General features: G+C 74.7%; 95 protein-coding genes, 1 tRNA gene, 4 pseudogenes and 1 riboswitch (1 of these 101 cut by a window edge). Of the genes and pseudogenes, 48 read left to right on the plus strand and 52 right to left on the minus strand.

The features are described from left to right. A protein-coding gene (locus Sdia_RS20840; protein ID WP_100453664.1) for an endonuclease V crosses the window boundary here: on the minus strand, nucleotides 1-192 show its 5' end (the start). The gene continues 534 nt to the left of window position 1, outside the view; the window shows 192 of its 726 coding nt (coding positions 1-192); the start codon lies at nucleotides 190-192; its stop codon lies beyond the left edge, outside the window. A gap of 61 nt (nucleotides 193-253) precedes the next feature. Here Sdia_RS20840 and Sdia_RS20845 point away from each other — a divergent pair, with 61 nt between their 5' ends. The 7 genes and pseudogenes from Sdia_RS20845 to Sdia_RS20875 all read left to right on the plus strand — a co-directional run bounded on the left by Sdia_RS20845 (nucleotide 254) and on the right by Sdia_RS20875 (nucleotide 8,936). Further along, nucleotides 254-742, plus strand: coding sequence for an NUDIX hydrolase (locus Sdia_RS20845; protein WP_100453663.1), 489 nt, complete (start codon nucleotides 254-256; stop codon nucleotides 740-742). A 144-nt stretch (nucleotides 743-886) separates the two neighbouring features. Next, on the plus strand, nucleotides 887-2,281 hold the full coding sequence (locus Sdia_RS20850) for an NADP-dependent succinic semialdehyde dehydrogenase (protein ID WP_100453662.1): 1,395 nt from the start codon (nucleotides 887-889) through the stop codon (nucleotides 2,279-2,281). 967 nt (nucleotides 2,282-3,248) lie between these two features. Then, nucleotides 3,249-3,716, plus strand: a complete 468-nt coding sequence (locus tag Sdia_RS20855) for a hypothetical protein (protein WP_100454350.1) — start codon at nucleotides 3,249-3,251, stop codon at nucleotides 3,714-3,716. Nucleotides 3,717-3,857: 141 nt separating this feature from the next. Next, nucleotides 3,858-6,158 carry a protein translocase subunit SecD gene (gene secD, locus Sdia_RS20860; protein ID WP_115069265.1) on the plus strand — a complete coding sequence of 767 codons (2,301 nt, stop codon included), beginning with the start codon at nucleotides 3,858-3,860 and terminating at the stop codon, nucleotides 6,156-6,158. A 167-nt stretch (nucleotides 6,159-6,325) separates the two neighbouring features. Next, entirely contained in the window at nucleotides 6,326-6,742 is a 417-nt protein-coding gene (gene ssgD / locus Sdia_RS20865) for a spore wall synthesis regulator SsgD (protein ID WP_100453660.1), read from the plus strand. Between the two features lie 345 nt (nucleotides 6,743-7,087). Beyond that, nucleotides 7,088-7,664 (plus strand): annotated as a pseudogene (locus Sdia_RS20870) (ATP-binding cassette domain-containing protein); the annotation flags it as partial. Nucleotides 7,665-7,958: 294 nt separating this feature from the next. After that, on the plus strand, nucleotides 7,959-8,936 hold the full coding sequence (locus Sdia_RS20875) for an acyl-ACP desaturase (protein ID WP_100453659.1): 978 nt from the start codon (nucleotides 7,959-7,961) through the stop codon (nucleotides 8,934-8,936). An 89-nt stretch (nucleotides 8,937-9,025) separates the two neighbouring features. Here the strand turns inward: Sdia_RS20875 and Sdia_RS20880 are convergent, their stop codons facing one another. The 4 genes from Sdia_RS20880 to Sdia_RS20895 form a co-directional block, all read right to left on the minus strand. Further along, nucleotides 9,026-9,271 (minus strand): WhiB family transcriptional regulator, encoded by a 246-nt coding sequence (locus tag Sdia_RS20880; RefSeq protein ID WP_100453658.1) that lies wholly within the window; start codon nucleotides 9,269-9,271, stop codon nucleotides 9,026-9,028. Nucleotides 9,272-9,339: 68 nt separating this feature from the next. Then, complete coding sequence (locus tag Sdia_RS20885; protein WP_100453657.1) at nucleotides 9,340-10,143, minus strand: VOC family protein; 804 nt, start codon at nucleotides 10,141-10,143, stop codon at nucleotides 9,340-9,342. Between the two features lie 125 nt (nucleotides 10,144-10,268). Then, nucleotides 10,269-10,928 carry a response regulator transcription factor gene (locus tag Sdia_RS20890; RefSeq protein WP_100453656.1) on the minus strand — a complete coding sequence of 220 codons (660 nt, stop codon included), beginning with the start codon at nucleotides 10,926-10,928 and terminating at the stop codon, nucleotides 10,269-10,271. Further along, nucleotides 10,916-12,238, minus strand: a complete 1,323-nt coding sequence (locus tag Sdia_RS20895; protein ID WP_185393575.1) for a sensor histidine kinase — start codon at nucleotides 12,236-12,238, stop codon at nucleotides 10,916-10,918. Before Sdia_RS20895 ends, Sdia_RS20890 begins: the two co-directional genes overlap by 13 nt. Before the next feature lie 230 nt (nucleotides 12,239-12,468). On the opposite strand from Sdia_RS20895, the gene Sdia_RS20900 reads away from it, so the two are divergent. The 3 genes from Sdia_RS20900 (at nucleotide 12,469) to Sdia_RS20910 (ending at nucleotide 16,890) form a co-directional block, all read left to right on the plus strand. After that, nucleotides 12,469-13,971, plus strand: coding sequence for a glycosyltransferase 87 family protein (locus Sdia_RS20900; protein WP_229830333.1), 1,503 nt, complete (start codon nucleotides 12,469-12,471; stop codon nucleotides 13,969-13,971). 185 nt (nucleotides 13,972-14,156) lie between these two features. Beyond that, a complete protein-coding gene (locus Sdia_RS20905) occupies nucleotides 14,157-15,305 on the plus strand; it encodes a glycosyltransferase family 4 protein (RefSeq protein WP_100453653.1) in 1,149 nt (382 codons plus the stop codon). A 367-nt stretch (nucleotides 15,306-15,672) separates the two neighbouring features. After that, nucleotides 15,673-16,890, plus strand: coding sequence for a glycoside hydrolase family 64 protein (locus Sdia_RS20910; protein ID WP_181844107.1), 1,218 nt, complete (start codon nucleotides 15,673-15,675; stop codon nucleotides 16,888-16,890). Nucleotides 16,891-16,949: 59 nt separating this feature from the next. On the opposite strand, the gene Sdia_RS20915 is transcribed toward Sdia_RS20910, so the two are convergent. After that, nucleotides 16,950-17,996 carry a LacI family DNA-binding transcriptional regulator gene (locus tag Sdia_RS20915; RefSeq protein WP_115069260.1) on the minus strand — a complete coding sequence of 349 codons (1,047 nt, stop codon included), beginning with the start codon at nucleotides 17,994-17,996 and terminating at the stop codon, nucleotides 16,950-16,952. A gap of 77 nt (nucleotides 17,997-18,073) precedes the next feature. Further along, nucleotides 18,074-19,168 carry a multicopper oxidase domain-containing protein gene (locus Sdia_RS20920; RefSeq protein ID WP_189499878.1) on the minus strand — a complete coding sequence of 365 codons (1,095 nt, stop codon included), beginning with the start codon at nucleotides 19,166-19,168 and terminating at the stop codon, nucleotides 18,074-18,076. A gap of 346 nt (nucleotides 19,169-19,514) precedes the next feature. On the opposite strand from Sdia_RS20920, the gene Sdia_RS20925 reads away from it, so the two are divergent. The 3 genes from Sdia_RS20925 to Sdia_RS20935 all read left to right on the plus strand — a co-directional run bounded on the left by Sdia_RS20925 (nucleotide 19,515) and on the right by Sdia_RS20935 (nucleotide 24,584). Then, a complete protein-coding gene (locus tag Sdia_RS20925) occupies nucleotides 19,515-21,914 on the plus strand; it encodes a ThuA domain-containing protein (RefSeq protein ID WP_100454348.1) in 2,400 nt (799 codons plus the stop codon). After that, nucleotides 21,914-24,133 carry an OmpL47-type beta-barrel domain-containing protein gene (locus Sdia_RS20930; protein WP_189499877.1) on the plus strand — a complete coding sequence of 740 codons (2,220 nt, stop codon included), beginning with the start codon at nucleotides 21,914-21,916 and terminating at the stop codon, nucleotides 24,131-24,133. Before Sdia_RS20925 ends, Sdia_RS20930 begins: the two co-directional genes overlap by 1 nt. Nucleotides 24,134-24,311: 178 nt before the next feature. Then, entirely contained in the window at nucleotides 24,312-24,584 is a 273-nt protein-coding gene (locus Sdia_RS20935) for a type B 50S ribosomal protein L31 (protein ID WP_003952031.1), read from the plus strand. 45 nt (nucleotides 24,585-24,629) lie between these two features. Here the strand turns inward: Sdia_RS20935 and ligD are convergent, their stop codons facing one another. Beyond that, nucleotides 24,630-25,670: a non-homologous end-joining DNA ligase gene (gene ligD / locus Sdia_RS20940; RefSeq protein WP_100453648.1), complete on the minus strand. Its 1,041-nt coding sequence runs from the start codon at nucleotides 25,668-25,670 to the stop codon at nucleotides 24,630-24,632. 53 nt (nucleotides 25,671-25,723) lie between these two features. On the opposite strand from ligD, the gene Sdia_RS20945 reads away from it, so the two are divergent. Then, nucleotides 25,724-26,791: an ATP-dependent DNA ligase gene (locus Sdia_RS20945; RefSeq protein WP_100453647.1), complete on the plus strand. Its 1,068-nt coding sequence runs from the start codon at nucleotides 25,724-25,726 to the stop codon at nucleotides 26,789-26,791. A gap of 17 nt (nucleotides 26,792-26,808) precedes the next feature. On the opposite strand, the gene Sdia_RS20950 is transcribed toward Sdia_RS20945, so the two are convergent. Together Sdia_RS20950 and Sdia_RS20955 are read right to left on the minus strand one after the other, a co-directional pair. Next, on the minus strand, nucleotides 26,809-27,864 hold the full coding sequence (locus tag Sdia_RS20950) for an enoyl-CoA hydratase/isomerase family protein (protein ID WP_100453646.1): 1,056 nt from the start codon (nucleotides 27,862-27,864) through the stop codon (nucleotides 26,809-26,811). Between the two features lie 130 nt (nucleotides 27,865-27,994). Then, the gene (locus tag Sdia_RS20955; RefSeq protein ID WP_191835371.1) at nucleotides 27,995-30,655 is read right to left on the minus strand and encodes an ATP-binding protein; all 2,661 of its coding nucleotides are present in this window, start codon (nucleotides 30,653-30,655) and stop codon (nucleotides 27,995-27,997) included. 263 nt (nucleotides 30,656-30,918) lie between these two features. Here Sdia_RS20955 and Sdia_RS20960 point away from each other — a divergent pair, with 263 nt between their 5' ends. Next, entirely contained in the window at nucleotides 30,919-31,830 is a 912-nt protein-coding gene (locus Sdia_RS20960) for a DUF2510 domain-containing protein (RefSeq protein WP_164495018.1), read from the plus strand. A 156-nt stretch (nucleotides 31,831-31,986) separates the two neighbouring features. On the opposite strand, the gene Sdia_RS20965 is transcribed toward Sdia_RS20960, so the two are convergent. Beyond that, nucleotides 31,987-32,685 carry a TetR/AcrR family transcriptional regulator gene (locus tag Sdia_RS20965; protein ID WP_100453643.1) on the minus strand — a complete coding sequence of 233 codons (699 nt, stop codon included), beginning with the start codon at nucleotides 32,683-32,685 and terminating at the stop codon, nucleotides 31,987-31,989. A 195-nt stretch (nucleotides 32,686-32,880) separates the two neighbouring features. Here Sdia_RS20965 and Sdia_RS20970 point away from each other — a divergent pair, with 195 nt between their 5' ends. The 12 genes from Sdia_RS20970 (at nucleotide 32,881) to Sdia_RS21025 (ending at nucleotide 49,276) form a co-directional block, all read left to right on the plus strand. Continuing rightward, nucleotides 32,881-33,663: a phosphatase PAP2 family protein gene (locus Sdia_RS20970; RefSeq protein WP_100453642.1), complete on the plus strand. Its 783-nt coding sequence runs from the start codon at nucleotides 32,881-32,883 to the stop codon at nucleotides 33,661-33,663. Further along, nucleotides 33,660-34,580: a DMT family transporter gene (locus Sdia_RS20975; protein ID WP_100453641.1), complete on the plus strand. Its 921-nt coding sequence runs from the start codon at nucleotides 33,660-33,662 to the stop codon at nucleotides 34,578-34,580. Before Sdia_RS20970 ends, Sdia_RS20975 begins: the two co-directional genes overlap by 4 nt. A gap of 496 nt (nucleotides 34,581-35,076) precedes the next feature. Next, complete coding sequence (locus Sdia_RS20980) at nucleotides 35,077-36,375, plus strand: VWA domain-containing protein (protein WP_153054883.1); 1,299 nt, start codon at nucleotides 35,077-35,079, stop codon at nucleotides 36,373-36,375. After that, nucleotides 36,375-37,295 (plus strand): hypothetical protein, encoded by a 921-nt coding sequence (locus tag Sdia_RS20985; RefSeq protein WP_124287889.1) that lies wholly within the window; start codon nucleotides 36,375-36,377, stop codon nucleotides 37,293-37,295. Before Sdia_RS20980 ends, Sdia_RS20985 begins: the two co-directional genes overlap by 1 nt. A gap of 206 nt (nucleotides 37,296-37,501) precedes the next feature. Next, the gene (locus tag Sdia_RS20990) at nucleotides 37,502-39,319 is read left to right on the plus strand and encodes an AMP-dependent synthetase/ligase (protein ID WP_189499875.1); all 1,818 of its coding nucleotides are present in this window, start codon (nucleotides 37,502-37,504) and stop codon (nucleotides 39,317-39,319) included. Between the two features lie 222 nt (nucleotides 39,320-39,541). Further along, complete coding sequence (locus Sdia_RS20995) at nucleotides 39,542-40,048, plus strand: GNAT family N-acetyltransferase (RefSeq protein WP_100453638.1); 507 nt, start codon at nucleotides 39,542-39,544, stop codon at nucleotides 40,046-40,048. Nucleotides 40,049-40,664: 616 nt separating this feature from the next. After that, nucleotides 40,665-40,880, plus strand: a complete 216-nt coding sequence (locus Sdia_RS21000) for a type A2 lantipeptide (protein ID WP_100453637.1) — start codon at nucleotides 40,665-40,667, stop codon at nucleotides 40,878-40,880. A gap of 247 nt (nucleotides 40,881-41,127) precedes the next feature. Beyond that, nucleotides 41,128-41,934, plus strand: a complete 807-nt coding sequence (locus Sdia_RS21005) for a biotin/lipoyl-containing protein (RefSeq protein ID WP_100453636.1) — start codon at nucleotides 41,128-41,130, stop codon at nucleotides 41,932-41,934. After that, nucleotides 41,931-44,231 carry an NHLP family bacteriocin export ABC transporter peptidase/permease/ATPase subunit gene (locus Sdia_RS21010; RefSeq protein WP_100453635.1) on the plus strand — a complete coding sequence of 767 codons (2,301 nt, stop codon included), beginning with the start codon at nucleotides 41,931-41,933 and terminating at the stop codon, nucleotides 44,229-44,231. The genes Sdia_RS21005 and Sdia_RS21010 overlap by 4 nt, the downstream gene beginning before the upstream one ends. Nucleotide 44,232: 1 nt before the next feature. After that, complete coding sequence (locus tag Sdia_RS21015) at nucleotides 44,233-47,061, plus strand: NHLP bacteriocin export ABC transporter permease/ATPase subunit (protein ID WP_189499874.1); 2,829 nt, start codon at nucleotides 44,233-44,235, stop codon at nucleotides 47,059-47,061. Nucleotides 47,062-47,824: 763 nt separating this feature from the next. Further along, nucleotides 47,825-48,379, plus strand: a complete 555-nt coding sequence (locus tag Sdia_RS21020) for a DoxX family protein (RefSeq protein WP_229830325.1) — start codon at nucleotides 47,825-47,827, stop codon at nucleotides 48,377-48,379. Nucleotides 48,380-48,454: 75 nt separating this feature from the next. Then, on the plus strand, nucleotides 48,455-49,276 hold the full coding sequence (locus Sdia_RS21025) for an N-formylglutamate amidohydrolase (RefSeq protein WP_100454344.1): 822 nt from the start codon (nucleotides 48,455-48,457) through the stop codon (nucleotides 49,274-49,276). Nucleotides 49,277-49,351: 75 nt separating this feature from the next. Here the strand turns inward: Sdia_RS21025 and rbsD are convergent, their stop codons facing one another. The 9 genes from rbsD to Sdia_RS21070 all read right to left on the minus strand — a co-directional run bounded on the left by rbsD (nucleotide 49,352) and on the right by Sdia_RS21070 (nucleotide 57,797). Beyond that, entirely contained in the window at nucleotides 49,352-49,741 is a 390-nt protein-coding gene (rbsD, locus tag Sdia_RS21030; RefSeq protein WP_100453632.1) for a D-ribose pyranase, read from the minus strand. Further along, complete coding sequence (locus Sdia_RS21035; RefSeq protein ID WP_115069254.1) at nucleotides 49,738-50,655, minus strand: ribokinase; 918 nt, start codon at nucleotides 50,653-50,655, stop codon at nucleotides 49,738-49,740. The genes rbsD and Sdia_RS21035 overlap by 4 nt, the downstream gene beginning before the upstream one ends. Nucleotides 50,656-50,687: 32 nt before the next feature. After that, nucleotides 50,688-52,649 (minus strand): ABC transporter permease/substrate-binding protein, encoded by a 1,962-nt coding sequence (locus Sdia_RS21040; protein ID WP_115069253.1) that lies wholly within the window; start codon nucleotides 52,647-52,649, stop codon nucleotides 50,688-50,690. After that, nucleotides 52,639-54,177: a sugar ABC transporter ATP-binding protein gene (locus tag Sdia_RS21045; protein ID WP_100453629.1), complete on the minus strand. Its 1,539-nt coding sequence runs from the start codon at nucleotides 54,175-54,177 to the stop codon at nucleotides 52,639-52,641. The genes Sdia_RS21040 and Sdia_RS21045 overlap by 11 nt, the downstream gene beginning before the upstream one ends. Beyond that, nucleotides 54,174-55,208, minus strand: a complete 1,035-nt coding sequence (locus tag Sdia_RS21050) for a LacI family DNA-binding transcriptional regulator (RefSeq protein ID WP_100453628.1) — start codon at nucleotides 55,206-55,208, stop codon at nucleotides 54,174-54,176. Before Sdia_RS21050 ends, Sdia_RS21045 begins: the two co-directional genes overlap by 4 nt. 332 nt (nucleotides 55,209-55,540) lie before the next feature. Beyond that, nucleotides 55,541-55,807 carry a DUF4235 domain-containing protein gene (locus Sdia_RS21055; protein WP_100453627.1) on the minus strand — a complete coding sequence of 89 codons (267 nt, stop codon included), beginning with the start codon at nucleotides 55,805-55,807 and terminating at the stop codon, nucleotides 55,541-55,543. Then, entirely contained in the window at nucleotides 55,804-56,139 is a 336-nt protein-coding gene (locus Sdia_RS21060) for a DUF3618 domain-containing protein (RefSeq protein ID WP_164377786.1), read from the minus strand. Before Sdia_RS21060 ends, Sdia_RS21055 begins: the two co-directional genes overlap by 4 nt. Continuing rightward, nucleotides 56,136-56,573: a phage holin family protein gene (locus Sdia_RS21065; protein WP_189499873.1), complete on the minus strand. Its 438-nt coding sequence runs from the start codon at nucleotides 56,571-56,573 to the stop codon at nucleotides 56,136-56,138. The genes Sdia_RS21060 and Sdia_RS21065 overlap by 4 nt, the downstream gene beginning before the upstream one ends. 159 nt (nucleotides 56,574-56,732) lie before the next feature. Further along, complete coding sequence (locus Sdia_RS21070; RefSeq protein ID WP_164495020.1) at nucleotides 56,733-57,797, minus strand: YihY/virulence factor BrkB family protein; 1,065 nt, start codon at nucleotides 57,795-57,797, stop codon at nucleotides 56,733-56,735. A 178-nt stretch (nucleotides 57,798-57,975) separates the two neighbouring features. On the opposite strand from Sdia_RS21070, the gene Sdia_RS21075 reads away from it, so the two are divergent. Next, nucleotides 57,976-58,572, plus strand: coding sequence for a DUF6058 family natural product biosynthesis protein (locus tag Sdia_RS21075; RefSeq protein ID WP_100453624.1), 597 nt, complete (start codon nucleotides 57,976-57,978; stop codon nucleotides 58,570-58,572). Nucleotides 58,573-58,634: 62 nt separating this feature from the next. Here Sdia_RS21075 and Sdia_RS21080 read toward each other — a convergent pair. From Sdia_RS21080 to Sdia_RS21170, 19 genes are all read right to left on the minus strand, one after another. Continuing rightward, a tRNA-Leu gene (locus Sdia_RS21080) sits at nucleotides 58,635-58,719 on the minus strand. Nucleotides 58,720-58,915: 196 nt separating this feature from the next. After that, complete coding sequence (locus tag Sdia_RS21085) at nucleotides 58,916-59,989, minus strand: sugar phosphate isomerase/epimerase family protein (RefSeq protein WP_100453623.1); 1,074 nt, start codon at nucleotides 59,987-59,989, stop codon at nucleotides 58,916-58,918. Then, nucleotides 59,986-61,416, minus strand: a complete 1,431-nt coding sequence (locus Sdia_RS21090) for an alkaline phosphatase family protein (protein ID WP_100453622.1) — start codon at nucleotides 61,414-61,416, stop codon at nucleotides 59,986-59,988. Before Sdia_RS21090 ends, Sdia_RS21085 begins: the two co-directional genes overlap by 4 nt. Further along, nucleotides 61,413-62,588, minus strand: a complete 1,176-nt coding sequence (eboE, locus tag Sdia_RS21095; protein WP_189499872.1) for a metabolite traffic protein EboE — start codon at nucleotides 62,586-62,588, stop codon at nucleotides 61,413-61,415. Before eboE ends, Sdia_RS21090 begins: the two co-directional genes overlap by 4 nt. Nucleotides 62,589-62,592: 4 nt before the next feature. Continuing rightward, nucleotides 62,593-63,465, minus strand: a complete 873-nt coding sequence (locus Sdia_RS21100; RefSeq protein ID WP_189499871.1) for a TatD family hydrolase — start codon at nucleotides 63,463-63,465, stop codon at nucleotides 62,593-62,595. Beyond that, nucleotides 63,465-64,142, minus strand: a complete 678-nt coding sequence (locus Sdia_RS21105) for an EboA domain-containing protein (protein WP_189499870.1) — start codon at nucleotides 64,140-64,142, stop codon at nucleotides 63,465-63,467. The genes Sdia_RS21100 and Sdia_RS21105 overlap by 1 nt, the downstream gene beginning before the upstream one ends. Before the next feature lie 43 nt (nucleotides 64,143-64,185). Beyond that, entirely contained in the window at nucleotides 64,186-65,076 is an 891-nt protein-coding gene (locus tag Sdia_RS21110; protein WP_115069249.1) for a sugar phosphate isomerase/epimerase family protein, read from the minus strand. Next, on the minus strand, nucleotides 65,073-66,029 hold the full coding sequence (locus Sdia_RS21115; protein WP_100453617.1) for an SCO3242 family prenyltransferase: 957 nt from the start codon (nucleotides 66,027-66,029) through the stop codon (nucleotides 65,073-65,075). Before Sdia_RS21115 ends, Sdia_RS21110 begins: the two co-directional genes overlap by 4 nt. Continuing rightward, complete coding sequence (locus Sdia_RS21120; protein ID WP_189499869.1) at nucleotides 66,026-67,243, minus strand: inositol-3-phosphate synthase; 1,218 nt, start codon at nucleotides 67,241-67,243, stop codon at nucleotides 66,026-66,028. Before Sdia_RS21120 ends, Sdia_RS21115 begins: the two co-directional genes overlap by 4 nt. A gap of 390 nt (nucleotides 67,244-67,633) precedes the next feature. Further along, nucleotides 67,634-71,359, minus strand: a complete 3,726-nt coding sequence (locus Sdia_RS21125; protein ID WP_189499868.1) for a ThuA domain-containing protein — start codon at nucleotides 71,357-71,359, stop codon at nucleotides 67,634-67,636. Nucleotides 71,360-71,601: 242 nt separating this feature from the next. After that, nucleotides 71,602-72,606, minus strand: coding sequence for a sugar phosphate isomerase/epimerase family protein (locus tag Sdia_RS21130; protein WP_100453615.1), 1,005 nt, complete (start codon nucleotides 72,604-72,606; stop codon nucleotides 71,602-71,604). A gap of 1 nt (nucleotide 72,607) precedes the next feature. Beyond that, complete coding sequence (locus Sdia_RS21135; RefSeq protein WP_100453614.1) at nucleotides 72,608-73,840, minus strand: Gfo/Idh/MocA family protein; 1,233 nt, start codon at nucleotides 73,838-73,840, stop codon at nucleotides 72,608-72,610. A 107-nt stretch (nucleotides 73,841-73,947) separates the two neighbouring features. Then, nucleotides 73,948-74,994, minus strand: a complete 1,047-nt coding sequence (locus Sdia_RS21140; RefSeq protein ID WP_100453613.1) for a substrate-binding domain-containing protein — start codon at nucleotides 74,992-74,994, stop codon at nucleotides 73,948-73,950. Between the two features lie 201 nt (nucleotides 74,995-75,195). Beyond that, a complete protein-coding gene (locus Sdia_RS21145) occupies nucleotides 75,196-76,242 on the minus strand; it encodes an ABC transporter permease (RefSeq protein WP_100453612.1) in 1,047 nt (348 codons plus the stop codon). After that, nucleotides 76,239-77,762 carry a sugar ABC transporter ATP-binding protein gene (locus tag Sdia_RS21150; RefSeq protein ID WP_100453611.1) on the minus strand — a complete coding sequence of 508 codons (1,524 nt, stop codon included), beginning with the start codon at nucleotides 77,760-77,762 and terminating at the stop codon, nucleotides 76,239-76,241. The genes Sdia_RS21145 and Sdia_RS21150 overlap by 4 nt, the downstream gene beginning before the upstream one ends. A 402-nt stretch (nucleotides 77,763-78,164) precedes the next feature. Next, on the minus strand, nucleotides 78,165-79,346 hold the full coding sequence (locus tag Sdia_RS21155; protein WP_189499867.1) for an ROK family transcriptional regulator: 1,182 nt from the start codon (nucleotides 79,344-79,346) through the stop codon (nucleotides 78,165-78,167). Between the two features lie 328 nt (nucleotides 79,347-79,674). Further along, complete coding sequence (locus Sdia_RS21160; protein ID WP_100453609.1) at nucleotides 79,675-80,625, minus strand: beta-ketoacyl-ACP synthase III; 951 nt, start codon at nucleotides 80,623-80,625, stop codon at nucleotides 79,675-79,677. Nucleotides 80,626-80,776: 151 nt separating this feature from the next. Then, nucleotides 80,777-80,917, minus strand: coding sequence for an MFS transporter small subunit (locus Sdia_RS21165; protein WP_164495022.1), 141 nt, complete (start codon nucleotides 80,915-80,917; stop codon nucleotides 80,777-80,779). Further along, nucleotides 80,901-82,292 carry an OFA family MFS transporter gene (locus tag Sdia_RS21170; RefSeq protein ID WP_115069248.1) on the minus strand — a complete coding sequence of 464 codons (1,392 nt, stop codon included), beginning with the start codon at nucleotides 82,290-82,292 and terminating at the stop codon, nucleotides 80,901-80,903. The genes Sdia_RS21165 and Sdia_RS21170 overlap by 17 nt, the downstream gene beginning before the upstream one ends. Before the next feature lie 252 nt (nucleotides 82,293-82,544). Here Sdia_RS21170 and fdhD point away from each other — a divergent pair, with 252 nt between their 5' ends. Further along, nucleotides 82,545-83,387 (plus strand): formate dehydrogenase accessory sulfurtransferase FdhD, encoded by an 843-nt coding sequence (gene fdhD, locus Sdia_RS21175; protein ID WP_115069504.1) that lies wholly within the window; start codon nucleotides 82,545-82,547, stop codon nucleotides 83,385-83,387. 19 nt (nucleotides 83,388-83,406) lie between these two features. Here the strand turns inward: fdhD and Sdia_RS21180 are convergent, their stop codons facing one another. Next, complete coding sequence (locus Sdia_RS21180; protein WP_189499866.1) at nucleotides 83,407-84,420, minus strand: bile acid:sodium symporter family protein; 1,014 nt, start codon at nucleotides 84,418-84,420, stop codon at nucleotides 83,407-83,409. 165 nt (nucleotides 84,421-84,585) lie between these two features. On the opposite strand from Sdia_RS21180, the gene Sdia_RS21185 reads away from it, so the two are divergent. From Sdia_RS21185 to Sdia_RS21195, 3 genes are all read left to right on the plus strand, one after another. Continuing rightward, on the plus strand, nucleotides 84,586-85,461 hold the full coding sequence (locus tag Sdia_RS21185) for a LysR substrate-binding domain-containing protein (RefSeq protein ID WP_100453606.1): 876 nt from the start codon (nucleotides 84,586-84,588) through the stop codon (nucleotides 85,459-85,461). A 254-nt stretch (nucleotides 85,462-85,715) separates the two neighbouring features. Continuing rightward, on the plus strand, nucleotides 85,716-87,542 hold the full coding sequence (locus Sdia_RS21190) for an AMP-dependent synthetase/ligase (RefSeq protein WP_189499865.1): 1,827 nt from the start codon (nucleotides 85,716-85,718) through the stop codon (nucleotides 87,540-87,542). 161 nt (nucleotides 87,543-87,703) lie between these two features. Beyond that, nucleotides 87,704-88,537, plus strand: coding sequence for an aldo/keto reductase (locus Sdia_RS21195; protein ID WP_272948336.1), 834 nt, complete (start codon nucleotides 87,704-87,706; stop codon nucleotides 88,535-88,537). Nucleotides 88,538-88,610: 73 nt separating this feature from the next. Here the strand turns inward: Sdia_RS21195 and Sdia_RS21200 are convergent, their stop codons facing one another. The 4 genes from Sdia_RS21200 to Sdia_RS21215 all read right to left on the minus strand — a co-directional run bounded on the left by Sdia_RS21200 (nucleotide 88,611) and on the right by Sdia_RS21215 (nucleotide 91,125). Further along, nucleotides 88,611-89,426 carry a class I SAM-dependent methyltransferase gene (locus Sdia_RS21200; RefSeq protein ID WP_229830399.1) on the minus strand — a complete coding sequence of 272 codons (816 nt, stop codon included), beginning with the start codon at nucleotides 89,424-89,426 and terminating at the stop codon, nucleotides 88,611-88,613. 217 nt (nucleotides 89,427-89,643) lie between these two features. Next, the gene (locus Sdia_RS21205; protein WP_100453603.1) at nucleotides 89,644-90,354 is read right to left on the minus strand and encodes a class I SAM-dependent methyltransferase; all 711 of its coding nucleotides are present in this window, start codon (nucleotides 90,352-90,354) and stop codon (nucleotides 89,644-89,646) included. 1 nt (nucleotide 90,355) lies between these two features. Next, nucleotides 90,356-90,661: a 4a-hydroxytetrahydrobiopterin dehydratase gene (locus tag Sdia_RS21210; RefSeq protein WP_100453602.1), complete on the minus strand. Its 306-nt coding sequence runs from the start codon at nucleotides 90,659-90,661 to the stop codon at nucleotides 90,356-90,358. A 158-nt stretch (nucleotides 90,662-90,819) separates the two neighbouring features. Continuing rightward, nucleotides 90,820-91,125: a YciI family protein gene (locus Sdia_RS21215; RefSeq protein WP_100453601.1), complete on the minus strand. Its 306-nt coding sequence runs from the start codon at nucleotides 91,123-91,125 to the stop codon at nucleotides 90,820-90,822. 219 nt (nucleotides 91,126-91,344) lie between these two features. On the opposite strand from Sdia_RS21215, the gene Sdia_RS21220 reads away from it, so the two are divergent. From Sdia_RS21220 to narI, 8 genes and pseudogenes are all read left to right on the plus strand, one after another. After that, entirely contained in the window at nucleotides 91,345-91,875 is a 531-nt protein-coding gene (locus tag Sdia_RS21220) for an SRPBCC family protein (RefSeq protein WP_185393564.1), read from the plus strand. A gap of 244 nt (nucleotides 91,876-92,119) precedes the next feature. Then, nucleotides 92,120-92,782, plus strand: coding sequence for a hypothetical protein (locus tag Sdia_RS21225; protein WP_185393563.1), 663 nt, complete (start codon nucleotides 92,120-92,122; stop codon nucleotides 92,780-92,782). 6 nt (nucleotides 92,783-92,788) lie between these two features. Further along, entirely contained in the window at nucleotides 92,789-93,478 is a 690-nt protein-coding gene (locus tag Sdia_RS21230) for a hypothetical protein (RefSeq protein WP_185393562.1), read from the plus strand. A gap of 178 nt (nucleotides 93,479-93,656) precedes the next feature. Continuing rightward, nucleotides 93,657-94,214 (plus strand): annotated as a pseudogene (locus Sdia_RS21235) (nitrate reductase subunit alpha); the annotation flags it as partial. Between the two features lie 230 nt (nucleotides 94,215-94,444). Beyond that, nucleotides 94,445-94,671 (plus strand): annotated as a pseudogene (locus Sdia_RS30320) (4Fe-4S dicluster domain-containing protein); the annotation flags it as partial. Nucleotides 94,672-94,968: 297 nt separating this feature from the next. Next, nucleotides 94,969-95,535, plus strand: a complete 567-nt coding sequence (locus Sdia_RS30325) for a nitrate reductase subunit beta (RefSeq protein ID WP_241193846.1) — start codon at nucleotides 94,969-94,971, stop codon at nucleotides 95,533-95,535. Then, entirely contained in the window at nucleotides 95,535-96,128 is a 594-nt protein-coding gene (gene narJ, locus Sdia_RS21245) for a nitrate reductase molybdenum cofactor assembly chaperone (RefSeq protein ID WP_124287898.1), read from the plus strand. Before Sdia_RS30325 ends, narJ begins: the two co-directional genes overlap by 1 nt. A 9-nt stretch (nucleotides 96,129-96,137) precedes the next feature. Beyond that, nucleotides 96,138-96,848, plus strand: coding sequence for a respiratory nitrate reductase subunit gamma (gene narI / locus Sdia_RS21250; protein WP_115069244.1), 711 nt, complete (start codon nucleotides 96,138-96,140; stop codon nucleotides 96,846-96,848). Nucleotides 96,849-96,988: 140 nt separating this feature from the next. Here the strand turns inward: narI and Sdia_RS21255 are convergent, their stop codons facing one another. The 3 genes from Sdia_RS21255 to Sdia_RS21265 all read right to left on the minus strand — a co-directional run bounded on the left by Sdia_RS21255 (nucleotide 96,989) and on the right by Sdia_RS21265 (nucleotide 100,241). Then, nucleotides 96,989-97,414, minus strand: coding sequence for an OsmC family peroxiredoxin (locus Sdia_RS21255; protein ID WP_100453595.1), 426 nt, complete (start codon nucleotides 97,412-97,414; stop codon nucleotides 96,989-96,991). Between the two features lie 163 nt (nucleotides 97,415-97,577). Beyond that, nucleotides 97,578-99,665, minus strand: a complete 2,088-nt coding sequence (locus Sdia_RS21260; RefSeq protein WP_229830396.1) for a phage holin family protein — start codon at nucleotides 99,663-99,665, stop codon at nucleotides 97,578-97,580. Between the two features lie 150 nt (nucleotides 99,666-99,815). Beyond that, a complete protein-coding gene (locus tag Sdia_RS21265) occupies nucleotides 99,816-100,241 on the minus strand; it encodes a hypothetical protein (protein ID WP_100453594.1) in 426 nt (141 codons plus the stop codon). Between the two features lie 217 nt (nucleotides 100,242-100,458). Here Sdia_RS21265 and Sdia_RS21270 point away from each other — a divergent pair, with 217 nt between their 5' ends. After that, nucleotides 100,459-101,226: an MBL fold metallo-hydrolase gene (locus Sdia_RS21270; RefSeq protein WP_189499863.1), complete on the plus strand. Its 768-nt coding sequence runs from the start codon at nucleotides 100,459-100,461 to the stop codon at nucleotides 101,224-101,226. Between the two features lie 44 nt (nucleotides 101,227-101,270). Next, a complete protein-coding gene (locus Sdia_RS21275; RefSeq protein ID WP_100454333.1) occupies nucleotides 101,271-101,876 on the plus strand; it encodes a DedA family protein in 606 nt (201 codons plus the stop codon). Between the two features lie 13 nt (nucleotides 101,877-101,889). Here the strand turns inward: Sdia_RS21275 and Sdia_RS21280 are convergent, their stop codons facing one another. Continuing rightward, the gene (locus tag Sdia_RS21280; protein WP_189499862.1) at nucleotides 101,890-102,912 is read right to left on the minus strand and encodes an MBL fold metallo-hydrolase; all 1,023 of its coding nucleotides are present in this window, start codon (nucleotides 102,910-102,912) and stop codon (nucleotides 101,890-101,892) included. Then, complete coding sequence (locus Sdia_RS21285) at nucleotides 102,909-104,159, minus strand: aminotransferase class I/II-fold pyridoxal phosphate-dependent enzyme (RefSeq protein WP_100453591.1); 1,251 nt, start codon at nucleotides 104,157-104,159, stop codon at nucleotides 102,909-102,911. The genes Sdia_RS21280 and Sdia_RS21285 overlap by 4 nt, the downstream gene beginning before the upstream one ends. A 207-nt stretch (nucleotides 104,160-104,366) precedes the next feature. On the opposite strand from Sdia_RS21285, the gene Sdia_RS21290 reads away from it, so the two are divergent. Continuing rightward, nucleotides 104,367-104,717, plus strand: coding sequence for a DUF2795 domain-containing protein (locus Sdia_RS21290; protein ID WP_196189759.1), 351 nt, complete (start codon nucleotides 104,367-104,369; stop codon nucleotides 104,715-104,717). Nucleotides 104,718-105,033: 316 nt separating this feature from the next. Next, nucleotides 105,034-105,585, plus strand: a complete 552-nt coding sequence (locus Sdia_RS21295) for a type 1 glutamine amidotransferase domain-containing protein (protein ID WP_100453589.1) — start codon at nucleotides 105,034-105,036, stop codon at nucleotides 105,583-105,585. 380 nt (nucleotides 105,586-105,965) lie between these two features. On the opposite strand, the gene Sdia_RS21300 is transcribed toward Sdia_RS21295, so the two are convergent. After that, nucleotides 105,966-106,583 carry a TIGR03086 family metal-binding protein gene (locus Sdia_RS21300; protein ID WP_100453588.1) on the minus strand — a complete coding sequence of 206 codons (618 nt, stop codon included), beginning with the start codon at nucleotides 106,581-106,583 and terminating at the stop codon, nucleotides 105,966-105,968. A 122-nt stretch (nucleotides 106,584-106,705) separates the two neighbouring features. On the opposite strand from Sdia_RS21300, the gene Sdia_RS21305 reads away from it, so the two are divergent. The 4 genes from Sdia_RS21305 (at nucleotide 106,706) to Sdia_RS21320 (ending at nucleotide 111,463) form a co-directional block, all read left to right on the plus strand. After that, nucleotides 106,706-108,229, plus strand: coding sequence for a bifunctional phosphatase PAP2/diacylglycerol kinase family protein (locus tag Sdia_RS21305; protein WP_115069242.1), 1,524 nt, complete (start codon nucleotides 106,706-106,708; stop codon nucleotides 108,227-108,229). Nucleotides 108,230-108,390: 161 nt separating this feature from the next. Further along, entirely contained in the window at nucleotides 108,391-109,206 is an 816-nt protein-coding gene (locus tag Sdia_RS21310; RefSeq protein ID WP_189499861.1) for a methyltransferase domain-containing protein, read from the plus strand. Nucleotides 109,207-109,612: 406 nt separating this feature from the next. After that, nucleotides 109,613-109,791, plus strand: a riboswitch (cyclic di-AMP (ydaO/yuaA leader). A gap of 1 nt (nucleotide 109,792) precedes the next feature. After that, nucleotides 109,793-110,737, plus strand: coding sequence for a M23 family metallopeptidase (locus Sdia_RS21315; RefSeq protein ID WP_100453585.1), 945 nt, complete (start codon nucleotides 109,793-109,795; stop codon nucleotides 110,735-110,737). 369 nt (nucleotides 110,738-111,106) lie between these two features. Next, entirely contained in the window at nucleotides 111,107-111,463 is a 357-nt protein-coding gene (locus Sdia_RS21320) for a VOC family protein (protein ID WP_100453584.1), read from the plus strand. Between the two features lie 28 nt (nucleotides 111,464-111,491). On the opposite strand, the pseudogene Sdia_RS21325 reads toward Sdia_RS21320, so the two are convergent. Both Sdia_RS21325 and Sdia_RS21330 read right to left on the minus strand, forming a co-directional pair. Next, a pseudogene (locus Sdia_RS21325) lies at nucleotides 111,492-111,869 on the minus strand (DUF5107 domain-containing protein); the annotation flags it as partial. A 97-nt stretch (nucleotides 111,870-111,966) separates the two neighbouring features. Beyond that, a complete protein-coding gene (locus tag Sdia_RS21330) occupies nucleotides 111,967-112,572 on the minus strand; it encodes a GNAT family N-acetyltransferase (protein WP_100453583.1) in 606 nt (201 codons plus the stop codon). Nucleotides 112,573-112,853 lie beyond the last annotated feature (281 nt).

Here is a 112,853-nt window from a genome sequence, read left to right on the forward strand (position 1 = left end):
CGCGGCGACCAGGCCGCGCCCGTCGTCGTAGGCCACGTCGACGCCGGCGGCGGTGCCGGTGCCCGGCTCGGGGCCGGGACCGGTGAGGTCGACGCGGGCTCGCAGGGTGTCCTGCACGGCGCGGGCCCCGGCCTCGGTGGTGGGCCAGTCGGCGGGGACGGTGACGGCTGCGGGGGCGGGTCGGGCGCGCATGGGCGGTGAGGCTACGCGTTCCGGGCGCGCGAGGTGGCGGCGGGTCGGCCAGACTGGGCGGATGGGAGGACGGCGCAGCGCGGGTCTGCTGCTGTACCGGCGGGTGCCGGACGGCGTCGAGGTCCTGCTCGGGCACATGGGCGGCCCGTACTGGGCGCGCCAGGACACCGGCGCGTGGACCGTGCCGAAGGGCGAGTACGGCGAGGGCGAGGACGCCTGGCACGCGGCGCGGCGGGAGTTCCGCGAGGAGCTGGGCCTGGCGCCGCCGGAGGGACGGGTGCGGGAGCTGGGCGAGGTACGGCAGAGCGGGGGGAAGACGGTCACGGCCTGGGCGGTGGAGGCCGGCCTCGACCCGGCGGCCGTGGTGCCGGGGACGTTCACGATGGAGTGGCCGCGCGGCTCGGGCCGTACCCGGGAGTTCCCGGAGCTGGACCGGGTGGCGTGGTGGCCGCCGGGACGGGCGCGGGCACTGCTGGTGGTGGCGCAGCGGGCCTTCGTGGAGCGGCTGGTGGCGGGGCTGGCCGAGGAGGAGGGCGTGACCGGGGTGTAGGCGGCCGGGGCGGGGGCACGGGGCTGGGCGGGGGCCGCGGTGCGCGGTCCCCGCGTCCGTTTGCGGGGTGCGTGGGCGGGCGGCAGGTTGGTAGGGACGTACGCCGCGCCCAGACCGCGGCGTACCGGAGCGAGAGGTGTGGGCATGGCGATCGCGACGGTGAATCCGGCGACCGGGGAGACCCTGCGGACGTTCGAGGCGCTGACGTCCGAGGAGATCGAGAAGCGGCTGGTGCGGGCGGAGGAGGCGTACCGCGAGCACCGGCTGACCTCCTTCGCGGACCGGTCGCGGCTGCTGCGCCGGGCGGCGGAGCTGCTGGAGGAGGACACACCGGAGATCGCCCGCACCATGACCCTGGAGATGGGCAAGACGGTGGGCTCCGCCCGGGCGGAGGCGGCCAAGTGCGTGAAGGCGATGCGCTGGTACGCCGACCGGGCGGAGTCGCTGCTCGCCGACGAGCACCCAAAGCAGGCGGACGTCGAGGACTCGGGCGCCGCGCGGGCCCGGGTGGTGTACCGGCCGCTGGGCCCCGTGCTGGCGGTGATGCCGTGGAACTTCCCGCTGTGGCAGGTGATCCGTTTCGCCGCGCCCGCGCTGATGGCGGGCAACGTGGGGTTGCTGAAGCACGCCTCGAACGTGCCGCAGACCGCCCTGTACCTGGAGAGCCTCTTCCGCCGCGCCGGGTACCCGGAGGGCTGCTTCCAGACGCTGCTGGTCGGCTCCGGCGCGATCGAGGGGATCCTGCGGGACCCGCGGGTGGTGGCGGCGACGCTGACCGGCAGCGAGCCGGCCGGGCGCTCGGTGGCCTCGGTGGCGGGCGACGAGATCAAGAAGACGGTGCTGGAGCTGGGCGGCAGCGACCCGTACCTGGTGCTGCCCTCGGCCGACGTCGAGCGCGCGGCGAAGACCGCGGTGACGGCACGGGTGCAGAACAACGGCCAGTCCTGCATCGCCGCCAAGCGGTTCATCGTGCACACCGAGGTGTACGACGTGTTCACCCAGCGGTTCACGGAGGCGATGCGGGCGCTCAGGGTGGGCGACCCGATGGACGACACCACCGAGGTGGGCCCGCTCTCCAGCGAGCGGGGCCGCAGCGACCTGGCCGAGCTGGTGGACGACGCGGTGGAGCGCGGCGCGGCGGTGCTGTGCGGCGGCGGCCGCCCCGAGGGGTACGAGGACCGGGGCTGGTTCTACGCGCCCACGGTGCTGGCCGGGGTGGACGCGACGATGCGCGTCCACCGGGAGGAGGCGTTCGGCCCGGTGGCGACGGTGTACCGGGTGGCCGGCCTGGACGAGGCGGTGGAACTGGCCAACGACACCTCCTTCGGCCTGAGTTCCAACGTCTGGACCCGCGACCGGCACGACATCGACCGCTGTGTGCGGGACCTGGAGGCGGGCGGCGTCTTCGTCAACGGCATGACGGCATCGCACCCCGCCCTCCCGTTCGGCGGCGTCAAGCGCTCCGGGTACGGCCGGGAGCTGGCCGCCGAGGGCATCCGCGAGTTCTGCAACGTGACGACGGTGTGGGAGGCGGACTGAGCCGGCCCGTGCCTTGCACGAAAGGGGTGCCTCCCGTCCGCTGCGGACGGGAGGCACCCCTTTCGTGCGCGGCGCGGCGGAGCGTCACCCCTCCCCCGGTGGCGGGGGCCGCCCCGGCGCCTACCGGGGGCGCGGCGATCCGGCCGTGGCCGCGGACCGGGCCGCCGTCGCCGGTGTCCACGCGGGCGCTGTCGAGGCCGCCCGTCGGATCGACGCCGGCGGTCCCGGCCGGCGGGAACGGGGTCTCGCGGCGCGCCGGGTCCCGGCGGGTCTCACGACCCGCTTCTGTACGAGGACGGCGCCGGCCGGGATGAGCGCGCCGAAGGCCGGCGTCACGATCAGGCCGGGACGGAGCCACCGCCGCCGGCCGGCCGTGGGCCCGCGGCAAGGGGCGCGGTTCCTCGGGAGTGCCGGCCTGATGGAGCCAGGCGTGCTGCCCGGGGTCGGCGAGCAGCCGGGCGAGGGCCGCCATGGCGTCGGCGTGGGCCGCGCTGACCTGCGCGGCGAGGGCGACGGCCAGGTCCACGGGAGCGCCGGCGTCGTGCCCCGCCACGACCGGCCCGGCCGTCCGCGCCGTGCCGATGCGGCGGACGGCGGGCGGAGGGCGGGGCGGGGGACGCGCCTGGGCGAAGGCGAAGCCGGGCGCGACCGTGACGTACGGACCCCCGCGACCACGTTCGGGTCCATCTCGTCCGTGTACGCGCGCGTGGTCGTGCCGTCCGTCACCAGGAGGTCGTCCGTTCCGCTCGGACGGGGCGCGCCAGTCGCGGACGGGGGCGCCCCGCTCCGGGACCGCACCGTGGCCGGACCGCCTCCGGACGCAAGAGCACACCGGGTGCCGCCACGCCCCGAGACCGGCCTGCGGGCGCCCGGGAGGCTGTGCGGTGGCCGGGTCCGGAGCGGGCGTGGGAAGGTCCGGGGTCGGCTAGGGTGAGCGTTTCGGTCGAGCGGGACAGGGGTGGAGCAGATGGCGGAGCGGTCGGCGCGCCGCCGCGTCCCGGTGCCCCCGTCCCCCACCGCCTCCCGGCTGGTGCTGGCGCTGGTCTGCGCCGTGTGGACGGTGATCCTCGCGGTGGCGGGCGCCTCGGTCGGCCTCCCGGGGCAGCAGCCCGCCGCCGGTGCTGCCGCCGCCGGGTTCGAGCGGGCCCTCCCGGCGCCGCCCGGGGTGCACACCCCGCCGTGGGTGCGGGTGCACGCGCCCACCCGCGAGCGGGCCGACGGACACACGGGGGGCGACGCCGAACTCGCCCCCGCCGCCCCGCCCGGCCCCGGCGAGGCCGCACTACTCACCCTCGCCTCGCTTCCGTCCGCCGGTCCCCGGCAGGCGGCCCGGCCCGGCCGTCTGCTGGACCGGCCGCGCCAGGAGCGGGCCCCGCCCGCCGCCGTACCCGGGCCCTGGTCGGCCCGGGGCCCGCCCTCCCCGCGGAGCAGTTGACGCCCCGGCGCCGCCCGGGCCCTGTACCCCAGGTACGCGGGCTCGCCGGAAGTGTGCCGTCCCGCCGTTGACCGAGCTTCCCGCGCACCCGGCCAAGGACCGCTGTGTCCCCGGGCGGTGCGGGCCGTCCGTGGAGTCCCCATGTCCCGACGTGCCACGGCCTGGCGTGCGCTGATCGCGTTCGCCGTCGTCGCCGTGTCCCTCTTCCTCGCCCTGACCACGCCTGCCCGACTCGGCCTCGACCTGAGCGGCGGCACCCGCATCGTCCTGGAGGCCCAGGAGGCGCAGGGCCGTAAGCCCGACGCCGAGTCGACCGACCGTGCCCTGGAGGTGCTGCGGCAGCGGGTGGACGCGCTCGGCGTCGCCGAACCGGAGCTGGTCCGCTCCGGCTCCGACCGCATCGTGGTGGAACTCCCGGGGGTCCAGGACCCCCGGGAGGCCGCCAAGGTGATCGGCCGCACCGCCCAGCTCACCTTCCACCCCGTCAAGGGCGAGACCACCTCCGCGGCGCCCAAGGCCGACGACGGCTCGCGTGCCCTCGCCGACCCGGACCGGCCCGACGCCTTCCTGGAGCTCGGGCCGCCCGCGCTCACCGGAGAGGGCATCGACGACGCCACCCCGGACTTCGACGCCACCTCGGGCGGAGGATGGGCGGTCGCGCTCGCCTTCGAGAAGAAGGCGTCCGGCGCCTGGGCGAAGCTCACCGGCGAGGCCGCCTGCGCCGCGCCCGGCGACCCGGGCCGGCGGGTGGCGATCGTGCTGGACGACCGGATCGTCTCGGCGCCCGGCATGCGCGAGACGGTGCCCTGCGGCACCGGGATCACCGGCGGCTCCACCCAGATCACCGGCGGCTTCGACGCCGAGGGCGCCCGCGAACTGGCGGCACTGGTCAAGGGCGGCGCGCTGCCGCTGCCGGTGGAGGTCGTCGAACAGTCGACCGTCGGCCCCTCCCTCGGGGCCGAGGCCATCCGGGCGGGCGCCTGGGCGGCACTGATCGGCCTGGCCTGCACGGCCGTCTTCATCACCGTCGTCTACCGCCTCCTGGGCCTGCTCGCCACGGTGGCGCTCTCCCTGTACGGACTCATCTCGTACGCCGCGATCGTGGCGCTGGGCGCGACCCTGACCATGCCGGGCATCGCCGGGTTCGTGCTGGCGGTCGGTATGGCGGTCGACGCCAACGTGCTGGTCTTCGAACGGGCCAGGGAGGAGTACGGTCAGGCGTCCCGGCGGCCGAAGGACCTGCGGCGGCCGCTGGCACGCGGGTTCTCCAAGGCGTGGAGCGCGGTCCTGGACTCCAACGTCACCACGCTGATCGCGGCCGGGCTGCTCTTCGTGCTGGCGTCGGGCCCGGTGAAGGGCTTCGGCGTGACGCTGGCGGTCGGCGTGCTCGCCTCGATGATCTCGGCGCTGGTCATCACCCGGATCCTCGCCGACTGGGCGCTGGGCCGGGGGCTGGTGCGGCGGCGCCCGCAGACGAGCGGGATGACCGGGAAGGGGCGGCTGCGGACCCGGCTGGAGCAGCGTCCGCCCCGGCTGATGCGCTTCAGCGGCCGCTGGCTGCTCGTCTCGGGCGGTGTGCTGCTGGTGGCGCTGGCCGGGCTCGGGGTGCGCGGGCTGGAACTGGGCGTGGAGTTCACCGGCGGCCGCCAGACCCAGTACGCCACCGAGCGCCCGGTGGACGCCGACACCGCGCGGGCCGCCGTGAGCGAGGCGGGCTTCCCCGAGGCGGTGGTGCAGCGCACCGACCAGGACGGTTCGTCGCTGGTGACGGTGCGCACCGGACCGCTGGAGGACTCCGAGGAGCGGCGCGTCCGGGCGGCGCTGGCCGAGCACGGCGGCGAGGTGACCGTCGAACGGGACGACATGGTCGGGCCGAGCCTCGGGACGGAGCTGCGGGACAAGGCGGTGCTGGCGCTGGCGGTGGCCGTCGGGGCCCAGCTGCTCTACCTGACCGTGCGGTTCCGGGGAACGCTGGCGCTGGCGGCCGTGGCGGCGATGGCGCAGGACGTGCTGCTGGTGGTGGGACTCTTCGCGTGGCTGGGCAAGCCGGCGGACAGTGTCTTCCTGGCCGCGCTGCTGACCGTGGTCGGCTACTCGGTCAACGACACCGTGGTGGTCTTCGACCGGCTGCGGGAGCTGCGCCGGCTGCGCCCCGGAGCGTCCTGGGAGACGCTGGGCGACCTCGCCGTCGGCCAGACACTGCCACGTACGGTCAACACCGGTCTGGGCGCGATCTTCGTGCTGCTGGCGCTGGCCCTGTCGGGCGGTGGCACGCTGACCGACTTCGCGGTGGCCCTCCTCGCGGGCATCGGGGTGGGCATCGCCTCCACCATCTTCACCGCGATGCCGCTGGCGGTACGCCTGGAGCGGCGCCGCCGCCCCTCGGCCTCGCCCGAGAAGCCGAACAAGCGGGTCCGGGAGGGAACGGGGGCCGTCGTCTGACGCGGTGTCACCCCTACGGCGGGGCGGGCCTGGTGCCCGCCCCGCCGTCGGCACGCGGGACGTGACGCATCTCACGTCACCGCCGGTGCACGGACTTCCCTGTTCCACCGTCTAGCCGACTGCCGGGGCCTGACCGCCCCGGCGGCCTGAGGACCCAGGGGGGCACCATGGACACCGTCATCCAGCAGTCTGTCGAGGCGCAGCTCGTCGCCGCCGCGCCCCGTATGGCGACCATCCCGGCGCGCCTGCGGTACGACCGCACCGAGCCGTTCGCCGTCACCATGACCTTTCCGGCGCGTTCGACGCTGGAAGGGGTCGAGGTCACCTGGTCGTTCGCCCGGGACCTGCTGACGGCGGGGCTCACCGGTGAGGCCGGGATGGGCGACGTGCGGCTGCGGCCGCACGGTGAGGACCAGGTGGTGATGGAGTTCCACGCGCCGGAGGGGACCGCTGTGGTGCGGGTGTGCGCGGAGGAGCTGCGCCGGTTCGCGGCGCGCACCGTCGCCCTGGTACCGCCGGGCCGCGAGTACCTCCACCTCGACCTGGACCGGGACCTCGCCCTGCTCATCCGCGACACGCGCTGACCGCGTGCGCGAGCCGCCGGGGCGCGCCCGCGCCCCGGCGGCGGAAAATGCCGTGGCTGCTCTCCCGGGCCCGCTCGTACCGTCGTGAGCGTTTCTGGCGCCGCCGGTCGCAGTGGGGCGTTGTACGTCTGAGGTCCTGGACACCGCCCGCGCGCCCGCGGCGTGCGCAGTGCCGTGTGCGACCTCGGCGTTCGAGCCGTCCGCCCGTCCGGCCCTTCCCACGTGACCGCCTCCGGCCCTGAGGGCCGCCGCGGCGCGTCTCCGGTGCACCAGCCCGCGCCGCCCTTCGCGTCGCCCCCTTCCGTCCGTGTCGCACGACGACGCGTCAGCAACCGCGAGGCCGCCATGTCGACCATCGCACCCACCTGTGCCGACCTCGGATTCTCCGGGCCCGGCGGGACCCGGGTCCTGGACGGCTTCCATCTCAGCGTCGGCCCCGGCCGCACCGGGCTGACCGGCGACAACGGCTGCGGGAAGTCCACCCTGCTCAAACTCGCCGCCGGGGCGTGACCCCGGCCTCCGGCACCGTCCAGGTCTCCGGCGAGATCGGCCACCTGCCGCAGCACGCCACGCTCGACACCTCCGTGCGGGTCGACGAGACCCTGGGGCCGACGCGGTCCGGGCCGCGCCGCACGCCGTCGAGGCGGGCGACACGGCCGAGGAGCACTGCGCGACCGTCGGCGACGACTGGGACGTGGAGGAACGCGCCGTGGCCCTCCTCGCCTCGCTCGGCCTCGGCCTGGACCGCACCGTCGGCGAGGTGTCCGGCGGCGGGTCCGTACCGCTGCCGGCCCGGCCGCGCGCGCTGCTCCTGGACGAGCCGGCCCGCCACCTCGACCGGGCGAGCGTCCGGCAGCTCACCTCGGCCCTGACGGAGTGCCGGGGCGCGCTCCTGGTCGCCGCGCACGACCTGGAGTTCCTGCGGTCGCCGGGGATCACCCGCTGGCTGCTTCTCGACGGTGAGCTACGGGAACTGGCGGCCGGGGAGGTGGAGGAGGCGCTGAAGGGCTGACGCCGCGAGAGTGGCTCGGGAAGGTTCCGCGGACCCTGAGAACGGGGCCGCGAACCCTTTCCGTACCCACGTCCGGCCGGAAGCAGACGTTTGTGCGACCCCCGCTTTCGAGGGCTCTTTACAGCGGGCTTAACCTACGGGTTCGTAACCTACGTTTCCGTAAGTTGCATCATCGCAAGAACTCCCCGTCCCCAGGAGTCCCGCATGACCCTCACCACTCCCCACCTCGCCACGTCCGGCGGATGGACCGACGCCCAGTTGCTGCACGCACTGGAGGAGGTCGTGGAGAAGGAGCTCAACCGCCATCTGAAGGTGGCCAAGGACTGGATGCCGCACGACTACGTGCCCTGGTCCGACGGCCGCAACTTCCCCGGCTTCTTCGAGGACGGCGAGGCGTGGGACAAGGAGCAGTCGCAGGTGACGCCGATCGGCCGCACCGCACTGATCGTCAACCTCCTCACGGAGGACAATCTGCCGAGCTACCACCACGAGATCGCGTCGCTTTTCGGCCGCGACGGCGCCTGGGGCACCTGGGTGCACCGCTGGACCGCCGAGGAGGGGCGGCACGGCATCGTCATGCGGGACTACCTGCTGACCTCGCGGGCGGTCGACCCCGACGAGCTGGAACGGTTCCGGATGGCCCACATGAGCGAGGGGTTCGAGTCGGACAACCGGCACTCGATGCTCCACTCGGTCGCCTACGTCGCCTTCCAGGAGCTGGCCACCCGCATCTCGCACCGCAACACCGGCCACCAGTCGGGCGATCCGGTCTGCGACCGGATGCTGGCCCGGATCGCCACCGACGAGAACCTGCACATGGTCTTCTACCGGAACCTGCTCGGCGCCGCCTTCGAGCTGGCGCCCGACCTGACCATGCAGGCCGTCCGCGACGTCGTGGTCAACTTCCGGATGCCCGGTCACGGAATGCCCGGTTTCGAGCGGGCCGCGGCGCAGATGGCCATCGGCGAGGTCTACAACCTGCGCATCCACCATGACGACGTGATCCAGCCCGTGCTGCGGTTCCTGAAGGTCATGCAGATCGACGGCCTGGGCCCGGAGGGTGTGCGCGCCCAGGAGGAGCTGGGACTGTACATGGGCGGGCTGGACGCGGAGGCCGCCAAGTTCGACGAGCGGCTCGCCGCCCGCAAGGCGCGGATGCGGGCCCGCGCCGACCAGGGCTGAGTCGACGGGCCGGAACACGTGCCGTCCCGCCCGTACGGCTGCTGCCGGTACGGGCGGGCGGGCGGGCGGCCAAGGGGCGGCGCGGACGGTCAGCGTCTGTCGCGCCGCATCCGTTCGCGTTCCTTCTCGGAGAGCCCGCCCCACACGCCGAAGCGCTCGTCGTGGGCGAGGGCGTAGGCGAGACAGGCCGCCCGCATGTCGCAGGCCTCGCAGATGAGCTTGGCCTCACGCACCGAGCTGCCCGGCTCGGGGAAGAAGAACTCTGATCCGGTCTGTGCGCACAGCGCCTGCTCCTGCCAGGCGAGATCGTGCGCGGCCGTACTGTCGATCCGCATGGGGCGATGATGACGGCCGGGGAAAAACGACTCGTCAACGTCTGATCAACGCGGCCCCCGGACCCGCTTCACATGTCGGGGCGGGACTGGGGCGGCAGCGGCTTCAGCACCGCGAAGCGGGCGCCCCACGGGTCGCCCAGCTTGGCGAGCCGGCCCACCCCCTCCAGATCCGTCGGCTCCATTCGTACGCTGCCACCCTGCTCCCGCGCACGGCGGCACACCGCGTCGGGGTCGTCGACGGCGAAGTACGGCAGCCAGTGGGCGGCGGAGCCGCGCTCGATGCGCTCGGCGAGGTCGATGAGGCCGCCGAACATCCGGTCCTCCCCCTCCCCGGCGGGGCCGACCGTGGTGTAGCTGCCCCCGGAGTACGGGACCTCGTAGGTGTTCCAGCCGTAGACGGAGCGGTAGAAGTCGACGGCGTCCTCGACGGTGGGCCCGTAGTGCTCGACCCAGCAGAGGGCGTTGTCCTCGCCGACCACGCCGAGGCCCTCGGTCGTGCCGGGCTGCCAGACGCCGAAGGCGGCCCCCGCCCGGTCGTTGAAGAGGGCCAGGCGGCCCTGGTCGTGGACGGCCATGGGACGGAAGGAGACGTGGCCGCCGGCTGCGCGGACCGCGTCGGCGGTGGCGTCGGCGTCGGCCGTCCGGAAGTACACGGTCCAGGAGGGCGAGGACCGCTCGACCGAGATGTGCATGGCTCCGGCGACGACCCGTCCGCCCAGCTCGAAGAAGCCGTAGCCGCTCGCCTCCGGCCGCTCGGAGGGGCGGAAGGTCCAGCCGAACAGGGCGCTGTAGAAGTAGGTCGCCGCGCCGGGGTCGGGGGTGCCGAGGTCGAGCCAGTTCGGCACCCCGTCGACATAGCGGGTGGTGAGCATGGGTGAGCTCCTTCGTCGGGCCCCGCCGTCGTCACCGGGCCCCTCGCGTGGTCCTGCCACGAGTCTGGCACCGGGGTGCCGGGCGCGCCGCCCGGAAGGCGCCGAACGGGAGGGTGCGGCGGCGTTCAGTCGTCCTCGGCCCGCAGGTGGGCCAGGACGGCCAGGACACGGCGGTTGCCCTCGGCCGGGTCGAGGTCCAGCTTCATGAATATGTTGCCGGCGTGCTTCACCACGGACGCCTCGGTGATGTGCAGCCGCCGGGCGATCGACTGGTTGTTGCGCCCCTCCGCCATGACGGCGAGGACCTCGCGCTCGCGCGGGGTGAGGCGGCTCAGCGGCCGGCTCGCCGTCCGCTGCGCGAGCAGCACCCGGACCACCTCGGGGTCGACGACCGTCTGCCCGTCGGCGACCCGCCGCAGGCTGTCCATGAACTCCGCGACCTCGCCCACCCGGTCCTTGAGAAGGTATCCGAGCCCGCCCCCGTCCCGGCCACCGCCGAGCAACTGGGTGGCGTACGCCGTCGCGACGTACTGGGAGAGGACCAGTACGGGCAGCCGCTGGTGCCGCGAGCGCAGCGCGAGGGCGGCCCGCAGGCCCTCGTCACGGTAGCCGGGCGGCATCCGGACATCGGTGAGGACGATGTCGGGCCGGTGCTCGTCGACGGCGCGGGCCAGCTCCGTGGCGTCGCCGACCGCGGCCACCACCCGGTGGCCGCCCCGGTCGAGGAGTTCGGCCAGGCCCGCCCGGAGCAGGACGGCGTCCTCGGCGAGGACTACACGGAGCACGGGACCTCCACCCGGAGCTGGGTCGGACCGCCGGCCGGGCTGGAGACCGACAGCCGGCCCCGCAGGATCGCGAGCCGGTCCGCCAGCCCCGTCAGACCGGTGCCCGCGGCGGGATCGGCCCCGCCCCTGCCGTCGTCGGTGATCAGCAGGAGGAACCGGCCCCGGGCCATTCTCCCCTCTATCCCGATCTTCGTGGCACCGCTGTGCTTCACCGCGTTGGCCAGCGCCTCCGTCACCGTGAAGTAGGCGGTCGTCTCCACCAGGGCGGGCAGCCGGTGCGGCAGGTCGATGGCGACGGCGACCGGGACGGGGACGCGCTCGGCGATCTCGGCCACGGCGGCGGCGAGCCCGTGGTCGGTGAGCACCTGCGGGTGGATGCCCCGGATCAGGTCCCGCAGCTGGCCCAGCGCGCGCAGGGCCTCCCCCCGGCCCCGGGTCACCAGCGCGGCCGCCCTGGAGTCGGTGTCGGCCAGTTCCATCTCGGCGAGCCCCAAGGTCATGGTGAGCGCCACCAGTTGCTGCTGGGCGCCGTCGTGGAGGTCGCGCTCGATCCTGCGCCGTTCGGCCTCGAAGGCGTCGGCGAGCCGCACCCGGGAGCGGGTCAGCTCCAGGACGCGCCTGGTCAGTCCGGAGTCGCGGGGGCCGAGCAGGAACCAGGCCGTACGCACCTGCGCCACGGCCAGCCAGCCGGCGGCGTAGGCGGCCAGGGCCAGGCCGGCGGCGCCCAGGAGGGTGAACGGCCAGGCGGAGAGCGGTCCGGGGATCGCCTGGCCGGGGATCACCATGACGGTCTCGGGGGCGAGCGCCCACACCACCACGGGGGTCGCAAGGAGGATCGCCGAGAGGCCCGCGAGGGCGAGCACGCCGAGCCCGGCGCAGGGGAAGACGGTCGCCAGGAGGGCCGCGTACCCCAGTTCACGCCAGGTGGCGCGTTCCCCGACCCGGTGGCGCAGCCGCCGCCAGGGGTCGTGGGCGGCGGGGGGTTCGTGCGGGTCGGCGAGCGCGGCCGGCTCCACCAGCCGCAGCCGCCGCCGTTCCACCGCCGCCACGCGGATGCCCAGCGGCGGAACGGCAGCCAGGACCAGCAGGCCCACCCCCACCGCCGAGAGCACGACGCCCAGTGAGACCGCCGCCACGAGGAGCGCCAGCACCACCGCGCCGAACAGCACCCCGCCCAGCACGTGCAGCCAGCAGCGCAACGGCCAGGCGGACAGCAGGAACCGCCCCGGGCTGCGCAGCGCCACCCGGACGGCCGGGTGGCGCCGCTCCGCCGCACCGGACGCCCCGCCAACGCCCTCCGTGACGCTCATCCGCCCCCTCTTCCCCTGTCCGCCGGTGCCCCCACCCGGTGTCCCCGCCGCACTCGGGCGCCGACGACGGCCACGACCAGCGGCTCTGCCGCATCCGCGAGCACGGCGGTGCCCGTGATCGCGAGGGACTCTAGCCAAGCGGGGCGGCGGATGTCGGTAGGGGAAACCCCACCATGAAGCGTCGACCTGGCCGTCATGACCTCGCCGGGGCTCCCGACTGCAATGGACGGGTGCCGAATCGACAGGTGGGAACAGCGACGACCGCGCCCGTACAGCGGGGCGGCCCCGGTACCGGACTCCGCCGCCGAGCCCTCGGCGGGGGGCGGCGGCTCCGGGTGGCCGGCTGGACGGGGGCCGCGGTGTGGGCGGCGGGGCTGGTGGCGTTCTCCACCCTGCCGCCGCACCGCCTCTGGGGCGCCTGGGCCGCCGCGGGCTATCTGGGCGCGTCCCTCGCCGCCGCCCTGCTGCGCGGCCCACGTGCCCGCACGGTCGCCCTCGTCTCCGCCCTGTCCGGCGGGGTAGCGGTGCCCTTCGGCCACCTGCTCCTCACGGGACGGGCGCAGAGCGAGGTCGGGGTGATCGAGCGGTCGGCCGCGCTGCTGCTGCACCACGGCACGCCGTACCTGGCGCACCCGCAGGCCGTCACCGACTACAACCCGTACCTGCCCGGGATGGCGCTGTTCGGGCTTCCGGCGGCGCTGCTCGGCGACGGCGGCGCGGTGGCCCGGCTCCTGGGGGACGCCCGGCTGTGGTGCGCGGTGGTCCTGCTGGTCTGCCTGGCCGGCGGGCGGGCGGTCCTGCGGCGAGGAGCGGACGGCGAGGCGGCCGGGCCGGCGAGTGCGGGCGGCCTGCTCGTCCTGGTCGCCTCCCCGCTGGTGGCCCTCCCGCTCTGTGTCAGTGGTGTGGACCTCCCGCTCACCGGGCTGTGCTGGCTGGGCCTCGCGCTCGCCACGCGCGGGCGGGCCGGGGCGGCGGGGCTCGCCCTGGCCGCCGCGTGCGCCCTCAAGTGGACGGCGCTGCCCGCCGTCGCGGTCGCCGCCGCGCTGCTCGCCGGTACCCGCGGCGGCAGGTCGGCCCTGCGGTGCGCGGCCGCCTGGTCGGCCGCGGTCGTGGCACTGGTCCTGCCCGCCGCCCTGGTCGCGCCGGGCCCACTGGTCGAGCAGGTCCTCGCGTTCCCCACCGGGCGCGCCGAGGTCGCCACGCCGGCGGCCAGCCCGCTTCCGGGTCGCCTGCTCGCCGAGTGGGGCCCGGCCGGCTGGTACGCGGCCGTGCTGCTGCTGTTGTGCGGCGGTGCGGCGGTCGCCCTCTCGCTCGTCGTGCGCCCGCCGGCCGGCTGCGTGGCCGCCGCCGACCGGCTCGCCGTCGGCCTGTGCGTGGCCTTCCTCTTCGCGCCGGCCGGCCGTTTCGGCTACTTCACGCTGCCGTTGCTGCTCGTCGTCTGGTCCCGGTCGGCCACGGGCACCCTTCCCGGAGCGGGCCACCGCTGGGCGCCGCTCCGGCGGGGCCGGACGGCCGGCCGGGGCGGGCGGCGCCCTCCGTGGCCGACGGCTCGGCCGCTTCCGGCCGGAACACGCCTGCCGTCTGGGGCCGCCCTTCGCGCACGGGGGACCACGGGCTCCCCGGACGAGGCGACCACCCCGGTCCGTGCCGCCCGCGCCCCGGCGCGAGCGCCGACAACCGTGGTTCCGGCCCTGGCCGTGCCCCCGCCCGCCCCACCCGGCGGCCCGCGGTGAGCGAACGCCTCCGCGTCGTAGGTCCCGCGCGGCGTGCGGGCCCCGCCACCCCACGCACGGCGTGCGCCCGCGGTACGCCGGCACGCCCGGCCCTCCGCACTGGCCCGGGGCCGGGCGCGAGAACGCACCGCCCCTCCCCGGGAAGCTCCCCCCGCTCCCCTCCCCTTCTCACGGAAGCAGCGACCATGGGCACCACACTCGTCGTCACCAACGACTTCCCGCCGCGTCAGGGCGGCATAGAGACGTTCGTCCACGCCATGGCCGTGCGGGTGCCGGGGGACGACGTGGTCGTGCACACCTCCTCGGAGCCGGGGGCGGCCGCCTTCGACGCCACGCTGCCGTTCCCCGTCTCGCGTGACCGGAGCCGGACACTGCTGCCCAGCCGCCGCACCACCGAACGCGTCCTCGCGCTGGTCCGCGAACACGGCGTGGACCGCGTCTGGTTCGGGGCGGCGGCGCCGCTGGCCGCGATGGCGCCCGCGCTGCGGCGGGCCGGGGTCGAGCGGATCGTCGCCACCACGCACGGCCACGAGATCTGGTGGGCGCGGGTGCCCGGAGCCCGGCGTCTGCTGCGGCGAGTGGGGGAGAGCGCCGACGTGGTCACGTACCTCGGCGGGTACACCCGCGACCGGATCGCCCCGGCGCTGGGCCCCCGCGCCCGGCTCAGCCGGCTGGTCCCCGGGGTCGACGCGGCAACCTTCCGGCCGGACCGGCCGGACGGGCGGGGCCGCGCGGTGCGGCAGCGGTACGGGCTTCAGGACCGCAAGGTCGTCCTCAGCGTGGCGCGGCTGGTCCCCCGCAAGGGGCAGGACGTGCTGGTCCGGGCCCTGCCACTCATCCGGCGCGCCGTCCCGGAGGCGGCCGTGCTCCTGGTGGGTCAGGGACCGGACGAACGGCGGCTGCGGCGGCTGGCCGACGCGTGTCCGGCGGGCTCGGTGGTCTTCGCGGGCGGGGTCGGACACGAGCGCACACCCGACTTCTACGCGGCCGCCGACGTGTTCGCCATGCCCTGCCGCACCCGTCGTGCCGGCCTGGAGGCGGAAGGGCTGGGAATCGTCTACCTGGAGGCGGCCGCCAGCGGTCTGCCCGTGGTCGCCGGGAACTCCGGCGGGGCACCGGACGCGGTGCTCGACGGCCGCACCGGAGCAGTGGTCGACGGCCGGGACGTGCGGGCGGTCGCGGCCGCCGTCGTCCGGATGCTGACCTCCCCGCAGGGCGCGGCCATGGGCCGGGAGGGGCGGCGCCGGGTGGAGCGGTCCTGGACGTGGGACGCCTCCGCGGAACACCTGACACGCCTGCTCACGCCGGGGAACGAAGCGGACCGGGCCGGTTGAGGCACCGCCCCGGTCCGGCGGAGGACGGGCCTCGGCGCCGCCGGGCGCGGAGCCCTCGCACGGTCCGGGGAGGGCGACGAGGCGGCCGCGCGGCACGCGCCGGCCGCCCCGGGGCCGAAACTCGTCGCCGGGCGAGGCGGCTCCGCGCGGACGACACCGGAACCGCACCACCACACGCACGCTCACCCACCATCGACTTTCAGCCGTTTGGAAAATATGAGAGCGCTCTCAACCTGATCCCTTGACGCGTTCATTCCACCCCGCAACAGTGGGGGCCAGCCGCAGCGGCCACCCCCCACTCCCCCCACGGCCCGGCGGCGTACCCCCACACGTACAGAGCCAGGAGGCTTCCGTGATCTCACGCAGAGTGTTCCTCACCGGTGTCGCGGGCGCGGCCGGAGCCGCCGCCGCCCTCGGCGTCCCGCAGCTCTCCGCCGCCACCACGCGGTCCCGGGCGGCGGCGCCCGAGACCTGCGAACTGGCGTTGCAGAACACCTCGTTGCCGGGTCAGGTCAACGCCTATGTGACCGGGCGCGAGCTGGCCACGGACCGCTGGATCATCCTCCGCGCCGACGGCAGCGTCTTCCGCCCGGACTCCCCCGCCGAGCCCAACACCCCGCTGCCCGACGACTGCGCGATCCCGCTGCCGTCGGCGGGCTCCGACCCGCTGGTTCTGACGCTGCCGCAGATGTACGGCTCGCGGGTGTACTTCGTCCGCGACGACACCCTGGACTTCTACCTGAACCCGGGCCCGTCCCTGGTGGAGCCCGCCTTCGCCTCGCCGGACGACCCCAACTACGGGCGCGTCTGGTCGTTCTGCGAGTTCACCTTCAACACCACGCAGCTCTACTCGAACATCAGCTACGTCGACCTGGTCACCGCGCTGCCGATCGGCATCACCCTGAAGGGCGACGGCACGCACGAGGTCGCGCCGATGCCGGACGGGGCCGTGGACCGGATCGCCGCCGACCTGGAGGCACAGGCACAGGCCGACGGACAGCCCTGGGACCAGCTGGTCATCCGGGGCGACGACGGCAAGGTGCTCCGGGTGGTCTCGCCGCAGTCCGTCATGGCTCCCTGGTTCGGCGAGCCCGACCGGATGCCGTTCAAGGACGTCTGGGAGCCGTACATCGACCAGGTCTGGGAGAAGTACCGGAACGAGGACCTGAGGATCGACCTCCAGGGCGGCCGGGGCGTGTTCACCGGCCGGGTCCAGGGCGACGTGCTGACCTTCAACGGCGGCCACGAGTTCCCCCGCCCGGTCTCGCGGGACATCTTCACCTGCGACCACGGCCCGTTCACCAACGACCCGAACGACTCGGACGAGAAGAAGGGGCTGCTGGCACGGCTCGCCGCCGGGTTCAACCGGAGCACCCTGCTGACCCACCCGGACCAGCCGGGCGGCGGTGCGGACGACTACTACCGCGACCCGGTCACCAACCACTGGTCGCGCGTGGTCCACGCCAACTCCCCCATCGGATACGCCTTCCCGTACGACGACGTGCGTCCCGACGGGGAGCCCGACGTCTCCGGCGCGGCACACGACGACAACCCGGTGCGGTTCACCGTGCGGGTCGGCGCCTGACACCACCCGCTCCCCGCGCCCGGGCGCGGCCCCTCACCGGGGCTGCCGCGCCCGGGCGCTCACGCGCTCGCGCGACGGACCAGGGTCGTGGGAAGGATGACGCCGTCCCGCTTCGCGCTCTCGGGAGATCCGGCACGGTCCCCGGCGTCCAGCAGGCTGCGGGCCATCAGCCGGCCCATCTCCTCGATGTCCTGGCGGACGGTGGTCAGCGGCGGCTCGGTGTGCTGCGCGACGGTCCGCAGATCGTCGAAGCCGACCACCGCGACGTCCTCGGGCACCCGCAGCCCCGCGTCGCGCAGCGCCCACAGCGCCCCCGAGGCGGTCAGGTCGGAGGCGGCGAAGACCCCGTCGAGGTCGGGGCGCCGCTCCAGCAGGGCACTCATCGCCCGGGCGCCGCCCTCGGGGGTGAAGTCGCCGGAGGCCAGCAGGCCGGGACCGGCCTCGAGTCCGGAGCCGGCGGCCTCCGTGATGTCCCGCCAGCCGTCGAGCCGGTCGACCGCCGAGGTCTGGTCGAGCGGTCCGCTGATGTGCGCGATCCGGCGCCGCCCGAGCGAGGCCAGGTGGCGGACGGCCGCACGGGCGCCGCCCCGGTTGTCACAGTCGACGTAGGGCGTGGCGGCCGGGTCGCCGGGGCGGCCGCCGAAGACGGCGGGCAGCCCCGCCCGGCGGACCAGACCGGGCAGCGGATCGTCGAGGTGGACGGAGAAGACCAGGGCGCCGTCGACGTGGCCGCCGGCCAGGTAGCGGCCGACACGTTCGCTGTCTTCGTCACCACGGGTCAACATCAGCACCAACTGCGCGTCGCGCGCGGTGAGTTCATCGCTGATACCGCGCAACTGGAGGGCGAAGAACGGGTCGGTGAACACCCGGGTCTCCGGCTCGGCGATGACGACGGCGACGGCGTCGTGGCGCCGGGTCACCAGGGCGCGGGCGGCGCGGTTGGGGACGTAGCCGAGTTCGTCCACGGCCCGGCGGACCCGCGCGGCGAGCTGCTCCGTGACGCCCGCGCCGCCGTTGACGACGCGGGAGACGGTCGCCCGGGACACCCCCGCCCGGGCCGCGACGGCCTCCAGGGTCGGGCGTGGGGTGGCGGGCGGTACGGGCACGGCGGGCGCTCCTGCGGGACGGCGGACGGTCGTGGTTCGCCGGTCAGCGTACGCCGCGCGCCCTGTCAGGGGCCGGGTCAGTGGTGTGCGTGATCCCCGGAGTCCGCCTGACTCCCCTTGCCGGACTGGGCCTCGCCCTTCTCCTCGGCGGCCTTCTTCTCCTCGGCGGCGTCCTTGGAGGACTTCTCCGGCGCGGCGTGGTGGGGCGCGTCCGGGTCGTAGCCGGGGATGGTGCCGTCGGCCTTGGCGATGAGGAAGAGCCCGGCCATCCCCATGTCGGAGTGGCTCTGGACGTGGCAGTGGTACATCCAGGCGCCCGCGCCGACGCCCTCACCGGCGATGAACTGGAAGCCGAAGGAGTCGGCGGGGCCGGTGATCTTGTTGTCGATGACCGGACTGGGATCGTCGGGGCCGGTCAGCAGGCCGGTGCGGTTGTCGGCCCAGCGGTGCCCGTGCATGTGGAAGGTGTGGTAGAACTCGCCGTGCGTGATCGACAGGACCTCGATCCGGTCGCCCACCTCGGCCTCGAAGTCGGGGCTCTGGTCGCCGGGCCTGTTGTTGATCGTCATGTCGTTGAAGACGATCTGGAAGGTCTTGTCGGGCAGGATGTCGCCCTCGCGCCGGACGATGAGCCCGCCGTAGAGCCCCTGCCGCAGTCCCCCGGTGCCGTGGTCGGTGCCGACGACGTGGTCGTGGTAGTTCCAGTATCCGGCGCTGCCGGGCCGCCAGGTGCCGTCCTTGCGGCGGCCGGGGGCGTGGGTGCGCCAGGTGTAGGTGCGACTGCCGCCGGGCTCGACGTGGCTGTTGCTGGCGCGGGTGCCGTCGCTGCTGATCTCGTAGTCGACGCCGTGCGCGTGGAGGCTGGCGTCCACGTCGAGGAGGTTGTGGAACTCGATGTGCAGGGTGTCGCCCTCGTTGAGCTCGATGAGCGGGCCGGGGATGGAGGGCTTGCCCTTCTCCAGGCCGTAGCCCGTCATGCCGTCGGCCATCTTCTCGCAGTACATGGTGAGGTGTTTGACCTCGCCGCCGGCCGGCGCGGTCCTCGGCGGGGTGTCCGCCGCCGCCGAGGACTGCGACATCGATGTCAGACCCCCGGTGGCGAGGACCGCTCCGCCTGCCAGGAGACCGCGGTGGAAGCCACGCCTGCCGATGGACCCGTTCGCCTCGCTCATCGCCTGAACTCCTCGGAACAGTGGGGGTGTTGGGCGGGGCCGACGCAGCCTTGGGGCGCCGACGACGGCCATACGGTATCGGCGCGCCCTTTGTTTATCCACACTCAGGACAAAGTTCGATCGATTGCGGTCATAGCCCTTGGCGACTTGCGAAAAGAGGTCTAGCTTCATCCGCGCTGTTTCCTGTGACCGACGAGGGGTGGGTGAACACATGCGGTTGCTACCGCATCGGCGACCCGGCACACCAGGCGGGACACCGGGGCCACGAGGCTCCGGCGCACGGGCCGGCAGAGCCGCCGGCCGCACCGCGGCCGCGGCCGTGGTCTCGGGCGCGCTGCTGACCGGCATGCTCTCCGGCGGGACGGCCAGCGCGCGGCCGTTGACCGACGAGCCCGGCAGGACAACGATGTCGCTGCCGTCCCCGCCAGGCGGCGCCGAGACCCGCGTACTGGTCTTCCACGGGTCCACCGGCGCCGAGCCGCCCAACGTGGACGCGGGCATCGAGGCGATCGAGAAGATCGGCAACACCGGGCCCGCCGAGGAACGCTTCGTCACCGAGGCCGGCTCCGACGCCTCGGTCTTCACCAACGAGCGCAAGCTCGGCCGCTACCACGCCATCGTCTTCCTCACCGGCGGAGGGGACATCCTCGACGCCGAGCAGGAGGCGGGCCTGGAGGCGTACGTGGAGGCCGGCGGCGGCTTCCTCGGCATTCACGACGCGGCCCGCACCGAGCCGTACTCCACCTGGTTCGGCGAGCTGATCGGGGCCCGGCCCACCGCGGGCAGCGGCGCCAAGGCGCAGCGCGCCACCGTGGAGGTCGGCGACCGGGTCCACCCGGCGGCCGAGAACCTGCCGCTGGAGTGGAAGCGGCCCGACAAGTGGCTGAACTGGAAGGAGAACCCGTCCGGGAAGGTCCACACGATCGCCCGCGTCCGGGAGGCCACCTACACCCCGGGGGAGGGTGCCAACGGCGCCGACCACCCCGTCTCCTGGTGCCGCGACTACGACGGCGGCCGCTCCTTCTACACCGCGATGGGCGGCACCGCCGAGAGCTTCGCCGAGGCCGACTTCCGCGACCACCTGCGCGGCGCCCTGATGTGGACGGCCCGCCTGACCCAGGCCGACTGCAAGGCGTCCATCGACGCCAACTACAAGGCGGAGCGGCTCACCAAGCCCAACCAGCCGGGCCAGAACGACCAGATCGGCGAGCCGCACGGCCTGGTCACCGCCGAGGACGGCCGGGTCTTCTACATCGGCCGCGGCGGCGCGGACTCCTCCCAGCCGGTGGTCACCGACTGGGACGACCCGGACGTCGGCAAGGGCCAGGGCCAGGTCCACGTCTGGGACCCGGAGACGGGCGAGGTGAGCCTCGCCGCCTCGCTGACCGTCTTCGGCAACAAGGGCGGCGGCGACGAGCTGGTCAAGAACGAGGAGGGGCTGCTCGGCATCGAGCTGGACCCCCGGTTCGAGGACAACGGCTGGGTCTACCTGCACTACAGCCCGCACTCGGAGATCGACCGGGAGAAGCACGTCGGCGAGCGCCGCGTCTCCCGCTTCACCTTCGAGGAGTCCACCGGCGAGCTGGACCTCGCCTCCGAGAAGGTGCTGCTGAACTGGCCGGTGCAGATCCACAGCTGCTGCCACGCCGGCGGCGGCCTGGCCTGGGACTCGGACGACAACCTCTACATCGCCACCGGTGACACCAACTCCAGCCAGTTCACCGACGGCTACTCGGGCAACAACCCCGAGCCGGACTTCAAGGGCCTCTCCTTCGCCGACGCCCGCCGCACCTCCGGCAACACCAACAACCTCAACGGCAAGATCCTGCGCATCCACCCCGAGGACGACGGCACGTACACCCTGCCGAAGGGCAACCTCTTCACCGGCGAGGAGCCCGACGAGGGCGGCGGCAAGACCCGCGGCGAGATCTACGTGATGGGCGTGCGCAACCCGGCCCGCATCGCCGTCGACAAGAAGACCGACACGCTCTACGCGGGCTGGGTCGGCCCGGACGCCGGCGCGCCCTCCACCACCTGGGGCCCGGCCAAGTACGACACCTTCGCCGCCATCACCGGCCCCGGCAACCACGGATGGCCCTACTGCATGGGCAACAAGCAGCCCTACCGGGACCGGAACCTGCCCGACCCGGCCAAGCCGCTCGGCTGGTACGACTGCGACGCCCCCAAGAACGAGTCGCCCCACAACGACGGCCTGGTCGACCTGCCGCCGGTGACCGGCAACACCATCTGGTACTCGCCCGACGGCGGCGGCCCCGACTTCCCGCGTGACGAGAACGGGGTGCCCTCCTACGACAAGGACGAGCAGTTCTTCCGGCTGCCCTGGCTCAAGGGCGGCGGGCAGGCCGCGATGAACGGCCCCGTGTACCGCTTCGACGCCGACAGCGACAGCGACGTCAAGTGGCCCGCCTACTGGGACGGCAAGTGGTTCGTCGGCGACCTCTACGACGCCGACCAGCCGCGCCACGCCGTGCTGACCGACCCGAAGACGGTCGGCAAGGGCGGCCTGCCGGTGCACGCCGAGTCGCTGAAGAAGATCGTGCCCGTCGGCGAACAGGGGATCCGCAACCTCATGGACTGGAAGTTCGGTCCGGACGGTGCCCTGTACGTCCTCGACTACGGACGCGGCTTCTTCACCTCGGACGACAAGTCGGCGCTGTGGCGCGTGACCTACACCGGCGGCGGGCCCACCCCGGCCGCCGGCGACCTGGCCGGGAAGGGGAAGTGATGAGAAGGACACGGCGGGGCGGACCCCCGCGCGTGGGCACCGCGCTGATCGCGGCGCTGCTGATGCTGCTGGGGCTGACCGCCCCCGCCGCGGCCGGCGAGATCGGCGGCGGTGACCCGAGGGCGGCGGCGCAGACGCTCACCTGGACGGCCGGCAACGACATCGACAAGTACCTGTCGGCGCCCGCCACCGCGGCCCCGGGGCCGACCACGATCGTCTTCGAGAACAGCGAGGCGACCGGCAACACCACGTCGATGCCGCACACCCTGACGTTCGACACCGGCAACCCCGACTACAACAGCGACGTCCAGCTCAACATCCTCGCCAACCCCTCGGACGCCAACGGCGGCAAGCACACCGCCGAGGTGGTGCTCACCCCGGGCACCTACCGCTACCACTGCACCATCCCGGGCCACGGGCAGATGCAGGGCACCCTCGTGGTGAGCGAGGACGGCGGCGGCGAGGACGACACCACCGCCCCCGAGGTCACCGCCTCCGTCGACGGCCAGCAGAACGCCGACGGCGACTACGTCGACAGCGCCACCGTCTCGCTGGACGCGAAGGACGAGGGCTCGGGCGTCGACGCGATCGAGTTCGCCCGCGGCGCCGACGGTGCCTGGGAGCCGTACTCGGAGCCGGTCGTGGTGAACGAGGTCGGCGACCACGTGATCCGCTACCGCGCCACCGACAAGGCGGGGAACCAGTCGCAGGAGAAGTCCGCCGAGTTCACGGTGGCCAGCCCGGACACCGACGACACCGACCCGCCCGAGACCTCGGCGACCGTCGCCGGGGACCAGGACGCGGACGGCGCGTACGTCGGCATGGCGACGGTCACCGTGACCGCCTCGGACACCGGCTCGGGCGTCAACACCATCGAGTACGCGCTCGGCGCGGACGGCGCCTGGCAGGCGTACGACGCACCGGTGATGGTGCACGAGGTGGGCGAGCACCGGTTCCGCTACCGCGCCACCGACAAGGCGGGCAACCGCTCCGAGCCGCGGACCACCGAGTTCACCGTGGTGGAGCAGCCGGCCGAGGACACCACCGCACCGGAGGTCTCGGCCGCCCTGTCCGGCGACCGCAACTCCGCCGGGGCCTACCTCGGCAAGGCCACGGTCACGGTGAAGGCGACCGACGAGGAGTCGGGCGTCGAGAAGGCCGAGTACTCGCTCGACGGCGGCCCCTACCTCACCTACGAGGACCCGGTCGTCGTCGACCGGGTGGGCCGCCACACCTTCGCCTACCGGGCGAGTGACAAGGCGGGCAACACCTCCGAGGCCCGCCAGGTGTCGTTCTCGGTGATCGGCGGCGACGTGCCGGCTCCGCCGTGCGCGGAGTTCGACGAGCGGGAGACCGTCTTCGTCGGCGACCAGAACAGCGGTGTCCCCAACCGGATCACGGACAACCGCTGCCGGATCAACGAGCGGATCGAGGACGAGCGTGAGTGGTCCTCGAACGCCCTCTTCCTCAAGCACGTCGAGACGGTGCTGACCGCGCTCGGCAAGGAAGGCGTCATCGACGACCGGGAGACCCGCCAGATCCGGCAGGCCGCCAAGGCCTCCGGCATCGGCAAGCCCGGCCAGACCGAGGGCTACCGCAAGCTCTTCGACGGCACCGAGAAGTCCTTCGCCCAGTGGGAGCAGGCCGGCGGCGGCGCCTTCGACCTGAACGAGGACGGCTCCATGACCAGCTCGACCGAGGTCGAGGGCATGGGCATGCTGTGGTTCCCGGAGCGCAAGTACGACGACTTCTCGCTGAAGCTCCAGTGGCGGGACGACGCGCCGGAGGGCGGCAACGCCAACGCGGGCGTCTTCGCCCGCTTCCCCCACCCCTACGACCACCCGGAGGAGTCCCGCCCCGAGTGGGTGGCCATCAAGTACGGCCATGAGCTCCAGATCCTGGACCGCCCCGACGGCGACATCTACAAGTCGGGCTCGGTCTACGGCTTCGACCGGGTCGGCCTCGGCGGCGCCGGGGTGACCCCGAAGGGCACCTGGAACGACTACGAGATCAAGGTGACCGGCCAGCACTACGAGATCTACCGCAACGGCACCCTGATCAACGAGTTCGACAACACCGGCGGGCAGTCCTTCAACCCGCCGCGGGACGACGACCCGGGCACCGACGGCCGGCGCTACGCCTCCGGCTACATCGGCCTCCAGGTCCACGGCGTCACCGACGTCATCTCGTACCGCGACATCCGCATCAAGGAGCTGTGACCTGGTCCCAGCGGGAAACCGGGGGCCGTCGGCGCGTGCGCCGGCGGCCCCCGCCGCCGTGCGGGGTGGCTCCCCCCACGGCGGCGTGCGCTGGCGGCGGCCGGGGCGGGCCCTCAGGCTGGGAAGGGTGGGCGCCGGGCCTCCGGTGCCCGTACGGCCGAATCCGAGGAGCGCCGGTATGAAGCAGAACGACCCCGCGTACGGCCCCGTCGTCTTCCGTGACAAGTCGGCCGGGTACGCCTTCCTGACCCGCTCGACGGCGACCAGCGACCGGACGATCGACTGGGACGACGGCAACACCTATCCGGTGATCGACGTGGAGATCTCCTCCGAGAGCCACCCCTTCTACACCGGCAAGGCCCGCACGGTGGACACGGAGGGCCGCGTCGCCCAGTTCGAGCGGCGCTACGGCCGGGCGGACGGGTCGGCGCCGCAGGGGCCGGGAGCGTAGGCGTACGCGCCGGGGGCGGGCCGGAGCCGCGCGCCCCGGCCCGCCTCAGCCGGCGGCCTCGCCATCGGGCTCGTCGCGGTCGCGGCGGGCCCGGCTGGGCTGCACGCGGCGGGGCTCGCCGGGCATCTTGGGGTGATCGGGCGGGTAGGGCAGATCCTCCAGGCCGTGTTCGCGGGCGTCGCGGGCGGCCAGCTCCAGGAGCGGGTCGAGGCGGTAGGCGTGGTCGTCGATGTCGGCGTGCACGTCACCGAGGGCGGCGTAGCGGTCCTGCATGGTGAGCAGGTCGAAGTCGCGGGGGTCGGCGTCGCCGAGCTCGTCCCAGCGCAGCGGGGCGGAGACGGGGGCGTGCGGCTTGCCGCGGACGGAGTAGGCGCCGGCGATGGTGCGGTCCCGGGCGGTCTGGTTGTAGTCCACGAAGATGCGCTCGCCGCGCTCCTCCTTCCACCAGGCGGTGGTGACCGCCTCGGGCATACGGCGCTCGATCTCGCGGGCCAGCGCGATGGCGGCCCGGCGCACCTCCACGAACGGCTCGACCGGCTCGATCGGGATGAAGACGTGCAGGCCGCGCCCGCCGGAGGTCTTGGGCCAGCCGCACATGCCGTACTCCTCGAGGATCTCGCGGAGCGTGCGGGCGGCGGCGACGGCGTCGCGGAAGTCCGTGCCCGGCTGCGGGTCGAGGTCGACGCGCAGCTCGTCGGGGTGCTCGGTGTCGGGAGCGCGCACCGGCCAGGGGTGGAAGGTGAGGCAGCCGAGGTTGACGGCCCACAGGAGGGCGGCCGGGGACTCGGGGCAGATCTCGTCGGCGTGGCGGCCGCTGGGGAAGGAGATGCGGGCGGTGTCGAGCCAGGCGGGCTTGTTCTTCGGTGCGCGCTTCTGGTAGAAGAACTCGCCGTCCACGCCGTCGGGGAACCGCTGGAGGGTGGTGGGCCTGCGGCGCAGGGCCCGCGTGGCACCGTCCTGGACGGCGAGGAAGTACCGCGCCACGTCCAGCTTGGTGAAGCCGCGCTCGGGGAACCACACCTTGTCCGGGTTGGAGAGCCGCACCGTGTGGCCGCCGACCTCGAGTTGCACCGCTTCCGATCCCATGCGGCCACCGTAGGCCGCCAGCGAATATGCCGCATATCGGGCAGACTCGGGGTATGGACCTGCCGGTGATGCCCCCCGTGAAGCCGATGCTCGCCAAGTCCGTGACGCGGATTCCGCCGGGGATGCAGTACGAGGCGAAGTGGGACGGCTTCCGGGCCCTGGTCTTCCGGGACGGGCCGGAGCTGGAGCTCGGCAGCCGTACCGGCAAGACGCTCACCCGCTACTTCCCGGAGCTGGTGGCGGCACTGCTGGAGCGGCTGCCGCGGCGGTGCGTGGTGGACGGCGAGATCGTGATGGCGCGGGAGGGACGCCTCGACTTCGAGCTGCTCTCCGAGCGCATCCACCCGGCCGCCTCCCGGGTGCGGATGCTGGCGGAACGGAACCCGGCCTCCTTGGTCGCCTTCGACCTGCTGGCCCTCGGCGACGACAACCTGACGGCCCGGCCCCTCACCGAGCGGCGGGCGCTGCTGGAGGAGGAGCTGGGCGAGGCGGGCCCGCCGCTGCACGTGGCCCCGGCGACCCGCGACGCGGAGCTGGCGGAGCGGTGGTTCGACCAGTTCGAGGGGGCCGGGCTCGACGGGGTGGTGGCCAAACCGCTGAACCTCGGGTACCGGCCGAACGAGCGGGTCATGTACAAGATCAAGCACGGCCGCACCGCCGACTGCGTGGTGGCCGGGTACCGCACCCACCGGGGCGGCACCGGCGTCGGTTCGCTGCTGCTGGGCCTCTACGACGACGCGGGCACGCTCCAGCACGTCGGCGTCTGCGCCGCCTTCACCGCACGGCGGCGCACCGAGCTGATCGCCGAACTGGAGCCGCTGCGTCTCGCATCCGTCGCCGACCACCCGTGGGCGGCCTGGGGTGAGGCGGCCGCCCACGAGCAGGCCCGGCTGCCCGGCGCGCCGAGCCGCTGGTCGGGGACGAAGGACCTGTCCTGGGTACCGCTCCGCCCGGAGCGGGTCTGCGAGGTCGGCTACGACCACATGGAGGGCACCCGGTTCCGCCACACCACCCAGTTCAAGCGGTGGCGGCCGGACCGGACCCCGGAGAGCTGCACGTACGCCCAGCTCGCGGAGCCGGTCCGGTACGACCTCGGGGCCGTGCTCGGCGAGGAGGGCTGACCGGACGGGGCCGCCCGTCAGCCGAGGCCCAGTTCGCGGCCCTCGCCGAGCGGGGCGAAGGCGGCGGCCACCGCCTCGTCGGTGACGGCGTCCAGCGTCGCGGGCAGCCACGCCGGCGCCCGGTCCTTGTCGACCACCTGGGCGCGGACGCCCTCGGCGAGGTCGGGCCAGGTCAGCGCGTGCGCGGAGACGCGGTACTCCTGGTCCAGCACCGCTTCGAGACCGGGCAGCGCGCGGGCTCTGCGCACGGCGGCGAGGGCCGTCTTCAGGGCGAGCGGGGAGCGGCCCCGGACCGTCTCGGCGGTCTCCTTGGCGGCCGGTTCGCCCGAGGCGTCGAGCCGCTCCAGCGCCTCCTCGACGGTGGGCGCGGACCAGCAGGCGTCGATCCAGTCGCGCTGGGCGGCGAGTTCCCCCTCGGGCGCGGGGTGCGCGAGGCGGGCGACGGTGGCCGCGGCGTCCTCGCCGGCCGGAGCCTGCGCCAGTGCCTCGACCAGGCCGGGGAGTCCGGCGACCGGGAGGTAGTGGTCGGCGAGGCCGCAGTGCAGCGCGTCACCAGCACCGACGGGCCGTCCGGTGAGGGCGAGGTGGGTGCCGAGTTCGCCGGGGGCGCGGGAGAGCAGGTACGTGCCGCCGACGTCCGGCACGAACCCGATCCCGGTCTCGGGCATGGCCACCAGCGACCGCTCGGTGACGACACGGACGCCGCCGTGGGCGGAGATGCCGACGCCGCCGCCCATGACGATGCCGTCCATCAGGGCGACGTACGGTTTCGGGTAGCGGGCGATCCGGGCGTTGAGCCGGTACTCGTCGCGCCAGAAGGCGAGCGGCGCCTCCAGCTCGCCGCGCAGGGCGTCCTCCCGGATGGCCCGGACGTCCCCGCCCGCGCACAGGCCCCGCTCCCCCGCGCCCTCCATGACGACGGTGGTGACGGCCGGGTCGTGCTCCCAGGCGTCCAGGGCCCCGGCGATCCGGTCCACCATGGCGTGGTTGAGGGCGTTGAGCGCACGCGGCCGGTTCAGCGTGATCCGTCCGACCCGCCCCTCCACCCGCACGCGTACCGCTTCCTCGGTCATCGCCGTCCCCTCTCCCGCTGAGCAGTGATCGACTCCAGCCTAGGCGTTCGAGTCCTCGGACAGAAGTGCCGGTCAGAGATGGTGCACGGGGCGCCGGGCGGGAGCGCCGGCGGGGCAGGGCGGTGCGGGCTCACCCGAGCCCCCGGCCCTCCCGCAGCACCGCGCGGGCCCGGGCGGCCAACGCGTCGGCACCGCAAGCCCGGGCCAGGGCCAGACCCCGGGTCAGTTCCCGGGCGTCGCGTGCCGCGATCCCGTAGGCGACTCTCGCCTCGGCGTGCTCGTAGGCGCCGGGGGAGGATTCCAGGTACGCCACCGAGCGGGCCAGCAGGCTGGTCGCGCGCGGGCCCGTCTCCAGGGCGGCGGCGCAGCGCAGCGCCTCCCCTATGGCGGTGTCGGTGCCGAAGCGTTCGGCCTGGCGGCGTGCGTCGGCGGCCAGTTCCCTCGCGCGGCGCGGGTCGCGCGGGCCGACGGCGCGGGCGAGGAGGAGCTGCCAGGGAGCGAGGACGGTGTTGTAGCGGTCGGTCTCGGCGGCGGCGTGCGAGGCGGCCTCCAGTTCCTCGATCGCCTCCTTGGTACGGCCCTGCGCGAGGAGCAGCCTGCCGCGGACCGACTGGGCGTCGGGCAGGATCAGGGTGGAGGGGTAGGGCGGGCCGAAGTGGTAGCGCTCGGCGACCTCCTGGGCCTTGCCGAGGTGGCCGCGGCAGAGCAGCGTGTCGATGAGCATGCAGGCGGCGTCCCAGTGCATGGGCAGCTCCTCGCCGACGCGGTCGGCGAGTCTGAGGCTCTCACGCAGGAACCCCTCCGCCTCGACCAGCCGGCCGCGCCGGCGGTGGACGTAGCCGACGAAGGCGTGGGCGATGGCGAGGTGGCCGCCGCTCCAGCCGGAGATCTCGTAGATGCGCAGGGCCTCGCCGAAGAGCGCCTCGGCGCGGTCGAGGCGGTCGGCGAAGAGGTAGCTGCCGCCGAGCATGATGAGGAGTTCGAAGCTCCACTCGGTGTCGGTCCAGCCGAGTCCCGGCGCGAGGCGGCCGTTGACGAGGGCGCGGTCGCAGAGTTCCACGACGAGTTCGGCGTTCTCGCCGCGCGTCATGGCGTCGAAGGCGCGCAGGATCAGCAGGGCGCGCTCGGAGTTGTCGCGCCCGGTGAGCGGCTGGGCGATCTCGCGCAGCACGCGGGAGCGTTCGAGGGCGTCGGCCTCGCCGGTGTGGATGCCCTCCCACATGTAGTGGACGGCCTGGAGGCGCAGCCGGTCGGGGCCCGGCTCCAGCCGGGCGGCCTCGCGCTCGATGGTCTGCACGGCCTCGCTGACGTGGCCGAGGTGGACGAGGGCCTGCGAGAGACGGCAGACCGCGTCGATGCGGGCACCGGGTTCGAGGCCGTCCATGGCGAGGGCCGCACGCAGGTGGGCGACGGTGCCGTTGGGTGAGGTGAGCAGGGCGGCACAGCCGAGTTCGTAGAGCACGGTGGCGTGCGTCTCGGGCAGCGGGGGTTCGGCCAGGGCCCGGTCCAGGCAGCGGTAGGCGGCCTCGGGCGCGCCGACGGCGAGGTGTTCGCGGGCGGCCCGGCGCAGTTGCTCGACGATCTCGGGGTCGTCGTCGGGATGGACCTCCAGCAGGTGGCGGGAGGCTTCGGCGGCGCTGCGGCCGGAGCGGGTGACGGCCCAGGCGGCCTGGCCGTGCAGGGCGGTGCGGGCGGCCGCGGGTACGGAGCGGTAGACGGCGGTGGCGATCAGCGGGTGGGCGAATTCGAGGGCGTCGTCCTCGCCGCTGAGGATGCGGGCCTCCCGCAGGACGCGGGCGCAGTGGGCGGCGGATTCGGCGCTGAGCCCGGTGAGTTCGTCGGCGAGCCGCAGGGTGATGTTGGTGCCGAGGACGGCGGCGGACCAGGCGAGGCGGGTGGCCTCGGTGCCGAGCCCTTCGAGGGTGGCCACCAGCCCGCGGCCGCGCGCCTTGGCGTTGAGGTCGCGCAGCGCGGCGGCGTTCGACTCGACCGGCTCCGTCCCGGCGCCGCGGACCTTGGCGAGGAGTTCGACGGTCTCGTACGGGTTGCCGCCGGTGACCGCCCAGACCTCGCGGCAGAACGGGTCGTCGGCCTCGGGCCCGAGCGTGGCGCGGGTCAGTCCGGCGGTGGCGTCGGGGGTGAAGGCGGTGAGGGTGGCGAGGCTGGTGCCGGGGCGCGCGGCCCGGCCGACGGTTCTCAGATGGCGGGCGCTCTCGCCGGTGGCCTCGTCGTCCCGGTGGGCGACGACGAGCAGGACGGGCAGTTCGTCGAGGTGCTGGGCGAAGCCGGCGAGCCAGCGCAGGGACTCCTGGTCGGCCCAGTGGGCGTCGTCGATGACGAGGACCAGCGGCCAGTGCAGGGTGACCAGGCGGCTGACGGCGGCGACCAGCCCGTCGACGACGCCCTGCGGGTCGGCCTGGCGGCCGCCGGGCCGGGCGATCCCGAGGGCGGGGCCGGCGATGTCGTACCAGTCGCCGAGGTACTCGCGGGCCTCGGCGGCGCTGAGGGAGACCAGGGCGGGCTGGAGCAGCTGGCGGACGACGTGGAAGGGGACGGAGGTGACGGTCTCGCCGCCGCGGGCCGTCCAGACGGTGCAGCGGCCGGAGGCTATGCGCCGGACCTGGCGGAGCACGGCCGTCTTGCCGATGCCCGCCTCGCCGGTGAAGACGAGCAGGCCGCCGGTGCTGCTCCCCTCGCAGAGCGCGTCGACCGCGCCGGTGACGGCGGCGAGTTCCGCGTCCCGTTCCCAGAGCGGTCCGGACGGTACGGCCTCCGCGTGCTCCGGTGCCATGCCGCTCCTCCCCGTCAGATCGCGGTCCGGCGCCCGGACCTGGCTGCACTGCGGCTCCGAGCGTAGCCAACAGGGGCGTTCCGCGGTGCACACTCCGTGCGTTCCCTGGTGCGCGGGGTGAGAATCACGGGGGGACGAGCGGGGAGATACGCCGGATTGCGGACACCCGGTCGACGCCCGACGGTGGAAGTGCCGTCGTGGCGCCCGCTTCTCGGCCCGCCCCTCTCATGACTCCCTCACTCGGGGCTCATACTGTGGCGCCCATGACACAGGTGACTCCCCCCGGCTGGTACCCCGACCCCGGCCACGCAGGTGACGGCCCCCGCCAGGAACGCTGGTGGGACGGCGGACAGTGGACGGACAGCCTCCGCCCGGCGGGCGGGCCGGCGGGCGCCGCCCCGGGAACCGGCCAGGGCTGGGGCCGTCCCGCGCCCTGGGGCCCCGGCCCCGGGCAGCCGTACACCGCGCCGCCGAAGTCGCGGCGGACGGCCCGGACGGTGGTCGCCGCGGTGGTGGGCCTGGTGGTTCTCGCCGGGATCGGCGGCGGCGTGTACGCCCTCACCCAGGACGGCCCGGACGAGCGGGCCGGCGCAGCCGGGGACGACGGCGCGCGGGACCGGCGGGCACCGGGGGACGGCGCGGCGGACGCGGCGACCGACGGGGCCAGCGGCATCGCCCTGCCGGTGCTGGAGGGGTGGACCGGGGAGTCGGGTGAGGCGGGCGCGCAGGTGACGACGCGTCCGTACCCGTGCCCCGGGGCGGCGGAGCTGACCTGTGTGCGCAGCGGGGCCTTCTCGATGCCCGCCCAGGCCATGGGGCTGAAGGAGAGGACCGCCCGCGCCACGGCGGAGGCCGACATCGAGGCCAACATCGAGGAGGCGTACGGCGGCGAGACGTACGGCTCGATCACCGCGCGGGAGGAGGTGGCGGCCAAGGCGGTGACGGTGGCCGGGCAGCGCGGCCATCTGGTGCGCTGGAAGGTGGAGACGGCCTCGGGCGTCGACGGGTACGTGCAGTCCCTGGCCTTCCCCTCCCCGGCCTCGCCACGGCTGATGGTGCTGGTCCGCTTCGGGCTGGACGACCATCCGAAGGCGCCGAGGCCGACCGTGCTGGACCAGATACCCCGGGCGATACAGAAGGCGGAGCTGGGGACGGGGCCCGGCCGGGAGGTCTGAGCGAGGCACGCCCCGGGTGGCCGCGGCCGGCTCGCCGCCGGGCACGGACCCCCGCGCCCGGCGGGAGACCGGGCGGGCCCCCCTCGGAGGAGTCCCGCCCGGTCCCGCGGCGCGCCGCGCCCGTCCCCACGGAGCGGCGCCTCGGGCCGCCGTCCCTCATCCGCGAGGACGGCGGCCCCGTCTGTCGTCCCCCGCGGGCCCGCCCGTCCGCGGCGGAGGTCCGGCCGGAGAGGTGAGGCCCAGCGCGGGCAGGATACAGATGTCGACAAAGCGTTGAAGGTACGCGGCGTCCTCGGCCGGGTGGGGGCGGCGGCCCTCCAGGACGGGCCGCACCCGCAGGACGCCGAAGATCTGCGCGGCGACGAACTCCCGGGCGGGGTGGCCGACGGGAATCTCCCCGCGCCCCTCGGCCCGGTCCAGCATGGCGTCGACCATGCTGGTCTCCGGATGGACGAGTGCCTCGCGCAGCGCCTGCTGGAGGTCCTCGTCCTGGAGGACGGCGTGGGCGAGCGCCTGCACCAGGAGGCCGTCGCGGTCGCCGCGTTCGGCTCCGGCGCGCGCGGCCTCGCGCAGGTCCCCGGCGAGCGAGCCGGTGTCGATCCCGGAGAAGCGGACGCGGCGCTGGGCCCGCAGGGCAGCGGCGACGAGCCGGGGCTTGCCGCCCCACTGCCGGTAGAGCGTGGACTTGCCACAGCGGGTGCGGGCCGCGATCCCCTCCATGGTCAGCGCCTCGTACCCGCCCTCGCGGAGCAGGTCGAGGGTGGCCTCGTACAGCTCGCGCTCGCGCTCGGGGGTGATCTTGGAGCGGGGGGAGGAGAGCCCGCCGCGCTCTTCGCTACGACTCTGCGACGTCATACGCCCAACCCTCTCGTCTCCCGACGGCGGGCGGCCGCCGGACGGCTCCCCGGGGCACCCTTTCCGGCCACACAGCCCATCGATACGCCAGTGTACCGATACGGACGCGTATCGGTACACTGGCGTATCGATCCGGCCGCCGACCCGACCGCATCCGCCCGCACACGTCCACACCGTCAGCAAAGGGGCCGGGGCATGACAGCCCGTTCCGCGCCTGCCGCGGAGGACCGGCCGGACCTCGCTCCCCGGCCGCCGCTCGTCCGCGAACTCCTCCTCGTCGCCGGACTCTTCCTCGTCTACAAGTGCGGCCGTCTGCTCGCCGCCGGTGAGACGGCCGCGGCCTTCCGTCACGCCGACGGCGTCCGGCACGCGGAGCGCGCCCTGGGCCTGCCCGACGAGGCCGCCGTGCAGCGTCTGCTGCTGCACGGCGACACCCTGATACGCATCGCCAACACGTACTACGCCACCGTCCACTTCCCGGCGACCGCGCTCTTCCTCGTCTGGCTGTACCGGCGCAGGCCCCGCCACTACCTGTGGTCCCGGCGGGTCCTGGCGGTGCTGACGGGCGCCGCGCTCGCCCTGCACCTGCTGGTCCCCCTCGCCCCGCCCCGGATGCCGGCGGCGGCCGGTCTGGTCGACACCGGCCAGGTGTACGGCCCGACGGTCTACGGCAGGGCGCCGGAGGCCGACCCGCTGGCCAACCAGTTCGCGGCGATGCCCTCCCTGCACTTCGGCTGGGCGCTGATGGTGGCCGTCGGCCTGATCGCGGCCACCCGCTCCCGGTGGCGGTACCTCTGGCTGCTCCACCCCGCCCTGACCCTGCTCGTGGTGGTCGGCACCGCCAACCACTACTGGCTCGACGCGCTGGCCGCCACCGGCCTGCTCGCCGCCGCCCTGGCCACCGTCCGGCTGGTGGGGACGGCCGGCTCCCGGGGCCGCCTGCGGGGGCGCGTACCGCTGCCGGGCGGCCGTCGATGACCGCGGACCTGGCCGTCGCGGTCGCCGTCTCCCTCGTGTCCGCCCTCGCCTACGCCGCCGCCGCGGTGGCCCAGGAACGCCTCGCCGCGCGCACGGCGCCCGGCGCCTCCCGCGATCTGGCGCGACTGCTCAGGGCCGGCGCCTGGTGGGGCGCGGTCGGCCTCAACACCGCGGGCGCCCTGCTGCACGTCGTCGCCCTGCGGTTCGGCCCGCTCACGCTCGTCCAGCCGCTCGGGGCGCTCACCCTGGTCGCGGCGGTCCCGCTGGGCGCGCGGTACGCGGGGCGCCGGGTGGCCCGGCGCGAATGGCGCGGCGCGCTGCTCACCCTCGGAGGGCTCGCCCTGCTGATGTCCGCGGCGTCCGGCCCCGCGCCCGAGGACAGCCTCACCCTCACCGAGGCCCTGGCGGTCGGCGCGACGAGCCTGCTGCTGATCGGCGCGCTCGGCCGCCCGGGGCGGGGTCCGGGGCTGCGCCACGCCACGGCCTCGGGCCTCGCCTCCGGGATCGCCTCGGCGCTCACCCAGACGGTCACCGTGGCCCTGGCCGCCCCGGGGAGACCGGGCCCGCCCCTCCTCCCGACGGTCCTGCTCGCCCTGCTGGTCGCCGCCTTCGCCACGGCCGGGCTGCTCCTGGCCCAGACCGCCTACCGCTCCGGTCTCGGCGCGCCCCTGGCCGTCGTCACCCTGACCAACCCGCTCGCCGCCTCGGCCGTGGGCCTCACCCTCCTCGGCGAACGGCTCCACGGCGGAGCCGCGGGGGTACTGCCCGCGCTGGCGGGGGCGCTGGTGGCGGGCCGGGGCGTGGTGGCGCTGAGCAGGGCGGCGGGACGCCACGCGGGGAAGACGCCGGTCCCGCAGGCGGGACCGGGCACGCGCACGCGACCGCCCGGGCGGACCGTGGGCGCGGCCGGCGGCTGAACCGCCGGTCCGGCGACGGACCGGGAGGCTTCCCGCGGGACCGTCCGGGCGGCGCGGCCGGGAGGTCCCGGAGCCCGCGCACCGGTACGCGCGGGGAGAACCGGACGGGCACCGGCCGCGGTGGCCGGCCGGACACGTCCGCGGACACGCGCCCGGAGGCGCCCGGCCGACCTTCCGGCGTCCCGGTGGAACGGCCCGGTACCCCCCGCGCGACGAGAACCGACGTGCCCGGGCCGGGCCGCGGAAGCCCCCTTGTTTCCGCGCAGCCCCGCGGGCGCGCGCGGACAGGTCGCCGCGCCCCGGTGGCGGACGGCGCCGGGCCGCCGCACGCCGAAGCGCCGGCACCTCCCGCCAGGAGGCGTCGGCGCCCGCACCCCCGCCGCCGGACCGGCGGCGCGCTCCCGGCCGGCGGCTCCCACAGCCGTGCGCCGGGGCCCAACCCCGACCCTTCGCACGCGTTTTGGGGGTCCGTCACCTTCTTCAATAGGATCCGCCGATGATCACAACAAGACGGGCAGCGGTCGTGGTGGCCGCGCTGACGACGGTGCTGGCGGGGGCTCTCCCCGCCGCGTCGACGGCGACCGCGGCCACCACCGCCGACGGGCCCACCGCACGTCCCGCGCCCAAGGTCGAGCTGGTGCTCGACGTGAGCGGCTCCATGAAGGCCCGCGACATCGACGGGCAGTCCCGCATGTCGGCGGCGAAGCAGGCGTTCAACGACGTCATCGACGCCGTGCCCGAGGAGGTCGAACTCGGCATCCGCACCCTGGGCGCCGACTACCCGGGCGAGGACAAGGCACGCGGCTGCAAGGACACGCGGCAGCTCTACCCGGTCGGGCCCATCGACCGCACCGAGGCCAAGGCGGCGGTGGCGACGCTCAGTCCGACGGGCTGGACCCCGATAGGCCCGGCGCTGCTCGGCGCCGCCGAGGACCTGGACGGCGACGACGGCGGCAGCCGCCGCATCGTGCTGATCAGCGACGGCGAGGACACCTGCGGGCCCCTCGACCCGTGCGAGGTGGCGCGGGAGATCGCGGCCAAGGGCGTCGACCTCGTCATCGACACCCTCGGGCTGGTTCCCAACGCCAAGATCCGCCAGCAGCTCTCCTGCATCTCCGACGCCACCGGCGGCACCTACACCGCCGTGCAGCACAAGGACGACCTCTCCGACAAGGTGAAGCAGCTGGTGGACCGCGCGGCCGACCCGGTGGTCACACCGGTGCCGGTGGAGGGTGCGGCGGCCTGCGCCGAGGCCCCGAAGATCGAGCCCGGCCTGTACACCGACCGCCAGCCGCTGGGCACCCACCGGTGGTACCGGGTGGACGTGCTGCCCGGCCAGGAGCTGCGCGCCTCGGTGAGCGTGGCGGCCGACCGGCCGCTCGCCGACGACTACGGCGTACTGCTCCGCGCGGTGACCGCGCACGGGCGCGAGCTGGTACGCGGCTCCGAGGCGGGCAGCGGCCGGACCGACGTGATCTCGTCGGGGCTGCGCCACCCGGAGCGGGAGCGCCCGGACGCCGACGGCGGCGAGCCGGCCGCGACACCGGTCTGCCTGGAGGTCAGCAACTCCTTCGCCGCCGCCTCCGCCAAGGCCGCCGACGCCTCGGCGCCGGGCATGCCGCTGGAGCTGACGGTCGACGTGGTCGACGGCCCGGACGACGCCTCGGACACCGCCGCCTTCGGGCTGGGGCGTGGCTGGTGGCTGCTGGGTGTGCTGGTACTCGCCGGGTTCCTCGGCGGGCTGATCTTCGGCTGGCTGTCGCGCTGGCGCTTCGCCGTCTGGAGGACCCACTGATGCGTACCGCTCTCCGTACCCGGCCCCTGGCCACCGCAGCCGGCGGACGGGGGGCCGCACCGGGCCGGCGTCCCCTCGGGCGCGCCGTCGCGGGGGCCGTGCTGGCCGCCGCCACGCTGTTCACCACGGCTCCGCGGGCGCTCGCCGACACCTCCCCCTCGCCGTCGGCCTCGCAGGACGAGGAGGCCGAGGCCGGCCCGACCGAGGCGGGCACCGCGTTCCGCACCGCCGCGCGGCTCGCGCAGGGGCAGCGCGGCACGGCCTCCGCCTCGACCGGTGACTACCTCTACTGGGTCTTCCCCGCCGACACCGGGCAGCGTCCCACGATCGAGGCGACCGTGTCGCTCCCCGCCGAGCAGGCCCGGCAGGGCGCCTCGACCTGGCGGATCGACGTCTACGACGGACTCCGCCGCCGCCAGCCCTGCACCTACGGGCACCAGGAGCGCCGGGCCGCCGAGGACGCCTCCGAGGTGCGGCTGACCTGCACGCTGCGTACGGTGCGGGCGTTCGCCGAGCCGTGGGCGCACGACCCGCTGCCCGGCGCGTACTACATCCGGCTGACGGTCTCGCGGCTCGCCGCCGACGACCTGGGGCGGCCCTTCAGGGCCGAGGTCGGGGTGGAGTCGCAGGAGACGGGCGGCTCCACCGCGGTCGGCGGGAAGCTCTCGGGACCGCTGCTGCCGGGGATCTCCGCCCTGCCGGCCGCCTCCGACGAGGAGACGGCCGACGAGGACGGGGAGGCGCAGGCACCGCGCCCGGCGGCGCTGGCCGCGCCGGAGGACGGCTGGTCGTCCGGCTGGTGGACCGACCGGTGGCTGTGGACGGCGGGAGGCGCCGTCCTGGCCGCCCTCGCGGGCATCTTCGGCTACACGCTGACCCGGGGCAGCGGCCGTCCCCACCGGGTACCGCCGGGCGTCTGACGGCGCGCCGGCTCCGCGCGCCCCCGGCGGGAGGCGCGCGGAGCCGCCACCGGCGCACGGTGGTGAACACCCCCGTCGCCCCTGGCCCGCACGTGCGGGGCGCTGTAGGTTGCCGAGCCGGCCACCCGTCAGGTGGGCGAGGGGCCGGGTCGCGGCGACCGAGCACGGGTGTGTACGCGGCCCGGGGGGAGAACGGAGGCGACCCGGTGCGGGAAGTGAGTGTGGCGCGCCTGGTCGCCCCGCAGGTCTCCGGCGGCCTCGCCGACTCGGTCCACCAGGCGGCCGAGACCCACCCGGACCGCCCTCAACTGGCCCTGGAGCCCGTCGAGGCGGGCGGCCCCTGGCGCACGGTGACGGCGGGCCGGTTCCGCGACGAGGTGCTGGCACTGGCCCGGGGGCTGCGGGCCGAGGGCGTGGGGCCGGGCGACCGGGTGGTACTGATGTCGCGCACCCGCCCCGAGTGGACGCTCCTGGCGTATGCGCTGTGGTCGCTGGGCGCCGAGCTGGTACCGGTCTACCCCACCTCCTCCATCGAGCAGGTGCGCTGGGTCCTCGCCGACGCGGGGGTCCGGGCGGCGGTCGTGGAGCACAGCGGGCAGGCGATGACGGTGGCGGCCGCCTGCGCGGCCCCGGGGACCCTGCTCGGGCTCTGGCAGCTCGACCTGGGGTGCGCGGACGAACTCGTCGAGCGCGGCGCCGAGGTGACGGAGGACGAGGTACGGCGGCTGCGGGCGGCGGTCCGCCCGGAGTCGACGGCCGTCATCTGCTACACCTCGGGCACCACCGGCACCGCCAAGGGCTGCGTGATCAGCCACGGCAACCTGGCCGCCGAGTGCGACACCCTCATCGCGGGGTGGGGCCACCTGCTGGCCACCGACGGGGCGCAGCCCTCCGTCCTCGCCTTCCTGCCGCTCGCCCACTGCTACTGCCTGATGGTGGCCGTCACCTGCGTACGCGGCGGCTATCTCCTCGCCCACCAGCCGGAGATGGCCCCGGCGCTGCTGCTGCCCGCCCTCGCCTCCTTCCGGCCCACCTTCCTCTTCGCCGTCCCCTACGTCTTCGAGCGGATCTTCGACGAGGCCTGCCGGGAGGCCGAGGCGGCCGGGCAGGGCGCGCTCTTCGAGAAGGCACGGGCGGCCGCCGTCGCGCACGCCCAGGCGCGGGAGGAGCGGGCGGCGGGCACCGGGCACGGCCCGGGACCCGTCGCCAGACTCCGGCACTCGGTCTACGAGCGTGCCGTGTACTCCAGGGTGCGGGCGGTCTTCGGCGGGCGGGTCCGCGCCGCGGTCTCGGGCGGCTCGCCGCTCCGCCGCGAACTGGGCCTGTTCTTCGCGGGCGCCGGGGTGACGGTGTACGACGGCTACGGGCTGACCGAGACCACGGCGGCGGTGACCGCGCAGCCGCCGGGCCGGGTCCGCTTCGGCACCGTGGGCCGCCCGCTGCCGGGTTCGACGGTGCGGATCGCCGACGACGGCGAGGTGTGGGTGCGCGGCGACACGGTCTTCCAGGGCTACCTGCACGGCCCGCCGGCGCTCGCGGGCGGCTGGCTGGCGACCGGGGACACCGGCCGGCTCGACCCGGACGGCTACCTGGTCATCACCGGCCGCAAAAAGGACATCATCATCACCAGCGGCGGCAAGAGCGTCTCCCCGCAACTGCTGGAGGAGCGGTTGCGCCGTCATCCGCTGATCGCGCAGTGCCTGGTGGTCGGCGACGACCGCCCCTACGTGGCGGCGCTGCTCACCGTCGACCCGGAGGCACTGGCGCACTGGCGGCGGCTGCGTGGGGCGTCCGGCCGGGCGCCGGCGGCCCCGGCGGACGACGCGGAGCTGCGGGCCCAGCTCCAGCGGGCGGTCAACCAGGCCAACACCCTGGTGTCGCGGGCGGAGTCGATCCGGGCCTTCGAGGTCCTGCCGGTCGACTTCACCCTCCAGGAGGGGTTGATGACACCCTCGTTCAAGCTCCGTCGCAGCGCCGTGGCGCACGCCTACGCGGACGTCATCGAGGCGCTGTACGCGCGCTGACCGCGAAGGCGCTGCGGGCCGTGCGCGGCCGTGCGGAGAGGAGCCCGCCGGGAGGGGCATGGGCGCGCCGGGCCGGGGCACACGCCCCTCAGACCGACCTGAAGGCCCTTCCCCCTGGCCTGGCAGGTTGCCTCGGCCCCACCGGGCTTCCCCCCTTCGGCCCGGTGGGGCCGCCCCCTTTTCCCGTTGCCCGCGCCCCGACGCGCGCCCGACGATGCGGGTATGCGGATCAAAGCGGTGCACCACGGGGAACTGACGGCACTCCAGGAGATCGAGCGGGCCGCCGGCGTGTGGTTCCGGGAGGCCGGGATGGCGGAGATCGCGGACGACGAGCCGCTGCCGGCCGCCGAGCTGGGCCGGTACGTGCGGGCGGGGCTCGCCTGGGCGGCGGTCGACGGGGCCGGCCGGCCTGTCGCGTACCTGATCGCCGACCGGGTGGACGGGAACCTCCACGTCGAGCAGGTGTCGGTCCACCCGGCCTGCGCGCGCCGGGGCGTCGGCCGGTCCCTGCTGGACCACGCCGCCGGCCGGGCCAGGGCCGAGGGGGCTCCCGCCCTGACGCTGACCACCTTCACCGAGGTGCCGTGGAACGCCCCGTACTACGCACGCTGCGGCTTCCGGCTCCTGGCGGACCGCGAACTGACGCCCGGCCTGCGGGAGATCCGGCGGAGCGAGGCGGCGCACGGCCTGGACCGGTGGCCCCGCAGCTGTATGCGCCGGGAGGTGTGAGCGCGTTGCGGCCGCCTCGGAGAATCGCCCGGCGGGCCTCGCCGCGGCCTTTTCGCAGTGCGCAGGAATTCGCCGGCCGGGGGCAGTTCCCACGCGCCCGCTCCTTCTTCTTCCCGCACCGGGCGCCATTTCTCCACATTCACGGGACACGGTCTTTCCACCCGCCCCCGTACGGGAATCCAGAAAAGCCCAGGACGGATTCACCTGCGGCGAATCTGCACAGCCGTGCCGCACCTCCGTCACCGTCGGCCATACCTTCACCCCGTGCGGACGGCCGAGGTCGACGCCCCGCACCAGGGCTTCACACCGAGGCCCGCGGTGTACACGCCGACGTGACCCCGTCCGTCGCGCGGGCGAGACGGTGTGAAGGTGCTGACGTCCTCCTGTGCCTGGTTCTGCACGCGCCGGGAAGAAGAACGGCACCGGCCGCCGAATTCCGCTCCCGCCGACTGGCCGCTCCGCGCACCGGCGTGCTTTGATCCATCGCACTGCGGCACCGCCTCCGGATCTCCGGTTCAGCGCCTTTCGTCCGGGGGCCGTCGAAAGATTTCCCCTTCTTCCGCACGAGTGCGCCGCAGTGGCTATTTCCGTCAGTGATGCGAAGGGAACTTCCCCCATGAGCCACACCCCCCAGGTCGAGACCGCCGAGATCGCCGACAGCGAGCTGGACAACATCTCCGGCGGCCTCGTCAGCGGCCTCGTCGGCTCGGTCACGGCCGGCGTCGACTCCGTCGCCCCGGTCAGCGAGACCCTCGGCGCCGTCACCGGCACCGTGGAGCAGACCACCGGTCTGAACACCGCCCCGGTCACCGGCCTCGTCGCCGGTCTCTGAGACCCCCGCGCGTCGCCCGACGACGCGTGCGGCCCGCTTCGGCGGACCGCACCGGCCGGTGCCGGGGACCCGAGCGGGTCCCGGGCACCGGCCGCCCCCTTGCCCTCCCCCGGGCGTCCGCGCGACGTCCGCCCCGAACTCCCGGACGCACCGGCGCACCCGCGCGCACGCGTCCGGCGCACCACGGCGACACCGGCCGGCCCCGGCCGGGGCAGCGGCCGGTGCCCGGCAGTCGAGGAAGTCTCCCGTGCGCTTTCGCCAGCAGGCCCTGACCAAACTCCAGTCGCCCGAACAACTCGACCTGCCGGTGCGGTTCGCCCGCCCGCAGGGGCTCCTGGTCCTCGCCGTCACCCTCGTCGTGATGGCCGCGGGCGGCGTCTGGGCCGTGACGGGTTCGGTCGCCACCACTCTGACCGCTCCCGGCGTCCTCACCCACGCCCAGGGCAGCTACATCGTCCAGAGCACCGTCCCGGGCCAGGTCACCGCCGTCCGTACCGCCGAAGGCCGGCGTGTCGCGCGCGGCACGCCGCTGCTCACCGTCCGCACCGCCCGGGGCGACGTGACGATCCGTGCCCTGGCCGCCGGGCGGATCACCGCGCTGGCCGCCGTCCAGGGAGCCGTCGTCACCACCGGCACCGATCTCGCCGCCGTGGAGCGACAGGCCCGCGCCGACGACCCGCTCCTCGCGGTGGTCTACGCCCCCTCCGACAGCGGCGGTTCTCTCAGCGAGGGCGCGGAGGTCGACCTCACCGTGCGGTCGGTGCCCGCGCAGAGCTACGGCGTGCTGCGCGGCACGGTGAAGTCGGTCGGCCGGACTCCCCGGACACGGCAGCAGATCTCCGCCGATCTCGGCTCGGCCCAGCTCGGCGAGGAGTTCTCCCGGGGCGGGCCGCCGATCGCCGTCGAGGTCCGCCTGCGCCCCTCGAAGAGCACCCGCAGCGGCTACACCTGGTCGACCTCCGACGGCCCGCCGCACCCGCTCACCACCCTCACCCTCGTCGACGGCGCCGTCCACCTCGACGAACAGCGCCCGGCCGATTGGCTCCTCCCGTGACCGCACCCGCCGACGCCCCCGCCGCCGGGACCGGCCCCACCGCCCCGCCCACCCCGGGCGGCCGCCGGGGCCGCCGCGCCGCCCCGCCCTCCTCCGGCCGCCGCCGCGCCGCGCCCCCGCGCCGCAGGTCCGGGCGGCGCCTCGTGCGTACCCCCACCGTGCTCCAGATGGAGGCGGTGGAGTGCGGCGCCGCCTGCCTCGCGATGGTCCTGGCCCACCACGGGCGCCACGTCCCGCTGGAGGAGCTGCGGATCGCCTGCGGCGTCTCGCGCGACGGGTCGCGTGCCAGCAACGTCCTGAAGGCGGCCCGCGGTTACGGGCTGACCGCGAAGGGGATGCAGATGGAACCGGCCGCGCTGCGGGAAGTGCGGGCCCCGGCGGTGCTGTTCTGGGAGTTCAACCACTACGTCGTCCACGAAGGGTTCCTGCGGCGCCCCGGGCGGCGCGGCGCGGCGCGCCTCAACGACCCCGACAAGGGACGCCGGGTGGTGAGCGCGGAGGAGTTCGACGCCTCCTTCACGGGGGTCGCCCTGCTCCTCGAGCCGGGCCCGTCCTTCCGCGGGGGCGGCCGCCGGCCCGGTCTGCTCGGCGCGCTCCCCGCCCGGCTGCGCGGCACCGGCGCCACCCTGCTGACGGCGCTCCTGGCCAGCCTGCTGCTGGTCGTCGTGGGCGCCGCGCTGCCCGCGCTCAGCCGGACGTACATCGACCTGTTCCTGATCGGGGAGCGCGGTTCGGTGCTCGGGCCGCTCTTCGCGGCGATGGGCGCGCTGGTGGCGCTGACCGCCTCGCTCACCGCGCTCCAGCAGGCCAACCTGCTGCGCGGGCGGATCATCTCCTCGACGCTGAGCGGCGCCCGGTTCCTGCGCCATCTGCTGCGACTGCCGGTGACCTTCTTCGCCCAGCGCTCCCCCGCCGACCTGGTGCAGCGGCTCCAGTCGAACGACACGGTGGCCGAGACCCTGGCCCGCGACCTGGCGGCGGCCGCCGTGGACGGGGTGGTGGTGGTGCTGTACGCGCTGCTGCTGTGGACGTACGACCCGCAGCTCACCCTGGTCGGGGTGGGGATCGCGCTGCTGAACATCGTGGCGATGCGGGTGGTGATCCACCTGCGGGCCACCCGGACCCGGAAGCTGCGGGCGGACAACGCCCGGCTGACCACCACCGCGTACACCGGCCTCCAGCTCATCGAGACGATGAAGGCGACCGGTGGCGAGGACGGCTTCTTCCGCCGGTGGGCGGGTCAGCACGCGACGACGCTGGAGGAGCAGCAGCGGCTCGGGGTGCCGACGGCGGTGCTGTCGGTGGTGGCTCCGGCGCTGGCCACCTTCAACAGCGCGCTCATCCTGTGGATCGGCGGGCTGCGGGCGGTCGAGGGGCATCTCTCGGTCGGGCTGCTGGTGGCGTTCCAGGCGCTCATGGTGCGGTTCACGGCGCCGCTGACCCGGCTCAACGGCGTCGCGGGCCGCATCCAGGACTTCGCGGCGGACGTGACCCGGCTGCGCGACGTGGAGGCGTTCCCGGCGGACGGGCTGTACCTCCGGGAGGGCACGGCCGGCGGCGGGGCGGACACCCGGCGGCTGGCGGGCCGGGTGGAACTGGACGGGCTGACCTTCGGCTACAGCCCGCTGGACCCGCCGCTGCTGAGGGACTTCTCGCTGACGGTCGGCCCGGGGCGCCAGGTGGCGCTGGTCGGCGGTTCGGGCAGCGGCAAGTCGACCGTCTCGCGGCTGCTGGCGGGCTTGTACCAGCCGTGGGAGGGCACCATCCGCATCGACGGGCGGCCGCTCACCGAGATCCCGCGCCCGGCGCTGGCCGCCTCGGTCTCCTTCGTCGACCAGGACATCTTCCTCTTCGAGGGCACCGTGCGGGAGAACGTCACGCTGTGGGACCCCTCGCTCCCCGACGAGGCGGTGCGCACGGCGCTGCGCGACGCCGGCCTGGAGGAGGTGGTCGCCCGCCGCCCCGACGGCGTCCACGCCCGGGTCGAGCAGGACGGACGGAACTTCTCCGGCGGCCAGCGGCAGCGGCTGGAGATCGCCCGGGCCCTGGTGCGCCGCCCCAGCGTGCTGGTGCTGGACGAGGTGACCAGCGCGCTCGACGCGGAGACCGAGCAGCGGGTGATGGCGGCCCTGCGGCGACGCGGCTGCGCCTGCGTGATCATCGCGCACCGGCTCTCCACCGTCCGCGACAGCGACGAGATCGTGGTGCTGGACGGCGGCCGCGTCGTGGAACGCGGCCGCCACGCCGAACTGGTCGCCCGGGGCGGGGCGTACGCGGCCCTGGTCGAGGAGAAGTGAGATGACGGGTGTGCGGCAGGCCGCCCGTGCCGCGGCGGCCGACCCGGTGACGGCGGTACTCGGCGGGCTCGGCGCGCCGGTGGAGGCGGCCGACGGGACGGTGCTGCCGCTCGGTGGCCCCTCCGCGCTCTGGCTGGTCACCGGGGGCGGCCTCGACCTCTTCGCGGTGGCGGCGGCCGAGGACGGCCACTGGCACTTCCTGGGCCGTCTGGAGGCCGGCACGCTGCTGCTGGGCGCGGTCGAGGGTCCCCGCCACACCCTGGTGGGCCGCCCCTCCTCCCGGTGCGCCCTGCGCCGCCTGCCGCTGCGCGAGCTGTACGCGCCGCCGGGCCGCCCCGAGGCGTACGAGGGGTGGGCGCCGGCCCCGGGGCCACTGGAGCACGCGGTGGCGCTCGGCCTCGGCCGGGGACTCGCCGTGCTGTTCGCCGCGCCGCAGGCGGACGGCCCGGCGCCGGCGGCGGGGCCCGCCGACGAGGACGTGCTGTGGGTGGACGTGCCGCCGGGCAGCGTCCGCCTCGGCGCCGACTTCGCGGCCGAGGCGGCGGCCGACCTGCTGGTCGACGGGGCGCTGTGGCAGTCCCTGGTGGACCAGCAGCACCGGCTGCTGACCGCCGTCGACGGGTGGGTGGAGCGGCTGGAGCGGGCCCACGAGGACCGTGCGGCGGCCGGTGTCCGCGCCGGCGAGGCGGTACGGGAGCGCGCCGACCAGGCCCTGCTCGACTCCATCGGCCGCCGCGACCGGTCCGTCCGGGCGCCCGGCGAGGCGGGCGACGACGCGGTGTACGCGGTCTTCCGCCAGGTGGCGCGGGCCAGCGGCATCCCCCTCCCGGAGGCGGCGGCGCGTTCGGTGGCGGGCGGCGCCCGGCTCGATCCGGTGGAGCGGATGGCGGCCGCCGCACGGCTCCGGACCCGCCCGGTGCGGCTGGCCGGCGCGTGGTGGCGCGCCGACGCCGGTCCGCTGGTGGGCCGGCGCGCCAAGTCCGGCGCCCCCGTCGCCCTGCTGTGGCGGCGCGGCCGGTACGAGGCGCTCAGCCCGGCCACCGGTGCCCGCATCCGGATCGGCGCGAAGGAGGCCGCCGACTTCGAGGAACGCGCCACGATGCTCCACCGGCCGCTGCCCGGCGGTCCGCTGACGCTGCGCCGGCTGATGCTGTTCAGCCTGCGCGGCTCCCGGGGCGACCTGCGCAACCTCGCCCTCAGCGGTCTGGTCACCGTGGCACTGGGCGCCCTGGTGCCGGTGGCGACCGGGCAGGTGCTCGGCGCGTACGTGCCGAGTGCGCGGACCGGGCTGATCGCGCAGATGTGTGTGGCGGTGATGGTGGCCGGGGTGGTCTCGGCGGCGTTCACGCTGCTCCAGTCGCTGACCTTGCTGCGTCTGGAGGGACGGATCGAGGCGGCGTTGCAGCCGGCCGTCTGGGACCGGCTGCTGCGGCTGCCGACGGCGTTCTTCGCGGACCGGTCCACCGGCGAGCTGGCCAGTGCCGCGATGGGTGTCAGCGCGATCCGCCGGGTGCTGTCGGGAATCGGGCCGACGGCCGTGCAGTCGGTGACGGTGGCCGTCGTCAACCTGGTGCTGCTGCTGGTGCACAGCGTGCCGATGGCGCTGGCGGCCATCGGGGTGCTGCTGGTGGTCTCGGTGGTCTTCCTGGTGCTGGGGCTCTGGCAGGTGAAGTGGCAGCGCAGGCTGGTGGAGCTGGGCAACCGGCTGAACAACCAGGCGTTCCAGACTCTGCGGGGGCTGCCGAAGCTGCGGGTGGCGGCGGCGGAGAGCTTCGCGTACGCCGCGTGGGCGCGCGGCTTCGCGCGCAGCCGCCGGATGCAGCAGAGGGCCGGGCGGATCCGGAACCTGTCCACGGTGCTGAGCGCGGTGTACCTGCCGCTCTGCTCGCTGCTGATGTTCGTGCTGCTGGCCGGTCCGGCGCGCGGCACCCTGTCGGCGGCCGAGTTCCTCACCTTCAACACCGCCGTGACGATGATGCTGACCTCGGTGACGCAGTTGACCGGCGCCCTGGTCTCGGCGGTCGCGGTACTGCCGCTGTACGAGCAGGTGCGTCCGGTGCTGGACGCGGAGCCGGAGGTCCGCGCCTCGGCGAGCGCCCCCGGCGAGCTGACCGGTGAGCTGCGGGCCCGGGGGCTGTCCTTCCGGTACACGGAGGACGGGCCGCTGGTCCTGGACGACGTGTCGCTGTCGGTGCGGGCCGGGGAGTTCGTGGCGGTGGTCGGCCCGAGCGGCAGCGGGAAGTCGACGCTGCTGCGGCTGCTGATCGGCTTCGACCGGCCGCTGTCCGGCGCGGTCCTCTACGACGGCCAGGACCTGGCCGCGCTCGACCAGGCGGCGGTGCGGCGGCAGTTGGGCGTGGTGCTGCAGAACGCCCAGCCCCTCACCGGCACCGTGCTGGACTGCGTCTGCGGGGCGGAGGTGTTCACGCAGGAGGAGGCGTGGGCGGCGGCCGAGGCGGCGGGGCTCGCGGAGGACGTCCGGCGGATGCCGATGGGCCTGCACACCATGATCGCGCAGGGCGGCGCGGTCTCCGGCGGCCAGCGCCAGCGGCTGATGATCGCCCAGGCGCTGATCCGCCGTCCCAGGCTGCTCTTCCTGGACGAGGCGACCAGCGCCCTGGACAACGGCACGCAGCGCACCGTGATGGAGTCGACGCGGGCCCTCCGGGCGACCCGGATCGTGGTGGCACACCGCCTGTCGACGGTGCTGGACGCGGACCGGGTGCTGGTCATGGACGGCGGCCGGATCGTGGAGGAGGGCTCCCCCGCCGAGCTGCTGGCCCGGCCCGAGGGCCGGTTGCGGGCGCTGGTGCGCAGGCAACTGGCGTGAGGTCCCGGCCGCGCTCCCCCGAGGGCCGGCGGGCAGGCCCCCCGCCCCGGCGAACGAGGCGGGGGAGAGCCGAGCCGTCCGGCGAGGACCAGGCGGCGGCCACGGCCGCTCCGACAGCCGCGGCCGCTTCGCCCGCCGCCACGAGACGGTCTTCACAGCCGGACTCCCGGCCGCCACCTGGTCGCCGTCCGGGTCGTCCCCGCGCTACGGCCGGCGGGCGATGTTCCTCGTCGGTGCCCAGCCGGTACTGATCGGCGCTGCTCCCTCACGGTGTCCCCGGGTCGCCGCGCCGCCTGTCGGCGAAGGGGCGGGCCGAGGAGGCGGAGGCGATCGTCGCGCGGATCGAGCGGGAGGACGAGGAGACCGTCCGCGAGCCGTTTGGCGGGCACCCGCACGCCGAGACCGCGCGGGGCCCGGCGTGCGGCGCCCAGGCCCTTCCGTGCCTGCGAGGGGGGCACCGCGCCCCGGACTCCCCCGCCACCGTACGGGCCCCTGCCCCGCCCCGGCGCCTCGCCGGGCCCCGCCCTCCGGACCCGTTCCGCCCCTCGCCGCCCGCGCCCACCAGGAAACGCGGCGGCGTCACCCGCCAAGCGCTTCCGGAGGGCCGGCGGGCGCAGGAGGAGCCCCGGCGGCTTCGGGTGGCCCGCCCGAAGTCTTCACTTGAACTCTCAACCATCCGCTATGCTCAGGCGGAGCCATGCTTGACCTTTCAAGCAAGGGCGCTGTGTCCGCCTGCCCCCACACCATGCGGGAGTACCCCTCCATGACGGCCCCCAGCACCTCCCCCACCCTCTCGGCCTGTCCCGGCCGTTCCACCGCCCCGGCCCTCCGCCCGGCCGGTCTCGACGCCGGACTGCTGCTCCTGCGGATCGCGGTCGGCGCGATCATGGCCGCGCACGGCGCGCAGAAGCTGTTCGGCTGGTTCGGCGGCGGCGGCATCGACGGGACCGCCCAGTTCTTCACCTCCGTCGGCTACCCGGCCGGGGAGACGATGGCCACCGTCGCCGCGCTCACCGAGACCTTCGGCGGCCTGGCCCTGATCCTCGGCCTGCTCACCCCGCTGGCCGCCGCCGCGGTCACCGGCACCATGCTCAACGCCCTCGCGGTCAAGTGGGACGGCGGCTTCTTCGCCCCGGAGGGCGTCGAGTACGAGCTGCTCCTCGTCGCCGCCGCGGCGGCCCTCGCCCTGACCGGCCCGGGCCGCCTCGCCGCCGACCGCGCCCTGCCGCCGCTGCGCGAGCACCGCACCACGCACGGCGTCGGGGCCCTGGCCCTCGCCGTGGTCACGGCGGGCGTCGTCCTGCTGCTGCGGGCCTGACCTGCCCCGACCGCCCGGGGCCGCCCGACGGTCCTGGGCGGCCGGCCCGCGCGCCCGGACTGCCCGGCACCCGTGATGGGGTACACCCACCTCATGACCCCGACTCCGGCTTCCGCCCCGTACCGTCTCCTCCCCGGCGCCGAGGACTCCCCCGTACTGCTCCACGTCCCGCACTCCTCGCGGACCGTCCCGCCCGAGGTCCGTCGCGGTCTGCTGCTGGACGACGCGGCGCTCGCCCGCGAACTGGATCTGCTGACCGACGCGCACACCGCCGAACTGGCCGCCCTCGCCACGGCGCTGGCCCCGCACACCCCCTGGCGGTTCGTCAACGGCCTGTCCCGGCTCGTCGTCGATCCCGAGCGCTTCCCCGACGACCGCGAGGAGATGAGCGCGGCCGGCATGGGCGCCGTCTACACCCGTACCGCCCACCGGGCCCCCCTGCGGCCCGACGGTTTCGACCCGGTCCCGCTGCTCGACCGCTACTTCCACCCCTACGCCGAGGCGATGACCGGGGCCGTGCAGGACCGCCTCGACGCCACCGGCCGCGCCGTCATCCTCGATGTGCACTCCTACCCGGCCCGGCCGCTTCCGTACGAGCTGCCGCCCACCGGTCCGCGCCCACCGGTCTGCCTGGGCACCGACGCCTTCCACACGCCGCCCGCCCTGCTCGCCCACGCCCGGGCGGCGTTCGGCGACGCGCCGGACAGCGACCTCGACACGCCGTTCGCCGGGGCTTACGTACCGCTGCGCTTCCACGGCACGGACGCCCGCGTCACCGCGCTCATGCTGGAGCTGCGCCGCGACACCTACCTCACCGAGCCGGCCGGTCCCACCCACGCGGGTCTCACCACGCTCGCCAAGTCCCTCGCCGGCCTGGTCGACCGCGTCTCGGGCTGAGCCGGGCCCGTGACGACGCGCGTCCCGCACCCCGGGGAAGGGGTACGGGACGCGTGCGCCGGGCGACGCGGGGGTTCAGAAGAAGACCCCGCACCGCAGGGAGACGTTGGCGTACGGAGTCGCCTCGCCGGTGCGGACCACCAGTCGGGCCCGCGCGGTGCGTGCCTTCAGCTCCTCATGGCTGACGTGGTCCAGCCCGGGCAGCCGCTCGGCGAGCATCCCGGCGGTGCCGGGCGCGGCGGTGCGCACCTCCTCGGCGGCCGTCGCGCCTTCCACCACCAGCTCCGCGAGGAGCCCGTCGAGGACCTCGGCGAAGGAGGGGACCCCGGCCCGGAAGGCCAGGTCGACCACGCGCGGACCCGGCGGTATCGGCATGCCCGCGTCGCAGACGAGGACCTCGTCGCCGTGGCCGAGTTCGGCCAGCGCCCCGGCGAGGTGCCGGTTGAGGATGCCGGAGCGCTTCACGAGGCGCCCACCTCCTCGGCGGTCGGGTACGACGCCTGGGCGCCGGGCCGGGTGACGGCGGCGGCACCGACCCGCACCGCGTACCGGGCCGCCTCGGCCAGGCTCTCGCCGAGGCCGAGCCGCCAGGCGAGAGCGGCCGTGAAGGCGTCGCCCGCGCCGGTGGTGTCGACCGCCTCGACCTTGAGGCTCGGCACCCGTACGCCCTCCGGGGCACCGGCCTCGGCGACCAGCGCGCCGTCCGCGCCGAGGGTGACGACCACCGAGCGCGGGCCGAGGGCCAGCAGCCCTCGCGCCCACTCCCCGGGGGCCTCGCCCGCCGCCTCGCCCAGGATGAACCGGGCCTCGTGCTCGTTGACCACCAGCGGGTCGCAGGCGGCCAGCACCTCGGCGGGCAACGGCGCGGGCGGCGACGGGTTGAGCACCAGCCGCCCCTCGGGGGGCAGGGTCCGCACCAGCTCCGCCACCGTCTCCAGCGGGATCTCCAGCATGGTGGAGACCACCCGCGCCCCCGCCACGAGGGGCGCGGCGGCCCGCACGTCGGCCGGGGTGAGCCGGGCGTTGGCCCCCGGGGAGACGACGATGCTGTTGTCGCCCGAGGGGTCCACGGTGATCAGGGCGACTCCGGTGGGCGCCCCGCCGGCCAGTACCCCGGAGGTGTCGGTGCCGGCCGCGCGCTGCGCGTCGAGCAGCAGCCGGCCGTGGGCGTCGTCGCCGACCCGCGCCAGCAGCGCCGTACGGGCGCCGAGGCGGGCGGCGGCGACGGCCTGGTTGCCGCCCTTGCCGCCAGGGTGGACCGCGAGATCGGAGCCGAGCACCGTCTCGCCGGGGGCCGGCCTGCGTTCGACACCGATCACCAGGTCGGCGTTGGCCGAACCGACGACCAGCAGGTCGTGGCCCGCGTGCTCTTCCTGCACGATGGTTTCCCGCTTCCTCAACTCGGTCTTCCTCAGGAGAAGTCGGCGACGTTCTTCGCGGTGACGACCTTGACCGGCACCATCACCTGGGCCTCGGTCTTCTCCCCGCGCGCGGCCTTGACGGCGTTCTGCACGGCGGCCTTGCCGAGTTCGTCGGGCTGCTGGGCGACGGAGGCGAACAGGGTTCCCGCCTCGACCGCCTTCAGCCCGTCGGGCGTCCCGTCGAAGCCGACCACGGCGACATCCTTGCCCGCCTTGGCGCCGAGCGCCTTCGCCGCGCCGAGCGCCATCTCGTCGTTCTCGGCGAAGACGCCGTCGATGTCGCCGTTGCCCTGGAGCAGGTTGGTCATGACGTCCAGGCCCTTGGAGCGGTCGAAGTCGGCCGGCTGCTTGGCGACGACCTTGATGTCCGGGAACTCCTTGAGCCCCTCGGCGAAGCCGGCGCCGCGCTCACGGCTGGCGGAGGTGCCGGCCGTGCCCTGGAGGACGACGATCTTGCCCTTGCCGCCCAGCTCCCCGGCGAGCGACCGGGCGGCGAGCTTGCCGCCCTCGACGTTGTCGGAGGCGACGAACGCGGCCGTGTCGGCCTTGTTGACCCCGCGGTCGGCGGCGATCACCGGGATCTCCGCCTTGTTGGCACCGCGCACGGCGGGGCCCACGGCGTCGGAGTCGACCGGGTTGACGATGACCGAGGCCACGCCGGAGCTGGTGAAGTTCTGGAGCTGGTTGGCCTGCTGGGAGGCGTCGTTCTGGGCGTCGGTGACGGTCAGTTCGACCCCGGCGGCCTTCGCCTCGGCCTGGGCGCCCTCCTTCATCTGGACGAAGAAGGGGTTGTTGAGGGTGGAGAGCGACATGCCGATCTTGGTGGTGGTCGAGGACGAGCCCGGGTTGAGCACCGAGACGGCGGCGACCACGGCGGCCACGACGAGGGCGGCTGTACCGAACTTGGCCGCGTTCTTCTTCCTGCCGCCCGAGCCCGGCGCTCCCGGTGCTCCGGCGGCGCCCGCCGTGGAGCCGGTGCGGCGGCGCAGCGTGTCGAGGAGGACGGCGAGCGCGATGACGACGCCGATGACGACCTGCTGCCAGAAGGCGGAGACGGAGAGGAGGTTGAGGCCGTTGCGGAGCACGGCGAGGATCAGCGCGCCGATGAGGGTGCCCGACGCCTTGCCGACACCGCCGGCGAGGCTGGCGCCGCCGATGACGACGGCGGCGATGGCGTCCAGCTCGTACCCCTGGGCGGCCTGCGGCTGCGCGGAGGAGAGGCGGGAGGCGAGGACGACGCCGGCGACGGCCGCGAAGAGGCCGGAGAGGGCGTAGATGACGAGCTTCTGGCGCTTGACGCGGATGCCGGAGAGGCGGGCCGCCTCCTCGTTGCCGCCGATCGCGTACATCGAGCGGCCGATGTAGGTGCGGCGCAGCACGACAGCGGTGATCAGGCCCATCGCGATCATGACCAGCACGGGCACCGGCAGCCAGCCGCCGAGGGTGTCACCGAGCTTGGAGACCGAGTCGGGGAAGGCGATGGGGCTGCCCTGCGAGATGACCAGGGAGAGACCGCGTCCGATGGAGAGCATGGCCAGCGTCGCGATGAACGGCGGGAGTTTGCCGTACGAGATGAGCGCGCCGTTGACCAGGCCGCAGGCGAGGCCGGTGGCGGCGGCGAGCAGCACCGCGAGGACGACGGGTACGCCTTCACTGGTGGCCAGCCAGGCCAGCACGGTGGCCGACAGGGCGGCGACCGAGCCGACCGAGAGGTCGATGCCGGCCGAGACGATGACGAAGGTGACGCCGAAGGCGAGGATCGCGGTGACCGCGGCCTGGACGCCGACGTTGAGCAGGTTGTCCGTGGTCAGGAAGTCGCCGGAGAGCACCGACATGGCGACGACCAGGACCACCAGGGCGCTGAGCGCGCCGTTGTCGAGCAGGACGCGGCGCAGTGCCGAGGCGGAGCCGCCGCCGCTGCCCGTGTTGTTCTTGACGGTGTCAGTGGCCACGGGGGGCCTCCACTTCCTTCACTGCGGGGTCGTTCGAGGGGGGTGTGGTGACGGCGAGGGCCATCACGGCGTCCTGGGTGGCGGCGTCACCGGTGAGTTCACCGGCGAGGCGGCCCTGGGCCATGACCAGGACGCGGTCGCTCATGCCGAGGACCTCGGGCAGGTCGCTGGAGATCATCAGCACGGCGTGGCCGGAGGCGGTCAGCTCGTTCATGAGCTGGTAGATCTCCACCTTGGCGCCCACGTCGATGCCGCGGGTGGGCTCGTCGAGGATGAGCACCTTGGTGTCGGCCAGCAGCCACTTGCCGATGACGACCTTCTGCTGGTTGCCGCCGGAGAGGGTGCGCACGTGCTGGCCGAGGCCCGCCATCCGCACGCCGAGTTGTTCGGCGATGCGGGCGGCGGCGGTGCGCTGGCCCTTGAGGTCGACCAGGCCGCCGCGCGAGGCGGACCTGAGGGTGACCAGGCCGAGGTTCTCCTGCACGGAGGCGTCGAGCACCAGCCCCTGGCCCTTGCGGTCCTCGGGGACCAGCCCGAGCCCGGCGGCCATGGCGGCGTTGACGTCGTGGCGGGGCAGCTCACGGCCGAGCACCTCGACGCTGCCCCGGTCGTACGGGTCGGCGCCGAAGACGGCACGGGCGACCTCGGTGCGTCCGGCACCGACCAGTCCGGCGAGGCCGACGATCTCTCCGGCCCGGACTTCGAAGGCGACGTCCTGGAAGACGCCGTTTTGGGTGAGACCGCGCACGGTCAGCAGCGGCTCGCCCTGTTCCGGGTGCTCCCGCGGGTACTGCTGGTCGATGCTGCGGCCGACCATCAGGCGGACCAGTTCGTCCTCCGGCGTGGAGGCGGGGACCTGCTCGACGGAGCGGCCGTCGCGCAGCACGGTGACGCGGTCGCCGAGGGCGGCGATCTCCTCCAGGTGGTGGGTGATGAAGATGATGCCGACGCCGTCGGCGCGGAGCTGCCGCACGATGGCGAAGAGCTTCTCCACCTCCTCGGAGGTGAGGACGGCGGTCGGCTCGTCCATGATCAGCACGCGCGCGTCGAGGCTGAGCGCCTTGGCGATCTCCACCATCTGGAGGCGGGCGATGCCGAGGTCGCGGACCCGGGCGCGCGGGGAGACCTGGACGCCGACGCGGCGCAGCAGTTCCTCGGCGTCGGCCTCCATCTTCCTTCGGTCGATGAGGCCGAACCGGCGCGGCTGGCGGCCGAGGAAGATGTTCTCGGCGACCGTGAGGTCCGGTACCAGGTTGAACTCCTGGTAGATGGTGGCGATCCCCAGACGCTCGGCGTCCTGGGCGCTCTGGATGCGCACCTCGCGGCCCTCGGCGTAGAGGGTGCCGCTGTCGGGGCGGTAGGCGCCGGAGAGCATCTTGATCAGGGTGCTCTTGCCGGCCCCGTTCTCACCGAGCAGCACGTGCACCTCGCCGCGGCGCAGGTCGAAGTCGACCGAGTCGAGGGCGACGACGCCGGGGAAGGTCTTGCGGATGTTCTCGATGCGCAGCAACTCGTCCGGGTTGCTCACAGCTTGCTCCTTGCGTCGCGGGGGTCGGGTGCCGTCGTGGCGGGCTCGCCGCAGGAACGGCGGACGACGAGGTGGGAGGGGAGGATGACCGACTGCGGTTCCCTGCCCTCGATGAGGTCGGCCAGGGCACGCACGGCGGCCCGGCCGAGGTCTGCGGTGGGCTGGGCGACGGCGGTGATCGGCGGCCCGGTGTGCACGAACCAGGGGATGTCGTCGAAGGCCGCGAGGCCGATGTCGTCCGGGACCGCGAGGCCCCGGGCGCGGATCGCGTCGAGCGCGCCGAGCGCCATCAGGTTGTCGGCGGCGAAGACCACGTCGGGTGGCTCGGGCAGGGCGAGGAACCCCTCGGTGACGCGCCGTCCGCTGTCCGCCTGGAAGTCGCCCTGGCCGACGAGTTCGGCGGGGAGCGGGATGCCGTGGGCGCGCAGGGCCTGGCGGAAGGCCTCGACGCGCTCGTGCCCGGTGGTGGTCGCGGCGGGTCCGGCGATGATGGCGAGCCTGCGGTGGCCGAGGCCGTGCAGGTGGGCGACGAGGTCCCGGATGGCACCGGTGCCGTCGGACCGGACCACGGGGACGTCGAGGCCCGGCATCCAGCGGTCGACGAAGACCATCGGGGTGGGGCCCTCGGCGGTCTGCCGCATCAGCGGGGAGCTGCCGTCGGCGGGGGAGACGAGGAGTCCGTCGATCCGCCGGTCGAGCAGGGTCCGCACGTGGTGGTCCTGGAGGTCGGGCCGCTCGTTGGCGTTACCGATGACGACGCTGTAGCCGAGCGCCCGCGCCTCCTCCTCCACCGACCGGGCCAGTTCGGTGAAGTACGGGTTGAGCACGTCACTGATGACCAGGCCGAGGGTCCGCGTCTGGTCGGTGCGCAGCGACCGGGCGAGGGCGTTGGGCCGGTATCCGAGCCCTTCCACGGCGGCCATCACCCGGGTGCGGGCGCCTTCGCTCACCGACGGGTGCCCGTTCAGCACCCGCGAGACCGTGGCGACGGAAAGCCCCGCCGCCGCGGCGACATCCTTGATGCCCGCCATGTCCGGACCACCTCCTTGTGGCTCCGTCCGCCGTGGCGCCAGGCAGCACTGAGCTGAGGGACCACGGGGCGTGGAAACGATTACAAGGATGATTGGAAACGATTACAGGGGCGGAAGGCAAGGGGGTGCGGAGGTGAGAAATCAGATCGTGATGAGCGCGCTCAGATGAGCGACACGGCGGGTGCGGCCGGAGGGGGCCCGGGCGCGCGGAGGGCGGGAACGACCGAGGGCGGACAGGCGGAGGGCGCCTCCCCCCGTGCGGTCACGGGGGGAGGCGCCCTCGGCGCGGATGTCCGCGCGGCCCGGCGACCGGGCCCTACGCGGCTCGTCCCTCAGGCCGGCCAGGAACCGGTGAGCCGCTTGACGGTGGTGGCGCCGCTGCGGTCCACCACCGCCTTGACGGCCGCGAAGATCGCGCCCTGCAGGGCCGCCGCCAGGACGATCTCGCGCCAGCCGCGTTCCTGGTCGGTGGCGCCGGGCGCCTCGTCGTCGTGGCCGATGGCCTTCCACACCTTCCGGAAGACCGCCCCGGCCAGTGCGCCGCCGGCCGCCCCCAGGGCCATGCCGAACGGCTTGTAGAGCACCTTGGACGCCTTCATCGCCGCCTCCTGCCCCGCGCCACGACGACGTACAGGGCGAGGACCGCCAGGCCGGCGCCGAGCAGCGGCCCGGCCTTGCCGCCCCGGGCGGCCTCGGTCACCTGGTACGCCTTCTCGCGCACCGGCTGCGGGGCCCGGTCCAGGGCGTCCGCCGCCCTGGCCCGCGCCTGCGCCTTGAGGTCGGAGGCCTTCGCCTGGGCCTGGGCCTTCACGTCCGCCTTGGCTGCCAGGGCCTCCACGGTCATGCCGAGCTCCTCCCGGGCGCCCTCCACCTGTTCGCGGAGTTCCTCGGGGGTCGGCGTGGAGTCGTCATCGCCGGCTTGCGGGGTCATCGACGGGTTCCTTCCTTGATCTGGGCCACGTCGGCCTTCACGTTGTCCACGACTTCCTCGGGCACGGGCGGCGCGGCCCGGCCGAGCTGCTTCTTGCCGAGCGCGGCGAGCAGTCCGGCCAGCGCCCCGAGGACGAGCGCCACCACCAGGGCGGCGCACCAGAGGGGCCACACCAGGGACAGCGCGGCGATCGCGGTCGCCACCAGAGCCGCCAGGGCGAGGAAGCCGATGATCCCGGCGGCGCCGAAGAGGCCGCCGCCGAGCCCCGCGCGTCTACCCTTCTCAGCCATCTCGGCCCGGGCCAGGCGCAGTTCCTGCCGGGTCAGCTCGGCGATCTGCTCGGAGGCCTGTTTCACGAGGTCGCCGACGGACTGCTGGCCGTTCGTCCCTGCCGGGCCCTCAGGAGACGGGGGCCTGCCGGAGGGGGTGCTCATCCTCGCTCCTTCCTGCGGTGCGGTGGTGCGGTCAGGTGAAAGATGGCGGACAGGCCGCCCGGCCGCCACTCGGCGTCCGGCGCGGCGTCCCGGCCGCCTACCCCGCCGGGCGCACGGGATGTACTCCGTACGGGTGGGCTCCCGGGCCGGGGTCGCGTCTCAGCCGCTCTCGGCCTCCCGGTGGTCCTCCTCGGACCACGACCGGGTGTCACGCGGCTCGACGTACGGCTCCTCGTCCACCGGGTGGCCGCCGACCACGGCCCGCTCCCGCGCCAGCTCGGCGTCGAACTCCAGGCCGAGGAGGATCGCGATGTTGCTGATCCACAGCCAGACGAGGAAGACGACGACGCCCGCCAGCGCGCCGTACGTCTTGTTGTACGAACCGAAGTTGGCCACGTAGACGGCGAACCCGGCCGAGGCCAGGATCCAGATCAGCAGCGCCAGGAAACTCCCCGGCGAGACCCAGCGGAAGCCCTTGGTCCTGGCGTTGGGGGCGGCCCAGAACAGCAGCGCGATCATGAGGGTCACCAGGAACAGCAGGACGGGCCACTTGGCGAGCGACCACACGGTCAGCGCGGTGTCGCCCACCCCCAGTACGGACCCCGCGCGCCGGGCCAGGTCACCGGTGAGGACGACGATCAGCCCGCTCGCGCCCGCCATGGCCAGCAGGGCCACGGTGATCCCGAGCCGTACCGGGAGCACCTTCCACACCGGCCGCCCCTCCGGCATGTCGTAGACGGCGTTGGAGGAGCGGATGAAGGCGCCCACGTATCCCGAGGCCGACCACAGGGCGGCGAGCACACCGACGACGGCGAGCAGGGAGCCCAGCCCGCCGGCGCCCTGCAACTGCTCCACCGCGCTGGTGACGACGTCCCGCGCGGGACCCGGCGCCATCTTCTTGATGGCGTCCAGCACCCGCCGGGTCGCCGACTCCCCCGCCATCCCGAGCAGCGACACCAGCACCAGCAGCCCCGGGAAGAGCGCGAGCACGCCGTAGTACGTGAGGGCCGCCGCCCGGTCGGCCAGCTCGTCGTCGTTGAACTCGGCCGCCGTCCGCCGCAACACCGCCTTCCACGATTTCTTCCGCAGGTCGGTGGGCTGCTCGGGTGCCTCCCGCTCGACCTCGGGCGAGGGCCCCGGCTCCGCGGAGCCCTCGTCCCCGCGCTCCGGCCGCAGGCCGGGCGGCGACGTGTCGTCCTTCGTTCCATCCCTGTTCGGTGCCATACCGGTAGGCGTAACCCGGATCGGCCGCACCGAACGTCCCACCGGACGGTCCGAGGCCGCGGGCCCTCCTGGGCGGCCTGAGGGCGGCCTCGGTTCGGTGAGCGGCGAACCGTCCGGTCGATAGCGTGCCGGGACCGGTGCGGGAGCCGCCCGCACGGCATCCCGGAAGGACCACCTGATGTCGGACACGGAGCTGAGAGAGCGGCTCGCCGCGCGGTTTCGCGAGGTCAACGGCGACCACCCCATGAGCGCGGCCGACGACGCCTACGTCAGTGCGCAGTTCGCCGGGCTGGACGCCGTGTGCGCGGGCCGGGGCGGCGGTGCGGCGGCCCGGCGGCTGATGCTGGAGGGCCGGCTGCCGCTTCCGGGTTACCTGCGCTCCGACGGGACGGAGATGGTGCCGCGCGACCTGTTCTGCCTCGCCGACGCGGCGGGCGGTGTGGACGGGCTGGAGGCGTGGTTCACCGGGCACTGGGCCGACCCGGCCGAGGGGAGGGCGGAGTGGGCGGCGTATCTGAGCGGGCGGTACGTCTGCCTGCGCTCGGTGAGCCCGGCCACGATCCGGCGGAAGGAGCACCTGACGGCGGCGATCGCCGCCGCCGCGGACGGGCCAGGCGCGGGCCCGGGGCCGTGGGCGGAGCGGCTGCACGCGCTGATCGACGAGCTCGACCGGCTGGAACCGGCGTTCTGCGCCTACGACCGTCTCAGGTTCGGCGGTCCCACGTCACGCGACCTCTTCGTCGACGCGATGCGCGCCCGTCTCCCGCGCCCGTGAGCCGGCCGCTTCCAGCCGTCACACGGGAAGAACCCCGCACGGGGTGCGGGGTTCTTCTTGAGTGTCCGGGGGGGGACTTGAACCCCCACGCCCGATAAAGGGCACTAGCACCTCAAGCTAGCGCGTCTGCCATTCCGCCACCCGGACAAGGTGTCTGCCTTCGCGGGGTGTTTCCCGCGCTGACAGAGAAAACTCTACCAGGGGTTCGGAGTGCTGTTCACCGGCATATCGGGTGGTCAGGGGTGGGGCGGCGCACAAGGTGACCGGATGGTCGCGCGGTGTGCCGGGAGGGTGGGGGAAGGGCCCCCACGGCCTCTTCCCCCGTCCTCCCGGCACGGGCCTGTCAGCGCCTCTTCTTGCGGAGGGAGTGCAGGTGGGCGCTGGAGCGGCGGGCGAAGCGGAGGGAGTCGGCGGGGTTGTCGTGCTCGGTCTGCCAGTGGTGGGCGCGGCGGTGGCCGCGCAGTCCGGTGACGGTGGAGATGAAGTGCCGGTAGTCGATGTCGCCGTCGCCCACGTCGGTCATGCGGTATCCGTCGGTGGTCGTCTCGTCGTGCTCGCCGTCCTTGACGTGGAAGAGCGGGTAGCGGTCGGGCTGTTCGAGGACGTAGGCGAGCGGGTCGAGCGGGGCCGGGGTGCCGTCGGCACGCCTGGAGAACCGGAACTGGGCGCAGTACGCCCAGTAGACGTCCATCTCCAGGTGGACCAGGTCCGGGTCGGTCTCGGCGAGCAGCACGTCGTAGAGGCGGACGTCGGGGCGGTCGGAGGCGAAGGAGAACTCCTCCGCGTGGTTGTGCTGGTAGAACTTCATGCCGCGCTTCTTCGCCTCGGCGCCGTAGTGGTTGAACTCCTCGGCGCAGCGTTTCCAGCCGTCGACGGTGTCGCCGTAGCGCCAGGGGCCGGAGGCGGTGCCGATGTGGGGCAGGCCCAGTTCGGCGGCCTCGTCGAGGACCTTGTCGAGGTTCTGGGCGAAGCTGTAGGCGTCGGGGTTGTCGTCGTCGTAGTAGTTGACGTGGCTGCCGATGGGCTTCAGGCCGTGGTTGCGGGCGAGGCGCTTGAGTTCGCGCAGGGAGATCGGCCCGGCCTCACCCTGGGTGTAACCGGCGAACTCGATCTCGTCGTAGCCGTAGAGGGCCAGTTCCTTGAAGACGGTGGCGAAGCCGAGGGTGGCCACCTTGTCACGGAGGCTGTACAGCTGGATGCCGAGGCGGCCGGGGGGCAGCACGGGCTCGCCCTTGCCGGGCCCGCCCCTGCCCTGGGCGTCGAGGTCGGTGGCGGCGGCCGGGGAGGCGGAGGCCGCGGCGGCCAGCAGGGCGGCGGCGCCGGTGCCGGCCGCGACGCCGAGCATGTTGCGGCGGCTCAGGCGCTTGTTCAGCTCGGGGTCGGTCACGTCGCGGAGGTGGCGGGGTGTGCGGCTCATGTGCGGTCCTCCCGGGTAAGGGCGGTGTCGGGTGCGGAGGTGGTGGTGAGACCGGCGAGGCGCAGCAGGAGCGCCTTGACGTCGGTGGCCGCCACGGGGCCTTCGGTGGCTCCGGGGCGGGAGCTGAGGAGGAGCGGGCCGTCCGCCTCGTCGGCGGGCAGGCGGCCGTGGCTGCCGCGGATGGGCGAGGCGTCGAGCGGGACGACGGCCATCCGGTAGCGCATGCCGAGCTTCTTGCGGGCGACGGCGGCGCCCGCGCGGAGCTTCACGTAGGGGTCGTTCGGGTCCATGAAGAGCTCGACGGGGTCGTAGCCCGGCTTGCGGTGGATCTCGACGAGCTGGGCGAAGTCGGGGGCGCGGGCGTCGTCGAGCCAGTAGTAGTACGTGAACCAGGCGTCCGGTTCCGCGACGGCGACGAACTCGCCGGAGCGCGGATGGTCCAGGCCCTGCTCCTTCTTGCCCTCCTCGTCCAGCAGGGTCTCGACACCGGGCACGTCGGCGAGCAGGGCGCGGACGGTGTCGAGGTCCTCGGGGCGCTTGACGTAGACGTGGGCGAGCTGGTGGTCGGCGACGGCGAAGGCGCGGGAGGCCATCGTGTCCAGGTACTCCATGCCGTCCTGGGTGTGGACCTCCAGCAGCCCGGCCTCGCGCAGGACGCGGTTGAGGTGGACGGGGCGGCTGACGGAGGTGATGCCGTACTCGGAGAGGACCACGACGGTGCGGCCGGCCGCCTCGGCCTGGTCCAGCAGCGGGCCGACGGCCTCGTCCAGTTCACGGGCGGCGGCGTGCGAGCGGGGGTCGTCGGGGCCGTACCGCTGGAGGTCGTAGTCGAGGTGGGGCAGGTAGGCGAGGGTGAGGTCGGGGTCGCGGGTGGCCATGACGTGGCGGGTGGCGTCGATGATCCACTGGGAGGAGACGAGGTCGGCGCCGGGGCCCCAGAAGTGGAAGAGGGGGAAGGTGCCGAGCCGTTCGGTCAGTTCCTCGTGGAGTTCGGGCGGCCGGGTGTAGCAGTCGGGTTCCTTGCGGCCGTCGGCGTAGTAGACGGGTCGCGGGGTGACGGTCCAGTCGGTGTCGGCGCCCATCGCGTACCACCAGCAGATGTTGGCGACGGTGTAGCCGGGGTGGGCGCGGCGGGCGGCGTCCCAGAGGCGGTCGCCGCTGACGAGGCCGTTGTGCTGGCGCCACAGGAGGACGTCGCCGAGTTCGCGGAAGTACCAGCCGTTGCCGACGATGCCGTGGTCGGCGGGGAGGGTGCCGGTGAGGAAGGTGGACTGGGCGGAGCAGGTGACGGCGGGCAGGACGGTGCCGAGCGGGGAGCGGCTGCCGCGCGCGCCGAGGGCGGCGAGGCGCGGCATGTGCTCCAGCAGGCGGGGGGTGAGGCCGACGACGTCGAGGACGAGGAGCGGCTGGGGTCGGTCGGCGGTCACGGCAGCTCCTTGAGGCCCAGGTCGATGAGGAGGTCGCGGGCGAGGGTGAGTTCGGCGGCGATGCCCTCGGTGAGGCGGGCGCGGGCCCTGGGGCGCAGCGCGGGCGGCAGGGCCTGCCAGGTGTACGTCTCGACCTCCAGGTGGTGGGTGCGCGGAGTGGGGCCGCCGACGAGCCCGGCGAGGGTCTCGCGGAGCACCGGCAGGGTGGAGGTGAGGGGCGGTTCGGGGTCGGCGTGCAGCGGGATGTGGAAGTGGGAGCGCCACGGCCCGGTGTCGGGCAGGCCGCCGGTGAGGGCTTCACCGAGGTCGTCGGTGCCGCTCAGTCCGGCCTCGGTGGTGGTGCGGGTCTGGTGCAGGAAGCGTGGTTCGTCGAAGGCTGCGAGGGCCGCGCGGACCCCGGCCCGGTGGGGTTCCTCGGCGTGCAGCGCGGCGGACAGCTGGGCCTTGACGACGCGGACGCCGCCCGCCTGGAGGGTGCCGAGCGCGCGGGCGGGGTCCTCGAAGGAGGTGGCGAGGTGGCAGGTGTCGAGGCAGACCCCGATGCGGTGGGCGGTGGTGCCTCCGAGCGGGGCGAGGGCGGCCACCGCGTCGGCGGTGGTCTCGACGGTGCAGCCGGGTTCCGGTTCGAGGCCGACGCGGATGGAGCGGCCGGTGAGGTCGGCGAGGGCGTCGAGCCGTTCGGCGAGGGTGGTGAGGGCGCCGAGGGCCGCGCGGTGGCGTCCGCTGTCGTAGTCGGTGCGCCAGGCGAAGGGCAGGGTGGAGACGGAGCCCTCGGTGACGTCGTCGGGGAGCAGGGAGGCGAGGAGGCGTGCGAGGTCGGTGGTGTGGGTGAGGCGGGCGCGTTCGGTCCAGTCGGGCCGGTAGACGCGGTACTTGACCTCGGCGTCGCCGAATCCCTCGTAGGGGAAGCCGTTGAGGGTGACCACCTCCAGGCCCCGCCGGTCGAGGTCGCCGCGGAGGGTGCGCAGGGCGGCGGGGTCGGCGACCAGGGCGGCGGCCGCGTCGCGGGCGAGCCAGAGGCCGATGCCGAGCCGGTCGCGGCCCAGCCGTCGGCGGACGGGTTCGCAGTGGTCGCGGAGCTGGGCGCGGACGCCGTCGAGGGTCTCGGCGGGGTGGACGTTGGTGCAGTAGGCGAGGTGGACGGTGGAGCCGTCGGGGTGGCGAAAGCGCATCGGCTCACTCCCCCGCCGTGAGGGGAGCGCCCCGCTGGATGCTGTTGCCCTCGTGCTCGGCGGTTCCGGCGGGCGCCGGCACGGTCAGGTCGCCGAGGCGGCCGCTGAGCCCGTAGAAGGCGAGGGGGTTGCGCCACAGCACCTGGTCGACGGCGTCCTCGTCGAAGCCGGCGGCGAGCAGGGCGTCGCCGACGGCGCGGGTCTTCAGCGGGTCGCTTCTGCCCCAGTCGGCGGCGGAGTTGACCAGGACCTTCTCGGGGCCGTACTCGGTGAGGACGGCGACCATGCGCTGCTCGTCCATCTTGGTGTCGGGGTAGATGGAGAAGCCGAGCCAGGCGCCGGAGTCCTTGGCCTCCTTGACGGTGGTCTCGTTGAGGTGGTCGATGAGGACGCGTTCCACGTCGAGCGCGGACTCGCGGACCACGTCGAGGGTGCGGCGCAGCCCGCTGAGCTTGTCCCGGTGCGGGGTGTGGACCATCGCGGGCAGGCCGTGGTCGGCGGCGAGCTGGAGCTGGGCGGTGAGGGCGGCGTCCTCGGCGGGGGTCATGGAGTCGTAGCCGATCTCGCCGACGGCGACCACGTTGTCCTTGAGGAGGTAGCGCGGCAGGAGGTCGAGGACCGGGGTGCAGCGCGGGTCGTTGGCCTCCTTGGGGTTGAGGGCGAGGGTGCAGCGGTGGGCGATGCCGTACTGGGCGGCGCGGAAGGGCTCCCAGCCGAGCAGCGCGTCGAAGTAGTCGCGGAAGCTGTCCGGGGAGGTGCGGGGCTGCCCGAGCCAGAAGGCGGGCTCGACCAGGGCGCGCACTCCGGCGTCGTACATGGCCCGGTAGTCGTCGGTGGTGCGGGAGGTCATGTGGATGTGGGGGTCGAAGATGCGCATCAGTTCTCCTTCGCGCCGCCACCGGCGGGCTGGGTCGTGGGGCGGCCGGTGGGCGCGGCCCCGGTGAGCGCGCGGGCGGCGGTGAGGTCGGCCGGGACGGCGCGGCCGGCGGCGGCGCGTTCCTCGGCGAAGTCGGCGAGCATCCGGTCGAGTTCGCCGTCCCCGGCGGCGCGTTCGGCGAGGCCGGCGACGGCGGTCAGCGGGACGCCGGTGAACAGGCACTTGAGGACGGCGTGCCGCCAGGCGTGGGCGTCCAGGTGACGGGCCGCGTACGGGCCGACGGCGGCGGCGACGATGCCGGTGTCGTTGGCGCGCAGGGCGTCCTCGACCAGGGGGACGGCCTCGTGGCCCGGCACCACGAGCGTCAGCGCGTCGAGCACGGCGCGGCGTTCGGCGCCGCTGCCCTCCCGGTAGAGGCGGGTGAGGGTGCCGGCGTCGGCCCCTGCGGCGTGCAGCAGCAGGACGCGGGCGGTGTCGGCGTGGGCGGCGCCGGCACGGCGCCCGGCCTCGGCGAACCGGCGCTCCCAGGCGGGCAGCGGCCCGGCGCCCGCGCCCTCGGCGGCCTCGGCCAGGGCGGTGTCGAGCCAGGCGCGGGCGTCGGCGTCGAGCCGGCCGGCGAGGGCGCGGCGGATGGCGGCCGGGTCGGGCCGCGGCGGGGCGGAGGCGGGGTGGTTCATACGGGGTCCTCCTGTCGCGGCGTGGGGCGGGGTGCGGGCCGCCTCATGCGGGCCCGGCCGGGGTGAGGGCGGCGCCGGCCGCGCGGGCCGCGCGCCGCAGGAACGGCAGGGCGTGCGCGGCCTGCGCGGGCCCGGCGTGCGAGTGGCGGGGCAGTTCGACGACGGTGAGCCCCTGGTAGGCGGTGGCGGCGAGCGCGGCGAGGACCGGCGGGAAGTCGATCTCCCCCTCGCCGAACGGCAGATGTTCGTGGACGCCGCGCCGCATGTCCTCGATCTGGACGTGCCGCAGCCAGGGCGCGGCCGCGCGGACGCAGGCGGCGGGCGGCTCGGGCTCCAGGCACTGGCAGTGGCCGATGTCCAGCGTGAGGCCCAGTTCGGCGGGGTCGCCGAGGAGGGTGCGCAGGCGGTGGAAGTCGGCCAGAGTGGCGACCAGGTGGCCCGGTTCGGGTTCCAGGGCCAGGGGGACACCGGTGGTCCGGGACGCCTCCAGGACGGGGGCGAGGGCGTCGGGCAGCGCGGCCCAGCCCTCCTCGGCGGTGGTGCCGGGCGGCGCGGAACCGGTGAAGCAGTGCAGGGCGTGGGCGCCCAGGTCGGCGGCGACCTGGGCGGCGGTGGCGAGCAGGCCGGTGCGACGGGCCCGCCGGTCCGGGTCGGCATCGAGCAGGCCGGGGCCGTGCTTCTCGCGGGGGTCCAGGACGTAGCGGGCACCGGTCTCGACGGTCACCGCGAGGCCCAGTTCCGCGAGGCGCCCGGCGATGCGGGCGGTGCGGGCGGCGAGGCCGGGGGCGAGCGGGTCGTGGTGCATGTGGTCGAGGGTCAGTCCCACGCCGTCGTAGCCGAGGTCGGCGAGGAGGGCGAGGGCGTCGTCGAGGCGCAGGTCGGTGAGGCCGTTGGTGCCGTAGCCGAGACGGAGGGGGGCGGGTACCGGGGTCATGTGGCGCTCACCTTCCTCGCGGCGAGGCGGGCCAGCGGCACCAGGGCGACGGTGGCGAGCGCCCCGCCGAGGGCTCCGGCGCGGGCGGACAGCGCCGCCTGGAGGGGGATCATGGCGCGGATGCCGCCGCCGACGGCCCGCTGGGTGAGCGGTGGCGAGGGGTTGAGCGCGGCGTGCAGGTAGGGCACGGCGGCCGTGGCGCCGTACAGGCCGGCGAGACCGACCCGGGCGGCGGCCCTGGCCCGGCGTGGACCCGGCGGACCGGGGGCGGCTGCTTCCCGCCGGTCCGCCGGGAGTCGGGTGGGTGCCCCGCGTCGCAGCCCGGCCACGGTGGCGGCGGTGGCCGCGGTGGTGACGAGGGCGCCGAGCGGGGCGCGGGTGGAGCCGCCGCGGGTTTCGTGGCGTGACACCGATGTCACGGCGTAGGTGTGCGCGCCGAGCAGGGCCGCGGCGGGCAGCGCGGTGCGGGCCGCGGCGCCGGTGCGGGCGGTGGCGGTGGCGCCGAGGAGCACGTCGAGGGTGCGGGCGGCGGCCATCCCGGCCGGGCCCGCCACCGTGCCGGCGAGTTTCAGGTCGTAGAGCCAGACGGTGGCGGCCAGGGCCGAGGCCGTGGTGAGGGCGGGGCGTCCGGCGGCCGCGGCCAGGCCGAGCCCGGCGGCGGTCAGCCCGGTGGCCGCGGTGAGCGCTGCGGCGGGGCTGATCCGGCCCGAGGGCAGCGGGCGGTGCGGGCGCTCGGCGCGGTCCTCGGCGCGGTCGGCCCAGTCGTTGAGCACCATCCCCGCCTCGTAGAGGCAGAGCGAGGAGCCGGCGGCGAGCAGGGTGCGCGGGCCGGGCCGGGCACCGGAGGCGGCGGCTCCGGCGAGGGCGTCGCCGGGCACGCTGAACGCGGCGGACACACGCAGGAGTTCGGCCCAGGCGGCGAGGCGGCCGCCCGGGGTGCGGGAGTGTGTCACGCGGCGGCCCCCAGTCGTCGGGCGAAGCCGAGGAGGAGCTGGTACTGCTCGGCGAGTCCGGCCGGCGCCGCGGTGGCGCCGTCCTTCGGACCGCGTACCGGGTCGGGGTCCTTGAAGTAGAAGGCCAGTTCGCCGAGGGGGCCGCTGATCCCGGCCTCGTGGGCGCGGGCCAGGAGCCGGGCCAGGTCGAGGACGAGGGGCGCGGCGAGGGCCGAGTCGCACCCCTGCCAGGTGGTCTGGAGAACCATGCGGGTGCCGAGGAAACCGTCGAAGGCGATGTGGTCCCAGGCGGTCTTCCAGTCGCCGAGGGCCGGTACGTCGTCGATGTGCACCTCGCCCTCGGGGACGGCGGGCAGGGTGTCGGCGAGGACGCGTTCCTTTCCGGCGTTCTTGGCGGCGGCCGCGGCCGGGTCGGCCAGTGCCGCCCCGTCGCCGCCGCCGAGCAGGTTGGCGCCGGACCAGGCGCGTACCGCGAGCGCCCGGTCGCGGAACATCGGGCCGAGCACGGAGCGCAGCAGGGTCTGCCCGGTCTTGCCGTCCCGCCCGGCGTACGGCAGCCCGGACGCCCGCGCCCGCTCGGCGAGGGCGGGGTGCTGGATGCCGGTGGAGGGCGTGAAGTTGGCGTACGGGCAGCCGGCGCGCAGGGCGGCGGCGGCGTAGAGGGAGCTGGCGGGGAGCACGCCGTCGGTTGGGGCGGGCTCGGTGGAGGCGACGTTGACCACGACGACGCGGGCGAGGCCGTGCTCCGCGCGGAAGGCGGTGAGGTCGGCGGCGAAGGCGTCGACCAGCTCCTCGGTGGACCGCGGGTCACCGGGCTGCGGGCCGCCGGGGCGGACGGCGCGGTCGGCGGCCTCCAGTTCGGCGCGGACCGCGGTGGGCATGCCGTGCGGCAGGACACCTCCCTCGGCGAGCGCCTCGGCACGCTTGGGGAGCGGGCAGTCGGCGGTGTCGTGGCCGCCGAAGACGAGGGAGGAGAGCGGTACGAGGCCGGCCTGGGAGAAGGGGCGGGTCTCGGTGGCGAGGCCGGTCGGCGGATGCAGCCCGGCGACCACGGCGGCACAGCCGGCGACGGCGGTGGTGGCGACGGAGCCTCTGGCGCCGATCAGCCAGACACCGGTCCGGGGCTCGGACGCCGAGGAGCCGGCGGCGCGCCGGTCGGTGCCGGGAGCGGTGCGGGGAGCGGGGGTGTCGGTGGGGAACGACTCGGTGGACACAGGCAGCCTCCTGTTACCAGCGAACAGCAGTGATCCGATGGGTCGGTGCGCGCGGCGCCGGGACAAGGCGGCCGTCTGCCGCCCGGTCGCCGCCGGGCGCGCGCGGGTGTGGCGCGGGTCCGACGGGCGCGCGCGGGGCGCGGGGCCCGCGGGTCCCGGGGTCGGCCGGGCCTTCGGGGCCCGGGGCACTACCGGAACCGGGAGCGGAACCGGAGGGGGCGGCGGGTGCGGGGCCGGGGCCGGCGTGCTGCCCGGCCCCGGTCCCGTCGTGGTACCCGGGCCCCGGTCGGGGGACGGGAGGCGGGGGCCGCCCGTCCCCGCGGGTGGGTGGGGTGCCGGAAGGCGGGTGAGACGGCGGGCGGAGGTCCGGCGTCCGCCGCCCGCCGTCGCTCAGTCGCCCTGGGCGGGCAGTTCCTTCAGCCGGATGTCGCGGAAGGTGACGTGGTCGTCGTCCCCGTGGTTCTGGAGGCCGATGTACCCGTCGGTCAGGGAGCGGGCCGGGTCCTCGTTGGTGAAGTCGTTGATCTCGACTCCGTTGAGGAACACCTGGAGGCGTTCGCCCTGGACCTTGATCTCGTAGCTGTTCCACTCCCCCGGCGGGTTGAGGGCCTTGTCACGGGCCTCGATGTCGGCGGACTGGAAGGTGTAGACCGCGCCGGTGGTGCGGTCGGGTTCGTCGGTGGCGTCGATCTGCACCTCGTAGCCGTTGTCCACGGCCGACCAGGGGTCTTCGGAGGCCGGGAAGCCCACGAAGACACCGGAGTTGTCGTCGCCCCTCATCTTCCAGTCGAGCTTCAGGGAGTAGGAGGACAGCTCCTTGGCCTCGTACCAGAGCAGGCCCATGCCGCCGGTGGTGGTCAGCTCACCGTTGTCGACGGTGAACTCGCCGGGGCCCGCCTGTTTCCAGCCGTCGAGGGTCTTGCCGTCGAAGACCGGCTCGTAGCCGTCCTCCTCCTCGCCGCCGCCCTTGGGGGAGCAGTCGGCGTCGGCCAGGCCGGTGGCGTACGTCAGGCCGCCGGCCAGGTGGGCGCGGAAGCCGGCCTCGGCGAAGGACTCGACGGTGTGGCCGCCGCCGGTGTAGAAGGAGCGGCCGCCCTCGTAGGTCTGGCACCAGGCGATGGGGTGGTCACCGTCCATGGTGCCGCCCTCGTAGCTGGACTCGTCCAGGGTGGCGAGGACGCGGGCCTGCTCACGGGGGTTGGTGCCGTAGTTGTACCACTCGTCGGTGCGCTCCCAGGTCTCGCCGAGGTGCGCGGTGGCGGGGTGGTCGTGGTCCTCGACCTGGACGGTGGCTTCCTGGATGTGCGGGTGGGAGTCGAAGTAGGCGCCGACCAGGCCGCCGTAGAACTCCCACTCGTACTCGGTGTCGGCGGCCGCGTGGACGCCGACGTAGCCGCCGCCGTCCGCGACGTACTCCTCGAACGCCTTCTGCTGGTCGCCGTCGAGGACGTCGCCGGTGGTGGAGAGGAAGGTGACGGCGTCGTACTCGGCGAGCTTCTCCGGGGTGAACCGGCCGGCGTCCTCGGTGGCGTCGACCTCGATGCCGTTCTCCGCGCCGATCTCCTTCAGAGCCTCGATGCCGGCCGGGATGGAGTCGTGGCGGAAGCCGGCGGTCTTGGAGAAGACCAGGAGCTTCTTGTCGGCGGCCGCCGGGGCGGCGCCGTCGATGACGAAGTCGTCCACGTCGTAGAGGGCGCCGTCGCCCTCGCCCTTGAAGACGAGGAAGAGTTCGGTGGTGTCCGGGCCGATGTCGGTCAGCGCGGTCTCGACGTCCTCGAAGGTCTCCCAGCCGCCGGTGACCGGGACGGTGGCGGTGCCGTGCAGGGTGCCGGTGGGCGACCCGCTGCGGACCTCCAGGGTGCCGCCGCTGCCGCCGGAGGAGATGCGGGCGGTGAACTTGTCGGCGCCGGTGAGGTTGTACGGCTTGAAGGAGATCCAGTCGCCGTCGTGGATGTCGCCGACGGTCTTGCCGCCGTGGGCGGTGGACTTGTTCTGCGGGGCCACGCCCTCGAAGTCGCCGTAGTGCTCGGCCTGCCGGTGGCGGGGCTGGAGCGTGATCTGGTCGGAACCGCTGAGCGCGGGCTGGCCGCCCGCGCCGGTGTCGGTGTAGGAGGCGTCGATCACGCCGAAGATGTTGGCGTTGGGATCGTGCTCGCCGTCGGCGGGCACGTTGAGGGTGCCCTCGCAGCCCTCTGCCGAGGTGATGGGGTGGCCGTGGTTGTCGTGGCCGAGGATGTAGCGGACGGTGACCTTGGAGCAGTCGATCTCCTCGTCCTCGGGGTCGGTGACCTCGACCTTGAAGGAGACGGTGTCACCGAACTTGAACAGCGTGCCGTCCTTCGGCTGCTGGAGGGTGACGGTCGGCGCGGTGTTGCCGACGGTGACATGGACCGAGGCGGTGCCCTTGAGGCCGGCCGGGTCGGTGGCGGTCAGCGTCGCGGAGTAGACGCCGTTCTCCTCGTAGGCGTGGGTGGGGTTCTCCTCGTCGCTGGTGGCTCCGTCGCCGAAGTCCCAGCTGTAGGTGAGCGGGTCGCCGTCGGCGTCCTCGGTGCCCTCGGAGGAGAAGGCGACCTCCAGCGGGCTCTGGCCCGAGGTCTTGTCGGCCTTGGCCACGGCGACCGGAGCGTAGCCGTCGGTGGCGTTCTCGATGCGGTAGACGGCCGAGTTGGCGTCGCCGCCGAAGTAGCCGGTGCCGTAGTCGAGGACGTACAGGGCGCCGTCCGGACCGAACTCCATGTCCATGACCTGGGTGCCGGACCACGGGAAGTCGTGGATGGCCTCGACGGTGCCGTCCTCGCCCTGCTCGATCCGCTTGATCCACTGGCGGCCGAACTCCCCGGCGAAGAAGTTCCCGTCGAACTCCTCGGGGAACTTCACCGGCGAGTCGAGGGAGGCGTCGTAGCGGTAGACCGGGCCGCCCATCGGCGACTCGGAGCCGTTGCCGAACTCCGGGACGCTGTCGCCGTCGTAGGGGATCCAGGCGGCCTGGGCCGGCGGCAGGTCGGTGAGGCCGGTGTTGTGCCGGGAGGTGTTCTTCGGCGCGTCGCAGTCGAAGGGCTCGCCGGAGGTCTTGGTCGCGAAGTCGTAGTCGTTGAACGGCTCGTTGTCACCGGTGCAGTACGGCCAGCCGAAGTTGCCGGCCTCGGTGACGCGGGCGAACTCGACCTGTCCGGCGGGACCGCGGTCCGGGTCGGCGGAGCCGGCGTCGGGGCCGTAGTCGCCGACGTAGACGATGCCGGTGGCCTGGTCGACGCTCATCCGGAACGGGTTGCGGAAGCCCATCGCGTAGATCTCGGGACGGGTCTTCTCGGTGCCGGGGGCGAAGAGGTTGCCCTCGGGGATGTCGTACGAGCCGTCGTCCTTGACCTTGACGCGGAGGATCTTGCCGCGCAGGTCGTTGGTGTTGCCGGAGCTGCGGCGGGCGTCGAAGGCCGGGTTGCGGTCCTCGCGCTCGTCGATGGGGGTGAAGCCGTCGGAGGCGAAGGGGTTGGTGTCGTCGCCGGTCGACAGGTAGAGGTTGCCGTCCGCGTCGAAGGCGATGTCACCGCCGACGTGGCAGCACATGCCGCGTGAGGCGGGGACGTCGAGGATCTTCTTCTCGCTGTCCTGGTCGAGGGTGCCGTCCTCGTTCAGGACGAACCGCGAGAGGCGGTTGACGCCGTCGTACGGCTCGAAGTCGGCGGCGGTGCCGTTCTCGGGGGCGTCGCCGGAGGGGGTGTCGAGCTTCGGGGCGTAGTACAGGTAGATGAATCGGTTCTCCTCGAAGCCGGGGTCGACCCCGACTCCCTGGAGCCCCTCCTCGTCGTGGCTGTACACGTCGAGGGTGCCGGCGACCTTGGTGGTGCCGCCCGCGTCGGTGAGCCGCAGGTCGCCCTCGCGGGCGGTGTGCAGGACGCCGCCGTCGGGCAGGACGGCCATGGTCATCGGCTCCCCGGTCTCCTCCACGCCCTTGGCGAGGGTGACCTGCTGGAAGGTGGGGGCCGCGGCGGGCTTGCCGATCGCCTCCGGGTCGGCGGCGCTCGCGGGGAGCGCGGCCAGGCCCAGTGAGGCGCTGGTGAGGAGGGCGCCGGTGAGGAGCGCCACCGCCTGGCGGAGTCTTGGACGTTTCCTGTGCACGGAGTTCCTCCGGGAAGACGTCGTGCGGGTGGGGGTGCTGCCGGGGTGCGCCGTCACCCCGGAGAGCCGTACTGGTCTCGCTCTGGACCGTAGCGACCTTTGTTCCCGCCGGAAACCCCTTGCACAGCAGGGAAGTTGAACTTTCTCCCGGCACAGGACAAAGGGGTGGGCGGGCAGCCCTGACCGGCCCGTCGGCGCTGCCGCCGGGCCGGTCCTCGGAGCCCTTCCGCCTCAGGCGGGGGTCAGTCGCGACCGCCGAAGGCCGCGTCGAAGGATGCCTTGGGCGGGTCCCAGTCGAGCTTGCGCAGGGTGGCCAGCGCCTCGGGCGCGCCGGTCAGCCGGTCCATCCCGGCGTCCTCCCACTCCACCGAGACGGGCCCCTGGTAGCCGATCGAGCGGAGCATCCGGAAGACGTCCTCCCAGGGCACGTCGCCATGGCCGGCCGAGACGAAGTCCCAGCCGCGCCGCGGGTCGCCCCACGGCAGATGGGAGCCGAGCCGTCCGTTGCGCCCGTCGAGGCGCTTGCGGGCCTCCTTGCAGTCCACGTGGTAGATCCGGTCACGGAAGTCCCACAGGAAGCCGACCGGGTCGAGGTCCTGCCAGACGAAGTGGCTCGGGTCGAAGTTGAGCCCGAAGGCGGGCCGGTGACCGACCGCCTCCAGGGCCCGGTGGGTGGTCCAGTAGTCGTAGGCGATCTCGCCCGGGTGGACCTCGTGGGCGAAGCGGACGCCCTCGGCGTCGAAGACGTCGAGGATCGGGTTCCAGCGGTCGGCGAAGTCCTGGTAGCCGCGGTCGATCATGCCCTCGGGAACTGGCGGGAACATCGCGACCAGGTGCCAGATGGCCGAGCCGGTGAAGCCGATGACGGTGTCGACGCCGAAGGCGGCCGCGGCCCGGGCGGCGTCCTTGATCTCGGCGGCGGCCCGCTGCCGGACCCCTTCGGGCTCGCCGTCGCCCCAGATGCGGGCGGGCAGGATGTTCCGGTGCCGCTCGTCGATGACGGCGTCGCAGACCGCCTGGCCGACCAGGTGGTAGGAGATGGCCCGGCACTTCAGCCCGTACTTGTCGAGCAACTGGTGCCGCCCGGCGACGTAGGCCGGGTCGGCCAGCGCCTTGTCGACCTCGAAGTGGTCCCCCCAGCAGGCAAGTTCCAGCCCGTCGTAACCGAAGTCGCGGGCCAGCCGGCAGACCTCCTCCAGGGGGAGGTCTGCCCACTGCCCGGTGAAGAGGGTGAATTCGCGCGGCATGTCAGGTCGCCTCCTGGTCCGTTACGGGGGTGTAGACGGCGTTCTTCGCGGCACTCTCCTCGACCGCCGCCAGCACCCGCTGGACGCGGAGCCCGTCGGCAAACGAGGGGGCGGGGCTGGTGCCGGCGGCGACCGCGTGCACCAGGTCGCGGGCCTGGTGGACGAAGGTGTGGTCGTAGCCGAGCCCGTGGCCCGGCGGCCACCAGCCCTCCAGGTACGGGTGGTCCGGCTCGGTCACCAGGATGCGGCGGAAGCCGCTGGTGGCGGCGGGCTCGCTCTGGTCGTGGAAGGACAGCTCGTTGAGCCGTTCCAGGTCGAAGGCGAGTGAGCCGAGTTCGCCGTTCAGCTCGACCTGGAGGGAGTTCTTGCGGCCGGTGGCGAACCGGGTCGCCTCGAAGGTGCCGAGCGCGCCGGAGGCGAACCGGGCGGTGAAGACCGCCGCGTCGTCCACGGTGACGGGCCCGGTCTTTGTCGCGCCCGCGCCGCGCAGACCGGAGGAGGAACCGGCGAGCAGCGGCCGCTCCTTGACGAAGGTCTCGGTGAGCGCGGACACCCCGGCGACGGCCTCGCCCGTGAGGTACTGCGCGAGGTCGACGGCGTGCGCGCCGAGGTCGCCGAGCGCGCCGGAGCCCGCGCTCTCCTTGCGCAGCCGCCAGGTCAGCGGGAACGCCGGGTCGACCAGCCAGTCCTGGAGGTAGCGCACCCGCACGTGGCGCAGCCGGCCCAGGCGGCCCTCGGCGACCAGCGAGCGGGCGTAGGCGGCGGCGGGGACGCGCCGGTAGTTGAAGCCGACCATGGCGACCTGGCCGCGGGCGGCGGCCCGCTCGGCCGCGGCCACCATCGCCTCCGCCTCCTCGACGGTGTTGGCGAGCGGCTTCTCGCACAGCACGTGCTTGCCCGCCTCCAGCGCGGCGACCGCGATCTCGGCGTGGCTGTCGCCGGGGGTGCAGATGTCGACCAACTGGACGTCATCGCGGGCGATCAGCGCCCGCCAGTCGGTCTCGGCGGCGTCCCAGCCGAGCTTGGCCGCGGCCGTGCGCACCGCCTCGGGGTCACGGCCGCAGACCGCGGCCAGCTGCGGCTGGAGCGGCAGGTCGAAGACGCGTCCGGCGGTCCGCCAGCCCTGGGAGTGGGCCGCGCCCATGAACGCGTAACCGACCATGCCCACACCGAGACGCGGGGTCCCGGGCGGGGCCGGGCGGCCTGCGGCCGCCTCCTGCTCCGTCTCTCGCATGCAGTCTTCCTCCTCCTGGGAATGGGGCGGCCCCGGCCCCCGTGACGCGTGCCACGGGGGCCCGGCGTGCGGTCCGGGGCCGCCCTCGGGTACGCGGTGCCCCCGGCCTACTTGAAGCCGGTCGGCAGGTATTCCTTGACGTTGTCCTTGGTGACGACGGCCGAGTAGAGCGTCAGCGAGGTGGGGATCTCGTGCTCGGCCAGGCCGCTGACGCCCTTGCCCTGGCCGAGGGCTCGGGCCAGGTCGATGGCGGAGGCCGACATGGTCGGCGGGTAGAGCACGGTGGCCTTCAGGACGCTGTTGTCGGCCTGGATGGCCTCCATGGCGGAGAGCGCCCCGGCTCCGCCGACCATCACGAAGTCGTCGCGGCCGGCCTGGTCGATGGCGCGCAGCGCGCCCACGCCCTGGTCGTCGTCGTGGTTCCACATGGCGTCGAAGCTCTTCTGGGCCTGGAGGATCTGGGCCATCTTGGCCTGCCCGGTCTCCACGGTGAACTCGGCCTGCTGGCGTGCGACCTTCTTGATGTTCGGGTAGTTCTTCAGGGCGTCGTCGAAGCCCTGGGTGCGCTGCTTGGTCAGCTCCAGGTTGTCGGGGCCGGAGAGCTCGACGACCTTGGCGTTCTTCTTGTCCTTGAGGAGTTCGCCGATGTAGTGACCGGCGTTGAGCCCCATCCCGTAGTTGTCGCCGCCGACCCAGCAGCGGTACGCCTGCGGGCTGGCGAAGACCCGGTCGAGGTTGACGACGGGTATCCCGGCGCGCATCGCCTTCAGCCCGGCCTGGGTCATCGCCTTGCCGTCGGCGGGCAGGATGACGAGGACGTCGACCTTCTTGTTGATCAGCGTGTCGATCTGGCCGATCTGGGCGGCGGTGTCGTTGGAACCCTCGGTGATGTCGAGGGTGACGTCGGAGTACTTCTCGGCGCGCTCACGCGCGTTGACGTTGATGGCGTTGAGCCAGCCGTGGTCGGCCTGGGGCCCGGCGAAGCCGATGGTGACCTTCTTGCCGGGCTTGTCGTCGGCGGCGGCCGCCTGGTTGTCCGTCGAGCCGGCGGAGGACTCCTTCGGCTCGTTGCTGGTGCAGGCGGTGAGGAAGGCGCCGGCGCCGAGGGCGGCGGAACCGAGGAGCAGTCCTCTGCGGCTGGGGATCTCTGGCATGGTGGTGGCCCTTTCGGGGTGCGGCTCGTGGGCGGGGCTCGGCTGACGGGGGCTGTGGGGTGCCGGGGGTCCGGAGGATCCTGCGGCGCGTCCGCGGTGGGGGGCGTGCTCCCGGTGCGCGGACGAAGGCCCTCGGGCGGGGCGTTTCCTGCTCGGACGGAGTCGAGAGCCCGGGCGCGCGTGCGGATCGGCCGGACGCCCCTAGGTGGTGTGCTGTGCGGAGCGGCGCTGGACCAGCACGGCGACGACGATGATGGCGCCCTTGGCGATCTGCTGGACGTCGCTCTGGAGGTTGTTGAGCGCGAAGATGTTGGTGATCGTGGTGAAGATCAGGACGCCGAGGACGGAGCCGACGACGGTGCCGCGCCCGCCGGTGAGCAGGGTGCCACCGATGATCGCGGCGGCGATGGCGTCGAGTTCGTAGAGGTTGCCGTTGGTGTTCTGGCCGGAACCGGAGAGGACCACCAGCAGGAAGGCGGCGATGCCGCAGCACAGCCCGGAGAGCAGGTAGAGGTAGAGGCGCTGGCGGCGGACGTCGATCCCGGCGAGCCGGGCGGCCTCCGCGTTGCCGCCGACGGCGACGGTGCGGCGACCGAAGGTGGTGCGGTTGAGCACCAGCCAGCCGACGACGGTGACCAGGGCGAAGACCATCACCAGGGGCGGGATCCCGAGGACGTAGGAGCTGCGGGAACCGAGATCGAGCACCGACTCGACGGTGACGATCTGGGTGTTGCCGTCGGTGATCAGCAGGGCGAGACCGCGCGCCGAGACCATCATGGCGAGCGTCGCGATGAACGGCACCATCTGGCCGTAGGCGATGAGCACGCCGTTGACCAGGCCGCAGCCGAGGCCGACCAGGACGGCGGTGAGGAGGATGCCGGCGAAGCCGAAGTCCTGGGTGGCGACGGTGGTCGCCCAGACCGAGGCGAGGGCGACGATGGCGCCCACCGACAGGTCGATTCCGCCGGACATGATCACGAAGGTCATGCCGACGGTGACCACACCGATCACCGAGGACTGCACCAGCACCAGCTGGAGGTTGGTGGTGGCGAGGAACTCGTCGGGGCGGGTGATGCCGCCGACCAGGATCAGGGCGGCGAGCACCCCGAGCAGTGCGAGGGTGCGCAGGTCCGGGCGGAAGAACCGCGTTCCGCCCGGGGCGGCGGGGCCGGGGTCGTCCTTGCCGAGTTCGAGCGGCGGGCCGGCACCGGGCCCGCCCTGCTGAGCCGAGGGGGCAGGCTGCGTCATGTCGTCGGAGTCCCTTCCATCACTAGATCCAGTACGCGGTGTTCGTCGAGTTCCGTCGCGGGCGCCTCGTGGACGACCCGCCCCTCGCGGAGCACCAGGACACGGTCGGCGAGGCCCAGCACTTCGGGGACCTCGCTGGAGACGAGGAGGACGGCGAGGCCGTCGTCGGCGAGCCGGCGGATCACCGCGTACAGCTCGGCGCGGGCGCCCACGTCGACGCCCCGGGTCGGTTCGTCCAGCAGCAGCACCCGGCAGCCGCGCAGCAGCCAGCGGGCGAGGACCGCCTTCTGCTGGTTGCCGCCGGAGAGGGTGCGGACCGGGGTCTCCGGGTTGTCGGGGCGCAGCGAGAGTTCGCGGGTGGCCGCGCGGGCGTCGGCGCGTTCGCGGCCCCGGTCGACCCAGCCGCCCCGGGAGAACCGGGAGAGGGCGGAGACGGAGACGTTGCGGGTGACCGACTCCAGCATGAGCAGTCCCTGGGCCTTGCGTTCCTCGGGGGCGAGCCCGACGCCGGCCCGGACGGCGGCGCGGACGCTGCCGGTGCGCAGCCAGGTGCCGTCGACGGCGACGCGGCCGGTGGCGGGTTTGCGGGCGCCGTAGACGGTCTCCAGGATCTCCGAACGCCCGGAGCCGACGAGTCCGGCGAGGCCGACGATCTCGCCGGGGCGCACCTGGAGGTCGAGCGGCTCGAACTCGCCGGTCCGGGAGAGGTTCTCCACCGTCAGCACCGGTGCGGTGCCGGCCACGGCGGGCTGTCCGGGCCGCGGCGGGAAGACGTACTCGACGGTGCGGCCCGTCATCAGGGAAACGATGTCACGGGTCGGGGTGTCGTCCGCCGGCAGGGACCGGGCGACGGCGCGGCCGTCCTTCAGGACGGTGACCCGGTCGCCGATCTGCCGGATCTCCTCCAGCCGGTGGGAGATGTAGACGATGGCGACGCCCTCGGCGGTGAGCGAGGAGACGATCCGGAAGAGGTTGGCGACCTCGTCGGGGTCGAGGGCGGCGGAGGGCTCGTCCATGACGATCAGCCGTACGTCGTGGGAGAGGGCCCGGGCCATCGAGACGATCTGCTGGTGTGCGGCGGAGAGGTCGCCGACGAGGGTGGCGGCGTCGATCTCGGGGTGACCGAGACGCCGCAGCAGGGCGCCCGCGCGCTCGCGGGCGACAGCGCCCTTCACGACGAATCCGGCACTGGTCGGTTCGTGGCCGAGGTAGACGTTCTCGGCGACGCTGAGTCCCTCCACCAGGTCGAGTTCCTGGTAGATGGTGGCGATGCCCAGGCGCATCGCGGCGATGGGCGACCTGAGGGTGACCGGCTCGCCCCGCCAGGTGATGGTGCCCTCGTCGGGCTGGTGGGCTCCGGCGAGCACCTTGATGAGTGTGGACTTCCCGGCGCCGTTCTGGCCGAGCAGGCAGTGGACCTCACCGGCGGCGACCTCCAGGTCCACCCCGTCGAGGGCGCGGACGCCCGGGAAGGACTTGGCGATGCCGGACATGGTGAGCAGGGGCGGTTCTGGTGCCATGGCGGTTCCCCTCGGCGGATGACGGCCGGTGAGCGGGCAGGGCGGACCGCGCGCCGACGGCGCGGTGATGCCGCGTGGGCGGTGCGGAGTTGCTGCGGGTGCGGGTGCTGACGGTGCCGGTGGTACGGACGGGTCAGGGGCCGGGCTGCTGCGGGTACGGGTGCTGCTGCGTACGGGGGCGGGCGCGGGCACGGCGGTCCCGTGCGTGCGCCCCCTTGACGGGCGCGGGTGTGCGGCTCGGTGGTGCGTGGTGCGGTCGTGCCTGGGTACGGCCGGGGTGCGGTCCGCGCCCGGCGCGGATCGGCCGGGGCGGATGGTGCGCCTTGCGGTGGTGCGCCCTTGCGGTGGTGCGGGTGGTGCGTCCGTCCGGCGGGCCGGGCGGGGTGGTGCGCGCCGGCCCTGTCAGGCCGGCGAGAACAGGTGGTCGCTGATGAGCCGGGCGCCGCCGATGACTCCGGCGGCGGGCCCCAACTCGCCCAGGACGATGGGCAGGTTGCCGGTCGCGAGCGGCAGCGACTGGCGGTACACCTGGGTGCGGATGGCGGCGAGCAGGTTGTGGCCGAGGCCGGTCACCCCGCCGCCGATCACCACGAGCCCGGGGTTGAAGAAGGAGACGAGGCCGGCGATGACCTGGCCGGTGTGACGGCCGCCGCGGCGGATGAGTTCGAGGGCGGCGGTGTCACCGCCGGAGGCGGCGGCGGCCACGTCGGCGGCGCTGAGCCGTCCGGCGGCCGCCAGCCGGGCCGCCAGTTCGGCCGAGCGGCCCTCCCGCGCCACCTGTTCGGCGTCGCGGGCCAGCGCGGAGCCGCTGAAGTGGGCCTCCAGGCAGCCCTGGTTGCCGCAGGCGCAGGGCAGGCCGTCCGGCTCGACCTGGATGTGGCCGATGTCGCCGGCGCTGCCGGTGGTGCCGCGGTAGACGGTGGAGCCGACCACGATCCCGCAGCCGATGCCGGTGCCGATCTTGACGCAGAGGAAGTCCCGGGCGGTGCGGGCGACTCCGGCGTGCTGCTCCCCCATGGCCATGAGGTTCACGTCGTTGTCGACCATGACGGGGCAGCCCAGTTCCTGGCTGAGCGCCTCACGGACCGGGAAGCCGTCCCAGCCGGGCATGATCGGCGGGGCGACCGGGACGCCCTCGGGGAAGCGGACGGGGCCCGGCACACCGATGCCCGCGCCGTCGAAACCCTCGGCGAGGCCGGAGGCCTTGAGCTTCTCGGCCATGTCGAGGACCTGCTCGAAGACGGCGACCGGCCCCTCGCGGACGTCCATCGGCTGGGTGATGTGGCCGAGCACCTCCAGCTCGGCGTTGGTGACGGCCGCGTCGACCGAGGTGGCGCCGATGTCGACGCCGAGGAAGCGCAGGTGGGGGGCGAGGCGGATGTTGTGCGAGCGGCGTCCGCCGCGGGAGGCGGCGAGGCCGTCGGCGACGACGAGACCGGTCTCCAGCAACCGGTCGACCTCGACGGCGAGTTTGGAGCGGGAGAGGTCGACCTCCTCGCCGAGCTGGGCGCGGGAGTGGGCGCCGCCGTCGCGGAGCAGCCGCAGCAGGCGCGCCTGGTGTGCGTTGGCCGGTCGTGCGGTCATGCGTCTCACGCGCCCCTCCTCCCCCATGCCTGCCGGTGCGGGGAAACCTCTGCGAACGGTGGTGCCGCGGACGCCCCGCCGGGGGTGCGCCGGGCTCACCGCTCGCGCTTTCGAGGGGAACGTAGCAGTGCCTGCCGGGCGTGGGAAGAAGTTGAGCGGGAATTACCCCCGACTTTTTCCATTCACAGGACAAAGCCGGGAAGCCCGCTCTCCGGCGGCACCGGCTCCCCGCGCCCGGCCTCACGTCCGTCCTCCCGCCCGTCCTCCCAGGTGAACGGGGTCGCGAGAGGAATCACGGGGAACCGGGTGTGCGGCGGCCGGCCACCGGTCACGGGCAGCGCACGACCTGGCCCGCGTACGAGAGGTTGCCGCCGAAACCGAAGAGGAGGACGGGGTCGCCGGTGCTGATCTCGCCGCGTTCGACCAGTTTGGAGAGGGCGAGCGGGATGGAGGCCGCGGAGGTGTTGCCGGACTCCACGACGTCCCGCGCGACGACGGCGTTGACCGCGCCGAGCTTGGCGGCGACCGGTTCGATGATGCGCAGGTTGGCCTGGTGGAGGACGACGGCGGCCAGCTCCTCGGGGCCGATCCCGGCGCGTTCGCAGACCTTGCGGGCGATCGGCGGGAGGGTGGTGGTCGCCCAGCGGTAGACGCTCTGGCCCTCCTGGGCGAACCGGGGCGGGGTGCCCTCGATACGGACGGCGTGGCCGAGGCCGGGGACCGAACCCCACAGGACCGGGCCGATGCCCGCGCCGTCGCCGCCCGCCCGGTCGGCGGTGACGACGGCGGCGCCCGCCCCGTCCCCGACCAGGACGCAGGTGCCTCGGTCGCTCCAGTCGGCGACCTGCGACATCTTGTCGGCCCCGACGACCACGGCGCGCTCGGCCGAGCCGGCCCGTACCGCGTGGTCGGCGGTGGCCAGGGCGTGGGTGAACCCGGCGCAGACCACGTTGAGGTCGAGGGTGGCCGGGGAGGCCATGCCGAGCCGGGCGGCGAGGCGGGCGGCGGTGTTCGGGGAGCGGTCGATGGCGGTGGAGGTGGCCACCACGACCAGATCGACGGCGGCCGGCTCGATCCCCGCCGAGGCCAGGGCCTTGGCGGCGGCGTGCGCGGCCAGTTCGTCCACCGGCTCGTCGGGGCCGGCGATCCGCCGGGTCCGGATGCCCACCCGGCTGCGGATCCACGCGTCGCTGGTGTCGACCATCTCCTCCAGTTCCTCGTTGGTGAGTACCCGGGCGGGCTGGTAGTGGCCGACGGCGGCGATGCGGGTGCCGATCATTGGAGCGGGGTCCCCCTTGTGTCCGGATGGCGAACGGATCCTCCAGTCTGGTCAGCGACTCACGGGTAGCGGGGCAGGTGATGCCACAGGATTCGGGGGCGACCCTTGGAGACATCACCCACCCGCTTCGGCCCGCGTTCGCGCGTGGGGGTCAGCCGGTGAACAGTTGTGCGGCCTTGATTCCCAGCTCGTACAGGGCCCAGCCGAGCGGCAGCCCGACCCAGAGCCAGGCGAGGACGGTCAGGGCGCGGCGCCGGGGCGGTGCCGCCGGGATGTCAGCGGGCGTCGTCATGGGCGGCGGCCTCCTTGGGGGCGTGCTCCGGCACGGCGGCGGGAGCCGAGCCGGGCGGGGTGACGTGGTGACGGGGATGGACCGGGCGGACCAGCTCGTTGGCGAGGAAACCGACGACCAGCAGGCCGGTCATCACGGTGAGGGAGAGCCCGTACAGCTCGGGCCCGCTGTGTCCGGCGGCGGCCTGGCGGTCGGCGATCTGGTTGACGATGAGCGGGCCGAGGACACCGGCGGTGGACCAGGCGGTGAGCAGGCGCCCGTGGATGGCGCCGACCTGATAGGTGCCGAAGAGGTCCTTCAGGTAGGCGGGGACGGTGGCGAAGCCGCCGCCGTAGAAGGAGAGCAGCACCAGCGCGCAGAGGATGAACAGCGGCTTGGAGGCGTCCCCGAACTGGGAGATGAGCAGGTACATCAGGGCGCCGACGCCCAGGTAGACCCGGTAGATGTTCTTGCGGCCGATCAGGTCGGAGGTGCTCGACCAGCCGATCCGCCCGGCCATGTTGGCGGCGGAGAGCAGGGCCACGAACCCGGCGGCGGCCGCGACCGAGACGGGCGTGTCGGTGTCCGCGAAGAAGTCGGAGATCATCGGCGCGGCCTTCTCCAGGATGCCGATGCCCGCGGTGACGTTCATGCACAGGACCACCCACAGGCACCAGAACTGCGGGGTGCGCAGGGCCGAGCGGGCCGAGACGCCGTGGCCGGCCGAGGGGGCCCGGGCGGCCTCGCCGCTCCCCTCGTCCGCCGCCCGGGCGGCCGGCGTGCGGATCAACAGGACGCCCAGCCCCATGAAGACGGCGTAGGCCACGCCGTGGACGAGGAAGGCGAGGGCGATGCCCCGGGTGTCGTGGCCGAAGGTGTCGAGCATCGCGGCCGACCAGGGCGAGGCGATGAGGGCGCCGCCCCCGAAGCCCATGATGGCGATGCCGGTGGCCATGCCGGGCCGGTCGGGGAACCACTTCATCAGGGTGGAGACGGGCGAGATGTATCCGATGCCCAGGCCGATGCCGCCGACGAAGCCGTATCCGAGGACGATCAGCCAGTACTGCGAGGTGGCGGCGCCCAGCGCGGAGATCAGGAAGCCGGAGGAGAAGCAGACGAGCGAGACGGTCATGGCCCAGCGGGGACCGTTGCGCTCGACGAGGGTGCCGCCGAAGGCCGCGGAGAGGCCGAGCATCACGATGGCGAGCTGGAAGGGGAGGGCGCTCTGGGTGCCGCTGAGACCGAGCCCCGACTCCAGCGCCGGTTTGAAGACGCTCCAGGCGTACGCCTGGCCGATGGAGAGGTGGATCGAGAGCGCGGCCGGCGGGACCAGCCACCGGCTCCAGCCTGGAGGCGCGACCGGGCCGCGGCGAGCGGCGGCGGGGGGAGTCGTCATGATCCGGAACCCTAGGAACCGCTTGCGGTCGTTGGGAAGAGCCTCGACAGTTCCGGTACGTGTGCCGCCGCCGCGGACACCCTTCGTGTCCGCCGGGCAGGAGCGGCGCGGCACCCGGCCGGGTTCGCGGCGGCGGACCTGGAGAAGAATGGCACTGTGGAGACCGGGCGTGCCGCGCCCCGGCCGGGTGCCCGCGCGGTCTTCGCACCAGGGCCGACCGGGCCGCCGTACGCACAGAACCAGGACCGCTTCATGGGCCGAGTCACCGAACGCCGCCGCGTCCTCCGCATCCGGGACGGTGCCGTCTCCGCGCGGGCGGACACCCTGGTCGCCGAGGAGCCCCTGGAGATCCGGCTGAACGGCAAGCCGCTGGCGGTCACCATGCGCACCCCGGGGGACGACTTCGCGCTCGCCGCCGGGTTCCTGGTCAGCGAGGGCGTCCTCGCCGACGCCGCCGAACTGGCCAACATCGTCTACTGCGCGGGCGCCACCGCCGACGGCTCCAACACGTACAACGTGGTGGACGTGCGGCTCGCCGACGGCGTGGCGGTGCCCGACATCTCGCTGGAGCGGAACGTCTACACCTCCTCCTCCTGCGGCCTGTGCGGCAAGGCCAGCCTGGACGCGGTCCGCACCAGCACCCGCCACCCGCTGACCGGTGCCGACGGCCTGCGCCTGACCCCCGCCCAGCTCTCCGCCCTCCCCGGCCGGCTCCGCGAGGCCCAGCAGGTCTTCGACCGCACCGGCGGGCTGCACGCGGCTGCGCTGTTCGCACCGGACGGCGAACTGGTCGACACCCGGGAGGACGTGGGGCGGCACAACGCCGTCGACAAGGTGGTGGGGCGGGCCCTCCAGCAGGGCCGGCTGCCGCTCTCCGACTCGGTGCTGATGGTGTCGGGCCGCGCCTCGTTCGAGCTGGTGCAGAAGGCGGTGATGGCGGGCATCCCGGTGCTGGCCGCCGTCTCCGCCCCGTCCTCCCTCGCCGTCGAACTGGCCCGGGAGAGCGGCATGACCCTGGTCGGCTTCCTGCGCGGCTCCTCGATGAACGTGTACGCGGGCGAGGAGCGGATCGCGCTGCCGGTGGACGCCGGCTGACCGGCCCGCCCGGCCGGTCTCAGGCCGTACCCGGCCCCGCCACCGGCGCCGGCTCCCCCGCCGCCTCCGGGTCCCGGGCGCGGCGCCTGGCGATCACCGCGCAGACCATGAGCTGCATCTGGTGGAAGAGCATCAGCGGCAGCACCGCCAGCGAGGCGTGCGAGGCGAAGAGCACCGTGGCCATCGGCAGGCCCGCCGCGAGGGACTTCTTCGAGCCGGCGAACTGGAGGGCGATCCGGTCCGCCCGGCCGAAGCCCAGCCGCGGCGCCCCGTACCAGGTCAGCGCCAGCATCGCGGCGAGCAGGAGGGCCTCGGCGGCGAGCAGCGCGAGCAGCCGGGGCCAGGTCACCTGCTGCCAGATGCCCGCCACCACCCCCTGGCTGAAGGCGGTGTAGACGACCAGCAGGATCGAGCCGCGGTCGACGAGGCCGATGATCCGCCGGTGACGGGCGAGGAAGCCGCCGGTCCACCTGCGCAGCAGTTGCCCGGCGAGGAACGGGGCGAGGAGCTGGAGGGCGATCTTCAGCGCGGAGTCGGCCGAGAACCCGCCGCCGGAGGAGCCCAGCAGCACCACGGCGAGCAGCGGGGTCAGCACCATCCCGGCGAGCGAGGAGAAGGAACCGGCGCAGATGGCGGCCGGCACGTTGCCCCTGGCGATCGAGGTGAAGGCGATGGAGGACTGGATGGTGGAGGGGACCAGGCACAGGAAGAGGAAGCCGCCGTACAGCTCGGGGGTGAGCAGCCACGGCACCAGCCCCCGGGCGGCCAGCCCGAGCAGCGGGAAGAGGACGAAGGTGCAGGCGAGGACGGTGAGGTGGAGCCGCCAGTGGCGCACGCCGTCCATCGCCTCGCGGGTGGAGAGCTTCGCGCCGTAGAGGAAGAAGAGCAGCCCGACCACGACGGTGGAGGCGCCCGAGGCGGCCTCGGCCGCCACCCCGCGCGCCGGCAGCAGCGTGGCGAGGACGACCATCCCGAGCAGCGCCAGGATGTACGGATCGACGGGCGGCCTCAGCCGCCTGCGCGGGCCTGTCACGGTGTTCCTCGGTCGGGCCGGGTGCCGTCCTGCGGGCGGGCGGCACGAAAGGGCCGGTCACCGGCGTGGGAGCGCGGCGCCGGAGGGGCGCCTCCAGCATCTCCCGCCGGCCCGCGATCGGGAATCCCGTACACCGCTCTGACTGTCATCACGCCAGGCGATAACATGCGGCCCGTGTACGACCCCACGCTGCTGCGCACCTTCCTCGCCGTGTCCCAGACGCTGAGCTTCACCCAGGCCGCCCGGCGGCTCGGGGTGCGCCAGTCCACCGTCAGCCAGCACGTGCGGCGGCTGGAACAGCAGGTGGGCCGGGCGCTGTTCGTGCGGGACACCCACACGGTGGAGCTGACCGGCGACGGCGCGGCCATGCTCGGGTTCGCCCGCCGCATCCTCCAGGTGCAGGAGCAGGCGGCCGCCTACTTCGGCGGTGCGCCGCTGCGCGGGCGGCTGCGCTTCGGTGCCTCGGAGGACTTCGTGCTGACCCGGCTGCCGGAGATCCTGGAGGCGTTCCGCCGCGACCATCCCGAGGTGGAACTGGAGCTGACCGTGGAACTCTCCGGGACGCTGCACGAGCGGCTGGCGGCGGGCAAGCTCGACCTGGTCCTCGCCAAGCGGCGCCCCGAGGACCCGCCTGCCCCGCTGGTCCGCCGCGACCGGCTGGTGTGGATCGGCGCCGACCGGCTGCGGCTCGATCCGGAGGACCCGGTGCCGCTCATCGTCTACCCGGTGCCCGGCATCTCGCGGGCCCGCGCACTGGACTCACTGGAGCGGCACGGCCGGCCATGGCGGATCGCCTGCACCAGCGGCAGCCTCAACGGCCTGCTCGCCGCCGCCCGGGCGGGGCTCGGCGTGATGGCGCACGCCCGGGGGCTGATCCCGTCCGGCCTGGTCCGGATCCCCGAACGCGCCGGGCTCCCGGAGCTGGGCGAGGTGGAGTTCGTCCTCGCGTACGGCGAGCCACGCGGCGGGAGCGACCCGGCACCCGCGCGGGCCCTGGGGCGGGCCCTCCTGGAGGGCGGCGACCGGCTGCGGGGGCCCTGAGCATGTGAAGGCCCGCCGCCGAAGGCCGTTCCCGGTGACCGTCCTGCACAGATCCGGTGCAGATCGACCCGATTCCACTTACCGGTGGGTCAGGATTCTGTCCCGCCCTTCCCCGATGTGGCCGGGTCTCCCTGGCTGACCAGTGCGGATGCCGTGGGGGCCGGCCACGCGCCGCCTCTCCCGCCCGGGACGCGACTGGGGTAGCGTCACCGCGCTGTCAGGGCTTTCAGCAGGGCGTCCCCCAGGAGCAGCGCGTGCGCGAGTTCACCTCTCCCCCGTCGGCGTCGGCCCCGCCGGTGGGCGGTCTCGCCGACGTCGTCTTCGACCACGCCGACACCGGTCCGGACCGGGTGGCGCTGGCCCGCAAGGGTGCCGACGGCCGCTGGCGGGACGTGACGTCGGCGGGCTTCCGCGACGAGGTGCTGGCACTGGCCAAGGGGCTGCTGGCGGACGGCGTGCGTTTCGGCGACCGGGTGGCAGTGATGTGCCGTACCCGCTACGAGTGGACGCTCTTCGACTTCGCTCTGTGGACGGTCGGCGCCCAGGTGGTGCCGATCTACCCGACCTCCTCGGCCGAGCAGGTCGCGTGGATGCTGCACGACGCGCAGGTGTCGGCGGCGATGGTCGAGCACGAGGACCACGCGATGACGATCGGTTCGGTGGTGGACCGCCTGCCCGGGCTGCGGCGGCTGTGGCAGCTGGACGCCGACGCGGTGACGGAGCTGGTCGAGGCGGGTGCGGAGGTCCCCGACGACACCGTCCACCGGCATCGCAGGGCCGTCACCCCCGACAGCACCGCGACCCTCATCTACACCTCGGGCACCACCGGCCGGCCCAAGGGCTGCGTCATCACCCACGCCAACCTGATGTTCGAGACGGACACCGCGATCAGCCGCTGGGAGCCGGTCTTCCACTCCCGTGCCGGCGAACAGGCCTCCACGCTGCTCTTCCTGCCGCTCGCGCACGTATTCGGCCGCATGGTGCAGGTCGCGGCGGTCCGCGGCCGGGTCAAGCTGGGCCACCAGCCGGAGCTGAACGCGGCGGCGCTCCTGCCGGACCTGGCCGCCTTCCGGCCGACCTTCGTGCTGGCCGTCCCGTACATCTTCGAGAAGGTCTTCCACTCCGCGCGGCGCAAGGCAGAACGGGACGGGCGCTCGGGTCCGTTCGAGAAGTCGGTGGAGGTGGCCGTGCGGTACGCCGAGGCGGTGGAGGCGCGCGCCTTCGGCACCGGCCCCGGGCCCACGGCGGGGCTCAGGATGCAGCACCAGCTCTACGACAAGCTGGTCTACTCCCGGGTCCGGGACGCCCTCGGCGGCCGGGTGCGGCACGCCATGTCGGGCGGCTCCGCGATGAACCGGCGGCTCGGGCTCTTCTTCGCCGGAGCCGGCATCACCGTCTACGAGGGGTACGGCCTGACCGAGTCGACCGCCGCGGCCACCGCCAACCCGCCGGAGCGCACCCGGTACGGCACGGTGGGCCTGCCGCTGCCGGGCACCACCGTGCACATCGCCGACGACGGGGAGGTCTGGCTCCACGGCGACCACGTCTTCCGCGGCTACCTCAACGCCCCGCAGGCCACCCGTACGGCGCTGCGCGAGGGGTGGCTGGCCACCGGGGACCTCGGGCGGCTCGACGAGGACGGCTATCTGACGATCACCGGCCGCAAGAAGGAGATCCTCGTGACCTCCGGCGGCAAGAGCGTCTCGCCGGGACCGCTGGAGGAGCGGGTCCGCGACCACCCGCTGGTGGCCCAGTGCGTCGTCGTCGGCAACGACCGGCCGTACGTCGCGGCGCTGGTCACCCTGGACACGGAGGCGGTCAGCCACTGGCTGGCGATGCGCGGCAAGCCGGAGCTGACCCCGGCCGAGCTGGTCCGCGACCCGGACCTGGAGACGGAGGTGCGACGGGCCGTCATCGCCGCCAACACCCTCGTCTCGCAGGCCGAGTCGATCCGGACCTTCCGCATCCTGGGCCACCGGTTCACCGAGGAACGCGGGCTGCTCACCCCCTCGCTGAAGCTGAAGCGCAAGGCGATAGAGGAGTCCTACGCGGCGGAGCTGGAGGCGCTGTACCGCACCTGACGCGGTGTCCGTACCCGTGCCCCGGCCGGGTTGCGAGGCCGGTGAAGCGGCCGGGCGGGGGAACTCTCGACGGCGTGCACGGGTCGGTGGGCGGGAATGCGAGCGGGCGGGTCATAGTTGACCATGGGAGTCCCCACCGACCACGTTAGGACCAATCGCTCGTGAGCAAGGTTCCCCCGATCATCCTGAACAACGGCGTCCAGATGCCCCAGCTCGGCTTCGGCGTGTGGCAGGTCCCGGACGACGAGGCGTTCACCGCAGTCGGCGCGGCCCTGGAGGCGGGCTACCGCTCCATCGACACCGCCGCCGCCTACGGGAACGAAGAGGGCACCGGCAAGGCGATCGCCCGCTCCGGCATCCCCCGTGAGGAACTCTTCGTCACCACCAAGCTGTGGAACAGCGACCACGGGTACGACGCCGCCCTGCGTGCCTTCGACACCTCGCTGGAGAAGCTGGGCCTGGACCACGTCGACCTCTACCTGATCCACTGGCCGCTGCCGGCCAAGGACACCGCCGTCGACACCTACAAGGCGCTGGAGAAGATCTACTCCGAGGGCCGGGCCCGCGCCGTCGGCGTCTCCAACTTCCTCCCGGAGCACCTGGAGCGGCTGATCGACGCGACCTCGGTGATCCCCGCGGTCAACCAGATCGAGCTCCACCCCCACCTCCAGCAGCGGGCCGCCCGTGAGTACCACGACGAGCAGGGCATCACCACCGAGGCGTGGTCCCCGCTCGGCCAGGGCAAGGGCCTGCTGGAGGTGCCCGCCGTCGTCGCCATCGCGCAGAAGCACAACGTCACCCCCGCGCAGGTGGTGCTGCGCTGGCACGTGCAACTGGGCAACGTCGCCATCCCGAAGTCCGTGACGCCGTCGCGGATCAAGGAGAACATCGACGTCTTCAGCTTCGAGCTGGACACCGAGGACATGGCGGCGATCCGCGCGCTCAACGAGGACCGCCGGCTGGGCCCGGACCCGGCCGAGTTCAACGAGGGCTGAGCGCCCGGCCGCCCGCGCTCGGGTGCCCCGCGCCGCGGTCGCGGCGCGGGGCACCCGTGCCTACGGTCCCGGCTCACTTCTCGCGCACGGCCAGGTGGGCGGTCTGGGCGCTGAGCAGGAAGAGGTCGGGCCGGTGGTACAGCCCGGCGGGGTCCTCGGGGTCGAGCAGGCGGTCGGCGGTGGCGCGGTCCACCGCGTCCAGTTCGGCGTGCTCCAGCCTGCGCTGCCACTGGGACAGCAGGTGGGCGCGGGTCTCGTAGGTCACCGGGGCGGGCAGGTCGAGCAGGAAGGTGCGGGTCGCGACGTGACGCAGCCCGGCGGCCTCCAGCAGGGCGGCCCAGTCCTCGGGCTCCTTGACGGTACCGGGGAGCGAGGTGCGCATCGTCTCGAACCACTCCTCCTGGGCGGCGTCGAGCCGGGTCTCGATACCGGGCCTTCCGAAGCCCAGTTCGCGCGGCAGGGTCCGCGGTCGCAGACCGCCCTCCAGCAGGACCAGGCCGCCGCCGGGGGCCAGGGCCCGGCCGAAGGCGGCGAGTCCGGCGCGCTGGTCGCCGACATGGTGCAGGGAGCGCCCGGCCCAGACCAGTGAGGCGGCTGGCAGCGCCTCGAGGCCGTCGGGGAGTTCGGCCCGGTGGGTGCGGAGCCGCCCTTCCAGCCCGGTGCGGTGCGCCCGGTCGGCGGCGCGCTCCAGCAGCTCCGCCTCGGCGTCGACGGCGTACACCTCGCGGTCCGGGAAGACCTCCGCGAGGAGGGCGGAGACCACGCCCGGTCCGCTGCCCGCGTCGATCACCGGTCCCGGCACACGGGCGCCTCGCTCGGCGGCCCAGTCGGCGATCTCCCGGTACAGGGGGAGGCTGACCTCGGCCTCCTGCTCCAGCACGGGCCCCATCACGGACCAGTCCAGGTCGCCGTGCCCGTGCTCCCCGTGCTCCCCGTGGTGTCTCCCGTGGCCGTCCGCGCCGTGCCCGGACCCGTTCCGCGACTCCTGCCGCTCACTCATCTGCGCCGCCTTCCGCTCGCTCGGTGATGCCGTCCACCCTGGTACGGGGTGCGCGAGCGGGCCAGTCGTGTTGCCGTTCCGGCAAGCGGAGGCGGTGCGTGCGGGGTCAGGCGGCGCGGAAGGCCATCAGCCGGAAGACCGGTTCGGGGCGCGGGGTGTCCGGGTCGGGCAGGGCCGCGAGGCGCGCGGCGAGGGCGCTGCCGCCTTCGCGGTACATGTCGCCGGCACGGACCCGGCGGGCCAGTTCGGCGGGGGTGCGTCCCTGCCCGTGGCCCTGGAAGAGCGCCTCGCCGCAGGGGAAGAGGCCGTGCTCCTCGGCGAGGGCGGTGACGGTGGCGTGGGCGTCGGCGACCTGGTGCAGCCGGTAGGGGCCGACCAGGGTGTCGATGTCGCTGCCGACGTCGTGCGCGTCGGCCTTGTCCACGGTGGTGACGAAGACCCCGCCGGGGCGCAGTACCCGGGCCGCCTCGGCCACCACACCGGCCGCCTCGTCCAGCAGGTGGAGCAGCCAGACGGCGGAGACCGAGTCGAAGGCGGCGGGGGCGAAGGGCAGGCGGCGGCAGTCGGCGCGCAGCGCGTGGCCGGGCAGCCGGCCGGCGGCCACGGTGAGCATGCCGGGGGCCAGGTCGACGCCGACGACGCGGCGGCCGGGCTGCGCGATGCGCTCGCTGACCAGGCCGGTGCCGCAGGCGAGGTCCAGGTGGTCGCGGGCGGTGGCGGGCAGCAGGGCGTGGACCGCCTCGGCGGCGGCACGGGCGCGGGGGACGCCGCCGCGGGTGGCGTCGTAGACGGCGGCTTCGCGTGTGTAGTCCAGCACGTCAGTGCGCTCCGTGGGCCGGTGCCAGTTGCTCGATCCGGGCCGCGAGGTCCAGGTCGAGCGCGGTGATCGCGCCGTCGGCGCTGTGGGTGCGCACGGCGAGCCGCACCGTGTCGTAGCCGAGGGTCAGGTCGGAGTGGTGGTTCAGCTCGTCCTGGACCTGGGCGATGTGTGTGGTGAACGCGGCGGCGGCGAAGTGGGAGCCCAGCCGGTAGGCCCGGGTGATCCCGTCGTCCTCCAGGGCCCAGCCGGGGAGTTGGGCGAGCCGGTCCTCGATCTGCTGGTGCGGCAGAGGGTCGGCGGTCATGACCTGCCTCCTTCGGTACGACTGCCGGTACGACTGCGGTCGGGGTCACCCTGCCACACCGGCGGCGCTCCCCGGCTGATGCGCGCCTCGGGTTCGCCCGGGCGCGCGAGGATCGGCCCCCGGTGCCGCCGGACGGCGGCGCCGGGGGGCCGGGTGGGTCAGTCGGTGGCGAGGGCCTGGGCGAGGGGGCCGAGCACCGGCAGCCACTCGGCGACGTCGGTCCGGGCGACCAGGCCCTCGACGCGGAACGGGTCCTTCTCGGTGAGGGCCAGCACCTCGTCCTTCGAACCGGCCCGGAACAGCAGCAGCGCACCGGCCGGCTCGTCGGCGCCGAACGGGCCGGAGACGAGGTTCACGCCCTGCTCGGAGAGGGTGCCGAGGTAGGCCCGGTGGGCCGGGCGGTGGGTGTCCCGGGCGGCGGCGGAGTCGTCGGCGTAGGTGTAGGTGACGGCGTAGATCGGCACGGAGGGTCCTTCGCGGTGCGGGTGCGGGCAGGGCGGTGCGCCGGGCCGCCGGGGCCCGGCCCCCGGATCGTACGGCGGGGGCTGCCGCAGGCGGTGGGCAGGTGGTGCGACCAGGGCCGGGTGCGGGAAGCGCCCGCCCGCCGTGGGCCGGAGGTCACCCTGTAGCGTGCCCGGCACCCTCGCCCGGTCCCCGGGCCCCCACCCCGTCGAGGAGCAGCCATGTCCCGAGTGCTGACCGTCTCCGGCAGCGTCGTCGTGCCGATCACTCCCGGGGAGGCGTACGCGCTGATCGCCGACCCGGCCGGAATGGGGCGGTGGAGTCCGGAGAACGAGGGGGCGGTGGTGCGCGGCGAGGGCGGCGCTCCGTATCCGGGGATGGTGTTCGACGGGCGGAACCGGCGCGGCTTCGTGCGGTGGACGACGCGGTGCACGGTGACGGCGGCCGAGCCCGGTGAGCGGTTCGCCTTCAAGGTGCGGGCGATCGGGCTGCGCCGCCCGGTGGTGCGCGGTCCGATCGCCACCTGGGAGTACCGCTTCGAGGCGGCGCCGGGCGGCGGCACGCGGGTCACCGAGAGGTGGACGGACGACCGGCGGGGCTGGCCGGACGCCGCCGCGTGGGTCTTCGACCACGTGGTGACCTCGGGCCGCTCGTTCGCCGGCTTCCAGCGGCGCAACATCGCCGCCACCCTGCGCCGCTTCGCGGAGCGCTGCGCCGTCCCCGCGGCCGGGGAGGCCGGCACGGGGCGCTGACGGGCCGTTCCCACGGCCCGGGCGGGTGGGCCCGGGCGGCGCGTGCATTCGCGGGCGTGTTCGGGGCATGCGGTCCAGCACCGGGAGGTACGGACACCCGGGCACCGGACCCGCGGGGACCGTGCCTCACCGGTCAGGACTCACGGGCGCCGGATCGCGACCGGCTCGCCCCCGCACCACCGACACCGCGCCGACCGCGCGGCCGTGGTGCCCCATCCGTCCACCGGAGCCGAAGGGAACAGCCATGCTCACCGTCGTGATCATCGTCGCGGCCGTCGTCGTCGTGGCGGCGGCGGCCGCCTACGCCCTGACGAGGCGTGACACGCAGGGGCCCGCGCTCAAACGGCGGTTCGGGCCCGAGTACGACCGGGTCCTCGCCCGGCACAACGGCGACACCACCGCCGCCCGGCGGGAACTGGGTGAGCGCCTGAAGCGGCACGGCGCCCTCCGGGAGCGGCCGCTGCCCGCCGAGTCGCTCGCCCGGTACGAGGCCGAGTGGGCCGGCGTGCAGCGCCGGTTCGTCGACTCGCCGCAGCAGGCGATGGCCGAGGCGGGCGCGCTGCTCGCCCAGCTCGCCGAGGACCGCGGCTACCCGGGCCCCGAGCGGTACGAGGAGCAGGTCGAGGCACTGTCCGTGCACCACGCCCACGAGGTCGAGGGGTACCGCACGGTACGCCTGGCGGCCCGGGGCGGCGGCGGCACGGAGGAGCTGCGCGAGGCGCTGCTGTCGGCCCGTTCGCTGTACGAGGTGCTGACCGGCGGCGCCGGGCACGTCGACGGGGGCCGCCCGGCGGGCCCCGCCGAGCCGGGCGACGACCCGCAGGCGCCCGCGGCACAGGACGACATCCCGGCGGCGGCCCGTCCGCACGGAGCCGAGGCCGGCATCAGGACCACCGAGGGGAAGTGATCGGCGATGGCAGCCGAGAGTGGCAAGTGGACCGACCAGCACACCGCCCGCACCGGGCACGAGGACCTCGTACCGGACCGCGCCCACCTGGTGGACCGTCCTGGTGACGGCCCCGCCCCCGGCCCGGGCCCCGACCGGCGGCTCGGCCACGACCGCGGCGTGGCCGCCGCCGGGACCGGCGGCGCCCGGCGCGACGAGCCGGGCCTGACGCGGGACCCGGTCGCACCCGTCGACCCGGTGGCGCCGGGCACCCCGCCGTCGCCCCCGCCGCCCGCCGCCGTGCCGCCGCCCGCCCCGGACGCCGCCGCGCCCGGCACCGGCCAGGCGACGGTGAAGCCCCAGCCGCCGGCCGGGAAGAACACCGCGGCCCCGGCAGCCGGCGGCCGCGCGGCGCCCCGGGCCCCCCGCGGTGACGGCACCCCGAACGTCCCGGTCTTCGGCGCCGGTGAGGGCGAGCGGTGGTCGGGCCGCCTCAGCCAGGCCGTCAGCGGCTTCGTCGACCGGCCCCGGGAGGCGGTGGCGGAGGCCGACGAGGTCTTCGCGGAGCTGGCCGGGCGGGTCACCGAGGCACTTGCCGAGCAGCGGCGGGTACTGCGTTCGGGCTGGGAGGAGCCGGCGGCCGAGCTGGACACGGAGCGGCTGCGGGTGGCCCTCCAGTCGTACCGGGAGGCGTCGGAGCGGCTGCTGAAGCTCTGACCCCTCCCCCAGGGACGCCGGTGCCCGGGCCGGGGTGCGAACCCCCGGCCCGGGCACCGGCCTGCCCGGCCCCGGCGGACCACCCGGTCGGCCGCGCCCCCTACGGACCGCGCCGGGAGGTGGTCGGGGCGGGGCACTCCTACGGTCGCAGCACGGGCCGACCCAGGGAGCGCCTCAGGTGACCGACACGACGACACCGTCCGAGCCGGACGCCGCGCTGCTGCGGGCCGGGCGGTTCTTCCGGCGCGGCACCGCCGCTCCCGACCTGCACAGCGAGGAGCTGAAGGGCGGCCGGGAGGGCGACGCCTTCTACCGGGACCGGTGGAGCCACGACAAGGTCGTCAACTCCACCCACGGCGTCAACTGCACCGGTGCCTGCCGCTGGAAGGTGTACGTCAAGGACGGCATCACCTGGGAGACCCAGGAGACCGACTACCCCACGGTCGGCCCCGACCGCCCCGAGTACGAGCCGCGCGGCTGCCCGCGCGGTGCCGCCTTCGCCTGGTACACCTACTCGCCGACGCGGGTGCGGTACCCGTACGTCCGCGGGGTGCTGCTGGAGCTGTACCGCGAGGCGAAGGAGCGGCTGCGCGATCCGGTGCTGGCCTGGGCGGACATCCAGGCGGACCCCGAGCGCAGGCGCCGCTACCAGCTGGCGCGCGGCAAGGGCGGGCTGGTGCGCGCCGGCTGGGACGAGGCGGTCGAGATCGCGGCCGCCGCGCACGTGCACGCCATGAGCCCTGGACGTACGAGTACAAGAACCTCACCGACGCGCCGCTCGGTGACGACTACCCGGTGGCCGCGCCGCGTTCGCTGCTCACCGGCAAGCCGATGAAGATCGAGTGGGGCTCCAACTGGGACGACGACCTCGGCGGCGCCCCCGAGTACGGCGAGCTGGACCCGATGGTGGCGAAGACCCGTGAGAAGGCGTCCGAGAAGATCCGGTTCGCCTTCGAGCAGACCTTCATGTTCTACCTGCCGCGGATCTGCGAGCACTGCCTCAACCCCTCGTGCGTGGCCGCCTGCCCCTCGGGCGCGATCTACAAGCGCAGCGAGGACGGCATCGTCCTGGTCGACCAGGACCGCTGCCGGGGCTGGCGCGAGTGCGTCACCGGCTGCCCGTACAAAAGATCTACTTCAACCACCGCACCGGCAAGGCCGAGAAGTGCACCTTCTGCTACCCGCGCACCGAGGTGGGGCTGCCCACGGTCTGCTCGGAGACCTGCGTGGGCCGGCTGCGCTACCTGGGGGTGCTGCTCTACGACGCGGACCGGGTGGCGGCGGCCGCGGCCACCGAGGAGGAGACCGGGCTGTACGAGGCGCAGCTCGGTGTCCTCCTCGATCCGGAGGACGCCGGAGTGCGGCGCGAGGCCGAGGCGGCCGGCATCCCGCACGACTGGGTGCGGGCCGCCCGCCGCTCCCCCGTGCACGCGCTGGTCAGCCGGTACAAGGTGGCCCTGCCGCTGCACCCGGAGTACCGGACGATGCCGATGGTCTGGTACATCCCCCCGCTGTCGCCGGTGGTGGAGGCGCTCACCGAGACCGGGTTCGACGGCGAGGACGCCGGGAACCTCTTCGGTGCCATCGACACCCTGCGCATCCCGCTGGAGTACCTGGCGGAGCAGTTCGCCGCCGGGGACACCGGCCCGGTCCGCGCCTCGCTGGAGAAGCTGGCGGCGATGCGTTCCCACATGCGCGCCGTCAACCTCGGCGAGCCCCCCGACCCGGCCGTCGCCGCCTCGGTCGGCATGGACCTCGCCGGGCTGGAGGCGATGTACCGGCTGCTGGCCGTCGCCAAGTACGAGGACCGGTACGTGATCCCGACGGCCGCGGTCGGGGACGCCCGGCGGCTGGAGGAGTCGGCGGTGCCCGACTCGTGCAGCCTCGACCAGGCCGGCGGTCCCGGCATGGGCGGCGAGGGCGCCTTCGGCCAGGACTCCGGCCGCACCGAACTGCCGCTGGTCTCCCTGGAGACCTTCCACGCGCTGCGCGCCCGGCAGACCGCCGACGAGCAGCCGCACGTCGCGGACGTCGCCGAATCGCGGGGAGAGAAGTGATGGACACCGCCGTACTCCACCAGGCCGCCGCGCTCTGCCTGGTCTACCCGGACGAGACCTTCCGCGAACGGCTGCCGCTGCTGCGGTCGGCCGTCGACGACCCGGCGCTCGCCGAGTTCGTCGCCTGGGCCGGCGAGCAGGAGCCGGGCGAGCTGGCCGCCCATTACGTCCGCACCTTCGACTTCCGCAACAAGCACAGCCTCCACCTCTCCTGGTGGCGCGACGGCGACACCCGCCGCCGGGGCGCGTCCCTGGTCGCGTTCAAGGCCGCCTACCGCGCCCAGGGCCTGGAGTTCACCGGTGAGGAGCTGCCCGACTTCCTCCCGGCCGTGCTGGAGTTCTCCGCCCGCGTCGGGCCCAGGCTGCTGCTGGAGAACCGGCCCGGCGTCGAACTGCTCCGCCTCGCGCTGACCGAGTCCGGCACGCCGTACGCGCGGCTCCTGGACGCCGTCTGCGCCTCCCTGCCGGGCCCCTCGCCGAAGGACAGGGCCGAGGCGGCTGCGCTGGCCCGCTCGGGCCCGCCCCGCGAGGAGGTCGGCCTGGACGGCGCCCTCGCCCCGTACGGCCGCCCGACCCTGCCGCTGCTGAACTGAGGAGTCCGCATGAACGTGCTGCTGTGGGGCGCCCTGCCCTATGTGGCCTTCGCCCTGCTGGTGGCCGGGATCGTCTGGCGCCACCGCTACGACCGCTTCGGCTGGACCACCCGGTCCTCGCAGATCTACGAGTCGAAACTGCTCAACATCGCCTCCCCCGTCTTCCACTACGGCGTCCTCTTCGTCCTCGCCGGCCATCTGCTGGGGCTGTTCGTCCCCGCCTCCTGGACCGACGCGGTCGGCGTCACCTCGCACACGTACCACCTGCTGTCGCTGTACGGGGGCACGCTGGCGGGCCTGCTGGCCCTGGCCGGTATCGCCCTGCTGGTCCACCGCCGCCGTACCCGGGCCCCGGTCTTCCGCGCCACCACCGCCAACGACAAGGCGATGTACCTGGTCCTGGTCACCGCGCTGGTCCTCGGCATGTGGGCGAAGCTCGCCCACTCGACACCGGCCACGGGTTACGCGTACCGCGACACCATCGCCCCCTGGGCCCGCAGCCTCTTCCGGCTCAGCCCCGACGTGCCGCTGATGAGCGGCGTCCCCGTGCTGTACCAGATCCACGCGGTGGTCGGCATGGTCCTGATCGCCCTGGTGCCGTACACCCGCCTCATCCACATGTTCGCGGCCCCCGTCCAGTACCTGTTCCGGCCGTACATCGTCTATCGCAGCCGGGACGAGGGGCAGTTGGCGGAGCGGGGGGCGCGAAGGGGGTGGTGATCCGGACGGGCCGCACCCCGCGCGGCCCGGTGGCGGCCGTGTCCGCCGGGGTCCTCCTGTGCTCCCGGGCGCTTGGGCGTGTCCCCGCCGGGGTGACCGCGTGCGGGAGGGGAGCCCCCTCCCGCACGCCGGGCGCGGACTCAGGCCAGCTTGGCGCTGTGGGTGATCGTGGTCCCCGCCAGGGCCTGGCTGACCGGGCAGTTGGCCTTGGCGTCGGCGGCGGCCGCCTCGAAGTCCTCGGCGGAGATGCCGGGCACCTCGCCCTCGACCTTCAGGTGGATGCCGGTGATGCCGGTACCGGGCTGGAAGGTGACGTCGGCGGAGGTGGTGAGGCGGGTCGGCGGGGTGCCGGCCTTGGCCAGGCCGTTGGAGAGGGCCATCGAGAAGCAGCTGGAGTGGGCGGCGGCGATCAGCTCCTCGGGCGAGGTCTTCCCGTTCGCCTCCTCCGCGCGGGAGGGCCAGGAGACCTGCTGGTCGCCGATGCCGGAGGAGTCGAACGAGACGGTGCCGCTGCCCTTGAGCAGGTCGCCTTCCCAGACGGTGTGGGCCGAACGCGTGGTGGCCATCGGTGAGTTCCCTTCATCACGACGGACCGGCGGGGTGCCGGCCACGGCCTATCCGATCACAGGCGGGGCGGCGGCACACGCATCCGGGCGCGTCGCCCGGCCGGCGAGGTGCCTCGCCCCGCTGAGGCGGGTGAGGCAGGGTGCTCGTCGCGGCCCGGCGGCCTCAGGCGGCGGTGTCCGACGGCGGGACGGGCCGCGTCGCTCCGAGGTCGCCGTCGCGGCCGGTCCGCCCGTCCGCGCCGTGCCCGGCTCCCGTCGCCCCGGGGCGGCCGTCGGGCGCCGCCGCCTCGAGCCAGCCGCGCAGCACGGCGTGGACCTGCTCGGCGCCGGTCAGGCCGGTGCCGTCGGCCGGGGCCGGGTCGGCGAGGGAGAGCGGGGAGAGCAGGAAGGGGCGGCTCTGGTCTCCGCCGAGGCCGCCGTGCGAGCCGATCTGCTCCTCGAAGGCGTGGATCTCGCCGGTCTCCGGGAAGTACGCCGAGTTGATCATGATGTCGGCGGTGTGCGGGAACCCGTCGGTGCGCCGGACCGCCTCGCCGGCGCCGGGACCGAAGGGCTCCAGCGGCCCGCCGGGCCGGTCCGCCTCGGCCAGCGGTACGTCCTGGCCGGCACCGAGGACGACCGCGCCGTGCTCCTCGCTGCGGACCAGCAGGAAGCCGATGCCGGGGTGGGCGGCGAGGGTGGTGAGCAGGGCGGGGTGGCGGCGGTCGATCTCCTCGCGGCTCATCCGGTGCGGCACGTCGGGGAAGGAGACGAGGCCGAGGTTGCCGGAGGCGAGCACCACCGGCTCAAAGCGGCGCGGCCGTACCTCGTCCTCGTGGACCTCCACGGGCCGGTGCAGCGCGGCCCGGACGGCGGCGCGGGCCTCGGCCCCGCTCGGCGTGCGGCGGGCGCGGCGGGGCACGGGCAGGCCGCAGCCGGCGCGGACGAGGTCGGCGAGGGTCAGGCCGTAGCGGGAGCGGAAGGTCTCGCCGGGGCTCTGGCCGTGATCGGAGAGGAGGACGATCCGGTAGGGGCGCGGGGCGTGTTCGGCGACCTTCTCGATGAGGGCGAGCGACCGGTCGAGGCGGGCGAGGACCTGGTCGGTGTCGCGGCCGGCGGGCCCGGAGTGGTGGGCGACCTCGTCGTAGGCGACGAGGTCGGCGTAGACGGCGGTGCGGCCCGCGAGCATGTCGCCGATGACGGCGGCGACGACCACGTCCCGTTCGACGACGGTGGCGAAGGCCCGCACGAACGGGTAGAGCCCGCCGCGGCCGACGCGCGGGGTGTCGCCGCGCAGCCGGGAACGGGTCGACTGGACCATCTCGCGGAGCACCTCGGCGACGAAGGACATCGCGGTGCGGACGGCGTTGGCGGGATCGGAGAAGTACGCGAAGTACCCGGCTCGGGAGCGCTGGCCGGGTTCGCGGCGCGCGGAGACCGACAGCACCAGCGCCACCTGGCCCGCGCCGCCGCTGAAGAGGTTGCCGCGGCTGGCGCCGTCGTCGGTGAGGAGCCCGCCGTCGCCGGTGCGGCGCACGGCGCGCCGCTGGAGCTCGGCGGCGGAGGCGGGCCGGTTGCTGACCATCACCTGCCGCCGGTCCTTCTCGTACCAGCGGAAGGCGGGGATGTCGTACGTGGTGCCGTGCAGGATGCCGAGCTGGCTGGCGCCGGTCTGGCTGGACCAGTCGGTGCGCCAGGGGGTGAGGCGGTGGGTGGCCGGGGCGGGGCCGTGCCCCAGCCAGCGGGCGGCGGTGGGCAGCAGGCCGCGGCCGACGGCCGAGGCGAGGACGTCGTGGCCGACGCCGTCGAGCTGGAGGAAGACGGTGCCGGGGGTGGCGGGCACCGGCAGGGCGCGGCGGCGGCGCCGGTCGGAGAGGCGGTAGAGGCGGCGCCGGTAGGCGTTGTCGTCGCGGACGGCGAGGGCGGTGCCGGTGGCGGAGGCGACCGCCGACATGACGGCGGCGACCAGGACGGCCGTCTCCGGGGCCGCGGTGCCGCGTCCGTCGGGGATGAGCCGGAGGGCGAGGGTGAGCAGCGAGCCGTTGATGGCGAAGGCCAGCAGCCCGAGGACCAGGGCGGGGACGAGCAGCAGGGCGCGGACGACCAGCGGCCAGACCAGCGCCGAGAGGACGCCGAAGACTCCGGCCCCGGCGGCGGCGGTGAGGCCGATGCGGGTGGCGCTGTCGCCGTCGGCGGACTGGAGGCGGAAGTCGGGCAGGATCCCCGCGAGCACCAGCATGGTGACGGTGGAGACGGCCCAGACCGCTCCCATCCGCCACAGCGCCCCCGCGAACCTCCGCCACGGCCTCTCTGCCACGCCTGCCCTCACCTCGTCCACCAGCGGGGCCCGCCCGCCGGGCCCGGTCCAGCGTTTCACACCGGCTTCGGCCGGTCCGTTCCGGTATGCGCCCGGTCCCGGAGCTCAGCAGCCGTCGTACCCGGCGGTGGGCATGGAGAGGCGGCGGTGCACGCGGGCCTTGGACCGGGGCCCGTACTGGGGTTCGGCGAGGTCGGCGGTGACGACACGGGCGCCGCGCCGGGCGCACAGGGCGGTGAACTCCTCGGCGCAGGTGACGGCCTGGTCGAGGACGCGCCTGCTCGGCGTGAGGAAGAGGTCGACCCGGCCGGCGTCGAAGTCCGCCCACAGCTCGGGGTGGTCGGGGGCGAGGCCGTGCAGCAGCAGTTCGCGGGTGATGACGTGGTCGTGGGCGTCGGCCCAGCGGGCGCACATGTCCTGCTGGCTGCGGGTGTCCACGAGGAAGGGGTCCTGGTCCAGGTGTTCCAGCGGGGTGAGGCTGGCGATGGCCGCCGCCCGCGGGTGCGGCGCCTGCTCCGCGGCGTCCTCCATGGCGTCCTCCCTGGCCTTGACCGCCGGGCTGCGGCGCCGGCCGGTCGCGCGTCCGCCGACCCTATCTTGGCCCGTAGTCTCGTAAGGAGCGGTCTTCCGGCCGTCCCCCGTCCGGGTGACGTGGGGGCGGCGGGACGCGGGCGGGGTACGGAACCGTCCGTGCGGGGCGGGTGAGCCGGCCCGGGCGGCGCGGGCGCCGCAGGGAGGAGCGCGGACGGTGGAGATCACCTGGTGGGGCCATGCCACCTGCACGGTCGAGGACTCGGGAGTGCGGTTGCTCACGGACCCGGTCTTCGCGCGGCGGCTGGCCCATCTGCGGCGGCGCCGCGGCGCTCCCCCGCCGGCCCACGCGGCCGTCGCCGACGCGGTCCTCGTCTCCCATCTGCACGCCGACCACCTCCATCTGCCGTCGCTGGCGCGGCTGGCGGCGGGCACCCGGCTGCTGGTGCCCAAGGGCGCGGTGCGCGCCGTGCCGGGGCTGCGACGCCTCGCGCGGCTGGACCTGGTGGAGGTCGAGCCCGGCGACAGCGAGAAGGTCGGCCCGGTGACGGTGCGGGTGGTGCCCGCGCTGCACGACGGACGGCGCACACCGGTCGCGCGGCACCGCGCGCCCGCGCTGGGGTTCGTGGTCAGCGGGGAGGCGCGTACCTACTTCGCGGGGGACACGGGGCTGTTCGACTCGATGGCCGCGGAGACGGGGCCGCTGGACGTGGCGCTGCTGCCGGTGGGCGGCTGGGGCCCGGGACTGGGCCACCACCACCTGGACGCGGCACGGGCGGCCGAGGCGGCCCGGCGGCTCGCCCCGGCCGCCGCGGTGCCGGTGCACTACGGGACGTACTGGCCCATCGGGCTGGACGCGGTGCGCCCGCACGAGTTCCACTCCCCCGGTGACGAGTTCGTCCGCAAGGCGGCGGTGAGCGCCCCCGGGGTACGGGTGCACCTGCTGAGCCACGGGGAGAGCGTGCGGCCCGAGGCCGGCCGGTGACCCTCTCGCGACTGTCCGCGCCGGCGGTTCTCGGCGCGGCGGAGATGCCCGACGCGACCACCCAGCAGGCGCTCGGCTACCCCTCGCTCTTCCTGCTGGTCTTCCTGGGCGCGCTGGTGCCGGTGGTGCCGACGGGGGCCCTGGTCAGCGGGGCCGCCGTGGTCGCCTTCCACGAGGCGGCGCCGCTGACGCTGCTGGTGCTCTTCCTCGTCTCGGCCCTGGCGGCCTTCCTCGGGGACCTGGTCCTGTACTGGCTGGGGCAACGGGGAGTGCGCTCGCGCGGCGGCTCGCGGTGGCTGGACACACTGCGGGAGCGGGCGGCGCCGGACCGGCTGGAGCAGGCCCGCGCCAAGCTCGACACCCACGGGGTGACGGTGCTGATCCTCTCCCGGCTGATCCCGGCCGGCCGCGTCCCGGTGATGCTGGCCTGCCTGCTGGCGCGGATGCCGCTGTCCCGGTTCGCCCGCGGTGACGGCCCGGCCTGCCTGGCGTGGACGGCCACGTACCAGCTCATCGGCATCGTCGGCGGGTCGCTCTTCGCCGAGCCGTGGGAGGGCGTGGCCGCCGCGGTGGTGCTGACGGTGCTGATCAGCGCGGCGCCGGGGGTGTGGCGGCGGCTGCGGAGGCGGACGGCGCCGTCCTCACGGTGAGGGGCCCGCGCGGTCACACGGTGCGGGAGCCGCCGACCGGCAGGTCCCACAGGTCCTCGCGGGGGCGGCCGGTGCGGGCCCAGGCGGCGCGGACCCGGGTGAGGGGTTCGAGGACGGGTTCGGCGGAGAGCAGGAAGGTGGCCCAGTGCATGGGGGCCATCCGGCGGGCGCCCAGGTCGGCGCAGGCGGCGACCGCCTCCTCCGGGTCGCAGTGCACGTCCCGGAGCCACCAGCGGGGGGCGTAGGCACCGATGGGCATGAGGGTGAGGTCGATGCCGGGGTGGCGGCGGCCGATCTCGGTGAACCAGTGGCCGTAGCCGGTGTCACCCGCGAAGTGCACCTTGCGCCCCTGCGGGTCGGTGAGCACCCAGCCGCCCCACAGCGTGCGGCAGGTGTCGAACAGGCCCCGCCGCGACCAGTGGTGGGCGGGGACGAAGTCGAAGGTGACGCCGCCGATCTCGCGGCCCTGCCACCAGTCCAGCTCGTGGACGCGGGTGAAGCGGCGCCGCCGGAACCACCGCCCGAGCCCGGCCGGCACCAGGACCGGGGTGGTGCGCGGCAGGCGGCGCAGGGTCGGGGCGTCCAGGTGGTCGTAGTGGTTGTGGCTGATGACGACGGCGTCGACCGGGGGGAGGGAGGCCCAGGGGACGCCGACGGGGGTGACGCGCGGCGGGGTGCCGAGGATGCGGCGGGACCAGACGGGGTCGGTGAGCACGGTCAGCCCGCCGATCCGCAGGACCCAGCTGGCGTGACCGGCCCAGGTGAGGGCGAGTGCGCCGGGGCCCGCCGGGGGCAGCGGCGCGGGCGCGCACGGCAGCAGTGGAACGTCGCGCCGGGCCTCGGCGCCGGGACGCAGGGCGCCCGCCTCGCGGGCCAGGCGGGCCAGGGCCCGGACGCCGGGCAGCGGGGCGGTGAGGCGGTCGCGGTAGGAGCGGCGGCGGTGCCGGCCGGGGGCCGGCGGGTCCGGCAGGGTGGTCGCCGCGGGCGCCGGGGCGAGGGCGGCGGGCGCGGTGGCGGGGTCGCGCTGCTCGGTCACGGTGTGGCCTCCTGTGCTCCGGCGGGGGATGCGCCGAGGGCGCCGAGGACCTCGGCCACCCGGTCCAGGGCCCGCCGCACGGGGGCCGCCTGGAGCGGGTCGGGAGCGCCGGTGAGCAGGGCGGCGCGGACCCGCTCGTCGTCGCCGAGGAGCGCCCCGGTGGAGAGCCGGACGCGCAGTCCGGCGAGGTCGTCGCCGAAGCGGTGGCCGCCGGGGGCGGGCATCCCGAGCCGGGCGGTGAGGTCGTTCTCCAGTTCCAGGGCGTCGGTGACGCCGCGGGCGGCGAGGGCGGGGGCGAACGGCGACAGGTCGGCGTAGAGGTGGCGGCCGGCCTGCGGCGGGCGGACCAGGGCCCCGGCGGAGTGCAGCGTGGTGTGCAGGGCGGTGGCGAGGCGGCCGTGCAGGGCCACGGCGTGGGCGAGGCGTGCGGTGAGTTCGAGGGGTTCGTCCAGCGCGTGGGCGGCGGCCACGGCGACCGGGGTGGCCAGGGCGGCGTCGAGAGCGGTGAGGATGTCGAGGCAGCGGGCCCGCAGCCGGGCTCCGGCGACGGTGTCGGGGAAGCGGACGACGGCGGCGGGCCAGCCCGGCGGCAGCCAGCCGCCGGAGAGGTCGCAGATCACGGTGACCCCGTCGGGCAGCATCTCGGCCGGGCCGACCACGGGGGTCTCCTCGGGCCGGTGGACGGTGTCCCGCCAGGTCTCGTCGCTGACCACGTGCAGTCCCTCGGCGGCGGCCGCCTCGACGGCGCGGCTCATCACCTCGGCCGGGACCACCGTGCCGGTCGGGTCGTCGGCGACGGCGAGGACCAGCAGCCGCGGGTCGCCGCCCTCGGCCCTCACCCGGCGGACCGTCTCCAGCAGGGCGTACGGGTCGGGGACGCCGCCGCAGGCGGCCGGGGAGGGCACCGAGTAGGTGGGGCGGCCCAGCAGCCGGGCCTGCGGCGCCCACCAGGCCGGGCAGGGCCTGGGAAGCAGTACGTCGCCACCGGTCGCGGCGGTCAGCGCGAGCAGCAGGGCGGGGGCGCCGGGGGCGGCGGCGGTCAGGGCCGCGTCGGCGGCGAGGCCACGCCGGGCCCAGTAGCGCCGGGCGGACTCCAGCAGGGCCCGGCCGCCGCCGGGGGGTTCGGCGTGGGGGCGGTCGGCGGCCTCGGCGAGGACGGCGGCGAGTCCGGGCACGACCGGCAGGCCCGGCTCCGGCACGGGCGGGCCGTACCGGACGGACCCACGGCCGTCCAGGGCGCTCTCCATCCGCCGCACCTCCGCTCGAACGCATTACCCCTCTCGCACTGTGCCGCGCCCCGCTCCCGCCCACCACCGGGAGCCTCCGATCCGGGGAACGGCGCGCGGGCCACCGGATGGTTCGGCCCCCGGGCCCCGGGTACGTGTGGGGCCACGGCCGGCCGGGCCAGGCGTCCGCGGCCGTACGCAGAACGGACCCGTACAGAAGGGCACAGCATGCAGCGAGGCAGTGACCGGATGAGCGTCCACCGTGACGAGGGGATGAAGCACGAGCTCCGCGACTACCTGAGGTCGGGCCATCCGACCCGGTCCGAGGAGTGGCACGACGCGGAGCCGGGAGATCCGCTGGGGACGCACCCGGACATCGTGGAGGTCCGGCACGAACTGGGACGGCGGCTGGGCCGTACGCCCTTCCCCGCGAGCGCGCCGGAGCTGGCACGGGTGCTGAGCGCCTCGCACTGCCCGGACGAGGTGGTGGAGCTGCTGGCGCCGCTGCCCGCCGACGAGACGTACCGCAACGCGCAGGAGCTGGCGACGGCCGTGGTACGGGCCCGGGCGGACGCCTGACGCCAGGACCCGGCGGCCCGCGGGCCGCCGGGTCGCGGACCGGCCTCGCGGGGTGTACGGGCGGTCCTAGGCGGTGTCCGCACTGCCCGGTGCGGGCCCTGGAGGGCTCCTGCTGGGCGAAGCCGGCAGCTCGGGGCGTGTGCTGGGCGCCGTGAGCGCCGGGCGTCCGGGGGCGCCCCAGCTAGATCCCTTTGCGGACCGGGGGCGGTCCGCGCGACCCTGGAAGGACACCCGGATGGCGGCGGGCAGGCCACCCCGGGCCGCCGGACGGGCGGACCGGACAGACCGGGCGAGGATTCGAAGGGCGGGAACGCCGATGCGCGTCGCATTCCTGGTGGCCCCCGAGGGCGTGGAAGAGAGCGAACTGACCGGAGCGTGGAAGGCCGTGACGGAGGCGGGGGGTGAGGCCGTGCTGGTGTCGACCTGGCCCGGGGAGGTCCTCTCCTTCCGCCACCTGGACAAGGGGGAGCGCTTCGTCGTCGACCAGGTCGTGGGCGAGGTGTCGGCGGGCATGTTCGACGCACTCGTCCTGCCGGGCGGCGTGGCCAACCCCGACCACCTGCGCACCGACGAGGAGGCGGTCGACCTGGTGAAGGACTTCGTCGACCAGGGCCGTCCGGTGGCCGCCATCTGCCACGCCCCGTGGCTGCTGATCGAGGCCGGCGCGGTACGCGGCCGGACCCTCACCTCCTACCCGAGCCTGGCGACGGACATCCGGAACGCCGGGGGCACGTGGGTGGACGAACCGGTCCGCGTCGACTCGTCCGGACCGACGACCCTGATCACCAGCCGCACCCCGCACGATCTGCCGGCCTTCACCGAGGCACTCGTGGGCGTCTTCACGACGGCGGCGGCAGCCGGGCGGTGAGCCGGAGGCCGGCTTCGGTCCGGGTCGCCTCTCGAAGGGCTCCACCGACAGGAGCGGGAGGCCGCCGGGCCGGGGCGGAGTGCGGGTCCCCGGCCCGGGCGGCCTCCCGGCTCCGGTGCGGGCCGTCGGCCGGTGCGGCGGTGAGCGGGGACCGTCCGTCCCGGAAGAACCCGAGGCGGGGCGAGCGCCCGGGAGCCGACACCGACGTCTGCCGCAGCCCCCTGCCGCGACGGCCCGGCGGGCACTGCCCCGAGAGGCGCGCCACCGCACCGAGAGGCGCCCCACCGGCGGAGGTCACCGGCCCACCGCCTCCTCCCCCGCGCTCGCCAGGCCCCGCGGCCCGGACCGCGGGGCCTGGTGCGCTCCTCGCCACCCCCTCCTCAAGCCTCCCGTCCCAGACGGGCGAGGAGGCGGGTCTGCGGGTCGGCGCCGGAGGGCGGGGTGAGGGGCGGGGCGAAGACACCGCTGCCGGAGAGGTCGTCGGCGTAGGGGGCCGTCTCGCGGTCGGCGAAGGAGACCAGTTCGGGCGGGAGGTGCTCGGTGGCACCGATGCCGCGGGCCAGATCCCAGGCGTGGACGATCAGGTCGGTGGTCATCTGGCCGCAGTAGTGGTCGGCGCCGCTCGGCCCGTAGGAGAGCTGGACGGTGCGGTCGAGGGCACCGGGGGCGGCGAACGCCTCACGGGCGCCCCGGGCGGCCGCCTCCCAGGCACCGACCGGGTCCTCGCCCAGCAGGTCGCCGTCGAGGGCGTCACCGACCGACTCCATCGTCCCGCCCGCCAGCAGCGGAGGCGCCCAGAGCTGTTCGGACACCAGGTGGGCGACGAGGTCGCGGACGTTCCAGTCGGCGCACGGGGTGGGGTGGTCCCACTGGTCGTCGAGGATGTCGTGGACCCGCCGGCCGAAGAGATCCAGTGCGGCCGCGTGCCGCGCGAGGAGTTCGGGATGGCTGGGGGTGCTCGTCTCGGGGTCTGCGCCCGACGCGCCGGAGGAGGACATGGGATCCATCCTCACCCCGTGGGGGCGCGTGTGCCGAGGGCGGGCGCCCGTTCCGGTGACGGACGCGCCCGGTGTCGCGCGCCGGTGCGGGTGATCGGCCGGCGCGGGGGTACGCGTGCGGCATGCGTCCTGACCCTGTGAACTCCCTGCCTCCGTGGCGGCGCCCGCGGGTGCCCGCCGTGTTCGCTCCGGAGCCGCCGGCCTCCCTCGGTGCCCGGCTGGTCGCCCTGGACCGCACGGTCTTCGAGGCGGTGGCGGCGCGCCGCTGGCCCGGCGCCGACCAGGTCCTGCCGAAGCTGAGCCGAAGCGCCAACCACGGTCTGCTCTGGGGCGCGATCGCGGCGGGGCTGGCGGTGACCGGTTCCCCGCGCGCCCGCCGGGCGGCGGTACGCGGGCTGGCCTCGCTGGGGCTGGCCTCCGCGACCATCAACACCCTCGGCAAGCGGACGGTGCGGCGGCAGCGGCCGGGCCTGGAGTCGGTCCCGCTGATACGGCAGCTGAAGCGGCAGCCGATCACCTCCTCCTTCCCCTCCGGTCACTCGGCGTCGGCGGCGGCCTTCGCGACCGGCGTGGCGATGGAGTCCCGGGCCCTGGGCGCGCTGGTGGCCCCGCTGGCGGCGGCGGTCGCCGTCTCCCGGGTCCACACCGGGGCGCACTACCCGGGTGACGTGCTGGCCGGGGCGGCGCTGGGCGCGGGCGCGGCCTTGGCGGTGCGCGGCCTGGTGCCGACCCGGGACCAGCTCCCCTCCCCCGGCCGCCCGCTGGTGGACGTACCGGCCCTGCCGCGGGGCCACGGCCTGGTCATGGTGGTGAACCAGGGCGCCGGCACCCCCGAGAAGGCGCGGGCCCTGCGGGAGCTGCTGCCCGAGGCCGAGGTGGTGGAGTGCCGGGGCGAGCGGCTGGTGACGGAGCTGGAGAAGGCCGCGGGGCGCGCCCTGGCCCTCGGCGTCTGCGGCGGCGACGGCTCGGTCAACGCGGCGGCCGGGGTGGCGCTGCGGAACGGGCTGCCGCTGGCGGTGCTGCCCGGCGGCACCCTCAACCACTTCGCGTACGACCTCGGGATAGAGGACCCGAAGGAGCTGTGCCGGGCGGTGGAGGCGGGCGACGCGGTCGCCGTGGACGTGGGCCGTTTCCACTCCGGCGGCCGGACCGGTCACTTCCTCAACACCTTCAGCCTGGGTGTCTACCCCGAGCTGGTCCGGGAGCGGGAGCGCTGGTCGGGGCGGGTCGGCGGTCGGCTCGCGGACGTGGTGGCGGCGGCCCGGGTGCGGCGCCGGGACCATCCGCTGGAGGCGGTGGTGGAGGGCGAGCGGCGCCCGCTGTGGCTGCTCTTCGCGGGCAACTGCACCTACCGCCGGATGGGGCTGACCGGCGGGCGCCGGGCGGATCTGGCCGACGGTCTGCTGGACGTCCGGGCCGTGCACGGCGGGCGCGGCCCGGGATTCCGGCTGGTGGCGGCGGCGCTGGCGGGCCCGCTGACCCGCTCGCCGTTCCACGCGGCGGTACGGGTGCAGCGGCTGCGGATCGGCGGGATCAGCCCGGGCACACCGCTGGCCTTCGACGGCGAGGTGACCGACGCGGGTCCGAGTCTGGAGCTGGACAAGCTCCACGAGGGGCTGCGGGTGTACCGGCCACTGACCCTCTGACTCCGCGTCGCCCCGGCACGGAGCGCACCCCGGTGGGCCGCATCATGAGACGGGGGTCTCATGATGCGGCCCGCCGCGTGTACGGTCGCCGGCACCGGGCGCCGGCTCGCGCACCACGGGCGTCCGGCCCCTCACCCACGCGCCCGCCCGAGGAGGCCGTCTTGCCCACCGGTCCCACCGCCGTCGTCTACACACACGGCCACCACGAGTCCGTCCTGCGCTCCCACACCTGGCGTACCGCCGCCAATTCCGCCGCGTACCTGCTGGCGGCGCTGGAGCCGCACCACCGCGTCCTGGACGTCGGGTGCGGACCGGGGACGATCACCGCCGACCTCGCCGCCCTGGTCCCGGACGGCCACGTCACCGGGGTCGACAACGCCGAGGAGATCCTCGACACGGCCCGCTCCGCCGCCGCCGCGCGCTCCCTGACCCACACCGCCTTCCGCACCGGCGACGCCCAGGCCCTCCCCTTCCCCGACGCCTCCTTCGACGTCGTCCACGCCCACCAGGTGCTCCAGCACCTCGGCGACCCGGTGGGCGCGCTGCGCGAGATGCGCCGGGTGTGCGCGCCGGGCGGCCTGGTCGCCGTACGCGACGCGGACTACGCGGCGATGACCTGGCATCCGCCCGCCCCGGGGCTCGACGTGTGGCTGGAGCTGTACCGGTCGGTGGCGCGGGCCGGGGGCGGGGAGCCGGACGCGGGACGCCACCTGCGGGCGTGGGCCCGGGAGGCAGGGTTCACCGACCTCACGGCGACCGCCTCGGCCTGGTGTTTCGCGGAGGAGGCGGAGCGGGACTGGTGGGGCGGACTCTGGGCGGACCGGACGACGGCCTCCGGGTACGCGGACCGGGCGATCGGCCTCGGGCACGCGGACCCCGCACGGCTGGAGCGGATCGCGGCCGCCTGGCGCGAGTGGGCGGCCGCGCCCGACGGCTGGTTCGCCGTGCTCCACGGGGAACTGCTCTGCCGCGTCTGAGCCGGGCTCCCCGGGCCGGTCGCGCCCGTCCGAGGTGACTCCGCGTCACGTCCGGGCGGGCCCGCCCCGCGCGGCGCGCGATCCGCCGCGACCCCGAACCGGCACCACCATCACGGACAAAAGGGGCATTGGGCTTCATAAGCATCAAATACCGCGCCGGTGGACGTCGTTGGAATCGCCCCGTGAGCAGCGTCATAGCCGTCACGGTCCGTGGCACCCACCACCAGGCGGGGCGCAACGCCCACCGAGCCCGGCAAGATCACGAGTCTACGGAGGGTGACCACCCCCGGAACAAAGGATCAAGAAAGCGACTTCCAGGGCGCCGCTGATGCTTGTTCACGGGAGTCGCGCTCGTCTACGGTCACCGTCATTCCGGATGGACCGCCGAATCCTGCCGCCGTCCGGTATCCGCACATCGACCCTTCCACGGCAGGAGCGGGGGACCCAGGTAAGCCGCCGGAACCGGAGCAGCGCACCGCGCACGCCACCGGCCCCGGCTAGGGGTGAAGCCGCGCCACACGGCGCGGCCGGGCATCTCCAGCCCGAACCCGACAGCTCACCTCGCAGGCGCCGGAGAGGAACCTTCATGCCCGCCAAGGGGAAGCACCGCCGTACCAGGACCATGCGCATAGCCCGCACGCTGGCCGTCGCCGGCTCCGGCAGCGCAGCTCTGGCCCTGCCGCTGATGGGCGCCGCAGGCGCACACGCCGCCGAGAAGTCGGCGCCGGAGTCCGTCTCCGTCCAGCACGCCGTCGCCGCCGCTCAGCAGCAGGCGCCGAAGAGCGCCGCCGACGACACCAAGACCTACGAGGTCGTCGCGGGCGACTACCTGGCCAGGATCGCCGACGCGCAGAACGTCGACGGCGGCTGGGAGCAGCTCTACCAGGACAACCGCGAGGTCGTCGGCTCGAACCCGAACCTCATCATCCCGGGCATGACGCTCTCGGTGGACGGCACCGCCGCCGAGGCCCCGAAGTCCGCCCCGGCCAAGCCGCAGAGCGCGCCGAAGCAGGCCGCCCCGAAGGCCGGCACCAGCACCTCCGCCGCGAAGAAGACCGAGACCGCGCCGAAGCCGGCCGCCCCGGCGAAGCCGGAGGCCGAGCAGGCCGAGCAGCCCGCCGCCTCCTCCGGCTGGAACCGCCCGGTCGACGCCTCCCCGTCCACCGCCTACCGCGCCTCCGGCGGCAGCTGGTCCTCCGGTTACCACACCGGTGTCGACTTCTCCGCCTCCTCGGGCACCTCCGTCAAGGCCATCGGGGCGGGCACCGTCGTCTCCGCCGGCTGGAGCGGCTCGTACGGCAACGAGGTCGTCATCCAGCACGCCGACGGCAAGTACTCCCAGTACGCCCACCTGTCGTCGCTCTCGGTCTCGTCCGGCCAGACCGTCACGGGCGGCCAGCAGATCGGCCTCTCCGGCTCGACCGGCAACTCCACCGGCCCGCACCTCCACTTCGAGGTCCGCACCGGCCCGAGCTACGGCTCGGACATCGACCCGCTGGCCTACCTGCGCGGTCACGGCGTCTCCGTCTGACGCACCCCCGGCACCGCCGGGTTCTCCTCACCACCGGCCGGGGCCGGACCGGGGCACACACCGCCCCGTCCGGCCCCGGCCGCGCGCGTGGCCCTGGCACCGTCCCGCGCTCCGCAGCGCACCGGCGGCGCGGCGCCGGCGTCCTTCGGCCGCCGCCCCGGGCGGGCTGTTCCGGCCGCCTCCGGAACGGACCCGGCGACCACGGGAAGGACTGTGCCTCAAGGGAGTTGGGGCCCCGGGGAGGGACTGACGGTGCCGGGTGGGCGTGCCATCATGAGGGCGTCGCGCGGCTCGGACCCTGCCGTACCGCTGGCGTGCGGCGCGATCAACCGCGAGCGTGCGGGCCGGAGCGTCTGGAATGGGTGAAGCGTGGAAATCCTGGGGACCACACTGCGGATCTGCGTCGAGGATCTGGAGGCCGCGGTGCCGTTCTACGAGCGGCTGGCGGGCAGCCGGGCGATGCGGCACCAGCAGGGCGGCGTCTCCGTCGCCGCCGTCGGCTGCTTCCTGCTGATGAGCGGCCCCAAGGCCGACCTGGACGTGCTGCGGAAGGTCGCCGCGACCATCGCCGTGGCCGACGTGGAGAAGACCGGCCAGGTCCTCGCCGCCTCCGGCGCCGCCGTGATCGCGGGCCCGGTGGCGACGCCGGCCGGGCGCACCCTGGTCGCGATGCACCCGGACGGCTCGGTCTTCGAGTACGCGGACCGGCTCGGCGCCTCCGCCTGACCTCCCCTCAGCCGTTCGCCTCCGGCCGCATCCGGAAGTCGTAGGCGGCGGGCAGGGGTTCGTCGCGGTGGAGGAGTTCGCGGCCGGTGGGTTTGTGCAGCAGCGAGTGGACGCGTCCGCCGAGGCCGGGCAGGACGGTGGCGCGGAGCCGGCTGTTCTCCAGGACGAGGGTGGGCAGGGTGGTGGGGACGCGACGGCGTTCGTGGCCGTCGAGGACCCGGGTGGGCAGCAGCGAGGTCAGCGGGGCGCGGGTGAGGCCGCGCGCCATCTCCGGAGGCAGGCCGGGGACGGTGGCCGGGTCGACGACGTGGGTCTCGTCGAGCGGACGCAACGGGGCCAGCGGGTTGGCCGCGCCCAGGGGTGCGGCGGGCAGGGTCAGGCGGTCGTGCCGGATCGTGGTCGCCAAGGCGTACTCCCCTCACCGGGGCGGTCCTTCGCGCCCCTCGCGCCATGGAACCCTCTGACCGGGTGCGGTGGCCAGGGGGGCGTCCGGGAAGGGGGGATCAGCCGGCCGGACCGCGCATCTCCTGGGTGAGGGCCCAGCGTTCGTGGTCGCGCCAGGCGCCGTCGATGAGGAGGAAGTCGGGCGAGAACCCTTCGAGACGGAACCCGGCGCGGCGGGCGAGGGCGATCGAGGGGGCGTTGCCGGGCTGGACGTTGATCTCCAGCCGGTGCAGGCCGAGGGTGTCCATGGTGTGGGCGACGACCAGGCCGAGGGCCTCGCTCATCAGTCCGCGCCCCTCGCAGCCGGCGAAGGCGCCGTAGCCGAGGGCACCGCAGCGGAAGGCGCCGCCGACGATGTTGTTGACGGCGACGTACCCGGCGAGGGCTCCCGTGGCACGTTCGTGGACGAGGTAGCCGGCCCGGTCGTCGTCGTGGACGAGGCGGCCCGCCCAGACGGCGTAGGCCCGGGCGTCGGTGGGCGGGAAGAGCCACGGGCGGTGCAGCTCACGGCTCTCCCGGGCGCGGGCGGTGAACTCCGGTCCGTCGGCGAGGGTGACGGGACGCAGGGTGGTGCGCGGCCCTTCGGCGACGGGCGCCGGGGTGGACGCCGCGCCGCCGGGGCCGGGGTCCGTGGTGCCGTCCTCGGTGGCGGCGTTCCTGTCCATGCGGGTCGCTCTCCTCTGCCGTAGGTCTCGGTCGCCTCCCGTCAGCATCGCCGAGCCGGGCGGTGCCCGCACCGTGAGAACCGCGGGAGGTCCGTGGGGCGAGGCCTGTCCCGGGGGGCCGGTGCGTGCTCTCGGCGCACCGGCCGAAAGTCCTCGTGGCGGAGTCACCCGGGCCCTCGGCCGGTGCGGTGAGGCCGCGTGCGGGGCGCCGTGGGCGCCGTGCGGGAGGTGACGCCCCCCGGCACCGTGCTACCACCCCGGGGCCGGTGCACGGTGGCGGT

The organism is Streptomyces diastaticus subsp. diastaticus (assembly GCF_011170125.1).
GTDB lineage: Bacteria > Actinomycetota > Actinomycetes > Streptomycetales > Streptomycetaceae > Streptomyces > Streptomyces diastaticus.

Excerpts from the sequence above, each read along its gene's own strand:
- Sdia_RS20845 (WP_100453663.1), top strand. The coding sequence starts at position 254 with ATGGGAGGACGGCGCAGCGCGGGTCTGCTGCTGTACCGGCGGGTGCCG.
- Sdia_RS20850 (WP_100453662.1), top strand. The coding sequence starts at position 887 with ATGGCGATCGCGACGGTGAATCCGGCGACCGGGGAGACCCTGCGGACG.
- Sdia_RS20855 (WP_100454350.1), top strand. The coding sequence starts at position 3,249 with ATGGCGGAGCGGTCGGCGCGCCGCCGCGTCCCGGTGCCCCCGTCCCCC.
- secD (WP_115069265.1), top strand. The coding sequence starts at position 3,858 with ATGTCCCGACGTGCCACGGCCTGGCGTGCGCTGATCGCGTTCGCCGTC.
- ssgD (WP_100453660.1), top strand. The coding sequence starts at position 6,326 with ATGGACACCGTCATCCAGCAGTCTGTCGAGGCGCAGCTCGTCGCCGCC.
- Sdia_RS20875 (WP_100453659.1), top strand. The coding sequence starts at position 7,959 with ATGACCCTCACCACTCCCCACCTCGCCACGTCCGGCGGATGGACCGAC.
- Sdia_RS20880 (WP_100453658.1), bottom strand. The coding sequence starts at position 9,271 with ATGCGGATCGACAGTACGGCCGCGCACGATCTCGCCTGGCAGGAGCAG.
- Sdia_RS20885 (WP_100453657.1), bottom strand. The coding sequence starts at position 10,143 with ATGCTCACCACCCGCTATGTCGACGGGGTGCCGAACTGGCTCGACCTC.
- Sdia_RS20895 (WP_185393575.1), bottom strand. The coding sequence starts at position 12,238 with ATGAGCGTCACGGAGGGCGTTGGCGGGGCGTCCGGTGCGGCGGAGCGG.
- Sdia_RS20905 (WP_100453653.1), top strand. The coding sequence starts at position 14,157 with ATGGGCACCACACTCGTCGTCACCAACGACTTCCCGCCGCGTCAGGGC.
- Sdia_RS20920 (WP_189499878.1), bottom strand. The coding sequence starts at position 19,168 with ATGAGCGAGGCGAACGGGTCCATCGGCAGGCGTGGCTTCCACCGCGGT.
- Sdia_RS20925 (WP_100454348.1), top strand. The coding sequence starts at position 19,515 with ATGCTCTCCGGCGGGACGGCCAGCGCGCGGCCGTTGACCGACGAGCCC.
- Sdia_RS20930 (WP_189499877.1), top strand. The coding sequence starts at position 21,914 with ATGAGAAGGACACGGCGGGGCGGACCCCCGCGCGTGGGCACCGCGCTG.
- Sdia_RS20935 (WP_003952031.1), top strand. The coding sequence starts at position 24,312 with ATGAAGCAGAACGACCCCGCGTACGGCCCCGTCGTCTTCCGTGACAAG.
- ligD (WP_100453648.1), bottom strand. The coding sequence starts at position 25,670 with ATGGGATCGGAAGCGGTGCAACTCGAGGTCGGCGGCCACACGGTGCGG.
- Sdia_RS20945 (WP_100453647.1), top strand. The coding sequence starts at position 25,724 with ATGGACCTGCCGGTGATGCCCCCCGTGAAGCCGATGCTCGCCAAGTCC.
- Sdia_RS20950 (WP_100453646.1), bottom strand. The coding sequence starts at position 27,864 with ATGACCGAGGAAGCGGTACGCGTGCGGGTGGAGGGGCGGGTCGGACGG.
- Sdia_RS20955 (WP_191835371.1), bottom strand. The coding sequence starts at position 30,655 with ATGGCACCGGAGCACGCGGAGGCCGTACCGTCCGGACCGCTCTGGGAA.
- Sdia_RS20960 (WP_164495018.1), top strand. The coding sequence starts at position 30,919 with ATGACACAGGTGACTCCCCCCGGCTGGTACCCCGACCCCGGCCACGCA.
- Sdia_RS20965 (WP_100453643.1), bottom strand. The coding sequence starts at position 32,685 with ATGACGTCGCAGAGTCGTAGCGAAGAGCGCGGCGGGCTCTCCTCCCCC.
- Sdia_RS20970 (WP_100453642.1), top strand. The coding sequence starts at position 32,881 with ATGACAGCCCGTTCCGCGCCTGCCGCGGAGGACCGGCCGGACCTCGCT.
- Sdia_RS20975 (WP_100453641.1), top strand. The coding sequence starts at position 33,660 with ATGACCGCGGACCTGGCCGTCGCGGTCGCCGTCTCCCTCGTGTCCGCC.
- Sdia_RS20980 (WP_153054883.1), top strand. The coding sequence starts at position 35,077 with ATGATCACAACAAGACGGGCAGCGGTCGTGGTGGCCGCGCTGACGACG.
- Sdia_RS20985 (WP_124287889.1), top strand. The coding sequence starts at position 36,375 with ATGCGTACCGCTCTCCGTACCCGGCCCCTGGCCACCGCAGCCGGCGGA.
- Sdia_RS20995 (WP_100453638.1), top strand. The coding sequence starts at position 39,542 with ATGCGGATCAAAGCGGTGCACCACGGGGAACTGACGGCACTCCAGGAG.
- Sdia_RS21000 (WP_100453637.1), top strand. The coding sequence starts at position 40,665 with ATGAGCCACACCCCCCAGGTCGAGACCGCCGAGATCGCCGACAGCGAG.
- Sdia_RS21015 (WP_189499874.1), top strand. The coding sequence starts at position 44,233 with ATGACGGGTGTGCGGCAGGCCGCCCGTGCCGCGGCGGCCGACCCGGTG.
- Sdia_RS21020 (WP_229830325.1), top strand. The coding sequence starts at position 47,825 with ATGACGGCCCCCAGCACCTCCCCCACCCTCTCGGCCTGTCCCGGCCGT.
- Sdia_RS21025 (WP_100454344.1), top strand. The coding sequence starts at position 48,455 with ATGGGGTACACCCACCTCATGACCCCGACTCCGGCTTCCGCCCCGTAC.
- Sdia_RS21050 (WP_100453628.1), bottom strand. The coding sequence starts at position 55,208 with ATGGCGGGCATCAAGGATGTCGCCGCGGCGGCGGGGCTTTCCGTCGCC.
- Sdia_RS21055 (WP_100453627.1), bottom strand. The coding sequence starts at position 55,807 with ATGAAGGCGTCCAAGGTGCTCTACAAGCCGTTCGGCATGGCCCTGGGG.
- Sdia_RS21060 (WP_164377786.1), bottom strand. The coding sequence starts at position 56,139 with ATGACCCCGCAAGCCGGCGATGACGACTCCACGCCGACCCCCGAGGAA.
- Sdia_RS21065 (WP_189499873.1), bottom strand. The coding sequence starts at position 56,573 with ATGAGCACCCCCTCCGGCAGGCCCCCGTCTCCTGAGGGCCCGGCAGGG.
- Sdia_RS21070 (WP_164495020.1), bottom strand. The coding sequence starts at position 57,797 with ATGGCACCGAACAGGGATGGAACGAAGGACGACACGTCGCCGCCCGGC.
- Sdia_RS21075 (WP_100453624.1), top strand. The coding sequence starts at position 57,976 with ATGTCGGACACGGAGCTGAGAGAGCGGCTCGCCGCGCGGTTTCGCGAG.
- Sdia_RS21085 (WP_100453623.1), bottom strand. The coding sequence starts at position 59,989 with ATGAGCCGCACACCCCGCCACCTCCGCGACGTGACCGACCCCGAGCTG.
- eboE (WP_189499872.1), bottom strand. The coding sequence starts at position 62,588 with ATGCGCTTTCGCCACCCCGACGGCTCCACCGTCCACCTCGCCTACTGC.
- Sdia_RS21100 (WP_189499871.1), bottom strand. The coding sequence starts at position 63,465 with ATGCGCATCTTCGACCCCCACATCCACATGACCTCCCGCACCACCGAC.
- Sdia_RS21105 (WP_189499870.1), bottom strand. The coding sequence starts at position 64,142 with ATGAACCACCCCGCCTCCGCCCCGCCGCGGCCCGACCCGGCCGCCATC.
- Sdia_RS21110 (WP_115069249.1), bottom strand. The coding sequence starts at position 65,076 with ATGACCCCGGTACCCGCCCCCCTCCGTCTCGGCTACGGCACCAACGGC.
- Sdia_RS21130 (WP_100453615.1), bottom strand. The coding sequence starts at position 72,606 with ATGCCGCGCGAATTCACCCTCTTCACCGGGCAGTGGGCAGACCTCCCC.
- Sdia_RS21135 (WP_100453614.1), bottom strand. The coding sequence starts at position 73,840 with ATGCGAGAGACGGAGCAGGAGGCGGCCGCAGGCCGCCCGGCCCCGCCC.
- Sdia_RS21140 (WP_100453613.1), bottom strand. The coding sequence starts at position 74,994 with ATGCCAGAGATCCCCAGCCGCAGAGGACTGCTCCTCGGTTCCGCCGCC.
- Sdia_RS21145 (WP_100453612.1), bottom strand. The coding sequence starts at position 76,242 with ATGACGCAGCCTGCCCCCTCGGCTCAGCAGGGCGGGCCCGGTGCCGGC.
- Sdia_RS21150 (WP_100453611.1), bottom strand. The coding sequence starts at position 77,762 with ATGGCACCAGAACCGCCCCTGCTCACCATGTCCGGCATCGCCAAGTCC.
- Sdia_RS21155 (WP_189499867.1), bottom strand. The coding sequence starts at position 79,346 with ATGACCGCACGACCGGCCAACGCACACCAGGCGCGCCTGCTGCGGCTG.
- Sdia_RS21160 (WP_100453609.1), bottom strand. The coding sequence starts at position 80,625 with ATGATCGGCACCCGCATCGCCGCCGTCGGCCACTACCAGCCCGCCCGG.
- Sdia_RS21165 (WP_164495022.1), bottom strand. The coding sequence starts at position 80,917 with ATGACGACGCCCGCTGACATCCCGGCGGCACCGCCCCGGCGCCGCGCC.
- Sdia_RS21170 (WP_115069248.1), bottom strand. The coding sequence starts at position 82,292 with ATGACGACTCCCCCCGCCGCCGCTCGCCGCGGCCCGGTCGCGCCTCCA.
- fdhD (WP_115069504.1), top strand. The coding sequence starts at position 82,545 with ATGGGCCGAGTCACCGAACGCCGCCGCGTCCTCCGCATCCGGGACGGT.
- Sdia_RS21185 (WP_100453606.1), top strand. The coding sequence starts at position 84,586 with ATGCGGCCCGTGTACGACCCCACGCTGCTGCGCACCTTCCTCGCCGTG.
- Sdia_RS21200 (WP_229830399.1), bottom strand. The coding sequence starts at position 89,426 with ATGGGGCCCGTGCTGGAGCAGGAGGCCGAGGTCAGCCTCCCCCTGTAC.
- Sdia_RS21210 (WP_100453602.1), bottom strand. The coding sequence starts at position 90,661 with ATGACCGCCGACCCTCTGCCGCACCAGCAGATCGAGGACCGGCTCGCC.
- Sdia_RS21220 (WP_185393564.1), top strand. The coding sequence starts at position 91,345 with ATGTCCCGAGTGCTGACCGTCTCCGGCAGCGTCGTCGTGCCGATCACT.
- Sdia_RS21225 (WP_185393563.1), top strand. The coding sequence starts at position 92,120 with ATGCTCACCGTCGTGATCATCGTCGCGGCCGTCGTCGTCGTGGCGGCG.
- Sdia_RS21230 (WP_185393562.1), top strand. The coding sequence starts at position 92,789 with ATGGCAGCCGAGAGTGGCAAGTGGACCGACCAGCACACCGCCCGCACC.
- Sdia_RS30325 (WP_241193846.1), top strand. The coding sequence starts at position 94,969 with ATGGTCTGGTACATCCCCCCGCTGTCGCCGGTGGTGGAGGCGCTCACC.
- narJ (WP_124287898.1), top strand. The coding sequence starts at position 95,535 with ATGGACACCGCCGTACTCCACCAGGCCGCCGCGCTCTGCCTGGTCTAC.
- narI (WP_115069244.1), top strand. The coding sequence starts at position 96,138 with ATGAACGTGCTGCTGTGGGGCGCCCTGCCCTATGTGGCCTTCGCCCTG.
- Sdia_RS21255 (WP_100453595.1), bottom strand. The coding sequence starts at position 97,414 with ATGGCCACCACGCGTTCGGCCCACACCGTCTGGGAAGGCGACCTGCTC.
- Sdia_RS21260 (WP_229830396.1), bottom strand. The coding sequence starts at position 99,665 with ATGGGAGCGGTCTGGGCCGTCTCCACCGTCACCATGCTGGTGCTCGCG.
- Sdia_RS21265 (WP_100453594.1), bottom strand. The coding sequence starts at position 100,241 with ATGGAGGACGCCGCGGAGCAGGCGCCGCACCCGCGGGCGGCGGCCATC.
- Sdia_RS21275 (WP_100454333.1), top strand. The coding sequence starts at position 101,271 with ATGCCCGACGCGACCACCCAGCAGGCGCTCGGCTACCCCTCGCTCTTC.
- Sdia_RS21285 (WP_100453591.1), bottom strand. The coding sequence starts at position 104,159 with ATGGAGAGCGCCCTGGACGGCCGTGGGTCCGTCCGGTACGGCCCGCCC.
- Sdia_RS21290 (WP_196189759.1), top strand. The coding sequence starts at position 104,367 with ATGCAGCGAGGCAGTGACCGGATGAGCGTCCACCGTGACGAGGGGATG.
- Sdia_RS21295 (WP_100453589.1), top strand. The coding sequence starts at position 105,034 with ATGCGCGTCGCATTCCTGGTGGCCCCCGAGGGCGTGGAAGAGAGCGAA.
- Sdia_RS21300 (WP_100453588.1), bottom strand. The coding sequence starts at position 106,583 with ATGTCCTCCTCCGGCGCGTCGGGCGCAGACCCCGAGACGAGCACCCCC.
- Sdia_RS21305 (WP_115069242.1), top strand. The coding sequence starts at position 106,706 with ATGCGTCCTGACCCTGTGAACTCCCTGCCTCCGTGGCGGCGCCCGCGG.
- Sdia_RS21315 (WP_100453585.1), top strand. The coding sequence starts at position 109,793 with ATGCCCGCCAAGGGGAAGCACCGCCGTACCAGGACCATGCGCATAGCC.
- Sdia_RS21330 (WP_100453583.1), bottom strand. The coding sequence starts at position 112,572 with ATGGACAGGAACGCCGCCACCGAGGACGGCACCACGGACCCCGGCCCC.